This is a genomic window from Catenulispora yoronensis (genome assembly GCF_039531695.1).
Classification (GTDB): Bacteria; Actinomycetota; Actinomycetes; order Streptomycetales; family Catenulisporaceae; genus Catenulispora; species Catenulispora yoronensis.
Window position 1 is genome coordinate 1 of the sequence record NZ_BAAAQN010000044.1, and the last position, 109993, is coordinate 109993.

88 protein-coding genes, 2 pseudogenes and 2 riboswitches are annotated in these 109993 nt (G+C 71.4%); of the genes and pseudogenes, 47 read left to right on the forward strand and 43 right to left on the reverse strand.

Annotated elements, in window-relative coordinates; translation table 11 throughout:
• Nucleotides 1-440 precede the first annotated feature (440 nt).
• The 3 genes from ABD481_RS29975 to ABD481_RS29985 all read right to left on the reverse strand — a co-directional run bounded on the left by ABD481_RS29975 (nucleotide 441) and on the right by ABD481_RS29985 (nucleotide 4079).
• Nucleotides 441-2111: a beta-N-acetylhexosaminidase gene (locus tag ABD481_RS29975; RefSeq protein ID WP_344669234.1), complete on the reverse strand. Its 1671-nt coding sequence runs from the start codon at nucleotides 2109-2111 to the stop codon at nucleotides 441-443.
• Nucleotides 2112-2272: 161 nt separating this feature from the next.
• On the reverse strand, nucleotides 2273-3415 hold the full coding sequence (locus ABD481_RS29980) for an MFS transporter (RefSeq protein ID WP_344669153.1): 1143 nt from the start codon (nucleotides 3413-3415) through the stop codon (nucleotides 2273-2275).
• Nucleotides 3416-3605: 190 nt separating this feature from the next.
• Complete coding sequence (locus ABD481_RS29985; protein ID WP_344669154.1) at nucleotides 3606-4079, reverse strand: RrF2 family transcriptional regulator; 474 nt, start codon at nucleotides 4077-4079, stop codon at nucleotides 3606-3608.
• Nucleotides 4080-4226: 147 nt separating this feature from the next.
• Between ABD481_RS29985 and ABD481_RS29990 the strand changes: the two genes are divergently transcribed.
• Complete coding sequence (locus tag ABD481_RS29990) at nucleotides 4227-4706, forward strand: hypothetical protein (protein ID WP_344669155.1); 480 nt, start codon at nucleotides 4227-4229, stop codon at nucleotides 4704-4706.
• Nucleotides 4703-5272, forward strand: a complete 570-nt coding sequence (locus ABD481_RS29995) for a dihydrofolate reductase family protein (RefSeq protein ID WP_344669156.1) — start codon at nucleotides 4703-4705, stop codon at nucleotides 5270-5272. Before ABD481_RS29990 ends, ABD481_RS29995 begins: the two co-directional genes overlap by 4 nt.
• A 78-nt stretch (nucleotides 5273-5350) precedes the next feature.
• Here ABD481_RS29995 and ABD481_RS30000 read toward each other — a convergent pair whose 3' ends face one another.
• Nucleotides 5351-6175, reverse strand: a complete 825-nt coding sequence (locus ABD481_RS30000) for an MBL fold metallo-hydrolase (RefSeq protein WP_344669157.1) — start codon at nucleotides 6173-6175, stop codon at nucleotides 5351-5353.
• A gap of 110 nt (nucleotides 6176-6285) precedes the next feature.
• Here ABD481_RS30000 and ABD481_RS30005 point away from each other — a divergent pair, with 110 nt between their 5' ends.
• On the forward strand, nucleotides 6286-6927 hold the full coding sequence (locus tag ABD481_RS30005; RefSeq protein ID WP_344669158.1) for a helix-turn-helix domain-containing protein: 642 nt from the start codon (nucleotides 6286-6288) through the stop codon (nucleotides 6925-6927).
• Here ABD481_RS30005 and ABD481_RS30010 read toward each other — a convergent pair.
• Nucleotides 6905-8374: a hypothetical protein gene (locus ABD481_RS30010; RefSeq protein WP_344669159.1), complete on the reverse strand. Its 1470-nt coding sequence runs from the start codon at nucleotides 8372-8374 to the stop codon at nucleotides 6905-6907. The genes ABD481_RS30005 and ABD481_RS30010 overlap by 23 nt on opposite strands.
• A gap of 122 nt (nucleotides 8375-8496) precedes the next feature.
• Between ABD481_RS30010 and ABD481_RS30015 the strand changes: the two genes are divergently transcribed.
• From ABD481_RS30015 to ABD481_RS30030, 4 genes are all read left to right on the forward strand, one after another.
• The gene (locus tag ABD481_RS30015) at nucleotides 8497-8748 is read left to right on the forward strand and encodes a hypothetical protein (RefSeq protein WP_344669160.1); all 252 of its coding nucleotides are present in this window, start codon (nucleotides 8497-8499) and stop codon (nucleotides 8746-8748) included.
• Between the two features lie 419 nt (nucleotides 8749-9167).
• On the forward strand, nucleotides 9168-9860 hold the full coding sequence (locus tag ABD481_RS30020) for a PadR family transcriptional regulator (protein WP_344669161.1): 693 nt from the start codon (nucleotides 9168-9170) through the stop codon (nucleotides 9858-9860).
• Complete coding sequence (locus tag ABD481_RS30025) at nucleotides 9857-10603, forward strand: ABC transporter ATP-binding protein (protein WP_344669162.1); 747 nt, start codon at nucleotides 9857-9859, stop codon at nucleotides 10601-10603. Before ABD481_RS30020 ends, ABD481_RS30025 begins: the two co-directional genes overlap by 4 nt.
• A complete protein-coding gene (locus ABD481_RS30030) occupies nucleotides 10600-13707 on the forward strand; it encodes an ABC transporter permease (RefSeq protein ID WP_344669163.1) in 3108 nt (1035 codons plus the stop codon). Before ABD481_RS30025 ends, ABD481_RS30030 begins: the two co-directional genes overlap by 4 nt.
• A gap of 212 nt (nucleotides 13708-13919) precedes the next feature.
• Here the strand turns inward: ABD481_RS30030 and ABD481_RS30035 are convergent, their stop codons facing one another.
• Nucleotides 13920-14726 (reverse strand): VOC family protein, encoded by an 807-nt coding sequence (locus ABD481_RS30035; protein ID WP_344669164.1) that lies wholly within the window; start codon nucleotides 14724-14726, stop codon nucleotides 13920-13922.
• 90 nt (nucleotides 14727-14816) lie between these two features.
• Between ABD481_RS30035 and ABD481_RS30040 the strand changes: the two genes are divergently transcribed.
• Entirely contained in the window at nucleotides 14817-17804 is a 2988-nt protein-coding gene (locus ABD481_RS30040) for an FAD-binding and (Fe-S)-binding domain-containing protein (RefSeq protein WP_425559321.1), read from the forward strand.
• Between the two features lie 157 nt (nucleotides 17805-17961).
• Here the strand turns inward: ABD481_RS30040 and ABD481_RS30045 are convergent, their stop codons facing one another.
• Together ABD481_RS30045 and ABD481_RS30050 are read right to left on the reverse strand one after the other, a co-directional pair.
• The gene (locus ABD481_RS30045; protein WP_344669166.1) at nucleotides 17962-18891 is read right to left on the reverse strand and encodes a hypothetical protein; all 930 of its coding nucleotides are present in this window, start codon (nucleotides 18889-18891) and stop codon (nucleotides 17962-17964) included.
• Between the two features lie 103 nt (nucleotides 18892-18994).
• Complete coding sequence (locus ABD481_RS30050) at nucleotides 18995-19849, reverse strand: alpha/beta fold hydrolase (RefSeq protein WP_344669167.1); 855 nt, start codon at nucleotides 19847-19849, stop codon at nucleotides 18995-18997.
• Nucleotides 19850-20035: 186 nt separating this feature from the next.
• Between ABD481_RS30050 and ABD481_RS30055 the strand changes: the two genes are divergently transcribed.
• Entirely contained in the window at nucleotides 20036-20686 is a 651-nt protein-coding gene (locus ABD481_RS30055; RefSeq protein WP_344669168.1) for a hypothetical protein, read from the forward strand.
• 78 nt (nucleotides 20687-20764) lie between these two features.
• Here the strand turns inward: ABD481_RS30055 and ABD481_RS30060 are convergent, their stop codons facing one another.
• Nucleotides 20765-22687 (reverse strand): serine/threonine-protein kinase, encoded by a 1923-nt coding sequence (locus tag ABD481_RS30060; RefSeq protein WP_344669169.1) that lies wholly within the window; start codon nucleotides 22685-22687, stop codon nucleotides 20765-20767.
• Between the two features lie 404 nt (nucleotides 22688-23091).
• Between ABD481_RS30060 and ABD481_RS30065 the strand changes: the two genes are divergently transcribed.
• Entirely contained in the window at nucleotides 23092-23931 is an 840-nt protein-coding gene (locus ABD481_RS30065; protein ID WP_344669170.1) for an SGNH/GDSL hydrolase family protein, read from the forward strand.
• 171 nt (nucleotides 23932-24102) lie between these two features.
• Here the strand turns inward: ABD481_RS30065 and ABD481_RS30070 are convergent, their stop codons facing one another.
• Nucleotides 24103-26001 carry a helix-hairpin-helix domain-containing protein gene (locus ABD481_RS30070; RefSeq protein WP_344669235.1) on the reverse strand — a complete coding sequence of 633 codons (1899 nt, stop codon included), beginning with the start codon at nucleotides 25999-26001 and terminating at the stop codon, nucleotides 24103-24105.
• 30 nt (nucleotides 26002-26031) lie between these two features.
• The gene (locus tag ABD481_RS30075) at nucleotides 26032-27036 is read right to left on the reverse strand and encodes an aldo/keto reductase (protein WP_344669171.1); all 1005 of its coding nucleotides are present in this window, start codon (nucleotides 27034-27036) and stop codon (nucleotides 26032-26034) included.
• A gap of 140 nt (nucleotides 27037-27176) precedes the next feature.
• Here ABD481_RS30075 and ABD481_RS30080 point away from each other — a divergent pair, with 140 nt between their 5' ends.
• The 6 genes and pseudogenes from ABD481_RS30080 to ABD481_RS47475 form a co-directional block, all read left to right on the forward strand.
• Complete coding sequence (locus tag ABD481_RS30080; protein WP_344669172.1) at nucleotides 27177-28226, forward strand: LLM class F420-dependent oxidoreductase; 1050 nt, start codon at nucleotides 27177-27179, stop codon at nucleotides 28224-28226.
• A gap of 657 nt (nucleotides 28227-28883) precedes the next feature.
• Nucleotides 28884-30740: an SCO2524 family protein gene (locus tag ABD481_RS30085; protein WP_344669173.1), complete on the forward strand. Its 1857-nt coding sequence runs from the start codon at nucleotides 28884-28886 to the stop codon at nucleotides 30738-30740.
• Nucleotides 30741-31664 (forward strand): SCO2523 family variant P-loop protein, encoded by a 924-nt coding sequence (locus ABD481_RS30090; protein WP_344669174.1) that lies wholly within the window; start codon nucleotides 30741-30743, stop codon nucleotides 31662-31664.
• The gene (locus ABD481_RS30095) at nucleotides 31664-32680 is read left to right on the forward strand and encodes an SCO2522 family protein (protein ID WP_344669175.1); all 1017 of its coding nucleotides are present in this window, start codon (nucleotides 31664-31666) and stop codon (nucleotides 32678-32680) included. The genes ABD481_RS30090 and ABD481_RS30095 overlap by 1 nt, the downstream gene beginning before the upstream one ends.
• On the forward strand, nucleotides 32680-33654 hold the full coding sequence (locus tag ABD481_RS30100) for an SCO2521 family protein (protein WP_344669176.1): 975 nt from the start codon (nucleotides 32680-32682) through the stop codon (nucleotides 33652-33654). Before ABD481_RS30095 ends, ABD481_RS30100 begins: the two co-directional genes overlap by 1 nt.
• Before the next feature lie 49 nt (nucleotides 33655-33703).
• A pseudogene (locus ABD481_RS47475) lies at nucleotides 33704-34075 on the forward strand (GNAT family N-acetyltransferase); the annotation flags it as partial.
• 93 nt (nucleotides 34076-34168) lie between these two features.
• Here the strand turns inward: ABD481_RS47475 and ABD481_RS30105 are convergent.
• The 6 genes from ABD481_RS30105 to ABD481_RS30130 all read right to left on the reverse strand — a co-directional run bounded on the left by ABD481_RS30105 (nucleotide 34169) and on the right by ABD481_RS30130 (nucleotide 40914).
• On the reverse strand, nucleotides 34169-35008 hold the full coding sequence (locus ABD481_RS30105; protein ID WP_344669177.1) for a hypothetical protein: 840 nt from the start codon (nucleotides 35006-35008) through the stop codon (nucleotides 34169-34171).
• Between the two features lie 156 nt (nucleotides 35009-35164).
• On the reverse strand, nucleotides 35165-36160 hold the full coding sequence (locus ABD481_RS30110) for an SCO2521 family protein (protein ID WP_344669178.1): 996 nt from the start codon (nucleotides 36158-36160) through the stop codon (nucleotides 35165-35167).
• Complete coding sequence (locus ABD481_RS30115; protein WP_344669179.1) at nucleotides 36141-37223, reverse strand: SCO2522 family protein; 1083 nt, start codon at nucleotides 37221-37223, stop codon at nucleotides 36141-36143. Before ABD481_RS30115 ends, ABD481_RS30110 begins: the two co-directional genes overlap by 20 nt.
• Complete coding sequence (locus ABD481_RS30120; protein ID WP_344669180.1) at nucleotides 37220-38140, reverse strand: SCO2523 family variant P-loop protein; 921 nt, start codon at nucleotides 38138-38140, stop codon at nucleotides 37220-37222. Before ABD481_RS30120 ends, ABD481_RS30115 begins: the two co-directional genes overlap by 4 nt.
• A gap of 1 nt (nucleotide 38141) precedes the next feature.
• On the reverse strand, nucleotides 38142-39968 hold the full coding sequence (locus tag ABD481_RS30125) for an SCO2524 family protein (protein ID WP_344669181.1): 1827 nt from the start codon (nucleotides 39966-39968) through the stop codon (nucleotides 38142-38144).
• Between the two features lie 127 nt (nucleotides 39969-40095).
• Entirely contained in the window at nucleotides 40096-40914 is an 819-nt protein-coding gene (locus tag ABD481_RS30130; RefSeq protein WP_344669236.1) for a GNAT family N-acetyltransferase, read from the reverse strand.
• 95 nt (nucleotides 40915-41009) lie between these two features.
• A riboswitch (glycine riboswitch) is annotated at nucleotides 41010-41095 on the forward strand.
• A riboswitch (glycine riboswitch) is annotated at nucleotides 41096-41215 on the forward strand.
• 65 nt (nucleotides 41216-41280) lie between these two features.
• On the opposite strand from ABD481_RS30130, the gene gcvP reads away from it, so the two are divergent.
• The 3 genes from gcvP to ABD481_RS30145 all read left to right on the forward strand — a co-directional run bounded on the left by gcvP (nucleotide 41281) and on the right by ABD481_RS30145 (nucleotide 45200).
• Nucleotides 41281-44421 (forward strand): aminomethyl-transferring glycine dehydrogenase, encoded by a 3141-nt coding sequence (gene gcvP, locus ABD481_RS30135; protein ID WP_425559324.1) that lies wholly within the window; start codon nucleotides 41281-41283, stop codon nucleotides 44419-44421.
• Between the two features lie 90 nt (nucleotides 44422-44511).
• On the forward strand, nucleotides 44512-44757 hold the full coding sequence (locus ABD481_RS30140; protein ID WP_344669183.1) for a hypothetical protein: 246 nt from the start codon (nucleotides 44512-44514) through the stop codon (nucleotides 44755-44757).
• Nucleotides 44754-45200, forward strand: coding sequence for a hypothetical protein (locus tag ABD481_RS30145; RefSeq protein ID WP_344669184.1), 447 nt, complete (start codon nucleotides 44754-44756; stop codon nucleotides 45198-45200). Before ABD481_RS30140 ends, ABD481_RS30145 begins: the two co-directional genes overlap by 4 nt.
• A 13-nt stretch (nucleotides 45201-45213) precedes the next feature.
• Here the strand turns inward: ABD481_RS30145 and ABD481_RS30150 are convergent, their stop codons facing one another.
• Nucleotides 45214-46638: an MFS transporter gene (locus ABD481_RS30150; RefSeq protein WP_344669185.1), complete on the reverse strand. Its 1425-nt coding sequence runs from the start codon at nucleotides 46636-46638 to the stop codon at nucleotides 45214-45216.
• Between the two features lie 186 nt (nucleotides 46639-46824).
• On the opposite strand from ABD481_RS30150, the gene ABD481_RS30155 reads away from it, so the two are divergent.
• A complete protein-coding gene (locus ABD481_RS30155) occupies nucleotides 46825-47607 on the forward strand; it encodes a phosphotransferase enzyme family protein (protein WP_344669186.1) in 783 nt (260 codons plus the stop codon).
• A 446-nt stretch (nucleotides 47608-48053) separates the two neighbouring features.
• Here the strand turns inward: ABD481_RS30155 and ABD481_RS30160 are convergent, their stop codons facing one another.
• Together ABD481_RS30160 and ABD481_RS30165 are read right to left on the reverse strand one after the other, a co-directional pair.
• Nucleotides 48054-48248: a DUF5999 family protein gene (locus tag ABD481_RS30160; protein ID WP_344669237.1), complete on the reverse strand. Its 195-nt coding sequence runs from the start codon at nucleotides 48246-48248 to the stop codon at nucleotides 48054-48056.
• A gap of 323 nt (nucleotides 48249-48571) precedes the next feature.
• Entirely contained in the window at nucleotides 48572-50419 is a 1848-nt protein-coding gene (locus ABD481_RS30165) for a substrate-binding and VWA domain-containing protein (protein WP_344669187.1), read from the reverse strand.
• Between the two features lie 107 nt (nucleotides 50420-50526).
• Here ABD481_RS30165 and ABD481_RS30170 point away from each other — a divergent pair, with 107 nt between their 5' ends.
• The 3 genes from ABD481_RS30170 to ABD481_RS30180 all read left to right on the forward strand — a co-directional run bounded on the left by ABD481_RS30170 (nucleotide 50527) and on the right by ABD481_RS30180 (nucleotide 53867).
• The gene (locus tag ABD481_RS30170; RefSeq protein WP_344669188.1) at nucleotides 50527-52011 is read left to right on the forward strand and encodes a glutamate-cysteine ligase family protein; all 1485 of its coding nucleotides are present in this window, start codon (nucleotides 50527-50529) and stop codon (nucleotides 52009-52011) included.
• A gap of 613 nt (nucleotides 52012-52624) precedes the next feature.
• A complete protein-coding gene (locus tag ABD481_RS30175; RefSeq protein ID WP_344669238.1) occupies nucleotides 52625-53410 on the forward strand; it encodes a CPBP family intramembrane glutamic endopeptidase in 786 nt (261 codons plus the stop codon).
• Nucleotides 53411-53465: 55 nt separating this feature from the next.
• The gene (locus ABD481_RS30180) at nucleotides 53466-53867 is read left to right on the forward strand and encodes a VOC family protein (protein WP_344669189.1); all 402 of its coding nucleotides are present in this window, start codon (nucleotides 53466-53468) and stop codon (nucleotides 53865-53867) included.
• Nucleotides 53868-53915: 48 nt separating this feature from the next.
• Here ABD481_RS30180 and ABD481_RS30185 read toward each other — a convergent pair whose 3' ends face one another.
• On the reverse strand, nucleotides 53916-54725 hold the full coding sequence (locus tag ABD481_RS30185) for a GNAT family N-acetyltransferase (RefSeq protein WP_344669190.1): 810 nt from the start codon (nucleotides 54723-54725) through the stop codon (nucleotides 53916-53918).
• A 352-nt stretch (nucleotides 54726-55077) separates the two neighbouring features.
• On the opposite strand from ABD481_RS30185, the gene ABD481_RS30190 reads away from it, so the two are divergent.
• A complete protein-coding gene (locus ABD481_RS30190) occupies nucleotides 55078-56226 on the forward strand; it encodes an SEL1-like repeat protein (RefSeq protein ID WP_344669191.1) in 1149 nt (382 codons plus the stop codon).
• Nucleotides 56227-57460: 1234 nt separating this feature from the next.
• Here ABD481_RS30190 and ABD481_RS30195 read toward each other — a convergent pair.
• From ABD481_RS30195 to ABD481_RS30205, 3 genes are all read right to left on the reverse strand, one after another.
• On the reverse strand, nucleotides 57461-58150 hold the full coding sequence (locus tag ABD481_RS30195) for a lysophospholipid acyltransferase family protein (protein ID WP_344669192.1): 690 nt from the start codon (nucleotides 58148-58150) through the stop codon (nucleotides 57461-57463).
• A 320-nt stretch (nucleotides 58151-58470) separates the two neighbouring features.
• Nucleotides 58471-59283: an acyl-CoA thioesterase gene (locus ABD481_RS30200; RefSeq protein WP_344669239.1), complete on the reverse strand. Its 813-nt coding sequence runs from the start codon at nucleotides 59281-59283 to the stop codon at nucleotides 58471-58473.
• Nucleotides 59284-59544: 261 nt separating this feature from the next.
• On the reverse strand, nucleotides 59545-60228 hold the full coding sequence (locus ABD481_RS30205) for a maleylpyruvate isomerase N-terminal domain-containing protein (RefSeq protein WP_344669193.1): 684 nt from the start codon (nucleotides 60226-60228) through the stop codon (nucleotides 59545-59547).
• Nucleotides 60229-60314: 86 nt separating this feature from the next.
• On the opposite strand from ABD481_RS30205, the gene ABD481_RS30210 reads away from it, so the two are divergent.
• Complete coding sequence (locus ABD481_RS30210; protein WP_344669194.1) at nucleotides 60315-60848, forward strand: YbhB/YbcL family Raf kinase inhibitor-like protein; 534 nt, start codon at nucleotides 60315-60317, stop codon at nucleotides 60846-60848.
• Nucleotides 60849-61011: 163 nt separating this feature from the next.
• Here the strand turns inward: ABD481_RS30210 and ABD481_RS30215 are convergent, their stop codons facing one another.
• Nucleotides 61012-62235, reverse strand: coding sequence for a saccharopine dehydrogenase family protein (locus ABD481_RS30215; RefSeq protein WP_425559322.1), 1224 nt, complete (start codon nucleotides 62233-62235; stop codon nucleotides 61012-61014).
• Between the two features lie 266 nt (nucleotides 62236-62501).
• Nucleotides 62502-63482 carry an EamA family transporter gene (locus ABD481_RS30220; RefSeq protein ID WP_344669196.1) on the reverse strand — a complete coding sequence of 327 codons (981 nt, stop codon included), beginning with the start codon at nucleotides 63480-63482 and terminating at the stop codon, nucleotides 62502-62504.
• Between the two features lie 104 nt (nucleotides 63483-63586).
• On the opposite strand from ABD481_RS30220, the gene ABD481_RS30225 reads away from it, so the two are divergent.
• The 8 genes from ABD481_RS30225 to ABD481_RS30260 all read left to right on the forward strand — a co-directional run bounded on the left by ABD481_RS30225 (nucleotide 63587) and on the right by ABD481_RS30260 (nucleotide 69567).
• A complete protein-coding gene (locus ABD481_RS30225) occupies nucleotides 63587-64087 on the forward strand; it encodes a MarR family winged helix-turn-helix transcriptional regulator (RefSeq protein ID WP_344669197.1) in 501 nt (166 codons plus the stop codon).
• Between the two features lie 64 nt (nucleotides 64088-64151).
• A complete protein-coding gene (locus ABD481_RS30230) occupies nucleotides 64152-64562 on the forward strand; it encodes a DnaJ family domain-containing protein (protein ID WP_344669198.1) in 411 nt (136 codons plus the stop codon).
• A 35-nt stretch (nucleotides 64563-64597) separates the two neighbouring features.
• The gene (locus ABD481_RS30235; protein WP_344669199.1) at nucleotides 64598-65590 is read left to right on the forward strand and encodes a tyrosine-type recombinase/integrase; all 993 of its coding nucleotides are present in this window, start codon (nucleotides 64598-64600) and stop codon (nucleotides 65588-65590) included.
• Entirely contained in the window at nucleotides 65587-66462 is an 876-nt protein-coding gene (locus tag ABD481_RS30240) for a putative protein N(5)-glutamine methyltransferase (RefSeq protein WP_344669200.1), read from the forward strand. The genes ABD481_RS30235 and ABD481_RS30240 overlap by 4 nt, the downstream gene beginning before the upstream one ends.
• Entirely contained in the window at nucleotides 66459-67145 is a 687-nt protein-coding gene (locus tag ABD481_RS30245; protein WP_344669201.1) for an SDR family NAD(P)-dependent oxidoreductase, read from the forward strand. The genes ABD481_RS30240 and ABD481_RS30245 overlap by 4 nt, the downstream gene beginning before the upstream one ends.
• A gap of 44 nt (nucleotides 67146-67189) precedes the next feature.
• The gene (locus ABD481_RS30250; RefSeq protein ID WP_344669202.1) at nucleotides 67190-67759 is read left to right on the forward strand and encodes a hypothetical protein; all 570 of its coding nucleotides are present in this window, start codon (nucleotides 67190-67192) and stop codon (nucleotides 67757-67759) included.
• Between the two features lie 56 nt (nucleotides 67760-67815).
• Nucleotides 67816-68715, forward strand: coding sequence for an SAM-dependent methyltransferase (locus ABD481_RS30255; RefSeq protein ID WP_344669203.1), 900 nt, complete (start codon nucleotides 67816-67818; stop codon nucleotides 68713-68715).
• A gap of 381 nt (nucleotides 68716-69096) precedes the next feature.
• The gene (locus ABD481_RS30260) at nucleotides 69097-69567 is read left to right on the forward strand and encodes a GNAT family N-acetyltransferase (RefSeq protein WP_344669204.1); all 471 of its coding nucleotides are present in this window, start codon (nucleotides 69097-69099) and stop codon (nucleotides 69565-69567) included.
• Between the two features lie 8 nt (nucleotides 69568-69575).
• Here ABD481_RS30260 and ABD481_RS30265 read toward each other — a convergent pair whose 3' ends face one another.
• Nucleotides 69576-70550 carry an NAD-dependent epimerase/dehydratase family protein gene (locus ABD481_RS30265; protein WP_344669205.1) on the reverse strand — a complete coding sequence of 325 codons (975 nt, stop codon included), beginning with the start codon at nucleotides 70548-70550 and terminating at the stop codon, nucleotides 69576-69578.
• Between the two features lie 116 nt (nucleotides 70551-70666).
• Between ABD481_RS30265 and ABD481_RS30270 the strand changes: the two genes are divergently transcribed.
• Both ABD481_RS30270 and ABD481_RS30275 read left to right on the forward strand, forming a co-directional pair.
• Nucleotides 70667-71272, forward strand: a complete 606-nt coding sequence (locus ABD481_RS30270) for an ArsR/SmtB family transcription factor (RefSeq protein ID WP_344669206.1) — start codon at nucleotides 70667-70669, stop codon at nucleotides 71270-71272.
• Complete coding sequence (locus ABD481_RS30275) at nucleotides 71272-72663, forward strand: MFS transporter (RefSeq protein WP_344669207.1); 1392 nt, start codon at nucleotides 71272-71274, stop codon at nucleotides 72661-72663. Before ABD481_RS30270 ends, ABD481_RS30275 begins: the two co-directional genes overlap by 1 nt.
• Here ABD481_RS30275 and ABD481_RS30280 read toward each other — a convergent pair.
• Both ABD481_RS30280 and ABD481_RS30285 read right to left on the reverse strand, forming a co-directional pair.
• Complete coding sequence (locus tag ABD481_RS30280; RefSeq protein WP_344669208.1) at nucleotides 72641-73489, reverse strand: ABC transporter permease; 849 nt, start codon at nucleotides 73487-73489, stop codon at nucleotides 72641-72643. The genes ABD481_RS30275 and ABD481_RS30280 overlap by 23 nt on opposite strands.
• A gap of 5 nt (nucleotides 73490-73494) precedes the next feature.
• Nucleotides 73495-74538, reverse strand: a complete 1044-nt coding sequence (locus ABD481_RS30285) for an ABC transporter ATP-binding protein (RefSeq protein WP_344669209.1) — start codon at nucleotides 74536-74538, stop codon at nucleotides 73495-73497.
• A gap of 332 nt (nucleotides 74539-74870) precedes the next feature.
• On the opposite strand from ABD481_RS30285, the gene ABD481_RS30290 reads away from it, so the two are divergent.
• Complete coding sequence (locus ABD481_RS30290; RefSeq protein WP_344669210.1) at nucleotides 74871-75713, forward strand: SAM-dependent methyltransferase; 843 nt, start codon at nucleotides 74871-74873, stop codon at nucleotides 75711-75713.
• Nucleotides 75714-76044: 331 nt separating this feature from the next.
• Nucleotides 76045-77340 carry an MFS transporter gene (locus ABD481_RS30295; RefSeq protein WP_344669211.1) on the forward strand — a complete coding sequence of 432 codons (1296 nt, stop codon included), beginning with the start codon at nucleotides 76045-76047 and terminating at the stop codon, nucleotides 77338-77340.
• Here the strand turns inward: ABD481_RS30295 and ABD481_RS30300 are convergent.
• The 9 genes from ABD481_RS30300 to ABD481_RS30340 form a co-directional block, all read right to left on the reverse strand.
• A complete protein-coding gene (locus ABD481_RS30300) occupies nucleotides 77311-78270 on the reverse strand; it encodes an ABC transporter permease (protein ID WP_344669212.1) in 960 nt (319 codons plus the stop codon). The genes ABD481_RS30295 and ABD481_RS30300 overlap by 30 nt on opposite strands.
• A complete protein-coding gene (locus tag ABD481_RS30305) occupies nucleotides 78230-79093 on the reverse strand; it encodes an ABC transporter ATP-binding protein (protein ID WP_344669240.1) in 864 nt (287 codons plus the stop codon). The genes ABD481_RS30300 and ABD481_RS30305 overlap by 41 nt, the downstream gene beginning before the upstream one ends.
• Before the next feature lie 11 nt (nucleotides 79094-79104).
• A complete protein-coding gene (locus ABD481_RS30310) occupies nucleotides 79105-79563 on the reverse strand; it encodes a MarR family winged helix-turn-helix transcriptional regulator (protein ID WP_344669213.1) in 459 nt (152 codons plus the stop codon).
• 108 nt (nucleotides 79564-79671) lie between these two features.
• Nucleotides 79672-80268 (reverse strand): TetR/AcrR family transcriptional regulator, encoded by a 597-nt coding sequence (locus ABD481_RS30315; RefSeq protein ID WP_344669214.1) that lies wholly within the window; start codon nucleotides 80266-80268, stop codon nucleotides 79672-79674.
• A gap of 106 nt (nucleotides 80269-80374) precedes the next feature.
• Complete coding sequence (locus ABD481_RS30320) at nucleotides 80375-83695, reverse strand: penicillin acylase family protein (protein ID WP_344669215.1); 3321 nt, start codon at nucleotides 83693-83695, stop codon at nucleotides 80375-80377.
• Between the two features lie 160 nt (nucleotides 83696-83855).
• Nucleotides 83856-84998 (reverse strand): FIST signal transduction protein, encoded by a 1143-nt coding sequence (locus ABD481_RS30325; RefSeq protein WP_344669216.1) that lies wholly within the window; start codon nucleotides 84996-84998, stop codon nucleotides 83856-83858.
• A complete protein-coding gene (locus ABD481_RS30330; RefSeq protein ID WP_344669217.1) occupies nucleotides 84995-85831 on the reverse strand; it encodes a hypothetical protein in 837 nt (278 codons plus the stop codon). The genes ABD481_RS30325 and ABD481_RS30330 overlap by 4 nt, the downstream gene beginning before the upstream one ends.
• Nucleotides 85832-86004: 173 nt before the next feature.
• On the reverse strand, nucleotides 86005-87084 hold the full coding sequence (locus ABD481_RS30335; protein ID WP_344669218.1) for an NAD(P)H-dependent amine dehydrogenase family protein: 1080 nt from the start codon (nucleotides 87082-87084) through the stop codon (nucleotides 86005-86007).
• Nucleotides 87085-87191: 107 nt separating this feature from the next.
• Entirely contained in the window at nucleotides 87192-88517 is a 1326-nt protein-coding gene (locus tag ABD481_RS30340; protein ID WP_344669219.1) for a lipase family protein, read from the reverse strand.
• A 272-nt stretch (nucleotides 88518-88789) separates the two neighbouring features.
• Here ABD481_RS30340 and ABD481_RS30345 point away from each other — a divergent pair, with 272 nt between their 5' ends.
• Nucleotides 88790-90916, forward strand: coding sequence for an MMPL family transporter (locus ABD481_RS30345; protein ID WP_344669220.1), 2127 nt, complete (start codon nucleotides 88790-88792; stop codon nucleotides 90914-90916).
• A 334-nt stretch (nucleotides 90917-91250) separates the two neighbouring features.
• The gene (locus ABD481_RS30350) at nucleotides 91251-94559 is read left to right on the forward strand and encodes an EAL domain-containing protein (protein ID WP_344669221.1); all 3309 of its coding nucleotides are present in this window, start codon (nucleotides 91251-91253) and stop codon (nucleotides 94557-94559) included.
• A 100-nt stretch (nucleotides 94560-94659) separates the two neighbouring features.
• On the opposite strand, the gene ABD481_RS30355 is transcribed toward ABD481_RS30350, so the two are convergent.
• Complete coding sequence (locus ABD481_RS30355) at nucleotides 94660-96378, reverse strand: alpha/beta fold hydrolase (protein WP_344669222.1); 1719 nt, start codon at nucleotides 96376-96378, stop codon at nucleotides 94660-94662.
• Between the two features lie 119 nt (nucleotides 96379-96497).
• On the opposite strand from ABD481_RS30355, the gene ABD481_RS30360 reads away from it, so the two are divergent.
• On the forward strand, nucleotides 96498-97715 hold the full coding sequence (locus ABD481_RS30360; RefSeq protein WP_344669223.1) for a sensor histidine kinase: 1218 nt from the start codon (nucleotides 96498-96500) through the stop codon (nucleotides 97713-97715).
• Between the two features lie 58 nt (nucleotides 97716-97773).
• Nucleotides 97774-98472, forward strand: a complete 699-nt coding sequence (locus ABD481_RS30365) for a response regulator transcription factor (RefSeq protein ID WP_344669224.1) — start codon at nucleotides 97774-97776, stop codon at nucleotides 98470-98472.
• Here the strand turns inward: ABD481_RS30365 and ABD481_RS30370 are convergent.
• Nucleotides 98451-100982, reverse strand: a complete 2532-nt coding sequence (locus ABD481_RS30370; RefSeq protein WP_344669225.1) for a right-handed parallel beta-helix repeat-containing protein — start codon at nucleotides 100980-100982, stop codon at nucleotides 98451-98453. The two genes, ABD481_RS30365 and ABD481_RS30370, sit on opposite strands and share 22 nt — an antisense overlap.
• 145 nt (nucleotides 100983-101127) lie before the next feature.
• Between ABD481_RS30370 and ABD481_RS30375 the strand changes: the two genes are divergently transcribed.
• Nucleotides 101128-102867: an alpha-galactosidase D gene (locus ABD481_RS30375; RefSeq protein ID WP_344669226.1), complete on the forward strand. Its 1740-nt coding sequence runs from the start codon at nucleotides 101128-101130 to the stop codon at nucleotides 102865-102867.
• On the opposite strand, the gene ABD481_RS30380 is transcribed toward ABD481_RS30375, so the two are convergent.
• On the reverse strand, nucleotides 102860-103309 hold the full coding sequence (locus ABD481_RS30380; protein WP_344669227.1) for a zinc-binding dehydrogenase: 450 nt from the start codon (nucleotides 103307-103309) through the stop codon (nucleotides 102860-102862). The two genes, ABD481_RS30375 and ABD481_RS30380, sit on opposite strands and share 8 nt — an antisense overlap.
• Between ABD481_RS30380 and ABD481_RS30385 the strand changes: the two genes are divergently transcribed.
• Nucleotides 103299-103511, forward strand: a complete 213-nt coding sequence (locus tag ABD481_RS30385; RefSeq protein WP_344669228.1) for a YegP family protein — start codon at nucleotides 103299-103301, stop codon at nucleotides 103509-103511. The genes ABD481_RS30380 and ABD481_RS30385 overlap by 11 nt on opposite strands.
• A gap of 39 nt (nucleotides 103512-103550) precedes the next feature.
• On the opposite strand, the gene ABD481_RS30390 is transcribed toward ABD481_RS30385, so the two are convergent.
• On the reverse strand, nucleotides 103551-103925 hold the full coding sequence (locus tag ABD481_RS30390; protein ID WP_344669229.1) for a hypothetical protein: 375 nt from the start codon (nucleotides 103923-103925) through the stop codon (nucleotides 103551-103553).
• 362 nt (nucleotides 103926-104287) lie between these two features.
• Here ABD481_RS30390 and ABD481_RS30395 point away from each other — a divergent pair, with 362 nt between their 5' ends.
• The 4 genes and pseudogenes from ABD481_RS30395 to ABD481_RS30410 all read left to right on the forward strand — a co-directional run.
• Entirely contained in the window at nucleotides 104288-105739 is a 1452-nt protein-coding gene (locus ABD481_RS30395) for an ATP-binding protein (RefSeq protein WP_344669230.1), read from the forward strand.
• Nucleotides 105740-105765: 26 nt separating this feature from the next.
• Nucleotides 105766-106143 (forward strand): roadblock/LC7 domain-containing protein, encoded by a 378-nt coding sequence (locus tag ABD481_RS30400; protein ID WP_425559325.1) that lies wholly within the window; start codon nucleotides 105766-105768, stop codon nucleotides 106141-106143.
• Between the two features lie 347 nt (nucleotides 106144-106490).
• Nucleotides 106491-107087 carry a DUF742 domain-containing protein gene (locus tag ABD481_RS30405; RefSeq protein ID WP_344669232.1) on the forward strand — a complete coding sequence of 199 codons (597 nt, stop codon included), beginning with the start codon at nucleotides 106491-106493 and terminating at the stop codon, nucleotides 107085-107087.
• Nucleotides 107068-107649, forward strand: a pseudogene (locus ABD481_RS30410) (GTP-binding protein); the annotation flags it as partial. The gene ABD481_RS30405 and the pseudogene ABD481_RS30410, both read left to right, overlap by 20 nt.
• A 671-nt stretch (nucleotides 107650-108320) precedes the next feature.
• On the opposite strand, the gene ABD481_RS30415 reads toward ABD481_RS30410, so the two are convergent.
• Nucleotides 108321-109993 (reverse strand): galactose-binding domain-containing protein (locus ABD481_RS30415; protein ID WP_344669233.1); only part of this gene is annotated, 1673 nt, incomplete at its 5' end.

Consider the following 109993-nt stretch of genomic DNA (forward strand, 5'->3'; position numbering starts at 1 on the left):
GTATGGCTTCGAGAACCTCGATCATCAGGGTCCGTGCCCGCTTTCATCAAGACTCTGCGAAAATCACACCGGCCACGCCCCAGGCCGACAAACTCGTACCACCAGACGAGAACGCAGAAGCCCTGGTGCCGCCGACCGGGTGTCCAGTCCATGCAAGCGCAACCGCAGCCCAACAGCGCTCACCGCAACGGCATGGACTTGACACCTGGGCGGCGGCGCTGTACCCGTAGGGCTGCTGACGGGACCGAGGGGAGCGAACCCCCACCTCACAAACCGCCAGCGCAGGGACTAGCAGCCACCCCCCTATGGAGCCGGCGCCATTTCCCCGAGGGATCCGAGGCCCGCCGGAGGCACTGCCTTTGACTTTCCTCTTAAGCTTTTGACTTAAGCCTTAAGCCTTACGCCTTACGCTTTAGGCCTTACGCCTTAAGCTTTACGCCTTAACTCCAAGGCACCTCCGGCGACCGATAAAACCGAATCCCCACCCGCCCCCACAACCCAGCCTGCTTCCCCAACCGCCCCGCAAACTGCTTAAAATCATGCGTAACCGGCGCCGACCACCCAATCTCCGCCACAGCCGGCAACCGCGGAAACGCCAACGTCTCAGCATCCGCAAGACTCTTAACCGTCTCCGACCACAACGGCGCCTCCACCCCCACCACCGCCGTCGGCGGCACCCCCGGCAACACCGTCACCGGATCCCAGTCATAAGCCTTCGACACCGACGTATACCCAGCCCAATGCAACCCGAGCGGAAACCCAGGCGTGTACTGCTGATCCAAATAAGCATGATCCCCCGGCGCCATAATCAGCTTCGTCCCCCGCGTCGCCGCCTGCGCCACCGCCGGCAACGGATGCGCCGTGTCCCAATACTCAAGAATCGTCTGCGGCAACAACGGCGCCGTCGCCGCCTCCGCCCACGCCACCGGCGTCCGCCCCGTCCCGGCCACCGCATCCTGCGCCCGCTTCACGAACCCGTTGTACTGCGTCAGATTCAGCGCCTGCGCCTCGTCCCCACCCATATGCAGCAGCGGCCCCGGACTGGCCTCGGCAGCCGCCTTCATCACTGAATCGACAAATCCGTATGTTGATTCACTCTTCGTGCACAGCGAGTCATAAGCCGGCGACACCGTCGTCACCGCCCCATGCTTACGCCCGTCGCACGCCAGCTCAGGGTACGAATGAACAGCCGCGCCGACATGCCCGGGCATATCGACCTCCGGGATCACCGTCATATACCGCGAAGCGGCGTAATCCACGATCGCCTTCAGATCCGCCGCACTGTACGACCCTCCAGCCCCGCCCCCGACCTGCGAGGCGCCCCCGACCGACGTGAGCTTCGGATAGTCCGGCACCGTCAGCCGCCAGCCCTGGTCGTCAGTCAGATGCAGATGGAACTCGTTGATCTTGTACAGCGCCGCCGCGTCAATGTACGACTTCACATCAGCAACGCTGTAAAAGTGCCGCGCGACATCCAGCATCACGCCCCGGTACCCAAACCGCGGATGATCGCTGATGACCCCGGCCTGCACCTTGTTGTCGCCAGCGACCAACTGCCGCAGCGTCTGCACCCCATGGAACAGCCCCGCCGCGTCCGCCGCCGTGATCTTGACCGACGTGCTCCGGACCACCAGCTTGTAGCCCTCGGTGCCCCACTCCGGATCGCCGCCGGTCGGTTGCAGAACGAGCTGTACCGGCGCGTCCGCGCCACCGTTCGCCGATACCGCGAGCCCGGTCTGCTGCTTGAGGTACGCGGCCAGGTCGGCGGCGATCGGCTCCGCGCCAGCGGAGGCGTGGATCGCGGTTGTAGCGCCGAAGGCGAAGACGCCGGCGTTAGCCGTGATAGTGGTCGGCTGCGGTACGACGCGCTGCAGCGCGGCGAGGTCCGCGGCGGAGCCGGGCGCCGCAGGCGGGTCGGGGGCGGTGCCGGCGGCGCCGGACGCGCTGCTCGACGCCGGGGGCGGCGAGGATGAGGCGGCGCCGCCGCTGCCGCCGCAGGCGGCGGAAGTCAGGGCGGCGGCGCAGACGCCGGCAAAGACAGCGTTCCGAAGCGCGGAGGATCGGCCAGTCACCCCGCGAGGGTAATCGACGTGAGACGAATCCAGGATCACCTTGGCCAAATCTTGGTCTCTCCCACCCCTCACCCCGCACCCGGACTCGCACCCGGACTCGGACTCGGACTCGGACTCGGACTCGGACTCGGACTCGGACATCGCACCCGGCAGCTCACTTGCCCACCAGCCCGCCGACCCGCCCCACCCACCTACCCCACCTACCCCCCAACCCTCCAAGTCCTCCCCAACCATCCCAAAGCCACCACAGCCACCCCCGCCGCAACCCCAAACATCCCAGCCACCCCCGAAGCCACCATCAACCCACCCACCCCCGTCCCAACCCCGATCCCCACATAAATCGCCGAAGCATTCAAAGCCATCACCAACGGCGCCTCACCCGGCGCCGCCGCCATCAACCGATGCTGCTGAGCCGGCGTCTGACACCAACTCGCCCCACCCCACGCCACCGCCAGCACCACAACGACAACCGTCACATGCGTCCCCGTCGCAGCCAGCACAGCGAACACCCCCATAGCCGTCGCCATAACCACATACCCCGTAGCCAGCACCCGAGCCGGCCCGATCCGATCCACAGCCACCCCCGCGACAAGGTTGCCCACAACCGCCCCCACCCCATACGCACACAACATCCACGCCGACCCCGACCCATCAACACCAACCCCCCGCAACGCAGGCACCGCATACGCATAGACCGTGTAAGCAGCCGCCATCCCCAACACAGTCAACGGCAACACAGCCGCCACCCCCGGCCGCCGCAAAGCCGCCAGCCGTGCCGCCCACGCGACCGGCGCCGCCCCCGGCACCCTCGGCATCAGCGCACCCGCAGCCAGCGCCGTCACCAAACACAACGCCGCGACCAGCCACAACGCCGCGCGCCACCCCATCACCGCCCCGACGGCGTCGCCGAGCGGCACCCCCAGCGCGGTCGCCACCGTCAACCCGCCGACCACCACCGACAGCGCCCGCCCCCGCAACTCCGGCCGGACCAGCGCCGCCGACACCGCCCCCGCCGTCGGCGTGTACCCCGCCGCCCCGACCGCCGCGACGACCCGACTGGCCAGCAACAGCGGCAGGTTCGGCGCCAGCGCCGACGCCGCGTTGGCGGCGGCCAGCACCACCAGCGCCGCGACCAGCAGCGCGCGCCGGGGCAGGCGCGCCGTGGCGGTGGCGACGAGCGGCGACGCCAGGGCGTAGGCGGCGGCGAAGACCGTGACCGCCTGGCCCGCGCTCGACGTGGACGTGTGCAGCGAATGCGCGACGTCGGGCAGGAAGCCCGCGAGCACGAAGGCGTCAGTACCGACGGCGAACGTCCCGAGAGCCAGAACAAGCGTGCGTGCCAAACCGCCGCTATCGCCACCCTGGCCGGTCTCACGATCGGGGCCGACCCGAGATGTGGAACTCGCCGCTATCGAGACATTAGACATCCCGAATCCCCTCCAAAAGAGACCCGGCGCGTCGGCCGGGTCAGCTGCTAAGACTTCTTACATTCACAAACCAGGGCAAACGAAACTGCTCCGCCCCATCCCGCCCCTACCGACTCTGATGAAACCGCCGCACCCGCCCCGCCGCCCCCGCCGGCGCCACCCCCAGCAGATCCGCCAACGTCTGCGCCGCCAACTCCCGCCGCCAGGCCATCTCCGCCCTCCGCATCGCCGCCGCCACCCCGCACGGCCGCCCGAACTCACCCACCGACGCCAACACCCCCGCCCCCTGCTGCCGAATCTCGGTGCACCGGAACGCGTCCTCACGACCCTCAACAGCGGCGACAACATCCATAAGCGTGATCTTCTCCGGCGCCCGCGCCAGCGAGTAGCCCCCACGCGCCCCCGGCGTCGACGCCAGAATCCCAGCCCGAACCAAAGGCTGAAGCCGCTTCTTGAGATACTCCGGCGGCAACTCGAACACCTCCGCCAACCGCCCCGCCGCCACCGGCCCCTGCTCCTCCAGCCACACCAGCGCCATGAGGCAGTGCAACCCCCACTCGACGCCCTCACCCATCTGCATAACCGGGATGCTACACGTCCCGATTCTTTTCGTCATGCCGGCCGTGTAGAAGCGTGGACAGCTGAACTCGATGCGCTTCGCGCGGAGATACTGACTCAGATCCATGACAGGACCCTTCCTGTCTGTCCTCGCCGCTAGATTGCCGCCATGGCAGACAGCGGCGGCCCGTCTCCCGGGTCGACACCGGAAGGGTTGATCGATCCCGACGTCCCCATCCTGCGTGAGCATTTCCGGGACGTCACTCGGTGGGTGATCGGGGACGCGGTGGGGGAGCAGCTGACTGCTGCGCAGAGCGACGGGCTGGCCGATGAGATCGCGGTGATTCTGGCCTCCGGCCTCACCCCGGTCCTGCGGCGCGAGGTCGAGCTCCAGACCGAGAAGACCATCGTGAGCCTGCAAAACGGCCCGCTGTCGTTCAACCACAACCACGAACTCATGGTCGACGGCTTCACCGTGCCGGATCTGTTGAAGCTCCTCGACGCGGTCGGTCGCCTGGTCGACACCGGGGTCGGTGAGGCTATCAGTGGGCTGCATGACACCCACCAGCGGATGCTCTACCGCGCCCACGACGCCTGGCTCGCGAAGAATCCCCAAGCCGCCGATTCCACGGAGGGAACCGCACCATGACCAACACAGCGCCCGACACCACGACCGACACAGTGCGTTGGCACATCACAATGTCGTTGGACGGCTTCATCACCGGCCCGGATCAGTCCATGGACTTCGTGTCCGCCCACGCCTCCCGCATGCCCGCCTCGGCGCGCGAGGTGGTGCGCACAACCGGGGCGCTGCTCGGCGGGCGGGGCTGGTACGACGTCGCGATGGAGCGCTACAACGGCCTCGACGGCGTCTACGGCGGCGGCTGGCGGGGACCGGTCTTCGTCATGACGAACCGGCCGGTCCCGGGCGACGCGGATCCGTCGATCACGTTCCTCTCCGGGACCATCGCCGACGGCGTCGCCGCCGCCCGCAAGGCGGCCGACGGCCAGGACGTCGTCGTCTTCGGCGCGAACACCGCCCGCCAATGCCTGGAGGCCGGGCTGCTGGACGAGATCCTCGTCCACATCGCGCCCGTTCTGCTGGGCGACGGCGTGCGCCTGGTCTCCGGCCCCGCGCTCGGAGTGACGCTGGAGCGCGTCGAGGTCGCCGAGACGGACCAGCTCACCGACCTCCGTTTTCGAGTGCTGAAATAGCAGCCCGCGCATCACTCCATCAGCGCATCAACCCCTCACCCCCCTCATTCACCCCCCCTCACTCACCCCCCTCCCTCATCACCCAATCGGCGGAGCAAGGTACTCCAGCGCGTACCCATTGCCAGCGGGAGTCACGCGAGCGATGCCAGGCGAGTCAAGGTGGGCGCCGGCGACAAAGCGTCGCGGCTGGCTCAGCTGTTCAAGCAGCGCGGCCCGCGCAGCGCGCGCCTGCGCCTGGTCGCCGTCGAACTCCCACGACACCTTCGGCTGACCGAACTGAAGCGTCGGGACATGGACCGTGTCGCCCCAGACGAGAAGCTCCCCAGCGCCGCTCCTGATCTCATAGACAGTGTGACCAGGCGTGTGTCCCGGCGCCGGGACCGCAGTCGCCCAAGAATTGATCGCAATCCGCTCCGACACCGGCACCGACACGACCCGATCGCGGATCCGTTCGAGCCGCCCCGTGAACACCGCGGTGTCGCCCTCACCCATCCACACGCGCTCCAGCCCCGCGAACGCCTCGGAGCCGTCCGGCATAATCAGGCCACTGACGTGGTCCTCATGGTCATGAGTGATAGCGACATCCGTGATCTGCGCACGATCGACCCCCGCTTCATCGAGCGCGTCGTAGATCAACCCCATAGTCGGGTCGTGCCAGTTGTCGGACGCGCCGGTGTCGACGAGCAGCGACCGCGTGCCATCGGCGACATAGAAAGCGTTGACCGCGAGCCGCAGATTGCCGCCGACTATCGGGACGACGGCCGGCACCTCAGCGAGCGGGCACCCGTCCTCGTCGCGCAGCCGAGTCGGCGGCATGTCGATGTAACCGTCCCGCAGCGCGATCACTTGCAGTTCGCCGAATTCGAAGGTGGCGTGGAGCTTGCCACTTGAGACCAGGCGCATGGAACCTCCGTTATGGTCGGGCCACGTCTCCAATAGAAGACTGGTTCTCCTTTAGAAGAAATCATACACTGGGCCGGCAAGGTACTCACCGATCAAGGAGCACGATGGCTATGGCGGCCCAGCAAGACCCAAGCCCGGCCGAGCCAGAGCCCAGCCCCCAGCTCCACCCACAGCCCCCTGACGACCTAGCCGGCGCTTTCGGCAGCAACGTCCGCCGCCGCCGCGAAGAAGCGGGCCTGACACTCGAACAGCTCTCGACCCAGTCATCAGTCAGCCGCGCAATGCTGTCCAAGGTCGAACGCGGCGAGAAAAGCCCGACAATCGGCATCGCCTCCAGAATCGCCCACGCGCTCGACGCGTCCCTCTCCGACCTGATCGGCGCCCCGACCGCAGACACCACAGGCGTAGCCGTCGTCATGCGCAAGAAGGAACGCCCCATCTTCCGCGACCCGGAAACCGGCTTCGAACGGCACATGGTGTCAGCAGCCCCAGGCGCAGGCGGAGCGGAACTGATCGTCCACTACCTCCCCGCGCACATCTCCATGGGCCTCCTACCCGCCTACCCGCCGGGAACGGAGAAGCAGGTCGTGGTACTCAAAGGCACCCTCACCGTCGCAACCGGCGGCATCACCGAAACCCTGGACACCGGCGACTCCCTGTTCTTCCAAGCCGACGTCGAACACGGCTTCGCCAACCGAACCGACACCCCCTGCGAATACATCATGGTCATCACGCGCCGACCGCGACCGTGATCGGTGTGGGCGCGGTGAGCTCGTACCTGACCTTGACCAACACCTGTTCCAGCAGATGAAATGCTCTGCCCCGCAGCGGAGCACTCCGAGGAGTGCCTCGCCAGTACGCGTTGGTCAGAGTCTCGACCGATTTGCCGATCGTGCATTCGTCGTCGGTGGCGAGGTCGAGCACGAAGCGCGTGAAGTCGCCAATACCTGTAGCGGCAGGATGACGGTCGACGAACCCCTGGAGTCGGGCTGCGAGCGCTGGCGACGTGCGCGCAGTAGGGGACACCACTGCGAGAGCTGCGAGCGCCAACTGCACTGCGGGGCACTCGCTGCTCCATCGAGCAAGCAGCTCCGGCACGTACTGCTGGACCGCCGCACGCGCCGCTTCCTCGCTGCGAGGGTCGGCGTGCGGCGGGGTGTCCGGCCAGTTCTGGGCCTCGTGGCGGCCAGACACGGTCGCGATACTGAACAACAGCTTGACAGCATCGAAGCGATGCTGGGGCGGGACGCGTTCGTCAACGGCGATCGCAGCCAGAAGCGGAACGCCGTCGACGGTCTGCGGACCACAGGTGTCCTGGTGGAGAATGTCGTTGTAGAAGTCCCGCAGGAACCCGCGGTCGTTCCGATCGGCCTCGGGAGGATCAGCAAACAGCGGTATCGCTTGCGACACCCTCGGGATCGCTGGGCGACGTTCGGCAATGACGGTGCGAAAGACGAGCCACATCGGCAGGTTCTTCCACTGCGGCCGCCACGGATAGTAAGACCCGCCGATATATGGCACCGCGTCCGCCCGCGACTCCTCAATTGCCCGGCACCAGGCATCGACGCTGCCCAGCGCCTGCTCGTCGCAGCGCGAACCGCTTTCGGCCTCGGCCCCAGCCCCAGCACCAGAACCAGCCTTAAGCATTGCGATAGCGAGTTGCCGCAGCCCATCAGGATCCTGATGACACTCCTCTGGCGGATCAAGTATGCGAAGCGCAGCGGCGGCAGCGACCCGCCGCACGCTCATTCGCGAGTCCCCGGCAAAGGCTAAGACGGCACGCAGCAGCGACGGACGAACGGCGCGCAGAGAGGACTGCGTCCGCTGCTCCCCGGCCCCGTACACGCGACACCACGTCAGTGCCTTGTCGCCGACGTCAGCCGCAACCGTCCCCAACCAGTCGATCAGCACCAGGCGAAGCGGCCACAGTTCCCCGTCTCGGCTGATGACGTCAAGCATGGCGGTGCGAGGATCGTCCAGGAGCGCCGCGACGTAGAGCGCGACGGGAGTCGTCGCCGAGTAGGTGCTGCCCTGGTGGCTGACTTCTTCGAGACAACCGGCCACCGCGTCGGTTCGGACCATGATCTTTTCGTCCAGGAACCGCCGGAGCCTCCAGGGCAGATCGTCGGCGCTGCCTCTGGCGTGTTCCAGATTCCGCCAGTTCGTCCGAGACAGGATCGCGTCAGCTTCAGGCGCCACGCAGCAAGGGTAGGACGTTCCGGTAGGTTCTCTGAGACATGTGGCCTGCCGCCTTGCGTTAGACGATCCGGAGTCCACCGCGTTCTCGACGCATGGCGCGTCGGCCTAGGCCGGAACCGCTGGTGGAACGGCTCATCGACGATCCCGACGAGAATGTCCGTCAGCGCGCAGAGTCCGATCCCCATATCCCCACTCGGACTGCGGAGCGACTGATCAGCAAGACCGGACGGCATCACGACGTGGTAGCGAACCCCGGCCTGCCGCCCCGGCTCCTCACGATGTTGTTGCGCGATGAGCGCACTGCTCTCAACGCGGCCCAAAACCCTGCGCTGCCTGTTGACGTCATGCGCGAGATGGTGCGACGCCTGGTCTAGCGGGCCAGCGGGCTATCTGGAGTCCGGGACCGCCAAACCCTGGCGCCGGCGGCTCGCCAAAGGTCCTCGTGTTCGATCAACGCAGCCACATAGGTTTGCTGGGCGGCTGCGAGGTTGCCGCCGTCGCGGTAGGGCCCGGGAGCTCATCGAAGGAGCCGGTCCGCTCGACCGCTGCCCAGATCAGGTCGAATCGCAGCTAGCCCTCCTGGCCAGGCAGATGCTCCTCGAACCAGTGATCGACTTCGGCGGGTAGCAGCAGCGCGTCCGAGGATGGGGGCGTCGTCGCGTGCCGGTCATCAGCCGGGGCTGGTGCGAGTGCTGCGCACGCCGCCACCAGCCCCCTTGCCCCCACCCATGCATACCCGGTATGTATATACCCATGACCGCACCCCATACTGAGTATGCACGGGCACGTTGACATGTCCGTCAAGCACTCCCTCCTGGCCGTTCTCGCGGACGGCGACCGTTACGGCTATCAGCTCCGGGCCGAGTTCGAGGAGCGGACGGGGGCTACGTGGCCGTTGAACATCGGGCAGGTGTACACCACGCTCAATCGGTTGGAGCGGGATGGTTTTGTCGAGCCTGCTGGGCAGGATGCGCAGAACCATGTCTTCTACCGGATCACGGAGGCTGGGCGGGAGGAGTTGCTCAGTTGGTTCGCGCGGCCGGTGACGCGGGCTGAGCGGCCGCGGGATGAGTTGGCGGTGAAGTTGGCGCTCGCTGTCACCGTGGAGGGGATCGACGTGCCGGGGATTGTGCATGCGCAGCGGAAGCACGCTTTGGGTGCTTTGCAGGACTACACGCGGGTCAAGGCGCGGTTGGGGGTCGAGGAGCTGGCCGCCGCGTTGGTGGTGGATTCGATGATCTTTCAGAGCGAGGCCGAGATCCGGTGGTTGGACCACGTTGAGGCCAAGGTGCTTCGGCACGCCAAGACGGTCGGCAGCACGGCTAACGGCACTGCCAATGGCACGGCCAGCAGCATCGCGACAGGCGCCGCGGACAAGAACAGCGCAGCGAACAAGAACAGCGCCGCGAACAAGAACAGCACAGCGAACAGCACAACCAACAGCACAGCCACGAGCACAGCCACAAGCGAGGGGAACAGGAAATGAGCGGGGTCGTGAACGGCCGGCCGGTGCTGGAGCTGCGGCGGGTGACCCGGGTGCATGGCAAGGGTGCCGCGGAGGTGCACGCCCTGCGGGGTGTGGATCTCGCGGTGGCGGCGGGGGAGCTGGTGGCGGTCATGGGTCCGTCCGGGTCCGGCAAGTCGACGTTGCTGTCGCTGGCCGGCGGCCTGGACGCGCCGACCGGCGGGGAGGTGGTGATCGAGGGCACGACGCTGGCCAGTCAGTCCAAGGCGCAGCTGGCTGCGATCCGTCGCCGCTCGGTCGGCTACGTCTTCCAGGACTACAACCTCATCCCCGCGTTGACCGCCGCTGAGAATGTGGCGCTGCCCCGGGAGCTGGACGGCATGTCGGCGCGCAAGGCTCGGCAGGAGGCCATCGCCGCGCTGGAGGAGGTGGGCCTGCGTCCCGAGGCCGACCGCTTCCCGGACGAGATGTCGGGCGGACAGCAGCAGCGGGTCGCCATCGCCCGCGCGCTGATCGGCGAGCGCCGCCTCATCCTCACCGACGAGCCCACAGGGGCCCTGGACACCGAGACCGGTGAGGCCGTCCTGCGTCTGCTGCGCAAGCGCTGCGACGACGGCGCCGCCGGCGTCCTGGTCACCCACGAGGCCCGGCACGCCGCCTGGGCCGACCGCATCGTCTTCATCCGCGACGGCCTCATCGTCGACGAGTCCGCCCCCTCGCAGCGTGCCGAGGACCTGCTCGTGCCCGGCGGGGCCGACGCATGACCGGATCCGGCACGGGATCAGGCACGAGATCCAGCACTGGCACGAGATCCAGCACCAGCACCGGCACCAACCCTCTGCGTAGCTGGGCCCTGGCCCTGCGCGTCGCGCGTCGCGAGGCCCTGCGGAACAAGGGCCGTTCGCTGATGGTCGTCGCCATGCTCGCCCTGCCGGTCGCCGGCGCCTCCGCGGCTGACACGCTGTGGCGCTCCTCCCAGGTCACCGCTGCGGAGCAGGCGGTGCGGGACATGGGTCACTACGACGCCATGGTCGCCGCCACGACCAACACGCCGATCTACCAGAACGCCGACGGCAGCCGCTTCCTCCCAGCGAACCTGAACAACTCCACCGGCGCCAGCAGCTCCAACGGCTCCAACGGCTCCGCGAACTCCACCGCGCCGGCCACCTCCGCCACCTCCACCGCGCCGGCCACCACCCCCACAACCCCGGCCACCACCCCCACAACCCCGGCCCCCACCCGCACCCCCACCCGCCTGCACGGCGACGCCACCGACCTCGCCAAGCTGCTGCCCCCCGGCACCCGGATCACCGGCCCGATGGAGCACGACCTCCAGGCCGTCATCACCGACGGCGCCGGCCGCCGCTTCGCCACCCTGCGCGAGCTGGACCTCGCCGATCCGCTGACCGCGGGCATCGCCCGGCAGCGCGAGGGCGTCGCGCCGGCCGCCGACGACCAGGTCGCGATCAGCCACTCGCTGGCCGACCACCTCGGCAAGGGCGTCGGCGACAGCATCAGTGCCCGCCTGCTCTCCTACGGCCCCGTGCCCGGCACGGCCGAGACCGGTGCCACGGCCAAGACCCTGCGCATCTCCGGCATCTACGACGGCGACGACGACCTCTACGCCGACCAGGTCTTCGTCCGCCACGGCACCTTCCAGGGCGGCTCCCAGCCCAACCCCGAGCAGTACTTCGTCGCGTTGCCCGGGGGCGTGGACTGGTCGCTGGTGCAGAAGCTCAACACGGCCGGCTTCACCGTCGAGTCGAAGAAGGTCGTCAGCGACCCGCCGGCGCGATCGCAGATGCCGTACTACACGGCGAACTCCGACGTCTTCGACTCCGGCGGCGGTGTCCGGGCGGCGACCGTGGCCGTCGTCGCCATCGCGCTGGCGATGGTGCTGCTGGAGGTCGTGCTGCTGGCCGGTCCGGCCTTCGCGGTCAGCGCCCGGCGCCGGCGCCGCGACTTCGGCCTGCTCGGCGCGGCCGGCGCCGACGGTCGGCGGCTGCGCCGCATCGTGCTGGCCGACGGCGTGGTCCTGGGCCTGGCCGGCGGGGTGGCCGGCACCGTGCTCGGGGTCGTCGCCGGCGCCGTCACGCTGCCGCTGTTCGCGCACCTGAGCCAGCAGAATCCGGGCGGCTTCCGGATCGTGCCGGAGGAGCTGCTCGGCGCCGCCGCGGTCGGTGTGCTCACCGGCCTGGCCGCGGCCCTGGCCCCGGCGATCGTCACCGCGCGGCAGGACGTGCTGGCCGCGCTGACCGGGCGCCGCGGCCAGGTCCGCACGCCCTGGCGGATGTCGGTGGTCGGACTCGTCGGGCTCGGCGTGGGCACGGCGCTGATCCTCGGCGGCTCGCTCACCGGGACCCACACCTGGCCGGTGGCGGCAGGGATCGCGCTGGCCGAACTCGGCGTGGTGGCCTGCACGCCGCTGCTGGTCAGCTGGTTCGGTCGGCTGGGCCGGGTGCTGCCGCTGACCGGGCGGCTGGCGGTGCGCGACGGCGCCCGCAACCGGGGCCGCACCGCCCCGGCGGTGGCGGCGATCATGGCCGCGGTGGCCGGGGCGTCGGCGGTCGCCATGATCGTGACCTCGCTCGACGCCCAGAGCCGCCACGACTACACCTCCGACCTGCATCCCGGCCAGGCCGCGGTGCGGTTCGAAGCGAACTTGGGCGAGCCCGCCGACCAGCTCGCCAAGCAGCTCGCCGCGACCCTGCCGACCAGCGAGTACGCGATCGTCGACGACGTCCTGGACCCGACCGCGCCGACCGTCGCCGACGTGCAGACGAAGACCAAACCCGCACCCGGGCAGGCGAAGTCGTACCAGGTTCCCGAGATCCAGCGGACCGCCGCCAACCAGTGCCCGACGATCCCCCCGGGGACCGAGGGCGCCGCGCTGGAGGATCTGATCCGGCAGCACTCGCGGGACCCGCGCTGCGACTACAAAACCGGCTCCGCGGCGAACCACTACGGCCTCGGGTTCAGCGACATCGTCTCCGGCGGTCCGGAGGCCGTGCGGGTGGCCCTGGGCCGCCCGGATCCGGCGGCCGAGGGCGTGCTGCGGGCCGGCGGGGTCGTGGTGTTCTCGCCGGTGGAGCTCTCCACGGCCGGGGCCGCGCCGACGGTGCAGGTCAAAACCAACGTCATTTGCGTCGCCGACGGCGGAGCGACGGTGGAGCTCGACGGCAAGCAGGCGATCGGGGAGCAGCCCGGCTGCCCCTCGGACGACCGGCCCCCGCTGACGCTGCCGGCCATCGCCGTCCAGGCCCCGAACATCGGCATCAAGGCGATCGTCGCCCCCGGCGCGCTGGACAAGCTCGGCGTGGTCTTCAGCCCGCAGGCGATCGTGTTCAGCACCACGCGCATGCCGACCGACGCCGAGCAGAAGAAGGCCGACGACGTGGTCGCCGCGGCCGGGATCGAACAGAGCTTCTACGTCGAGCGCGGCTATCAGAGCCAGACCTTCGTCGGGCTGCTGGCGCTGGCCGCGGTGGCCGGCGTGGTGATGCTGGGCGCCGCCGCGGTGGCCACCGGGCTGGCCATCACCGACGCGCAGAACGACCTGGAGACGCTGACCGCGGTCGGGGCCCGGCCCCGGGTGCGGCGGGCGCTGGCCGGCTCCCAGGCGGCGGCCACCGCCGGGCTCGGGGCGCTGCTCGGCGCGCTGTTCGGGCTGCTGCCGGCGCTGGGGCTGCTGGAGGCCAAGCACAACGTGAGCAAGGAGGCGGTGTTCGGGCCGCCGCCCGGCGCGCTCCAGCTGGTGGTGCCGTGGCTGTTCCTGGCGGTGGTGATCGTCGCGCTGCCGACGCTGGCCGCCTTCGGCGCGGCCGGGATGACGCGCTCGCGGGTCACGATCCGGCGCCGCCGGGAGTGAGTGACGGGCAATGACGGGTAATGAGCGGAGAAGCCCCTGCCGGTCCGAGGACATCCTCGGATCGGCAAGGGGCTTCTTCACACCCATCTCAGGCCGCCGCGACCGCTATGCCGCCGCGCCTGCTCAAGCTGCCGCGACCGCTCAGGCCACCGCGACCGCTCAGGCCACAGCGACCGCTCAGCCGCCGCGACCGCTCCGCCTACCGCAACCGCTCAAGCCGCCGCGCCGCCCGACTGCGCCGCCCGCTCCTCGCTCAGCTGGATCAGCGAGAAGAACGCGCCCTGCGGGTCCTGACACACCGCGAACGTCCCGACCGGGATCTCCGTCGGCGGTACCGTCACCGATCCGCCGAGCTTGGCGACCTTGTCCGCCGAGGCCTGGCAGTCGGCCGTGGCGAAGTAGACCGCCCAGTGCGGCGGCACCTCCGGCGGGAAGTTCTTGTCGTCCATCTCCATCATGCCGCCGACGTCACGGCCGCCGAGCTTCCATTCGGTGTACTCCATGTCCTCGCCCATGGGGTTGGTCTCCGCGCCCCAGCCGAACACCGCCGGGTAGAAGGCCTTCGCCGTCGCCGCGTCCCGGGTCGCCAGCTCGTCCCAGCACAGGCTGCCGGGCTCGTTGACCACGCCGGCGCCGGGGAAGGTCCCGGGCTGCCAGGTGCCGAAGGCCGCGCCGCCCGGGTCGACGAAGACCGCCATACGGCCGACGTCGGTGACGTCCATCGGCGCCACCAGCACCTTTCCGCCCGAGGCCTCGATCTTCGCCGCCGTCGCCTCGGAGTCGGTCACCGAGACGTACGTCGACCAGGCGACCGGCTGCTCCGGGGACATCAGCGGCATCACGCCCGCCGCCGGGACGCCGTCCAGCAGGAACATGCCGTACCCGCCGGTGGCCGGGTCGTCGCTGATCTCCGCGTTCCACCCGAACAGACCTCCGTAGAAGGCCTTCGAACCCTCCATGTCCGAGGTGCCCAGGTCCACCCAGCACGGGGTGCCGGGTGCGTAGTCGGTCATCTTCATCGCGAGTCTCCTTGCCCGGCCGTGCCCGGCCTGGTCTGGCTGATGCCGCTTTGCGGGAGTTCGGTTCCGAACGTACTCGTCCGGGCCGGGATGCGCGCCCGGAACACCGGACCGGCGGTCCGCTACGTTGGGACCGTGGCAGAGCGATCTTCCGACCCGCGTCCGGCCGCCGAGGCCCGCTGGCGCGCCGCACTGGACGCCGCCGGGCTCGACGTCGACTTCGGTCGCCGCCGCCGGGCCGAGTACTCCGCCGACGCCTCCAACTACCGGCACGTGCCGCGCGGCGTGGCGTTCCCGCGCGACGCCGACGAGATCGTGCCGGCCGTCCGGATCTGCCGCGAGCACGGTGTGCCGGTGACGCTGCGCGGCGGCGGGACGTCGGTCGCGGGCAACGCCATCGGCGAGGGCCTGGTACTGGACTGTTCGCGGTACTACAACCGGGTCCTCGCCCTCGACGCCGAGGCGCGGACGGCGCGCGTCGAGCCGGGCGTGGTGCTGGACGTCCTCCAGGCCGCCGCCGCGCCGCACGGACTGAGGTTCGGCCCGGACCCCTCGACCGCGTCGCGCTGCACCATCGGCGGGATGATCGGCAACAACGCCTGCGGCGCGCGCTCGCTGGCGTTCGGCACCACCGCGGACAACGTGCTGGCCCTGGACCTGTTGCTGGCCGACGGTACGCGTACCACCGCGCGCCGCGGCACCAGCGGCGTCGCAGCACTCGACGAACGGCTGCGCGCCCTGGCCGACCGGCACGCCGACGCGATCCGCCGCGAGCTCGGCCGCTTCCCGCGCCAGGTGTCCGGTTACGCGCTCCAGCACCTGCTTCCCGAGAACGGCTTCGACGTCGCGCGAGCACTGGTCGGCTCGGAGGGCACGCTGGCGGTGGTGCTCGGGGCCGAGCTGCGGCTGCGGCCGGTGCTGCGGGACCGCGTGCTGGTGGTGGCGGCGTATCCGGACATGGTCGCGGCCGCCGCCGACGTCCCGCGTGCGCTGCCGCACGAGCCCTCGGCGATCGAGGGCATGGGCGCGGAGCTGGTGCGGGTGTGGGCGGCCCGCCGGAACCGGCCGGTGCCGTCGGCGCTGCCCGGGGCCGGGGTGGTCGGAGCAGTCGGGGTGGTCGGGGTGGCCGGAGCGGTCGGAGCACCCGCCGGCGGCTGGCTGTTCATCGAGACCACGCCGGACCGGGCCGCACCGCTGGTGGCCGATCTGGAACTCGCCTCGGCGACGCGGGTGGTGGTGTCCGAGGCCGAGCAGAAGGCGCTGTGGCGCATCCGGGAGGACGGCGCCGGGCTGGCCACGCGGACGCCCGACGGCGCCGAGGCGTGGCCCGGGTTCGAGGACGCCGCCGTGCCGCCCGAGCGGCTCGCCGACTACCTGCGGGCGTTCGAGGCGCTGATGCGGCGCTCCGGGCGGCACGGGACCGTGTTCGGGCACTTCGGCGAGGGCTGCCTGCACGTCCGCGTCGACCACGACCTCCAGACGCCCGAGGGGCGGGAGCGGTTCGCGGAGTTCACCGCGGCCGCGACCGCGCTGGTGGTGGAGCACGGCGGGTCGGTGTCGGGGGAGCACGGCGACGGCCAGGCCCGGTCCGGGCTGCTGGCCGCGATGTACAGCCCTGAGCTGCTCGGCGCGTTCGAGGAGTTCAAGGCGGCCTTCGACCCCTCGGCCTTGCTGAACCCGGCGGTGCTGGTGGCGCCGCGCGCGTTCGACGAGGACCTGCGGGCCCCGCGCGTGGTTCAGGCGGCGCCGCCGATGCTGGCGCTGGCCGCGGATCAGGGCGACTTCGGGCGCGCGGTGCGGCGGTGCGTCGGGGTCGGCAAGTGCCGCAGCGCGGCGGGCGGGGTGATGTGCCCCTCGTTCCGGGCCACGGGCGACGAGAAGGACTCGACCCGCGGCCGGGCCCGGGTGCTGCAAGAGATGCTGGACGGCCGCACGGTGACGCAAGGCCGTCGCGCCCCGGAGGTGCTGGACGCGCTGGACCTGTGCCTGGGCTGCAAGGGCTGCAAGACCGACTGCCCGGTCGGCGTCGACATGGCCGCCTACAAGACCGAGTTCCTGTATCAGCACTATCGGGGCCGCGTGCGTCCGGCGGTGCACTACTCGCTGGGGTGGTTGCCGGTCTGGGCGCGGCTGGCGGCATACGCGCCGCGCATAGTGAACCGCGTGATGGCTGCCGCGCGCTTGGCGCCGGTGCTGAAGCGGGTCGGCGGGATCGCCGCGGAGCGGGACCTGCCTCGGTTCGCGGCGCGGTCGTTCCGGCGGCGGGTCACTGGCAGTGGGCACGGGGTGCGGCCCGCGGACGCCGATCCGGCGACGTCGGTGGTGCTGTGGGCGGACACGTTCACCGAGAACTTCACCCCCGACGTCGGCGAGGCGCTGGTCGCGGTGCTGCGCGCCGCCGGATTCCGGGTGCTGGTGCCGCCACGCACCGGTTGCTGCGGGCTGACGTGGATCTCCACCGGGCAGCTCGGAGTCGCGCGGCGAGTCCTGGAACGGACACTGGACCTGATGCGGCCGGCGGTGGAGGCCGGGCTGCCGATCGTCGTGCCCGAGCCGAGCTGCGCGGCGGCGCTGCGCGAGGAGCTGACGGAACTGCTCCCGACGCACCCGCTGGCGGCGCGCGCGGCCGCCTTGGTGACCGGCCCCGCGGAGTTCCTTGCGGCCCGCGCGCCGGAGTGGAAGCCGCCGGCCTCACCGTGGGCCAGGGCCAAGGCCCTGGTCCAGATCCACTGCCACCAATACGCGGGCGGCCACACCGGCGACGCCGAAGTGGACCTGCTGGCGCGCGCCGGCATCGCCGCCACGGTGGTCTCCGGCTGCTGCGGCCTGGCCGGCGACTTCGGCGTGACGGCGGGGCACTACGAGGTGTCGATGGCGGTCGCCGAGCAGAACCTGCTGCCGGCGGTCCGGGCCTCCGCCTCCGACACCCTGGTCGTCGCCGACGGCTTCAGCTGCCGGACGCAGGTCGAGCAGGCTGTGGTGGGGCGGCGGGTGTGGCATGTCGCCGAGGTGCTGGCGGCGGGGCTGGGGGAGGCCGGGTCGGGGGAGGCCGGGTCGGGCGAGGCTGCGGGCCGGTGAGGCCGGGTCGGGGGAGGTCAGGTCCGGGGAGGCCGCGGGCCGGTGAGGGGCGAGCCGATCCTGCCGGCGATGTCGCGGCGGTGGTGAGCGGCGAAGCGGTCCGCGAGGGGATTCCGCAGCCGATGTCGCGGCGTTGAGCAGGTCTTTCTTCGTTGTCTCAGCTGGTCGGGGTCGCCGCGCCCTGGGCGGCCGAGGTGGGTGTGGTGCCGGGCGTCGTGGTGGGCGCGGTCGCGGGTGAGCTACTCGGCGCGGTCGTCGGGCTCGTTGTCGGCGTCGAGGAGGGCGAGGGCGTCGTGGGGGAGTCGGTGGCCGAGGAGGAGTCCGAGCCCGGCTCCGGGATCGCCGGAGGCGTGCCGGGGCTTTCGGAGGCCGTGGAGCCGGAAGTGGAGCCGGAGCTGTCGGGCGGCGGCGTGCTCGGGTGCTGGGACGTCGCGCCGCCGCCCGAGCCGTCCCCGCCGGGGTTCTGCGGCGCAGGGGAGTCGTGGGAGCCGTCGTGGCCGGTGTCGTTGGAGAAGACGCTGCCGTTCTGGCCCGGGACGCCGCCGTCGCGGGCCAGCGTGTAGGCGGTGACCCCGCCGGTGCCGATCACGAAGCTGGCGGCCGTCAGGGCGATCAGCGGCTTGCGCCCCGGCAGGCGGTCGCGCCAGGAGCGTTGCCCGCTCACGCTCGGCAGCGGCACGGTCTCCGCCTCCGGCGCGACGGCGCCCGGCGTTCCGCCGTCCAGGATCACCGTGGCGTCCAGCGAACCGGGCGGGGCGTGCCGGCGGGCCGCCGCGTGCACGCGCTCGGCCTGGTACGCCTCCAGCGCCGGACGGGCCTTCAGCGCCGCGGTCCTGCCGCGCTCCAGCGAGTGGCCCAGCACCGCGCCGGCCGCCGCGGAGACGATGCTCGCGACCGCCGCGCCCACGATCGTGCCCGCGACGCCGAGCTTCGAGCCCACCGCCGCGGCCAGGGCGGACGCCCCGGCGCCGGCGGCGATCTTCGTGGCGGACAGGTCCAGCTTCGCCCGCCGCGCGTGCTCGGCGTGGTCGGTGCCGGCGGCACTGGCGGCGCGGTCGGCGTGGTCGGAACGTCGGTCGGGGTTCATCGGCGCACTCATACGGTCTTCAGCTTTTCAAGCCGCGGCGCCGAAGTCCCCACCGTCCCCGGGATCTGTGAGCGGATTCACGCGTTCCGCGCCGATATCGGACCTACGCGTCCACCGAGCGGACCCGGTCGGCCACGGCGCGCGCCAGCTCCACCGGGGCCTGGTCCGGGATCCAGTGGCTGACGCCCTCCAGCTCCACGAACCGGTACGGCCCCTCCACGCAGCGGCCGCAGGCCTCGGCGCTGGCCCGCCCCACGGCCGGGTCCTCGGTGGACCACACGAACGTGGTCGGGATCTTGACGTTGGGCAGCTGCGCGAACGTCCGCATGTCCATGGCCCGGTACCAGTTCAGCGCCGCGGTCAGGGCCGGGCGCTGGGCCAGCGCCGCGTAGTGCGGCAGGATCGCCCCCTCCGGCAGCGGGGAGAACAGGTCGTGCAGGGCCCGGGCGTTGTTGGCCAGCAGCACGTCCTCGGCCTTGCCGCCCTCCATCCGGAACAGCTGGATGTAGGCCGAGCGCTGGAGCTGGTCCTCGGCCGCCGGGCCGCCGCCGGCCAGCACCTCGCTCATCGCCCGCAGGTGCGGGATCGAGACCGCCGTCAGGGTCCTGAAGCGCTCGGGGTGCCAGGCGGCCGCGTGCCAGGCCACGATCGCGCCCCAGTCGTGGCCGACCAGGTGCGCGCTGGGCAGCCCCAGGGCGTCGAGCAGCCCGGTCAGGTCGCTGACCAGGTGCGCCAGGTGGTAGGACTCGACCTGGCCGGGCCGGGCGCCGGGGGAGTAGCCGCGCTGGTCCGGCGCGATCGTGCGCAGGCCCTCGGCGGCCATCACCTTCGACGCCGCCTGCCAGGCCGCGGAGGTCTGTGGGAATCCGTGCAGCAGCACCACCGGGGGGCCGCTCTGCGGGCCCTCCTCGGTGGCGCCGAAATCGTAGCCGCCTATGGTGACGTGGTACGCGCGCATCAGCGCCCCCTGCCGTTCCGGTGCGTTCCGGGGCGGCCGGCCGACCGGCCACCTGCGCTGACGCTATCGATCCGCCGCCGCGCCGTCCATGGGGCGGAACCCGCGCGGGGCCGCGCCGGGGTCCGGCGGTGTTCGGCGGGCGGGTATTGCGAGCCGACGCGGCCAAGAACGGCTACCGTCTACCTCATGTCTGAACCGACCGCCCCCACGGCCGCCGACGTCCGCACCGCCGCCGACGCCCTCAAAGCCGCGATCGACGCCCATCTGGCCGCGGTGGAGACCCGGTCGGACGAGAGCGATCCGGCCGTGCGCACCGCGTTCCTGGCCATGGCCGCCGCCGCCGAGGCCTACGACGACGCCCTGTACGACGCGTACAACGAGGTCACGCCGTTCGAGATCCCCAGCCAGTACCCGGAGGACCACGCCGATCCGGACAACCCGGAGGCCATCAGCGTCCTGATCCGCCGGGACTACCAGATCGAGCATCCCGGCCGGGTGCTCGGCGCGGCCCGGGCGCTGGCGGCCGAGGCGGTCGACCCGGAGGTGGACATCAGCACCGTGGCCGGTTCGCTGGCGGCCCTGTTCGACGTCTTCGACCCCGACGAGATCCACAACCGCTCCGACGAGCTCGGCCTGATCCCCGGCGACGGCAGCACCTGGGTGCTGGCCGCCGATCCGGACGCCCTCGGCGAGGAGCAGTGGTTCGAGGACCCGTTCTCCGACGCCGACCCCGAGCGGGTGATCTGCCGCTTCGACCTGATCGGGGACGAGGAGTACTTCGACACCTTCGTCGAGGACGAGTCGGAGGACGAGATCGACGGCATCGAGGTCGTTTAGCGGCCCGGCAGCGGCCCGGTACGCGTTCCGTCGGCGCGGAGTCCCTGAGGGGCTCCGCGCCGCGCTGTTCCGGCCGCGCTATTTCTGCGGGTACCGCGTGATGATCTTCCCGGTGCTGTCGCAGTGCAGGAATCCGCTGTAGTAGTCGTTGCTGAGGTAGTAGTCCATCTGGAGGCCGTTGGCGGTGTCGTCGGCGTCGCTGTTCACCACGATGTAGCTCAGGTTCGGGTTCTTGACGTTGAGGGTGGCCTGCCCGTCCTTGATGATGGCCGGCAGCGCGTCCCAGTTGACCTTGGTGGGGTCGAAGGGCTTCTTGCCGTCCAGGGAGCTGCCCTTGGTCCACAGGCTGGCCTTGCCGTCGCGGTACTGCCAGGAGTCGTACGCGCCCGGGTCGTCCTTCTTGACCACGTCGAAGATCGCGTAGCCCTTGTCGTAGACGGTCACCTCCAGGAACTTGGCGCTGCCGCTGGCCTTGGTGACGGCGGCCAGGGCGGTGCGGGCGCCGCCCGGGGAGAGCAGCGACTGGCTGTCGCCGTGCGCAGCGGTGGCGGTGGGGCCGCCGCCGGTGCTGCTGGCGCCGGCCGCGCCGCCGGACGTGCCCGCGGAGCCGCCGGAGGCCGAGTCGCCGCCGGCGGCGGGGTCGGCCGGGGACGAGTGCGTCGCCGCGTTCGGGCCGCCGGCGTCGGTGCTCGTCGTGCCCTGATTGCGCGACGGGTCGCTGAAGGTGTGGCTCATGTACATGATCGTTCCGGCCATGCCCACGGCGAAGACCGTGCTGAAGGCGTAGGGGATGATCGTGGACCGGCGCTTGGCCTTGGTGACGCCGGTGTCGTAGGGGTTCGCCACGTTGTCCGTGGTCGGCGGCCGGTTCTGGCCGGTGGTCCGGTTCCCGGCGTCGTGTCGGCCGGTCGAGTGGCCGAACGGCTGGCCGGTCGAGTTCCCTGTGGAGGGGCCGAACGACTGGCCGGTCGAGTGGCCGGTCGGCACGCCGGCCGGATGGCCCGCCGCCTGGTGCGGATCGTAGGCCCCGTACTGCGCGGTCGGCGACCAGCCGGTCTGGCTCCCTGACTCGTAGGGCGCGCCGCCGATGCCGCCACTGCCGCCGATGCCGCCGCCGCTCCCCGCGTACTGCGGCGGCAGCCCCGGACCCGTCCCGAACCGTCCCCCCTCGGCCTCGCCGAGCATCCAGTCCAGCTGCTCGGCCGTCGGCCGCCGTCCCGGGTCCTTCACCAGCAGGGCGCTGAGCACCGGGCCCAGCGCGCCGCTGGCCACCGGCGGCGGCACGTTGGCCTCGGCGACCGCGGCTATGGTCGCGATCGTGGTGTCGCGCCGCAGCGGGTTGTGGCCCTCCAGGCCGAGGTAGAGCATGATCCCCAGGGACCACAGGTCCGAAGCCGGGTCGCCCTCGCGGCCGTGGATCCGCTCCGGCGCCATGTACTCCGGCGAGCCGATCAGCATGCCGGTCGCGGTCAGCCCGGGCGTGGCCTCCAGGGCCGCGATGCCGAAGTCGGTCAGCACCGGCGTGCCGTCGGCCCGCAGCAGCACGTTGCCCGGCTTCACGTCCCGGTGCTGGATCCCGGCGGCGTGCGCGGCCCGCAGGGCGGCCAGCACGCCGCGGCCGATGCGCGCCGCCTCCGGCACCGCCAGCGTCCCGCGCTTCAGCCGCCCCTCCAGGGACCCGCCGGTCACCAGCTCCATCACCAGCCAGGGGTGCGCGAGGTCGGGGGAGTCGACGATGTGGTAGATCGTCACGACATTGGGATGGTGCAGCCGCGCCAGCGCCTGCGCCTCCCGCAGCACCCGCTCGCGCACCACGTGCGCCTCCGACGGGTCGCTGCCGTACACCGCCGCGTCCGGCGACCGCACCTCCTTGAGCGCCACCTCCCGCCGCAGCATCAGGTCCCGGGCCCGCCATACCAGGCCCATGCCCCCGCCGCCAAGCCGTTCAATCAGCTCGAAGCGCCCGTCGATGACGTAAGCGCCCGCATCCCCAGCCGTCATGGCGGCAGTCTAGGGGCCTCGGCGGACAGGCCGTGACCGTATCCGGGCCGGTACCGGCGCCCTCCGGCGCGCGGTGGCGCCGGGGCAGCGCTGGGGCCGCGCTGTGCGGGGCGGCGCGGAATCCGCCGCCGGCGCCCGCGGCGAGTGGATCCGGTGTCGGCGGGTGTTCAACTGCGGAATGGTTCCCGGGTCCGGCGAGGATTCCAGGCTTTGGCAAAACACTGAGCGCCCGTCCGGCCGGACCTCGCCCGACCTGGTGCGACACGCCCGGCCGACGCCGCTGACGCCAAGTTGTTACCAGGGCGTTAAAACTCGTTGGTAACTTCGTCTTCACAGGGTCCTGAGGCGGTGCCACTCTAATCCGCAGCGCACCCCCCATTCTCACCCCCTATGTGGAGGTCCCTGTGCTCCCTCGTCCCCACCAGCGGACGCGGCCGCGCTCCGCGCTGAAGCGCGTGCTCGTCGTCCTGGCCGCGGTGCTGACCGCCGGCACCACGCTGCTGGCGACCACCGCCTCGGCGGCCGGCGGTGCGAACTACGTGGCCCTCGGCGACTCCTACTCCTCCGGAGTCGGCGCCGGGTCGTACACCAGCTCCTCCGGCAACTGCCTGCGCAGCACCAACGCGTACTCCCAGCTGTGGGCCAACTCCCACAGCCCGGCCAGCTACGTGTCGGTGGCCTGCTCCGGCGCCACCACCCAGGACGTGCTCAACAACCAGATCTCCGCGCTGAGCTCGTCCACCACCCTGGTGACGATCACGATCGGCGGCAACGACGTCGGCTTCGCCAGCACCATGCAGACCTGCGTGCTGAGTTCCGACAGCGCCTGTCTGAGCGCGATCAACACGGCCACCTCCCAGGCCCGCTCCATCCTGCCGGGGCGGCTGGCGAGCACCTACTCCGCGATCCGGGCCGCCGCGCCCAACGCGCGGGTCGTCGTGCTCGACTACCCCGAGTTCTACGACCTCGGACACTCCTGGTACTGCCCGGGCCTGTCCACGACCGACCGCACGGCCCTGAACAACGCCGCGGACCTGCTGGACTCCATCATCCAGACCGCCGCGGGCAACGCCGGCTTCAACTTCGCCGACGTCAAGGGCCGCTTCCAGGGACACGAGCTGTGCGACTTCTTCAACGAGTGGCTGCACTCGGTGAACATCTCGGACGTCACCGAGTCCTACCACCCGACGGCCGACGGCCACTCCGGCGCCTACCTGCCGGCGCTGACCGCGATCACCGGCTGACGTCGCACGGAGCACAACGTATAGCGCACAACGCTTAGAGAAACGTAGAGAACAGTACGTAGAGAACAGTACGTAGAAAACAGTACGCACAATGCTTTAGTGCCCACAGCGCAAAGCAGACCGCGCCGGCCCCGATCGGGGCCGGCGCGGTTCATTTCGTCCGCGGGCGCTCTACAGCTCGCGCAGCACCGCCGGCAGCCGGGTGTGGCGCGGCCGGTCCGGCACGTTGGTGACCGCCTGCGGCAGCGCCGAGCCGGCGCCGTGCACGATCGACAGGTGCCGCTCGGCCAGGCCGCAGAGCCCGTACACCAGCGCCCGGGTCAGGCTCCCGGAGGACGGGCCGTCCAGCACCACGACCGCCGCCGGCCAGGTGCCGCCCAGCGCCTCGCGCGCCGTCAGGGCCCGGACCTGCTCGGTGCCCAGCCGCTCGCGCAGCGCCCGGGTGAGGGTCTCGGCCCCGGCGTCGCCGGCCGCGCGGATGGTCACCACCTGGATGTCGTCGGCGGTCAGCCCGAAGGTGCGCGGGATGGAGTCGGCCGCCAGCTGCACGGCGCGCGCCACCGCCTCGCCGGCGTCCCGCACCGGGACGATCACCAGGCGCTTCTCCGGGTCGTTCTCCGGCGGCGGCAGCTCGCCCTCGCGCAGCGAGAACCGCAGGTCGGTGAGCGGGTGCGGCTCGGAGTCGGCGGCCCGGACCCGGGGCACCCGGCCGTCGGAGGTGTAGGCCAGCAGCGACTCCGAACGGGTGTCGACCAGGTCCCGGAACGGCTGGCCGGGGCCGGCCGGGCCGGGCTCGGCCGGGTCGCCGGCCAGCAGCACCCGCATGCCCTCGGGGACCGCGTCCAGCAGGGCGGCCAGGGCCTCGGCGTCGATCTGGTGCGCGGCGCAGACCACGACCAGGCCGGCCTGCGGCTCGGCGAACTCCGGGCCGGCCGGCTCGGCGGCCTCGGCGGAGCCGGGGTCGACGTCGGTGCCGGAGCCGGTGGGGTCGGAGCTGAGGTGCGCCTCGGCCCGCTCGGCCTCGGCCGCCGCCTCGGCGGCCGTGCTGTCGGTGTCGGTGTCGGCCGTGCTGTCGCTGTCGGTGCCGGAGCCGGTGGGGTCCGAGCTCGCGGGTCCGTCGGCCTGATCGGCCTCGGCGCCGATGACACCTGTCGCAGCCGCCGCAGCGCCGCCCGAGGCGTTCGCCACCGCGCCGCCGGCGCCGGCCGCACTGTCTGCGCCGCCCTCGGCCGCGTCCCCGCGCCCCAGCGACGCCAGGTACTCCGGCACCGACAGCACCGTCAGCTCAGTGCCGCCGAGCTCCCGGTTCAGGGTCCGCACACTCGCGGCGTTGCCGCCCACTATGGCCACCGGCACGCCGGCCGCCGCGGCCGCCTCGGCGAACCCGGCGATCTGCGCGGTCTTCGCGATCCCCGGGGCGGTCGCGACCAGCGTCAGGCCGTGCGCGCCGACGGCGTCGCGCAGCTCGCCGTGGATCCGGTCGCCGGAGGTGTCCAGCCGGTCCCAGCCCGCGCCCAGCGGCTCGGGGGTGGCCAGCAGCCGCTGCACCGCCTCGCCGACGCCCTCCTCGGCGAAGGCGTAGCGCTCGCGGGAGATCATCAGGCCCGAGGCGCCCGAGGACTCCTCGCCGCCGCTCCCGGCGCCCGCGCCGTCGTCCTGCTCGTCCTCGTCCTCGACGGCGTTGGAGAACGCGAGCATGTCGCCCTCCTCCAGCGCCGACTGCAGGGCTCCGGCCGGGTCGGTGAAGCCCAGCGTGCCCAGGGCCGAGCACAGCACGTCGGCCGGCTGCGCGGTGTGGCCGTCCAGGGCGGCGCGGTCCAGCAGCCAGCCCAGCACCGCGCGCGCCCGGCGCGGGTCCTCGGGTCCGGCGGCGCCGGTCAGCACGCTGCGGGCGAACCCGTCGGCGGCCTCGGGGCGCACCCCGGGCACGGACAGGATCAGCCAGGGGTCGGCGGCCAGCCGCGCGGCGGCCTCCAGGCCCAGCGCCGCGGCGACCCGCGGTGCCAGGTCCCCCGGCGCCCCGGCGCCGGCCAGCAACTGTTCCAGGGACGGGGCGTCCGGTTCGGTCATCGTCACTTTCTCGTTCCATCCATCAGGTGGTTACTGCCCCTGCTGCGGCACCAGCCGCGGCCGGGCCGGCTGCCAGGTGTGCTCGGGGTAGCCGATCTCGGGCTCGGAGACGTCGTCGAGCGCCTCGCGGATCTCGCGCGGCAGCGTCAGCGCCTCGGTGTTCAGCGAGCCGCGCAGCTGGGCCACGGTGCGGGCGCCGACGATCGGGGCGGTGACGCCGGGCCGGTCCCGCACCCAGGACAGCGCCACCTCCAGCGGGGCCACGCCCAGGCCGTCGGAGGCGGTCATCACCGCGTCGACGATGCCCTCGCTGCCCCGGTCCAGGTACGGCTCGACGAACGGCGCGAACATCGCCGAGGCGGCGCGGGAGTCGGCCGGCATCGAGCCGCGGTACTTGCCGGTGAGCACGCCGCGGCCCAGCGGGGACCAGGGCAGCAGGCCGATGCCCAGGTCCACGGCGGCCGGCAGCACCTCGCGCTCCACCCCGCGCTGGAGCAGGCTGTACTCCATCTGCGCCGAGGCGATCGGGGACCGGCCGAAGTCGGCGGCCTGCCAGGTCGCGGCCCGGGCCAGCTGCCAGCCGGTGTAGTTGCACACCCCGACGTAGCGGGCCTTGCCGGAGGCCACGGCGGCGTCCAGCGCGGCCAGCGTCTCCTCCAGCGGGGTGGCGGCGTCGTAGGCGTGCAGCTGCCACAGGTCGATGTAGTCGGTGCCCAGGCGCTTGAGCGAGGCCTCCAGGGCGTTGAGCAGGTGGCGCCGGGAGGCGTCGAAGCGGCGCGGGCCGAACGGGACGCTGACCGCCTTGGTGGCGATCACGACGTCGGCGCGGATGCCCTCGACCATGCGGCCGATGATGTACTCGGCGTCGCCGTCGCCGTAGACGTCGGCGGTGTCGATCAGGGTGCCGCCGGCGTCCAGGAAGGTCTTGAGCTGGTCGGCGGCCTCGTGCTCGTCGGTGTCCCGCCCCCAGGTCATCGTGCCCAGCCCCAGCCGGGACACACGAAGTCCCGTCCGCCCCAGGTGTCGCTGCTCCATGACAGGTGACGCTATCGGTTGCCGGGGACATCGCGTGCGCGGCGTCACGGTCGCGAGGCTTGCTACTGGGCAGTAATATGCGGGCGGAGGACCACCACAGCCCCCAGCGGGACCACCAGGACTACCGGAGGAGTGCGGCGATGAGGCTCGGCGTGAACATGGGCTACTGGGGCGCGGGCAACGACGCCGAGAACCTGGACGTGGCCAAGGAGGCCGACCGCCTCGGCTACTCGGTCTGCTGGGCCGCCGAGGCCTACGGCAGCGACGCGGCCACCGTCCTGACCTGGATCGCGGCCCACACCGAGCGGATGGACGTCGGCTCGGCGGTCTTCCAGATCCCGGCCCGCACCCCGGCCATGACCGCGATGACCGCCGCCACCCTGGACACCCTGTCCGGCGGCCGCTTCCGCCTGGGCCTGGGCGTCTCCGGCCCGCAGGTCTCCGAGGGCTGGCACGGGGTGCCCTTCGCCGCGCCGCTGGGCCGCACCCGCGAGTACGTGGCCATCGTCCGCAAGGCCCTGACCCGCGAGCGCCTCACCTTCGAGGGCAAGCACTACCGCCTGCCGCTGCCCGACGGCCCGGGCAAGCCGGTGAAGCTGACCGTGCACCCGGTCCGCGAGGCCATCCCGGTCTACCTGGCGGCGATCGGCCCGAAGAACCTGGAGCTCACCGGCGAGATCGCCGACGGCTGGCTGCCGGTCTTCTTCAGCCCCGAGCACGCCGGCGAGCACCTGGAGCACATCCGGGCCGGCCGCGCCAAGGCCGGCAAGTCCGACCTGGAGGGCTTCGACATCGCCCCCACCGTCCCGACCGTGATCGGCGACGACGTGCAGCTGTGCGCCGACCTGGTGCGCTGGTACGCGGCGCTCTACATCGGCGGCATGGGCAGCAAGGACCAGAACTTCTACAACCAGCTCGCCTGCCGCATGGGCTACGAGAAGGAAGCCGACGAGGTCCAGGAGAAGTACCTGGCGAAGGACTACGCCGGCGCCGCGGCCGCCGTCCCGTTCGAGTTCATCGACCGGACGAGCCTGATCGGCCCGAAGGAGCGCATCGCCGACCGGATGGTGGCGTACAAGGAGGCCGGGGTGACGACGCTGAGCGTCGCGGCGGCGTTCGGGGACCTGGAGACGCGGTACGGGATCATTCGGACGGCGGTGGAGGCGGCGGAGCTGGCGGGGATCGGGTGAGCCCGGGCCGAACGGTGTCGGCCCCGGGCGGGCGTCACTGGAATCAGGACAGTGCTGTCCGCGATGTTTCCGGGCATTGAGTCCGTCATCATCGACATAGCCGGATGCGAACTCGACTATCGCGACAGAGTCGAGAACTAGGGGGAATACCGGGCCGCGTGCCGCCTGAGCCGCGCCCGGAACGGCCGCGTCGCAACCCATTGCGACGCGGGGGTCGTCGGGGTCGAGAGCGGGTGGCGAGAAAGCATTCTGGGATACGCGCCCGGGTGCCCGAGGTGTTAATAAGCCCGACCACTGATACTCCACCATCAGGCGACTGAGGTTCCGGGTGTGTCAGTACTGTCGGTCGCGCGCTGCGGGGGATATGCTGGACTAGGGTGGTTTCGTGATCCGACGCGCCGGTTTGACGGCGTGACGGCGTGCTTCACGACACGGTTCACGACGCGGTTCACGGCACAGTTCACGGTGTGGTTCGACGGTGTGGTTCAGCAGTGTGACAGGGCGGTTCGGGCAGGGCGGTCTCGTGATCTTGCAGTGCGGTTCGACACGCTGGGTCTTCGTCGAATTGACCTCGGAAGGCGTTCGAACCCTGATAGCGTTCGCCGTCTTTCCTCGTGTTAACTCCTCCTCGGATTCGGCATACATAGGCGGCAACCAGTGAGAATCCAGCCTCGCAAACAGATTTTGGACATCTGGCGATCCATGCTGGCCGAGTGTTTTGTCGACGGGAAGTGGGTCTGGGGCGGACGGGTGGAGTCCAATCCGATCTCCGACGCCGAGCAGTTGCTGTGCCTGCTGTACCCGATCACCCAGATCGACACCTTCGCCGTGCACGACCCCGACAGCACCCAGCGCGACGTGCTGCGGGCGCTGCGGCCGTTCGGCGATGCCAGCAACCTGCCGCGCACGCTGGTCGAGATCGCCACCGACTACTTCATCCGGCACACCGACGAGGAGGGCGAGCCGCGGTTCGCCGCCGGCAGCTATCTGCGGTCGCTGAACCCCGACGATCCGGTGCCCGAGGACGAGCGGCTGCAACAGCTGGAAGTGGTCGACGGCTACTCCATGTCCATCACCCTGTGCCTGAGCCTGCTGCTGTTCGTGAACGACCGCGAGCGCATGGAGGCCCGCAGCGCGCACGTGGAGAAGCTCGTGGACCTCCGGGCCCGGGCCTCGCGCCGGCTCACCTCGGCGATGGTCGGCCTGCTGCGCAGCTTCGTGGTCAACTCCGTCGGCTCGGAGACCAACGAGGGCCGCGCGATCCTGCAGATGCTGAACCAGGGCCCGACCACCGACGCCGAGCTCCAGCAGAACCTGCGCAACCGCTTCGAGCGGCTGCGCAACCAGCTCAAGACCGACGTCCGCCTCGGCGTGGAGGCCGAGGCCATGCCGGACGAGGACCAGCTGTTCGAGTGCGGCTGGACCTGGGGCATCGCGAAGGACGCGAAGATCATCACCGAGTACGCGGCCGACATCGCGATCTCCTCGCAGCAGGGCTACGCCCAGCCCCGCCCCTGGCTGTACTTCACGGTGTCCGCCCTGGACGGCATCGTCGACCTCACCTCGCGCCGGATCCGGACCCTGAACATCTTCACCGACGAGCAGCGCTCCCTGGCCGACGCGCTGGCGCTGCGCTGGGAGCTGACCCAGCGCTACTGGTCGGCGGTGGCGCGGTTCGACGCCGAGCGCTGGCCGCTGGAGGACATCCCCTGGCGCACCTCCGACGGCCAGGAGTCGGACTACTACTCGCTGCTGGTGGTCTCGGTGGTGATCCAGGACCTGATCGCCCGCACCGCCACCGACGCGGACCTGGTCAAGGCGGTCCGGGTGATCGAGGACCTGGCCCGGCGCGGCCGCATCACCAGCCGGTTCACCGAGAACGACCGGGCCGCCGCGATGCACTTCCCGGGCGTGGCCCAGGGGCTGGTCGGCAGCGAGGACGTGATGGACGCCCGGCTGGCGCTGTACACCACCGACTTCACCCCGCTGGTGATCAAGCGGTCGCTCCAGGCGGCGTTCCTCACCGACGACGTCGAGACCCGCGAGGCGCTGATGGTCGTCGCCGAGGCCGCCATGGACCAGCTGGACGGCCGCCGGCTGATCCGCGACGGGCAGTCCGTCGACCTGTGGGACGACGTCGGCCGGATGCTGCCGGGCACCCGCGGCCAGACCTTCGACCGGCCCTCCTGGTACCTCACCGAGCGTGTCGTGGAGGCCCTGGTCGCCACCGCCAACACCTACCAGCAGGACACCCCGCGCGACCCCGCGATGTACGACCACCTGCTGCGGCTGCTCAACGAGGCCGACCACATCTACAACCAGGAGCTGCTGCGCTCCGACGTCGACGACCGCTCCTCGCTGCGCGACCGCCTCGGCGAGATCGGCGGGCACATCGCCCGGGCGCGGGAGCTGCGCCAGCGCCGTACCAGTACCGCCATCGCCCTGGTGGAGCGGGCCCTGCGGCTGCTGGACCTGCTGGCCGAGGCGGACGCCGACGCGAGCCGGAGCCGCTAGATGCTGATCTTCTCCTCCTCCGACAAGGGCGGCACCGGCCGCTCGGTGACCAGCTGCAACCTGGCCTACCGGCTCTCGCTGCTGGGCCGGGACGTGGCCTATCTGGACTTCGACTTCGGCTCGCCCACCGCCGGGGCCATCTTCGAGCTGCCCAAGCTGGAGCGCGGCACCGAGGAGGGCGGCCTGCACTCCTACATCAAGGGCGACACCACCGAGCCGCTGCGGGTGGACGTCCGCAAGGCCACCGAGCGCCAGCAGCTGCAGGAGCGGCTGTCCGGCTCGGGCAAGCTGACGCTGTTCCCCGGCGACGTGGGCGGCGCCGAGTTCCACATCACCGAGGACTACATCAAGACCGCGGTGCGGCTGTTCCAGGCCGTCGAGCGGGAATTCGACGTCTGCATCGTGGACCTGAGCGCCGGCCGCTCGGCGGCGCTGGACATGTCGCTGAACGCCATCTCGCCCAGGCTGCGCAAGAAGGGCGGCGGCCAGAACCAGATCCGCTGGCTGCTGTTCCACCGGTGGACCACCCAGCACGTGATCGCCGCGGCCGGCCTGCTGTTCGAGCCCAACGGCATCCTGGAGTGCGCCGTGAAGGCCGGCTTCCAGCGCGCGGAGTTCATGCGGCTGGTGCGCACCGTGCGCACCGCCGTCCCGAACCCGGCCGAGTTCGTCGAGAAGACCACGCCGGAGCACACCCGCTGGGTGATCCGCAGCAACGACCACCTCCAGACCCTGGCCAAGAGCCGCGGCCTGGGCCAGGACCTGCTGGCCGGCACCACGCCGCTGGAACCGATGCTGCTGTGGCGGGAACAGGTGGTCATGGACCACGACGTCACCCGCCAGCTGGCCAAGGTCGAGACCACCAAGGCCTTCGACAAGCTCGCCACGAGAGTGGTCGAGGACCACGTCTGGGAGGGGTTCTGATGACGGTGGTGACATCCGGGACGGCTTCGCGGACGCCGGTCTTCACCGAGCTCAACCGGGGCACGACGGTGCAGAACCTGCCGCTGTCGCACCTGTCGGTCGAGGTCGGCCACTTCTACATGGAGGACCTGGAGAACGGCGAGGAGCCGATCCTGGCCCAGTTCGAGCGGGTCCGGCCCTGGCTGGAGGCCGCCGAGAAGACCGCCGTCACCGGCGGGGAGAAGGCGCGGGTCAGCACCTGCTTCCTGATCGACGACTACTTCCAGCGCTGGCCGGACGCCTCGAAGATAGTCGCCCGGCTGCTCCGGCTGTCGCAGGACGCCGGGGTGCGGATCGACTACATCGCGCGGGAGTCCTCCTGCGCGGTCCGCTCCGACGGCGTGCGCGTGGCCGAACTCGTCGCCCGCCGCCTGCTCCAGGAGCCCGAGCCCGAGGCCGCCACCGGCTCGCGCCCGGCGCCGCTGCGCCACGGCTGGCTGGCCAACGGCAAGCCGGCCCGCGAGGAGCGGGTCCTGGACGCCATGCAGGGGCACGCCTGGGAGCCGGCGGTCGAGTACAGCCGGCGCAACCACTCGATCTTCCTGGACGTCGAGCTGTGGCGCGATCCCGCCGAGCTCGAGGCCGAGGACGACAAGGTGCTGGACGGACGGCTGTACTCCTGCCCTTTTCTGGCGGCGGTCTGGCAGCTGGTCCGGCTCGGCCTGCTGCGCAGCGACGGCGCCCCGGCGCTGGCCGTCAGCGACCGGCCCGCGCAGTGGCCGGACGACTGGGCGGTGTTCCCCGACATCGTCAAGGTCAACCCGGCGGCCAAGCCGTTCTACGCCTACCGGGCGTTCAGCATCATGCCGCAGCACTTCCTGGGCATCGAGCACGCGGTGCGGACGATCGTGGACCACTTCCTGGTGGACCCCGGGGTCGCGCAGTCGCTGGCGATCCGCGCGGCGGAGAAGGGCGTCCCGCTCCCGGCGTCGGTGGCCAACCGGATCAGCCACCACTTCCTCGACGGCGGCTACTGATGGCGCGCGCCGACGCGCCCTCGGAGCCCCCACCACTGAATCCGCCGGCGGTGGTGCTCGGCGTGGTGACCACCAACCTGCTGGACACCTCCGAGCCGCTGCCGCTGGAGGCGGCCCGGCAGGCGCTGCGGCTGCTGCCCGGGGTCGGCGCGGACTGGCGCGCCTACCCGGTGGAGCAGGTGGTCTCCCCGGACCTGTTCTACGGCGTGGACTGCAAGCTGCCCGGGGTGCGCGGCGCGCACCCGCGGGCCATCGGCACCGTCCGGGCCCGCGCCGTGCTCACCGCCGGCCACGTGGTGCAGGGGTCGACGCGGGTGGACGTGGTCCTGGACGCCTCCAACCGCCGGATGCCGTGGTCCTACTACGCGGCCCGGGTGGGGGCGGTCGAGGCGATCCGCAAGGCCGATCCGGCCGAGCTGGTCTCCGGGTTCCTGACCGCCCGCCGCCAGCCCGGGCTGCTGGACCTGGGCGGCATCGGCTCCCGGGTGATGTCCCGCCTGGACGACATCCCGCAGGTGGACGGCCGCCTGGGGATGCGCACCGAGGCCAGCCGGCTGCGCTGGGCGGTGCAGGTGCGCGAGGGCGAGGAGATGGGCGCGGAGGTGATGGTCGGCGAGGACGGGACGTTCCGGGTCGCGATGACCGCGCCCTGGGCGCTGGTGCCGGACATCGTCGAGTTCTGCGAGATCCTGGCGCTGCACCAGTGGCTGCTGGCGGCGCTGAAGAACGCCTTCCGCCGGGCCGGCAGCGCCTCGGCGCCGATGGACGAGCTGGACCCGGCCCTGAGCTACCTGGGCCACCTGTGGAACCCGACGGCGCACCTGCCGACGGCGACCGCCTGGCTGTGGGCGGAGCTGGAGGTCGACGCCCAGCTCACGTGGGGGTGGGACTCGACGCTGACCCGAGTCCGGGACAAAGTGGCGCTGTTGACACGAAAAGCGATCGAAGGGACCCTGCTCAAGGAGTTTCAGTAGCGTCGACCAATAGTCAGGGGACGGGGTGGGGGACCCGCTGTCGGTACGCATGGCGCGCCCGGAAGACCTGTACCGCATCGCGGAGCTCGAAAACCAGGTGTTCGACGACGGCTTGGGGTTCTCCTCCTCCGTCCTGCTCCAGCTGTACGGGCCCTCGGGGGTGACCTGGCTGGTGGCGGAGGATTCCGCGGGGATCTGGGGGTACGCGCTGAGCATCCGGGCCACCGACGATCCGCGGGTCGGCTGGATCCTGGCCCTGGGCGTGCACCCGGACCGGCGCGGCGAGCACATCGGCCGCACGCTGCTCGACGACTCCATCGTCGAGCTGCGCAGCCGGGACATGCACACCATCAAGCTGACCGTGAAGCCGGACAACAAGCGCGCCTACGACCTCTACATCCACGCCGGGTTCCAGGACACCGGGCAGTGGAAGGAGGACGGCCTCGGCGACGGCCAGCCGCGCAAGATCCTCACCCTGCTGCTGGCCGCCGACCCGGGGCCGGCCGGCGGCCGGTCACAGCCGGAACAGCCGGCGGATGAGCAGGACGAAGAACAGGTTGCGGAAGACGTCGCCGGTGTAGGACTCGATCTCCAGGACCGGTTTCCAGGAGCCGGACAGATACCTGACATCGCCAAGGCCCATCGGGTTCAGGAAGTTCTGGAGTGCCACGTAGAAGGCCTCGGAGGCGGTCGCCCCGCCGGTGCGGGGCAGGAGCAGCAGGACCCCGGTGAACCCGGCCACCAGGACCAGGATCCACACCAGTAGCCGCAGCGGCCGGTATCCGTACCCGAACAGCACCGCCTGCAGGTCCGCCAGCACCCGCTGGAAGGTTCGCGGCGGCAGCGAGACCCGGTGCGCGGCGGCCCGCCGGTACTTGCAGCGGTCCTCGGCCGGGGCGTCGTCGAAACGCCGGTACAGGGTCGCGGCCTGGTGGAAGGCGTGCTCGGCGAACAGCGGCATCCCGGCCGCCAGGAACGCCGCGCCCACCTTCTCCAGGGACTCGCCGACGGCCTGGGCGTCGTCGTCGCCCAGCCACTGCCGGCCGTTGGCCTCCACGTACGCCGCCAGCAGCGCGGCGACCTCGGTGGCCAGCGGCTGGACCAGCGGGACGCCGGGCAGGTGGAACGACCCCAGGGTGAGGGAGACCGAGGCCGAGCCGCCGGCCCGGCTGAAGCTCTGGCGGGCCAGCTTGGAGCGGTGGACGTACTCGTCCAGGATCCGCTTCTCCTCGGTGGCCAGCTTCTCCTGGCGCCGCGCGCGGTCGAGGTCCTCGGCGATGGCGTTCGCCCGGGCGGTCAGCAAATCCTTGAAGGTCTCCAGACGGGTGCCGCCGTCCAAGGACGGCCCGCCCATCACCACAGCCCGCCCGCCCGCCGCCGATTCATCGCGTCCCCCTATGAACTGCTATGACCCCGCTCCAATTATGTCCGATGAAAGCAGTGTTGAACATACTGTGTCGATACAATCCAGGAAGCTTCCGGATGCGGCAGGCCCTTGATGCAGTGCGAGTCAGATTCTTCGCGGCGGCCGGATTCTCATCTGGTCCCGCAGGTCGCGGACACGCTCGGTGGCTCTCAGGAACACCAGCTCATAGTGGGTCCGCCTCTCCAAACCGTCCCAGAGTTCTTTAATCCGTGCATTCAGATACCTCGGCGGCATCCACAACGGCATCAGTTGATTCAGCGCGAACAACAGCGAATCCAAAGGATCGCGATCCTGCGCGACGGCGTGCTCGGCGCGCACGACCACGACGTCCCGGACGGTGGCCAGCAGCCATTCGTGGAGCGCGAACTCCTCGCAGAACCGGAGCAGCGTCGGAAGGTCGTCGGGGTGGCCCCGCAGGCGGATCACGTGCGCGTTGGTCATGTGGCTCTTGACGATGCCGACCGCGAGAGTGGAGTCCGGGCGCAGTGAGGCGGCCCACCGGGTCGTCGTGGCACTGGCGCGCAGCGCGGTGCCGTGGTCCAGGACCGAGCTCTGCTGAACGTCTTCGACGATCCGGTCGCTGATCGAGGCCAGGTCCAGGCCGCGGGCGGGCGGCTGGTCGTCAAGGAAACCGTCCAGCACGTTGTCCGGATCCGGCGACCCGATGATTTCCGCGACTCCGGGCCGGCGCAGGTAGTGGCGCCATGCCTGACGCTCGCGTGAAGCGGCCGGGAGGAGGGTGACGTACGCCGAACCCTGGAGGACTCGGCCGCCGGTCACGATCGCGTGGCTCAGGACGGTGCCGATCGCGCGGCCCCTGCCGTGACGCAGCACGTGAAGCCCGCAATCGACGCCGGTGAGCAGGTCCGCGGAGACGGCCCGATGAACGGGTCGCTCCACCCGGGACACCGGTGATCCCGGCGAGAGCTGCACCAGGGCTGTCACGGCGGACGGGCTCAGCGCCGCCTGGTTCTGGAGCAGGCAGGTACGTACTTCTCCGAAGGCCAGGACGGGGGGCCGATGGCCGCCGGGGCCGGTCGTCGGCGGGGCGCCGCCGCGCTCAGACGTCGCGGGTGGCATGGGCGTCGTGGGTGTCGTGGGCGGGGCCGAGAGTATGGACGTCGTCGAAGAACAGGTGGCTGATCCGGCCCGCCGGGTTCTCCGGCAAGCGCACTGGGACCGCCTCGCCGCGCGCCCGGTCGGCGGCCTCGACCAGGACCGCCTCGTCGAACCGCAGGTGGTCGAGGACGACCTCGGCGGCGTGCTCCGAGGCCCGGTACCGCGCCGGCAGCAGGGAAAGGGCCAGATACGCCGTGAACGGTGCGGCGTCCGGAGTCCGCCGGGTGATGCTCGGGAGCTGCGACCACAGGTCCGGCAGGGCCTCGCCCGGTCCGAATCCGTAGGGGGTGGCCACGGCCCGGCCGGCGTTCCGGACCAGGCCGAGGCGGAGGAGCTGCCAGACGGCGGTCAGCAGCGAACTCGAGTACTGCCGCTCGCGGCCGGCGTCCGGGCCGGAACCGTGCTCGGTGCTCCACAGTTCGACATCGACGAACACCGAGTGCCGGTACGGGCCGAACTCCGCCGGCGGCTCCCACTGCGGCGCGTCCATCGCCACCGAGACGGAAGGGGAGCGCCGACCGTTGCTCAGCCAGCCGCTCTGGCCGGTCGGCGGCCGGGAGCCGTTGGCTCCGGCCTCCGGCTCCGCCACGATCGCCCCGGCGACGATGTCGGCCAGCGGGCTCCGGTCGTGCGGCCCGGCGTACGGCCGATCCCGGGCGGTCGCACAACCGCTCTCGCACGCGATGTAGTCGACGGCGAAGCCGACCCGCGCGCCGGCCGAGGCCACGAGGTCGAAGACCTCCGACGGCTTGGGCCGCTCCTGGGCCTGGTCCCACGGGGTCTGGTCGTCGACCAGGAAGCAGGTGCTGATCCGCGCGTCGCGGCCGAAGCGCTTGCGGGCTCGCTTGACCGACGCTTCCAGCCACGGCCCGGCCTGTTCCAACTGCTCGATCAGGGCCTGGTCGCCGTCAGCGAACTGAGCCAGCACCAAGTGCCCGGTCTCGACCGACAGATGCGAGAAGGGGACCGCCTCGATGCGTGCGGTCTCGGTCGCCTCCTGGTAGCTCACCTCCACCGCGCTCACAGCCCTTCCCAGAATCGCTCGTCCGACAGCCTGGCCGCCAGCTCCTCAAAGGACTGAACGGTGGCCTCGTTGGCGATCCTCAGTCCTCGTACATCCGAGTCGTCGATCACTTGCCCGCTCCACTGGAGCATGGGGTCGTAAGGGATCTGCCCGGCCAGGCGGGCCCGGCCCATGCGGAGTCTGTCGGCCTGCTCGCGCAGCTTCGAGTCGTAGGCGCGAAGCCAAGCGCCCTGCGGCGCGCGGGTGACCGATTCCTGATCGACGCCCAGATCCACGACCGCGGTACGGACGTATCGCACGGACTCGTTGAGGGTCCTCGGATCGTGCCCATACCGCTCGGCGGCGTGAAGAATCCCCTTCTCGCCGAACACCAGCCCGTGCGCGGACACGATGTGCTGCTTGGTCCAGCGGTGGAACACCAGCCAGCGTGTGGTCAGCTTGGCCAGCTCGGGTCGCGCCGTCGCCTCCAGGACCAGGTCGAGGGCGTAGGACCGGCCCGCCGACAGATCCACGACGCAGCAGTCGAACTCGCGGTCCAGTCTCAGGAACAGCTGGGCGCACCGGGCCGGCATGTCCCGGCCGATCGCGAACTCGCCGCCGCCACGATCCCCGGGCAGCAGCACCAGGCGTCCGACGCTGGAGACGCTGGGCAGGTCGCGCATAGCGCCGCTCTCCGAGTGCAGCGCGGTGTCCAGCTGCCGAGCCTCGGTGTGGCGGGTGAAGTACGAGTGCAGGCCGGAGCCGTCCACGCCGTGTTCGGCCACGGGGACGTCCAGGATCGCTCCGGCGGTGGGGGAGCCGAAGTCGAAGTCCAGGTAGGCGACGGTGTCGCCCTGGAGCGCACGCCGATAGGCCATGTTGCAGCTCGTCACCGACCGTCCCGAGCCTCCCTTGTCGGAGGCGGCGAAAACCAGCACCTCACGCGCTCCCCGTCGCGGCCTGTCGGGCGAAGGCCAGCTCGTCGAGATCTCTGAGAGCCCGGTCCACCAGGGCGGCGGCGGTCGCGGGCCGCGTCGGCGCCAGGGACGCGGCCCGGGTCAGAGCTTGCTGGACCTCGCGCAGCAGCTTCTGCTCCTGCGCGCCGCCGGCCGTCGGCGTGTTCAGCCGCTCCTGGTCCAGGATGTGCCAGGCCTCGGCGAGCTTCGACTCGGCCTGGTCGATCTGCCCTTGGTCGGCCTGCGGCGGAGCGGATGCCAGCGTCGCGGCGGCGACGAACACCTCCACGGCGTGCTCCGACATGCTCCAGTCCGGCACGGCCGGCGCCGGCTGGATGCCAGGGAAGGCATTGCCCGGATCGTCCCAGAGCCCGGTGGCCTGGTGGCGACGGAGCAGCAGGTGGTCCACCGCCGCGTCGGCGGTCTCGATCAGGCGCGCGCGGTCGCGGCGGCCGGCGGTGCGGCTCGCGAACAGCAGCGCGGTCTTGGCCAGGGTCGCGGCGTACCCGGTGTGGACCAGGACCAGCGGCGGCCCGTGCTGCTCCATGCCGCCCAGCGGCAGTGCGACGCCCGGGTGGTGCAAGGCGATGGCGCGGTTGTCGGGCTCGGCGCGGCGGTTCACCAGGCCGCGCTGGGCCAGTTCCGCCAGCACGCCGACGCACCGTTGCGCGGAACCGGCCGGGAGCGGCTGTTCGGTACCCATGATCGACAGCACGAGCGCGCTGAAGTAGGCCGAGGACTGCCCCGCGCTGTTCTCCCAGGGCACGTCCTCGACCGGCCAGGTTCCGCTGCCGAAGGAGGCGATCGTGGACCAGTACTGCGAGGCCAGGCCCCAGCGCAGGCTCAGCGCCTCGCGGAGCGGCTGCTGGCCGGAGGTGAGCAGGCCCTGACGGGAGGTGCGGAGGGAGAAGAGGTCGGCCAGGCCGTTGAGCGCCCCGACCGTGAAGTGCAGGGACGGACGCGCCTCGGCGGCCCCACGGGGCTGGGGCACCTCGGCCGCCGCCGGCAGGTCGATGTTCGGGGCGTCGTGCGCCACACCCCAGGTCCAGCCGCACTCGAAGAACCGCTCGGGGTAGTCGCGCAGAACCCGCTCGTTCTCCGGTGGCAGGCCGAAGGTCAGCTCCGGCAGTTTGTCGCGCACCGGCTGGAGCCGGGTCCGCAGGTCCTGAATCAGCGTCCGGCCGACGACCCGGCCCTGGCCGACCGTGCGCATCAGGCGGTGCTCGGCGTCGGAGTCCGGGTCCAGGACGTCGACGACGAAGGAGCGCAGCAGGCCGATCATCGCCGCGGTGAGCCGGTCCTCCAGACGGGACAGCACCGCGTCGATCCGGTCGCGCACGTTGGGCCGTTCCACCGTGCGCTGGAACTCGCGCAGGAAGCCTTTGGCCGACAGGCACAAGGTGATCGAGACCGAATACGAGTCGGTGAGGTCGAAGGCCTGTTGTTCGGCCGTGGCTTCCTCAGCCGGATCCTGGGCCTGCACAGCGGATCCGGCGGCGAAGACCGGGCCCTGCTCACCGGTGTGGCGATCGAGGTACTGCTCCAGTGCTTCCAGTATCCGCATCGGGATGTCCAGACCGTCGCCCAAGGGCTTGAGCACCGTGAGGACGTCGTCATGGATGGCGTCCGGCCGGTGCAGCCGGAAGCCCGGCACTTCGGTGGCGGGATAGAGCAGGCACAGGAGCTGCTCGGCATCGCTGATGCTGTTCGAACCGGCGCGCCCGCCCCAGGCCCACTCCCCGTTGTCGATCGCGACGCGGGCGAAGGCGCGCCAGGTGTCCAAGATGTGCTGGCGCGGATTGGTTCGCACCGCCTTCCCCCTTCCCCCCAGGCTCCCCATCGGACAGCAGGTGCCTACCCTGCCACAGGGGTCTGATACATCGGAGGGAAAGCGCTGTGAGGTGCTTAGGGAGACCTCTGATGACGGGGGACGACGATCAGAACCGATACTCGTAGGGCGTCGTCACGCTCAACGCCCGGAACCCCAACCGCTCCAAGATCGGCCGGCTGTCGTCCGTCGCGTCGACCTGGAGGTATTCGCACCCCAGCTCCGCCGCGAGCCGCATGCGATGCGCCACCAGCGAGCGGTAGATCCCGCGGCCGCGCCATTCCGGAGCGGTGCCGCCGCCCCACAGGCTCGCGAACCCGGTGCCGGGGTGCACGAGCATCCGGGCTGCCGAGACCGGTCGGCCGTCGGCCATCGCCACCCAGGTCCACACCGTGTCCGGGTCCGCCGCGAGCCGGGCCAGTACCCGGTCGCGGGCTCGTTGGCCGCCGTCGCCGAAGGCCGCTTCGGTCGCCTCGGCGACCAGGTCGGCGTCGGATGCTGTCGTCACCGGTCGCAGGGTCACGCCGGGCGGGGGTGCGGGGGGCAGTGCGGACGGCAGTGCGGACGGCAGGCCGGCCGCCAGCTGTGTGATCTCCGCCACAAACAGCGTCTCCGGTGCTCCGGGCCGGAAACCGGCCCTGGCCAGGCGCGCGGCGAGGTCGGCGGGGCGGTCGTGGCTGTAGGCCTTCCACTCGAACTCGCCGCCGGGGCCCAGGAGGGCGCCGAAGCGGGCAATCTCGGAGTCGATCGCGGCCTCGGCCGTGGCGGCGTCCAGCGTCGAGTACAGCACGCCGTGCCAGTCCCGCGGTGTGGCTCCGACCTGGCGGATCACGCCGTCGGCGGCCTCGATCCGGGCCCCGGGCTCGTCCGGGACGGCGGCCGCGCGCATCCTCGCGTCGAACAGGCTGAGCAGGTCCTTGTCGGAAATCACGCGGCCAGCCCACCACCGGTGCGGCACTACGGCAAACGGTTAACGGGATTAGAACAGACCGTGCCTGCGCTGATACCGTCGTAAGCGCCGACAAACCTCGAACGGGAGAGACCCTCCACGGGCGCCGAAGGAGCAACCCTCCCCGGAAACTCTCAGGCAAACGGACCGTTCGAGCTGGCGACTCTGGAAAGCAGGGCCGAGCTGGTGCGAGGCCCTCACCGACGGTGTAAACCGCGGGTGCCCTCGGGACTCCCTGCTCGCGGTGAAACTCTCAGGTCCCAATGACAGAGGGGGAGGACGGATCCGCGGGAGGCGCGAATCCACCACCCGACGTCTAGAGCGTCCGCCTGAGAGGCCACGATGGTGACCGCAGTGCTCACGGATCTGCACGGCACGGCCGGAGACGACTCCGCCGGCCCGGTGCCCGCCCACCCCGCCCCGGCTGTGTCGGACACGTCTGCCACTTCCGACGCGCCCGCCGGCGGCTCGGCCGGCCTGGGTGCTCCGGCTACCCCGGCCGCCCCGCGCCCCAGCCTCGTCGAGCTGGAGCAGGCCTCGCCGTTCGCCGACCGGCACATCGGCCCGGACCCGGACGCCGCCGCCGCGATGCTGTCCCACCTGGGCTACGGCTCCCTGGACGAGCTCACCGAGGCCGCCGTCCCCGGCGCCATCCGCCTCACCGAGCGCCTGAACCTGCCGCCGGCCCGCTCCGAGGCCGAGGTGCTGACCGAGCTGCGCGACATCGCCGGGCGCAACCGGGTCTTCCGCCCGATGATCGGCCTGGGCTACCACGGCACCTTCACCCCGCCGGTGATCCTGCGCAACGTGCTGGAGAGCCCGGCCTGGTACACCGCCTACACGCCCTACCAGCCGGAGATCTCCCAGGGCCGGCTGGAGGCGCTGCTGAACTTCCAGACCGTGGTCGCCGACCTGGCCGGGCTGCCGGTGGCCAACGCCTCCCTGCTGGACGAGGCCACGGCCGCCGCCGAGGCCATGACGCTGGCCCGCCGCGCGTCCAAGAGCAAGTCCCCCCGCTTCCTGGTCGACGCCGACGTCTTCCCGCAGACGCTGGCGGTGCTCCAGACCCGGGCCGAGCCGCTGGGCATCGAGCTGGCGCTGGTCGACCTGTCGGCCGCCGACAGTGCTGCTGACAGCGTGTCCGGCAGCGCTGCCGGTGCCGCGTCCGACGGCGCGTCCGACGGTGAGTCCGACGGTTCCTCGCGCGTGCTCTCCGCGCTCCCCGAGGACGACTTCTACGGCGTCCTCGTGCAGTACCCCGGCGCCTCCGGCCAGGTCCGGGACCTGAAGGCGATCGCCGACGCGGCGCACGCCCGCGGCGCCCTGGTGGCCGTCGCCGCCGACATCCTGGCGCTGACCCTGCTCGCCTCGCCCGGCGAGGCCGGCGCCGACATCGCCGTGGGCTCCACCCAGCGCTTCGGCGTCCCCCTGGGCTTCGGCGGCCCGCACGCCGGCTACATGGCCGTCCGCCAGGACCTGTCCCGCTCCCTGCCCGGCCGCCTGGTCGGGGTGTCCGTGGACGCCGACGGCGGCCAGGCGCTGCGCCTGGCGCTCCAGACCCGCGAGCAGCACATCCGCCGCGAGAAGGCCACGTCCAACATCTGCACCGCGCAGGTGCTGCTGGCCGTGATCGCCGGCATGTACGCGGTCTACCACGGCCCCGAGGGCCTGACCGCGATCGCCCGCCGCACCCACCGCTACACCGCGGTCCTGGCCGCCGGCCTGCGCGAGGCCGGCGTCGAGGTGGTGCCGACCGCCTTCTTCGACACCCTGACCGTCCGGGTCCCGGGCCGCGCCGCCGAGGTCTGGCGCGGCGCGCTGGCCGCGGGCGTGAACCTGCGGCTGGTCGACGAGGACACCGTCGGCGTGTCCTGCGACGAGACCACCGGCTGGGCCGACCTGCGGGCCGTCTGGTCGGCCTTCGGCGTGACCGGCAAGGAGGCGGCGGGCGTCCACGAGCTCGACGCGGCCACCGACGACGCCCTCGGGGCGCACCCGCGCGCCACCGGGTTCCTGACCCACCCGGTCTTCCACGCGCACCGGTCCGAGACCGCGATGCTGCGCTACCTGCGCAGGCTCGCCGACCGGGACATCGCGCTGGACCGCTCGATGATCCCGCTGGGCAGCTGCACCATGAAGCTGAACGCGACCACCGAGATGGAGCCGATCACCTGGCCGGAGTTCGGCGCCATCCACCCGTTCGCGCCGCTGGACCAGGCCGCCGGCTACCTGTCCCTGATCGGCCAGCTGGAGGGCTGGCTGGCCGAGGTCACCGGGTACGCCCGGGTCTCGGTCCAGCCCAACGCCGGCTCCCAGGGCGAGCTGGCCGGCCTGCTGGCGGTCCGCGCCTACCACCGCGACCACGGCCAGGAGCAGCGCGACGTCTGCCTGATCCCGTCGTCGGCGCACGGCACCAACGCCGCCAGCGCCGTGATGGCCGGGATGCGGGTGGTGGTCGTGGCCAGCCGCGAGGACGGCTCGGTGGACGTGGCCGACCTGCTGGCCAAGATCGAGCAGCACCGGGACCGCCTCAGCGTCCTGATGATCACCTACCCCTCGACGCACGGCGTGTTCGAGGAGGAGGTCACCGAGATCTGCGACCTGGTGCACGCCGCCGGCGGCCAGGTCTACGTCGACGGCGCCAACCTCAACGCCATGGTCGGCCTGGCCAAGCCGGGCACCTTCGGCGGCGACGTCTCCCACCTGAACCTGCACAAGACCTTCTGCATCCCGCACGGCGGCGGCGGCCCCGGCGTCGGCCCGGTCGCGGTCCGCGCCCACCTGGCGCCGTACCTGCCCAACCACCCGCTGCACCCGATCGCCGGCCCCCGCCCGGACGGCACCGGCGTCGGCCCGGTCTCGGCCGCCCCCTGGGGCTCGGCGGGCATCCTGCCCATCCCGTGGGCCTACATCCGCCTGATGGGCGCCGAGGGCCTGCGCTCGGCGACCCAGCACGCCATCCTGGCCGCCAACTACGTCGCCAAGCGCCTGTCCGAGCACTACCCGGTGCTCTACACCGGCCCGGCCGGCCTGGTGGCGCACGAGTGCATCATCGACCTGCGCCCGATCACGAAGGAGACCGGCGTCACGGTCGACGACGTGGCCAAGCGCCTGATCGACTACGGCTTCCACGCCCCGACCATGTCCTTCCCGGTGGCCGGCACTCTGATGATCGAGCCGACGGAGAGCGAGGACCTGGCCGAACTCGACCGCTTCTGCGACGCGATGGCCGCGATCAAGGCCGAGATCGACCGCGTCGCCACCGGCGACCTCGACCCCGAGGACAACCCCCTGCGCCAGGCCCCCCACACAGCGGCGATGCTGGCCGGGGACTGGAAGCACGGCTACGACCGCGCCGAGGCCGTGTTCCCCGCCGGCGTGAACCCGGCCGACAAGTACTGGCCGCCGGTACGCCGTATTGACGGGGCTTACGGCGACCGGAACCTGGTGTGCTCGTGCCCGGCGCCGGAGGCGTTCGAGGACTGAGGGTGATGGAGCGCCCCGCGGATCGGTGAAGCTGGTCCGCAGGGCGCTCTATTGTTGGTCCGTTGTTGGTCCGTGGCGGACGGGGGCGACATGAGCGTGATCGACGAGGGGACCCTTGCGGTGTCGCAGGAGGTGCTCTGCTATCTTGACGCGATTCCGGAGCGGCAGGTCAGAAGCTCGGGCACCTTCGCCGACTTGACCCTCGCCCGCCGCCGCGACCAGGCCGCCGCCTTGATCGAGGCCTGCGTACCGCCGCGGGATTCGGTGGCGCTGGTGGGTTTCAGCATGAGCGGCCAGACCGCAGCCGACGTGATCGTTGTGGCAGGCGCTCAGTGAGCAGCCCGGGGCGTCGAGAACTCCAGCGTCTGCGATCTGGGCCGGACGATGAAGATCTGGCCGGGCTGCCCTTCCTGGTCCGGGTCACGTTCGACGCTGAGGACGCGTCCCGAACCATCGCGAACGTGCGAACTGTGCTGTCGCTTGTCCTGCCTCGCCTCGATGCGTGGCCGGAGTTCGCTGCCTGGTTGTCTCTGCTGCCTTCGTGGTTCGTGGACCGCTGTGCTTCCGACCCCGATGGCTGGTCCCTCTCCGCCTGGCTGGACTGCTTCGATCCCGAAGGGGGCGGTCCGGATCGTGGCTGGTGGTGGTGGGACGCGGGGACCGAGGGTCCCGACCGGGGTTGGATCCAGGTCGAGACCGACGGTTGGCCCTTCGGCAGCGGATCGCTGGCTTGGTTGATCCAGGCGGGCGGCGCCAGGGGGCTGGCATACGGGCTTTGAGGACGTGGGCTGCTTAGGCCCGGACCGGCACGTGTTCAGCGGCCGACGGTTCGTCAGCAGTCGGCTTGTCGGCGCCGGCCGTCTGCTGCCGAGCCCGCCAACCACGCGCCACAACACCCGCTGCCACCACCGGAGCGGCGGCGACCACGAAACACCACCCCAACGGCAGCCGTACCAAGACGCTGCCCATCACGGCGTAGCCCCCGGACGAACCAGCGTTGAAGGCATTGTTGACCCAGGCCCCGGCGGCGGTCCGCGCGTCCTCGGCGGCAAGCTCGTCAGCGACCAGATATGCACAGGACATCAGCGGTGAGACGAACACGCCTGTGACGGTCATGATCGCTGTCAGAACCCAGACGTTCGGCGCCAGCGCTGCCAACGCGATGCAGCTACCGAGCGCGACGGTGAGCAACGGCAGCCGCGCCCGGTTCGGCATCCGCCACTCGGTCGCCCCGTAGACCAGGCCGCCCACGATGCTTCCCACCGACATCCCGGCTTCGGCCCACGCGATCGCCGACGTCTGGTGTCGCTGCACCGCGAAGGCCACGATCACGAGGTTCTGCGCGCCGAGCCCCAAACCCAGTCCCGTCGCCACGACCACCGGCTCCGCGATGCGCGCTAGGCCACGCTGCCCGGGCCTGGTGCGCCGAACAGCCCAGCGACGGCCCCGGCGATTCGAGCCCTCATCCCGGCCGCCCCGGTCACTCCGATCGCCCCGGCCGCTTCCATCGCCCCGGCCGCTCCGATCATCATCACCCCGCACCGCCGAACCCGCCGCCGCGCCTACCGCCGAACCGGTCGCCGCCGCCACCGCCGCCGCGCCTACCGCCCCCGCGCCTCCCCCCAGCGCCCCCACCACCGGCGACCCCATCATCGCCACCGTCCCGACCCCCACCAGCACCGCGCTGACCACCAACCCCACCGCCGGCCGCACCGCCAGCGCCATGACCCCCACCACCAGCGGTCCGCAGACCCCGATGACCTCCTCGGCGACCGTGTCCAACCCGAACGCCCGCTGCATCAGCCCCCGGTCGCTGCCGCACATCGCCCGCCACAGCGTCCGCATCGTCGGCCCCAGCGGCGGCGCGCTCGCCCCCGCCACCACCGCCACGACCTCCAGCACCCACAGCGGCGTCCCGGGCCGCCACGTCGCCGCCGCGAACCCCAGCAGCGCCGCCGCGTAGACCGACGCCAGCGGAATCAGTACCCGGCGCGCGCCGTGCCGGTCGATCAGTCCGGCCCGCAGTGGCGCCAGCCCCGCGACCACCAGGGCGAACACCGCGACGACCGCGCCGGTCCGGGCCACCGAGCCGGTGGCGGCGGTCAGCGACAGCGTCAAAGACAGAAAGACGGTGCCGTACGACAGCCGTCCGACAAGAGCCGCGCCGAAAGTGCGCGCGGCGAAGGGAAGGCGGAGTACCGCCATATACGTGGACAAGGGAGTAGTTCCTCACCGTGAAAGGCCTGCGGAGACACCAAAGGACCGCGACACGGCCCCAGGGCCGGTGCGGTCAGGACGGTGACTTACGCAAGGAAGGTGCGGAACATGACTCCCACGGTAGCGGCTTCCGGCACCGGTGGAAACGGGTTTCCGGTCAGGCAGCACCGCTGGCACCCTCTCCCCATGAACAACCATCAGGACGCTCAACACCTGTCAGGCGGCGTGAACACGCTGCTTCGCATCGGCAGCCGCGTCCATCGTCCGGCGGGGGAGTGGACCCCGGCCGTCCACGCGCTCCTGAGCCATCTTGAATCCAAAGGCTTCGCCGGGGCGCCCCGAACCCACGGCTTCGACTCCGAGGGGCGCGAGATCCTCACCTTCATCCCGGGCGACGTCCCCGATTCCGAGGCCCATGTCGCCGACGCGGCCCTCGCCGACGTCGGCGCCCTGCTGCGGGCCTTCCACGACGCGACCCTCGACTTCGTCCCTCCGCCCGACGCGGCCTGGTACTTCGCCCCGCGCAGCCCCGCTGAGGTGCTCTGCCACGGCGACGTCGCGCCCTACAACACCGTCTTCCGCGACGGCCGTCCGGTCGCCCTGATCGACTTCGACACCGCACACCCCGGGCCCCGGGTCTGGGACGTCGCCTACGCGGCCTATCGCTTCGTGCAGCTGGTCGAGGACGGCGCGTCGCCCGAGGAACAAGCTCGCCGCCTGGCCCTGTTCGCCGACGCCTACGGCCTGACCCCGGCCGACCGGGCAGCCCTGGTCGACACGGCGATCGCACGCCTCCACCACCTCGTCGACTTCATGCGCCGGCAGGCGGCGGCCAGCCATCCCGCCTTCTCGCAACACGTCGCCGAAGGGCATGATGCCTACTACCTGCGCAACGTCGAGTACTTGACCAGGAATCAAGCCGTATTCGAGGCGGCTGTCATCAGGGGCGTTCGCCACTCGCCTGAATAGGGCATATCCGCGAAAGGTATCGCGATAGTCATATGCCGATCGAAGTCGGCGCATTAAGCATCATCGGCGCAATCAGCGCACGAATGCTCCGGGGGGCGCACGCACGGTCCCCGCGCTCCCACCGCTTCGCCGAATCCCGGCCGCCACCGGCCGGTCGGCGCATCCCAGGGCGTCCGCAAGCGGTGCGCCGCGGCAGCCGCGGCGCCTCACCCGGAAGGCTCAGCCTCGGTCCCCTGGCCTCGGAGCGCGGTGCTCGCGCCCTGGTGCCGGGTCCCGCGGCGTCGTCTTCAGGTCCCCGTTGTGCTCAGGTTCCCGTTGTTCTCAGTCCCCGGTGGTTCTCAAGGTCCGGCAGTTCTCAAGTCCCGCCGTTCTCAAGTCCCGGTCCTCAGGTCCCCGCTGTGCTTCAGATCCCCGTTGTCCTCAATACCCCGCGTAGTCGGGCGGCCTCAGGCCGCCGCGTGGTCCGTGGGCCGATGCGGCGCGATGGCCTGCCCGTCGGGCAGCAGTTCGCCGGTGTCGTCGAAGGAAACGATGCCGTTGCACAGCAGCGACCACCCCTGCTCGGGGTGCGCGGCCACCACGAGCGCCGCGTCCCGGTCCGGGGCGGCGGCGCCCGGGCAGCAGGGGTGGTGGTGGCAGATGTGCGCGGAGCCGGGCCGGATTGCGGTCGTTGTCGTCATGGTCGTACTTCTTCGCGGTAGGGGCGGTCGCCCTGGCGTCCGCCGAGTGGTCTGAACCAGTGCCCCAAGTGTCGCGCGTCACACGCCCCGGCGCAGGGAAATCCGCTCATGTGACTCGGACATTCGGGGAAGGTAGTGCTCTGGTGCGTCGCCGGGGCCCTTTTTCCTAGTCACTACTGACTAGACGTGGGGAGACCAGTGTGGGTTCGTCGCTCAGAGTTCTACTAGGGATTACCCGGAGTCCCCGACCGCCCGGGTCGGCCGTCGGGGACTTCCGGGCCTGCTCACTGGTCGGAGAGCCGGCCGGCGAAGCCGGCGATCACGGCGTTGCCGATGTCGGTCGGGGTCTCGGCGTGCAGGGTCTGGCCGTTGGCGGCGGCGGTGATCCGGGACAATGTCGACAAGTCCACACCGCTGCCCAGCGCCACCACCATGACGCGCACCGTGTGTCCGGGATTGGCCGTCTTCAGGGCATTGAGCTTGCCGATCAGATCGTCCGCCGACATGCTGTTCAGCCCGTCGTCCTTGCCGTCGGTGAACACCACGATGGCGTTGGACTTGTTCTCGGCCCAGCCGTTCAGCACGGTCCGGTAGGCGTCCAGGATGGTGTCGTACAGCCCGTTGCGGCTGCCCGGCTGCACCGCCAGCTGCCGCAGGGCGGCCGCCAGCGCGGCGCGCCGGTCCCCCTGCCCGATCGGCGCCGACAGCGGCCCCATCGGCACCACCTCGGTGTGCACCGTCCCGCCGCCGTCGGCCTTGGACTTCGTCGTGAACGTCCACAGCCCCAGCTCCGAGCTGTTGCCGAACAGCCCCAGCCCGGTCTCGCAGGCCGCCTCGGTGATCTGCAGGCGGGTCAGCGGCGTCTTGGTGGCCGGGTCCACCTGGCCCGGCACCGGCAGCCCCATCGACCCGGAGATGTCCATGACCACCAGGCCGCGGGTCTGCTCGCTGGTGGTGTTCCAGACCGCCAGCGAGGCCGGGGCCGCGGTGTGCGTGGCGTCCGGCGGCGCCACGATCGGCATGATCGGGTTGACGCCGTTGGCGCTGGTCAGGATGCCGCCGGCGGCCCCCTTCGGATCGCGGAACCCGGCCTTCTGCAGCGTGTTGACCGAGGCCGGGTCGTGCAGCAGCGCCTGGAAATCGGCCGCGGCCTTGGTGTGCGCGGCGTCCAGGCCCTGCCGGACGGTGAAGGGGTAGTCCATCATCATCGTGCCCTCGTGCGGGTACAGGGCGACCAGCGGCGTGCCGGGGCTGGCGATGTTGTAGGCGGCGACCTTCTGCTCGGTGGCCGGGAAGGCGGCTATGCCCCCGGAGGACGGCGCGGTGGCGCCCTTGGTCGGCAGGTCGGTCAGCAGGGAGCTCATACTGCTGGCCACCGAGGTGCTCATCACCCGGTAGACCAGCGTCAGGTTCTGCAGCGCCTGCTGCTGCTTGGCCTTGTCCGGACCGGCCGGGGTGAGCACGGCGCCGCGCAGCATGGTGATCGCGGCCAGGCCGGGGCCGGAGTTGGCCGGGTCCGGGACCTCGGTCTGCATCCTGGTGGTCTTGAAGTTGGCCAGCAGGTCCGACCAGCCGAACGCCTTGGCCGGCCAGCCGTTGGCGTCGGCCACCGGCTTGGGCATCCCGATCACCAGGGGGCTGACGGCGACCGGCGCGGCGTTGTCGACCAGCGAGGTGACCTTGTGGGCGTGCGCCAGGTCGATCCACATGCTGCTGTCCGGGATCCACACGTCCGGGGCGCTGGTGACGTCGCCGCCCTTGGCGCTGCCGGACAGGAAGCCCTCCACCGCCGCCGACTCCGCGCTGGTGACCGTGACGTGCACGCAGCCGGGCAGCCCGTCGGCGATGGACTTGACCGCGGTGTAGATGTCCGGGCTGGCGTCCACGGTCAGCGTGGTGGGGTTGGGGCAGGAGGCGTTGCCGCCGGCCGCCGGGTTCTGCGCGCCGGTGCTGCCGGCGCCGTCGTGCTTCTTGGTGTAGAGCACGTAGCCGCCGCCCGCCGCGAGCACGAGGACGGCCCCGAAGGCGACCAGCCCGGTGGGGAAGGAGGGGCCGCCGGCGCCGCTGGTGCGGCGGCGCGGGGTGGTGCTGGGTCCGTCATAGGACCGGTGCCGGCCTGCCACGGTGGTCACGATCCCTTTCGTCGCTGAATGTCCGACTGTAATCTGAGGTGGAGTATCGGGCTGGAACGGGCGTCCCGCGTGTGGGCTGCGGGCGAGATAGGCAAGGGGGCGCGCCTGTGGGCGAGCGGGTGGTCGCGACCGAGTTCACCGGAGCCGACCGGACGCGGTTCCGGGAGCGGCTGCACGCCGGCTTCGAGGTGTTCCGGCGGATGCTCGACGAGGACCGGTTCGAGCGCGGTCGCACCTTGATGGGCGTGGAGCTGGAGCTGGACCTGGTGGGTCCGACCGGCCGTCCGGTCATGGTGAACCAGGACGTGCTGTCGCGGATCGCCAGCCGGGACTTCCAGACCGAGCTGGGGCAGTTCAACCTGGAGGTGAACATAGCCCCGCACAAGCTCGTCGGCACGGTCTTCTCCGAACTGGCCGAGGAGCTGCGCACCTCGATGGCCTACGCCGACCGGCAGGCCCGCGCGGCCGGCGCCCGGATCCTGATGATCGGGATCCTGCCGACCCTCGACGAGGAGCACATGGTCGTCGAGAACTTCTCCGCCGAGGACCGCTACTACCTGCTCAACGACGAGATCGCGCAGGTCCGGGGCGAGGACTTCCTGGTCGAGATCGACGGCGTGGAGCACCTGCGCACCACCTTCGGCTCGATCATGCCCGAGGCCTGCAACACCTCGGTGCAGTTCCACCTCCAGGTCTCGCCGGAGACCTTCGCCGCGGCTTGGAACGCCGCCCAGGCCGTCGCCGGGGTGCAGGTGGCGCTCGGGGCCAACTCGCCGTTCCTGTTCGGCCGCCAGCTGTGGGCCGAGACCCGGATCCCGCTGTTCGAGCAGGCCACCGACTTCCGGGTGCAGGAGCTGGCCGCGCAGGGCGTGCGCCCGCGGGTGTGGTTCGGCGAGCGCTGGATCTCCAGCCCGGTGGACCTGTTCGAGGAGAACCTGAAGTACTTCACCGCGCTGCTGCCGGTCTCCTCCGACGAGGACCCGGAGAAGGTGCTGGCCGGCGGCGGCGTGCCGCACCTGCCGGAGCTGCGGCTGCACAACGGCACCGTCTACCGCTGGAACCGGCCGGTCTACGACGTGGCGCGCGGCAAGCCGCACCTGCGGGTGGAGAACCGGGTGCTGCCGGCCGGGCCCACGGTGGTCGACGTGCTGGCCAACGCCGCGTTCTTCTACGGCTGCATGAAGGAGCTGATGGAGGACCCGGACCCGGTGTGGCGGCACCTGCCGTTCGCCGACGCGGCCCTGAACCTGCACACCGCGGCCCGGCACGGCCTGCAGGCCGAGCTGGCCTGGCGCGGGGACCGCTTCCCCGCCCGGATCCCGGTGCGCGACCTGGTGCTGCGCGAGCTGCTGCCGATGGCCCGCCGGGGCCTGGACGCGCTGGGCATCGACCCCCGCGACCGGGACGAGTTCCTGGGCGTCATCGAGGGCCGCTGCCGGACCGGCCGCAACGGCTCGACCTGGCAGTCGGCCGCCTTCCACCGGCTGGTGGCCGGCGGCCTGGACCGCGCCGCGGCGCTGGAGCGGCTCACCGTGGAGTACGCGGACCTGATGCTCTCCGGCGCGCCCGCGCACACCTGGCCCCAGGGCTGAGCCCGGGGCGGGGAGCGGGTCCATTCCTGGTGCCTCTCGTCGTGGACGGCGGGGGTCGTCGGCGGTGGGTCGTGGGCGGTGGGTCGGGCGATGGGTCGGTCGTGCGGCGGGTCGGTCGAGGCGATTCGGTGGCGATTCGGTGGCGGTGACACGGTGGCGGTGGATCGCGCCCATGACGGTTCCCCGCCGGCTCCCCGGCCGGTTTCCGGCGGGGGACCGTTTGCCATGGTCTGCGCAGGTCTCGGGGTGATCGCGGCGCATCGCTGGCGTGACAGTAGTTCGCCATGGATCGCCGCGACAAGAGGCCACCGGGATTGTCCGGAGGTCGGGGTCCACTTTGTTACCGGATGGTAACTCAGGGTTCGGCCCCGGTGACTGGCGGTCCACCGATCATGATGTTGTCGCGGGGTTCACGCCGCGGGCCGCTCCCGGGCGCGCGCCGTGCTTCACAGCCGCGTCACAGGTACGGCTGCGATGATGCCTTCCGGCAGTGTGCAGTGCGGAGTGTGCAGTCTGGAGTGTGCCGGGCGCCGATCGACGCCCGGTCGATCGGTGCTCGGTACGGCGAGGGTGAGGAACCGGCGTGGCGGTGGTGGACGAGGGAGCGGTGCCGATGGCCGCGGCCGGACCCGGGGGCGACCCGGCGCGCTGGCGGACGCTGCTACGGTTCGAGGTGCTGGTCGTGCTGGCGCTGTCCTACGGCCGGTCGGCGGCGTACTCGCTGGTCGACATCCTGGGCAAGCTGACCGCGCACAAGGCGCTGAACCAGCAGGCGGCCCAGATCAACACGCCGTCCTCGGCCCGGCCCTGGCTGGACCTCACCTACCAGGTGCTGGACCTGACCTACGGCTTCACGGTCGTGGCGCTGGTGGCGTATCTGCTGCTGCGCGAGGGCGCCTCGCTGCGCACCATCGGGTTCGACTTCGCCGACCCGGCCCGGGACTGGGCCCGCGGCGCGCTGCTGGCCGCCGGGATCGGTTCGGCGGGGCTGGCGCTGTACGTGGCGGCGGTGAAGATGAACCTCAACGCCACTGTGGTTCCGACCACGCTGGCCGACACCTGGTACCGGGACCCGATCCTGGTGATCCAGGCGCTGAAGAACGGCGTCGGCGAGGAGGTGGTGGTCCTGGGCTACCTGCTGCGCCGCTTCGACCAGCTCGGGCTCTCCCCGCTCAAGTCCGACCTCGCCTCCTCGCTCGTGCGCGGCTCCTACCACCTCTACCAGGGCTTCGGCGGCTTCGTCGGCAACTTCGTGATGGGCATGATCTTCTGCCGGGCCTACCGCCGCTGGGGGCGCGTGATGCCGCTGGTGGTGGCGCACACCCTGATCGACACCGTGACTTTCCTGGGCTGGATCTATCTCGTCCCGCACCTCGGATGGATTCCCCGGCCGCAGTGATCCCGCTGATCTGACATGCTGTCAGATTGTCTCGTCCGACCACAGGGAGACCGTGATGACCGACCATGAGCAGACTCCGGCCTCGGCCTCGATTCCGGCCTCGATTCCGGCTCCGGATCCCGTCCCCGCCCTGTCGCTCTCGGCCGTCTTTCCGGCCGCCGACCTGGGCGACGGGGTGCGGTTCGTCTCGGCGGTGCTGGGCGTCGAGCCCACGTTCGTCGACGGCGCCCGCTGGGCCCAGTTCGACCTCGGCGGCGCGCGGCTGGCGCTGGCCTCCGGGGCCGAGTCGTCCGGGGCGGCGCAGGTGATGGTCAAGGTCGGCGACGTGCTGGCGGTGGCCGAGCGGCTGTCCGCGGCCGGCTACGACGTCGCCGGCCCGGTCACCGGACCGCATGAGGTGCGGGTGTCGGTGGCCGGGCCGGATGGGTGGTCGGTGGTCTTGTACGAGCCCCGGTGAGCCCGCTTACGGCGCTTTCCTCCCCGGGGCTCCCCGGGTCTTCGGGTCTTAAGCCGCCGGGATGGCTGGCGCTTGTACTACCGGAGCCGTCTCCGGGGCGCCGGCGGCCGGCTCCAGCGTCGGCTGCTCCAGGTGCAGGGGCTGCACCAGGTGCGGGTCGACGCGCACCGGCTCCATGCCGGGCTCCATGGCGGCCATGGCGGCGCGGTCCAGGTACCGCTGCAGGCGCGCCTCCAGGTTCGCCTTGGCGGCCGGCCACTCGGCCCGGACGATGGAGAACAGCGCGCTGTCGCGCACGCCCCCGTCCGCGGCCGGGAAGTGGGCCCGGCGGATGCCCTCGAACTGCGCCCCGAGCGCGCTGATCGCGGCGCGGCTGCGGGTGTTGCGCACGTCGGTCTTCAGGCTGACCCGGTGCACGTCCCACGCCTCGAAGGCGTAGGTCAGCATCATCAGCTTGGCCTCGGTGTTGATGCCGGTGCGCTGGGCCGAGGGGTGCAGCCAGGTGGAGCCGATCTCGGCGGCGTCCGGGCGCCCGTCGGGGTTGATGTGGCCGTGCCGGGGCGGCCACACGCCGGCCCGCCAGTATTCGAGTTCGCGCAGGCGGCTGGTGCCCACGATGCGTTCCTCGCCGGTGACCGGGTCGATCGCGATAGTGGTGAACGGGAGGGCGACGCCGGCGGCGAAGTCCGAGGTCGCCAGGGCCACGTACCGGACCACCGCGTCGTGGTCCTTGGGCACGTAGGTGTAGTCGTAGGTGGACCGGTCCGCGGTGGCCGCGAGCAGCAAACCGTCGATGTGGTCCGGTCGCATGAGCTCCAGGCGGCACAGGCGGCCGTGGAGCGTAACGGGGGAACGCATGCGCATATCATCCACGACCTGAGGGTTTTGGGCGCGCGACACGGCGGTTTGGCACTCTGACGGAGCGCAGCCGCAGGTCACAGCCCTGGTGCCGGGGTGGCGCGGAGCCCGCCGACCCCCTACCGGCGGGCCCTGGCGGCCCCGGCCGGCGGCTTTTTCACCCCCGATTCACGAATCCTTCACCCGCCGGCGGCACCGCCGAGTGCGCTCATGGGACCTTCTCCGGTGTGGTGACTGGCGTGCGGCGGGGGTGGTGCCGGATACTCCCGTTGTCGTTCGGTGTGATTTTCTAACGTCGTTCCTCGGCGAAAGTCGTCGGGTGGGGATAAGAGCGCGGATTGGGAGAGTTGGCGTGTCCGAGGTTGAGCAGCAGTTCGGCGCCAGTGACGAGGCCGGCGGGCTCGAAGTCGGCGGCGCCGACGCGGTGACCGAGTTCCAGACCCAGGCGCCGCCGTCGGCCTTCGACACCGACCCGGAGGTGGCGGCCGGCTTCACCGCCTTCGAAGCCGGCGAACTCGACACGGCGGAGGCGATCTTCACCCCCGCCGCCGCCACCGGCAACCGCGCCGCCATGTTCGGCCTGGGCCTGGTCCACCAGGCCCGCGACGACTTCGACACCTCCGTCCGCTGGTACGCGGCAGCAGCCGAACTCGGCGAGGCCGAAGCCGCCAACAACCTGGGCACCCTGCTCGCCGTCCGCGGCGAGACCGACGCCGCCGTGGCCTGGCTGACCCAGGCAGTGGCCCTCGGCTCCTCCGAAGCAGCCGTCAACCTGGGCCGCATGAACCACTGGGACAACCCCGCCGAAGCCGAGTTCTGGTACCGCCGCGGCGCCGAAGCCGAAGTAGGCTCCGCCATGGCCAACATCGGCGTCCTGGCCCAACGCCGCGGCGACCTCCCCCAAGCCGCCGAGTGGTACCGCAAAGCAGTAGAGGCCGGCGAGACCCGCGCCGTGAACAACCTCGGCAACGTCCTGCTGATGCAAGGCGAAGTCGAAGAGGCGATGAACTGCTTCAAGCGCGGCGCCGACGACGGCGACGGCCACGCCCAGGTCAACTACGCCCTCCTCTCCCTGGCCCGAGGCGACGTCGAAGAAGCCCTCCAAGCAGCCGAACGCGGCCGCGAATCCGACGCCCCCGGCTCCGAAGTCGTCTACGGCCAAGTCCTCCTCGCCACCGGCAACCAACAAGGCGCCGCCGAAGCCTTCCAACGCGCCATGAACAACGGCGACCCCTCCGGCGCCTACGCCCTAGGCGTAGTAGCAGCCCAAACCGGCGCCCTGATCGACGCCGAACGCCTCTTCCTAGCCGCAGCCACAGCAGGCCACGTCCCCGCAATGTGGAACTCAGCAGTCCTCCTCCAACAAAGCGGCCGCGCCGACGAAGCCCTGCCCTGGTTCGAAGCAGCCGCCGCCGCCGGCCACCCAGAAGCCCAAGCAGTCCTGTCCGGCGCGATGACCATCCAGCCAGGCGACGCCGCCGGGGGAGTGGCGACAGCGTGAGGCACGCCAGCCGCTGACAGCTCCGGCTCGACCCGGGGCCATCAGCGGCTGCGGTGCGGAGGCGGGAAGATAACAGGCCCCAGGGGCGAAGAGGTTGCAGCAACGATCTGCTCCAGAATTGCCAAGCCACGGCCCTGGAAACCAGATAGCCGCAAGCCGCTTGACCGCCAGAACCGCCAAGAGGCCGCGACCAGCCTGACCGCCAGCCGCGCGACGTTCCACCGCCAGGCGACCGCAAGCCGCCTGACTGGCAACCACGCGCTCCAGAGCCGCCAAGCGGCCGCAGGCTGCCTGACCTCCAACCTCACGCCGCTCCCGAAATCGCCAAAGGGCTGGCAAGCTGCCTTACCGGCAGCCGCGCGACGGTTTAGAACCGCCGAGCGGCTGCAAGCCGCTTGACTGGCAACTACGCGATGCTCCCGAACCGCCAGGAGGCCGCAGGCTGCCTGACCGCCAGCCTCGCGACGCTCCCGAAATCGCCAAGGGGCTGGCAAGCTGCCTTACCGCAGCCGTATGAGGCTCCAGAACCGCCAAGAGGTAGCAAGCCCGCCTGACTGTCAGCCTCACGGCGCTCCAGTACCGCCAGGCTGCCGCAAGCTGCTGACCGGCAACCGCACGACACCGCTACGGGGGCGCGGCCAGGACGCTGGCAGCAACTACCAAGCCACCGACCCCACCACCAGCCAGCAAGCGTCGAACCGCCACCCTGAGCGGGAAGCGGCTGGACAAGGTCGCCGTTGCCGCAATACATCGCCGATCCCAATATCCGACGATATCGAAACCGGCAGCCGCATTCCCGAACCATCAACCCCAGCCACCCCGAGTCCTTCAGTCCCCTGCCTGGGTTTTGGTTCGTTCCCCTCGGTCACGTCGGCAGGGCTTTGCCTACAGTGCCGCCGACCGGGTGTCCAGTCCATGCATACGCAACAGCAAGGCAAGGCCTCAAACGCAACGGCATGGACTTGACACCCGGGCGGCGGCGCTGTACCCGTAGGGCTGCCGACGTGACCGAGGGGAACGAACCCCCACCTCACCAACCGCCAGCGCAGGGCCCTGAATGTACCGACCTATGGAGCCGGCGCCAGTTCCCCGAGGGATCCGAGGCCCCCGCTGGAAGCGCCTGCTTTTAGCTTTTCACCAGAGCCAAGGCATACGCCACACGGCATACGCCACACGGCAAACGGGCAAACGCCATATGCCATATGCCACACGCCACACGGCCCTATTCAACCCCCTAAGCCGCCGCCTTCCCCTCCTTAACATCAGAAGCATAAACATGCCGATACTCCTGCCCCGACAGCTTCTGAATAGCCTCAATAACCTCATCAGTAATAGCCCGCCGCACCAAAGCAGGCTTCCCCAACCCCTTAGCCTCCGCCAAATCCAACGGCGCCCCGACCCGAATAGTCACCCGCCCCCACCTCGGCAACTTCTTCCCAGGCGGCTGCACCCGATCCGTCCCAATAATCCCAATCGGAATAATCGGCGCCCCCGACCGCAGCGCGATCTCCGCGATCCCCGTCCGCCCCCGATACAACTTCCCATCCGGCGACCGCGTCCCCTCCGGGTAGATCCCGAACAGTCCGCCCCGCTCCAACACCTCCACCGCACCTTCCAACGCCGCCGTCGTCGCGTTCCGGCTCCCCGACCGGTCGACCCGCACCGCGCCCGCGAATCGCGCGTAGAAGTACTTGTTCCACAGCCCCCGCAGTCCACCCGCGTCGAAATACTCCGCCTTGGCAATGAACGTCACATGCCGGGGCACGACAATCGGAATGAAGAACGAATCGCAGAACGACAAGTGGTTGGCAGCCAGGATCGCGGCGCCGTCCGCGGGGATGTGCTCCAGGCCCTCGACCCGGGGTCGGTACACGATCTTCACAAGCGGCTCGACGACGAACTTCGCCGCCTGGTACACGAACATCTGCGCGCTGACCTCATTCTTCTCTTTGGCCGCGGGTCGTTTTGGGGACGCCGGCACATCTGCACTTCAAAACTCGACTTCTCAGCTCGGCGCGTGGGACACAACACCAAGCTCTCAAAAGCTCTCAGTAACGTTCAGCAGCTCCCAGCAGCTCTCAGCAGCGTCAGGCAACGCCAACCGAGACTCAGCCAGCCGCACCAAAACCGCACCAAAACCGAATCAAGAGCGTGTGGACCAACACGGACCGTAAGGGAACCAGAACCGGGAACGCGCTGAACACTAGCGGATCATCCACCACGCACGAGCGCCTCCCACCGCATTCAGGACACAGGGTTGACCCGCAGCAACCCCTCCTGCACAACCGTCGCGACCAACGTCCCCTCCCTGGTGAACAGTCTCCCGGTCGCTAAACCCCGAGCCCCCGAAGCCGAAGGCGAGCTCTGGTCGTACAGCAACCACTCGTCCGCCCGCGCCGGGCGGTGGAACCAGATCGCATGATCCAACGACGCGATCTGCACCTCCTTGTGCGGCAGCAGCTTGTGTCGGATCAACGTCGTCGACAACAGCGTCAAATCCGACACATACGCCAGCACCGCCGTGTGCAGATGCGGATCGTCCGGCAGCGCCGCCGACGTGCGCAGCCACACCTGCCGCCGCTCCGGACCGGTGTCCGGCACCCGGCGGATGTCGAACGCGGTCCACCGCCGATACAGAATGTTCCACAGCGCGTCCTCGCCGTCGTCGGCCGGCTCACGCGGGATCGCCGGCAGCGACTCCGGGTCCGGCACGTCGGGCAGCGCGTCGGCGTGGTCCGGCCCCCGCTCCGGAATCTGGTACGACGCCGACATCACGAAGATGTTCCGCCCGTGCTGCCGCGCCACCACCCGCCGCGTCGAGAACGACCGCCCGGTCCTGGACCGGTCCACCTCGTACACGATCGGCGCCGCCGGATCCCCCGGCAGCAGGAAATACGCGTGCAGCGAGTGCACGCTCCGATCCGCCTCCACGGTGGCGGTCGCCGCCGTCAGCGCCTGGCCCAGCACCTGACCCCCGAAGACCCGCTGCACGTCGGTGTCGGGCGAGGCGCCTCGAAACAGATCGTCCTCGATCTGCTCCAGATCCAGCAGGTCCATCAGGGACTCGAACGTGGCCAAGGGGCGTCTCCTCGCGGGTGCGGTGCGGGGTGCGGCTCGATTTTAGGCTTCCGGCGGGGTCCGCCGGGTGGAAGGCGCTCGGTGAAGTGGGTCACCCGCCTTACCCCGCCCCCCGCTCACCGGCCCCGCCCTCAACTCCAGCGGCCCCGCCTCACCCCCACCCCACCCCAGCCCAGCCCCCACCACCCGCCCTACTCCCCACTCCCTAGGCGCTACTCCCTACTCCCTACGCCCCACTCCCTACTCGCTCAAATCCCCCTCTGGCGGCCCGAAAACCGGCAGCAGATCCACAACCCCCTCCGCGTCCCCCACCCACCCCGCCGCCAACATCTGCGCCCGCGACCGCCGCCCCACGATCATCCGCGCCAGCTCGAAATCCGACGTCTCCAAACTCGCCACCGGCTCGGCATCCTCAGCCCCCAGATGCCAGCTCCCCGACGCCGTCGCCAGCTCGATCACCGGATGCCCCACCTGCGCCCACTCGATCCCCTTGAACTTCGTCATCAACCCCGCCACGAACACCGCCTGCGGCGTGTCGCGCGCCTCGCTCCGCCCCAGCGCCCCCCGGATGTCGTGCCCATGGTGGAACACGTCGAAGACCGCGAACACCCCCCGCCGCAACTCCGGCGCGTCCAGCAACTCCTCAGCCCGCGGACCCTCGACGCCCCACTCCCGGCAGATCTCCGCCAGCGACCGATCCTTCCGTGCCGCGACATGCCCGGCCGTCCACCCCACATCGTGCGGATCGCCGACCTGCCCGCGCACGATGTCGGCCGCGACCCCCGCCAGATGCGCGTACGTGTCGCGCACGCTCCAGCCCGGCAGGGCCGGCACCGGTGTCGCGATCTGCTCCTCGCTCAGGGTGTCGGCCAGTTCAGTGAGTTCGGCGCGGATGACGCCGTAGTGCTGTCCCGTCGTAGTCATGGCAGCTCTGGTCCCTTTCTGTAGGGTGAAGCACAAGCAGCACAGAGTCAGTATTCGACAAAGCGGTCGGACGGGAGTGGTGTGCAGTGCCCTATAGCACTTCGGAGAAGGTGCCGTCGCTGACGGTCACCTCGGAGAGTTTCCAGGCCGGCGACCGCCTGGCGCCCGAGCACGGCGGCGTCCCGTTCGGGATTCCCGGCGGCCAGGACCTCTCGCCGCAGCTGTCCTGGGGTCCGCTGCCCGAGGGCACCAAGAGCGTCGCGGTGACGATGTTCGACCCCGACGCGCCGATCCCCTCCGGCTTCTGGCACTGGGGCCTCGCCGACCTGCCCGGCGACACCACCGAGCTGCCCGCGGGCGCCGGCGCCGGCGACGACTCGCTTCCCGGCGCCGCCTTCCATGTCCCGAACGAGATCGGCGGCCACCAGTTCGTCGGCTTCGGCCCCCCGCCCGGCACCGGCCGCCACCGCTACGTGTTCGCCGTTCACGCGCTGGACGTGGACTCGATGCGCGACCTCGGCGCGACGCCGGACACCACCATCGCGGTGCTGCACTTCCTCATGCGCGGCCACACGCTGGCCCGGGGCACGATCGAGGGCTGGGCCAGCGCCGACGAGTAAAAACAGCAACACCCAGCCTCACCGCCGCCGGCCCGGTCCGGGCGACCCGGCCAGCGGCACCCAACCTCACCGCCGCTGGCCCGATCAAGGCGACCCCGCCAGCAGCAACCGGCAACCAGCAACATCGCCCGGCACCCAACACCCAGCCTCACCGCTTCCCACCTCACCGCCGCCGGTCCGGTCCAGGCGACCCGGCCGACGGCCCCTCCAGCGTCCGGAACGTGATCCCGGCCCTGGTCAGTCGCGTGATCAGAGCGTCGCCCATCGCCTGGGCCGTCGTGAGCTGTCCGGCGGCGGGCGGCAGGTCGTCGAAGGCCAGGCACAGTGCCGACTCGGCGAGCATCTTCGAGGTCTCCGTGTATCCCGGGTCGCCTCCCGAGACCTCTGTCACCAGCGTGCGATCCTCGGTCGTGGCGTGCAGCCTCAGCGTGAACCAGCTCCTGGCCCGCCGCTGCTCATCAGGCCCCTGCCCGGGCTTCACGGCCTTCCCGACCGCTGTTCGCAGTGGCTTGACCTGCGCCGACACCGCCAGTGCCCCGATCGCGACCAGGCTCGCCAGCGCGACTGGCAGGCGTCGCACCGCCGCGTAGTGCCCGTAGCGGAAATCAGGGCCGTACTCCGGCAACGCCGCCGCGCTGCGCAGCACGATCTGGGTGTCGATCACCGGCAGGGGAGCGATCCAGGCGTGTGCGACACGATCGTGGCGTGGCGGGCCGGCCAGTGTGCCGAGGCGCCGCCCTTCCGGCACCGGCTGTGCGGCCCGCCGGGCCTTCGCCGCGCGCGCCATCGCCCCCGGCCGCGACATCGCGACTGTCGCCGAGGCGAGGGTGCCGCCGGAGAACGTGCCGTTGGAGCGGATGAAGCCCTGGATCCGCACCGGTCCGCTCTGCGGCCCGAGCTGGCGCATCGTGTAGAGGACGCCGAGATCGGTCGGGATGCTGTCGAACCCGCAGGCGTGCACCAGCCGGGCGCCGGTCTCCACCGCCCGCGCGTGGTGCATGAGGAACATGGCGTCGACGAACTCCGGCTCGCCGGTGAGGTCGACGTAGTCGCACCCGGCCTCCGCGCACGCGGCCACCAGCGGCTCGCCGTGCGTCAGGTACGGACCGACGGTGGTGATCACGACCCGGGTGCTGTCGGCCAGCTTCCGCAACGCCACCCGATCGGTCGCGTCGGCCACGACCAGCGGCAGCTCCTTCAAGTGCGGATGCTCGACCGCCAGCCGCTCGCGGACCACCCGCAGCTTCGCCTCCGACCGCCCGGCCAGCGCCCACCGGGCCGCCGCCGGGGCGTGGCGCGCCAGGTAGTCGGCGACCAGCGCTCCGGTGAAGCCGGTCGCTCCGAAGAGGACCAGATCGTAGGGCTTGCCGGGGTCGGTCTCGGTCATGGCCGCCATCCTTACTACTGGTCGGTAACCTTGTTGGCTTCCACCTTAGGGCGCGGTTCGGCCCGGTCGCCAGAGCGACGCGAGCTCACGCGATACCCACAACCAGCACGCAGCAGCACCAGACGCTGCCCTCAACAGCGCCAGCCGCCAAGAACCAGCCACCAAAGGTCGGCAACTCTCAACCCTTACCGCCGGAATCGGCAACCTTCCCCACCGAATCACCGACCCCCACCGAATCACCAACCCTCACCGCCCCTCCCCACCCCTCACCGCCCCCGATTCCCCACCACCTGCCCCACCACCAAAGCCCCCAACGCCACCGCGAACCCAGCCGCCTGCGGCGCCGTCAGCACCTGGTCCAGCACCACGAACCCCGCCACCGTCGCCACCATCGGATTCGCCAGGCTCAGCAGCGACAGCGACGTCGGCGCCAGCCGCTCGATCCCGCGGAACCACAGCGTGTACGCCGCGGCCGTCCCGACCACGCCTATATACGTGAATCCGGCGATGTTCTTCGCCGTCAGCGTCTCCGGCACGCCCTCAGTGAACAGCGTCATCGGCGCCAGCAGCAGGCCGCCGAACACCAGCTGCCAGGCCGCCAGCGTCAGTGGCGTCGCGCCCGCCGGGCGTCCCCACTTGCGTCCCAGCACCACCGCCAGGGCCATCAGCGAGGTCGCCGTCAGCATCGCCAGTACGCCGAGGGCGTCGAGGCGGGCCTTGCCGGTCAGCGTCATCAGGGCTACGCCGCCGGTGCCGACCGACGCCGCCACCAGCACCGCGCGTACCGGTGGCTGACGCAGGATCAGGGTGCTGAACCCGGCCACGGCCAGCGGCTGCACCGAGCCGATGGTGGCCGCGACGCCGCCCGGCAGGCGGTACGCGGCGAAGAACAGCAGAGGGAAGAAGGCCCCGAAGTTCAGAGTTCCGAGTACGGCCGTCTTCCACCACCAGTCGCCCCGGGGGAGTCGGCGTACGAACGCCAGCAGGATCAGCCCGGCCGGCAACGCCCGCAGCGTCGCGGCGAGCATCGGCCGGTGGTCCGGCAGCAGTGTGGCGGTGACGACGTAGGTCGTGCCCCAGCTCGCTGGCGCTATCGCCGACAGCAGCAGATCACGAGCGGTCCCCGCCCTGCCTTCCGCCGCCCCGGCTGCTCCCGCCGCTCCTGCCGAAACCCCGTTGTTCCCAACAGCTACGCCCGTCGCCGCGCCCGCCGTCGCACTCGCACTAGCACTAGCACTAACACCCATCGAAAGCCCCTCCCCAAGACCCAAACTCTCTCAACATTAAGACTCTCAACACTCACAGGACACCACGCTATTCCCCTCAACGTCAAGTCTGTTAACGTTCAGATATGTCTGACGCCGTCGACGCCATCGTCGCCGCCTGGGGCCGCGAACGCCCGGACCTCGACGCCCGCCCGATGGGCGTCGTCGGCCGCATCAGCCGCCTCTCCCGCCTCCTGGACAAGGAGCTCAAAGACTTCTTCGCCGCCTACGGCCTGGAGTTCTGGGAGTTCGACGTCCTCGCGACCCTCCGCCGCTCCGGCGCCCCCTACGAACTCTCGGCCGGCGCCCTGATCAAGACGGCGATGGTCACCTCCGGCGCCATCACCAACCGCGTGGACCGCATGGAGGCCAAAGGCCTGCTGGAGCGCGTCCGCGACCCCTCCGACCGGCGCGGCGTCCGCATTCGCCTCACGGAGACCGGCCTGGAGCTGGTCGACCAGCTCGTGCCGGCGCACCTGGTCAACGAGGAGCGCCTGCTCGCCACGCTGTCCCAGGACGACCGCGAAGCCCTGGCCGCGTTGCTGCGCACTCTCGCCGTCGGCCTCGGCGACACGACGCTCGGCTAATACGAGTCCTTCCCGCAACCCACCCTCATCACCAACCCGTTAAGCCGATTTGCGACAATAAAGTATGAGCACCTGGCGTGAGCGTTTCGATGCCGGCGTCGACAAACGGGTCCGCGACGCCGAGCGGTCCGGAGCCTTCGAGGACAACCCCCTGACCGGCAAACCCCTCCCCGGAGACGGCCAGCCCTACCGCGAAGACTGGTGGCTCACCCAACTCGTCGCCCGCGAGAACGTCGGCCTCCACGCCCTGCCGCTCCCGCTCGCCCTCCGGCGCGAGGCCCAGGACCTTCGCAAAGGCCTGATCGAGGGCAGGCTCGCCGTCACCGAGTCGGCACTGCGCGCCGCGATCGAGGACTACGACGCTCGCGCCGACATCGCGCGCCGCACTCCGCAGCCCGGACCCTCGGTCGTGATCCCGCGAGTCGACGCCGACGAGGCCGTGGCCGCCTGGCGGGACCGGCGAGCCGGAAAATAGTCACCCCCACGCTTCGCAACGGTCACAATGGATCAGTGAGCGAGCCCACCACCGCAGCCGTCACCATCCTGTCCGGCACCATCGCCTCGGCGACGACCCCCGGCCCGGCCGGCCCCGACGCCGAGCAGGTCGCCTCCCTCTTCCTGCTCACCTACAAACCCACCACCGCCTCCGCCTACGCCGTCGACCTGAAGCAGTGGTTCGCCTGGTGCGCGTTGTTCGACGTCGATCCCTTCGACGCGGTGCGCGCCCACGTCGACGCCTGGTCGGTCCACCTCGCCGACGACGGCAAGGCCCGCCCGGCGACCCTGGCTCGCAAGATCTCCGCGATCCGCAACTTCTACGCCTACGCCGTCGACTCCGGCTACACCGCCGGCAGCCCGGTCCCGGCCAAGGACAAAGCGCTGCACCTGCCCAAGGTCTCGCGCAGATCGCAGACCCTCGGCCCCGACCGCGACGAGTCCGCGGCGCTCCTTCGCGCCGCCGCCGAGCGGGGCGCGCGCGACGAGGCGGTGGTCGCCGTGCTGCTCTACCAAGGCCTGCGCGTCTCCGAACTCTGCGGCATCGACGTCGAGGACCTGTCGACCCAGCGCGGCCACCGCGTCGTGCGGCTGCGCCGCAAGGGCGGCGAGGAGCAGGACCAGGCCGTCGCGCCGGCGGCTGCCGGCTGCGTCGACGCCTGGCTCGCCGAGCGCGCCGGAGCCGCCGGAGCCGTCGGCAGCTCCGGCGCCGCGGCCCCGGACGCGGGGCCCGTGTTCACCGGGCCCGACGGCGCGCGCCTGACCCGCTACCAGGTCGAGTGGATCGTCGAGAGCTGCGCCAAGGCCGCCGGGATCGACAAGCGCATCTCCCCGCACTCGCTGCGCCACGCCTGCACCACCATGTTGCTCGACGCCGGGGTGCCGCTGCGCGACATCCAGGTCTACATGGGCCACGCGAACTCGGCCACGACCGAGCGCTACGACCTCGGCCGTCAGCACCTGGACAAGTCGCCGGCCTACGCACTGGCCGGAGTTTTCACGGGATGACGAAGGACACGACCACGAACACGGACCCAGCACCAGCATCAGCACCAGCCCCGCCCCCACCTCCGCCCCCGGATCCCGACGCCGTCACCACTCGCCTCCGAGCAGCCGGCTGCGTATTCGCCGAAGAGGAAGCCGACCTGCTGATCGGCGCCACCACCGACCCGGCCCTCCTCGACGACTTCATCAACCGTCGCTGCGCAGGCGAACCCCTGGAGCACATCATCGGCTGGGCCGAATTCTGCGGCCTGCGCATCGCCGTCGGCCCCGGCACGTTCGTGCCCCGCCGCCGCTCGGAGTTCCTCGTTCAGACCGCGCTCGTCACAGTCTTGGACGCAGATCCCATCCCACCCGCCATCACCATCCTCGACCTCTGCTGCGGCGTGGCGCCCTTCGCGACCGCCCTCGCCACCCGCCTCTCGGCCGCCGGTCACCACCTCGAGATCCACGCCGCCGACCTCGACCCGACCCAACTCGCCTACGCACGCCGCAACCTCGCCCCGTTCGCAGACCGCGCACACGTCCACGAAGGCGACCTCTACTCCGCCCTCCCCGACACCCTGCGCGGCTCGGTCGACCTCCTGGTCGTCAACGCCCCCTACGTCCCCACCTCAGCCATTGCCACCCTCCCCGCCGAGGCGCGCGCGCACGAACCCCGGGCCAGCCTTGACGGCGGCGCCGACGGCCTGGACCTGCACCGCCGGATCGCCGCCGGCGCCCCGGAATGGCTCGCCCCCGCCGGGCACGTCCTGATCGAGACCAGTCAGGAGCAGGCGGCGACGACGCTGGCCGCCTTCCGCGCCGCCGGGCTGGCCGCGCGGATCGTCGAGGACGAAGACCTGGACGCCACCGTCGTGATCGGAGAACACCTGTGATCGTCCTCGTCACCGGCGCCAACCGCGGCCTCGGCCGGGAGACCGCGCGGCAGCTGCTCGTCGCCGGGCACACCGTCCTGATCGGCGCGCGGTCCGAGGCCGCCGCCGCCGAGACCGCGGGGGAGTTGGGAAGCGTCGGCGATGCGGTCCCGCTGCGGCTCGACGTCACCGACGGCACCGACATCGAGAACGCCGCCGCCGCGATCGACAAGCGCTTCGGACACCTGGACGTGCTGGTCAACAACGCCGCGATCCACTACGACACCTGGCAGCACGCGGTCGACGCCGACCTGGACGTGGTCCGCGAAGCCGCCGAGACCAACGTCCTGGGACCCTGGCACCTCATCCAGGCCATGCTTCCGCTGCTGCGCCGCGGCAGCCACCAGCGCATCGTCAACGTCTCCAGCGAGGCCGGATCCCTAGCGAGCATGGGCGCCGGCACGCCCGCCTACAGCCTCACCAAGGCCGCTCTCAACGCTCTGACCCGCATGTTCGCCGCCGAGCTGCGGTCGGAGGGCATCCTCGTCAACGCGGTCTGCCCGGGTTGGGTCGCCACCGACATGGGAGGGCCGGGCGGGCGTCCAGTGCGGGACGGCGCGGCGGGGATCGTCTGGGCCGCGACGTTGTCCGATAGCGGACCCACCGGTGGATTCTTCCGCGACGGACGCCCCGTTCCCTGGTAGGAAGACACCACCTGTTCATCACTTGTCACGGAGGGGGAACCACGATGCCGAACACCGACTCGGCCGAGGACTTGTTGCGGCGGCTGACGGCCGACGAGGAGACGGCGCGCAGCTTGGAGATCCACGCGGGGTTCGACGCCTTGCGTCCCGATCCGCTGGAGAACCTGTCGATCCCCTGCGGGCTGCCGCTGGTCCCGATCGCCGGCGACGGCGCGGGCGGCACCTTCTACCTCGTCGGCGACGAGAGCGCCGAGCGCCGTCCGGTGCTCTACACGGACAGCGAGGGCGCCGGCAGCCTGGTCGCCGAGGACCTTGCCGAGGCGCTGTCGATCTTCATAGCCCTCGGGTTCTGGCACGACGTCGGCTACGGGATCGATCTCGACGCGGTCGAAGCCGATCTGCGGGAGAACGAGCCCGACATCGACGAGGCCCGGGCCGAGCTGTTCGCCACGGTCGGCGTGCCGGTCATCAGCCGCGAGCAGGCCCGCGACCTCCTGCTCGCCGCCGCCGCCCGCACCGCGCCGGACTACGTCGCGCTGGCCGACTTCGCGGACGCGGTGCCGTACTCCCTGATGTTCGGGCCCCGGCCGTGGGTGGTGGATCCGGCCTCCTGACCCGGCCGCCGCGCGGGTATATCAATACCCACAATCGCCCGCTACTGTGACACCCCGTGGACGACGAGCAGGCGACAGCGGCATCCGAGGCGGCGGCATCCGAGGCAGTGCGGTCCGAGGCAGTGCTGTCCGAGGCGGCGGCATCCGAGAACCCACTCGCCCCGGACTGGGTCCCGCCGGAGATCGACACCACCCGGGCGCATCCGGCGCGCATCTACGACGCCATGATCGGCGGCAAGGACCACTTCGAGGCCGACCGCCGGGCCGCCGAACTGGCGCGGGAGCACATCCCGCAGGCGTGGGGGATGGCGCGCGCCAACCGGGCGTTCCTCGGCCGGGCCGTCCGGTTCCTGGCCGAGGCCGGGATCACGCAGTTCCTGGACATCGGCACCGGGATCCCGGGGCCGGGGAACACCGGCGAGGTCGCGCGCCACGTCGACCCGGGGGCGCGCGTGGTCTACGTCGACTACGACCCGATCGTCGCCGTGCACACGCGGGCGCTGCTGTCCGGGGCGGACCCGGAGCTGACGGCGGTGGTGCTCGCCGACGCCCGGGAGCCGAAGACGATCCTGGACAACTCGGCGGTGCGCACCGTACTGGACTTCGAGCAGCCGATCGCGGTGCTGATGGTCGCGCTGCTGCACTTCGTGGCGCCCGAGCACGACGCGCCGGCGCTCGTAACGCAGTATCTGGACGCGGTGGCCCCGGGCAGCGCGCTGGTGCTGTCGCACATCACCGAGGGCGACGACCCGGAGGCCGGCGCCGCCGCGCGGCGTGGCTGGGACCAGGCCCGGTCGCAGCTCCACCAGCGCACGGCGGCGGAGGTGACCGAGCTGTTCGACGGGACCGACGTCGTGCCGCCGGGGGTGGTCCAGCTTCAGCGCTGGCGACCGGACGCGGCGGTGGATCCGGACTTCGAGGTGTGGATCCACGGCGGGGTCGGGTTCAAGCGGTAGGTGCGTAGGGGCCGCTGCCGGTGATGGTTGGCGGTCGGCGCCCGGCGTCCGGCGCCCACCACGTAGCGCGAACAACGAGAGCCGCCCGGAACCTTCCGGGCGGCTCTCGCCGACGTCGGTGAAACGCTGAGCCGTCGCGCGTCAGGCGCTGCGCGTCGCGGGGCTCAGCGGCTCTTGCGAGCCTTCTTGGCCATGCGCACGAGCCGCGCCTCGGCGGCCTGCTTGTGGAGCTCGGCGAGCTTGGCGTGGGCGGCGGACAATTCGTAGGTCGAAGCGAAGTTCATCGTTGACTCCTTGGATCCTTATGATCGCATCGGCTGTATGCCTTCGATTATAAGGGTTCATGGGGCTGGAGTCCAATCGATTAAAGGTGAAACCGGCATGACCGCCAAGCATCCGAAGACCGGCCACTTCGATGTCCGCCTGCGCGCCGTCGGCGACGCCGACCTGCCGGTGTTCTTCGAGCACCAACGTGACCCCGTGGCCGCCCGCATGGCCGCCGCGACCCCGGCGACCCGCCTCGAACACGCCGAGCTGTGGCGCGCGCTGCAAGCCGACCCGACCGCCGAGGCCCGCACGATCGTCGTCGACGACGCCGTCGTCGGCGCGATCACCTGCTGGGAGCGCTGGGACCAGCGCCAGCTCGGCTACTGGCTCGGCCGCGACCACTGGGGACGCGGCATCGCCACCACCGCGCTGGCGCTGTTCCTGTGCGAGATGACGACGCGGCCGGTGCACGCGTATGTGGCGCCGCACAACGCCGGGTCGCGGCGGGTGCTGGAGAAGTGCGGGTTCCGGGTGGACGACGTGGAGGGGGACGGCAGCCTGGTGGGCTACGTGCTGGACCTCTGAGCGCGTACCTATCCCTCCGGCGCGTACTTGGCCAGTACCTCGGCCTCCTGCTCCTCCGTGAACCCGGACCCCAGCTCCGCCTCCCCGCGCTCGCGATCCCACGCCAGCACGTCGGCGATCGTCGTCCGGAGCGGCGTGCGCGGCATCCCGGCGGCCACGGCGCGCGCCGGATCGCGCTGCTGGGTGATCCACTCCCAGGGTTCCTCGCGGATCAGCGGGAAGATATCGCCGGGATGGGACTCGCGCGGGACCGGCACGATCTCCACTTCCGTTCCCGCCGCCTCCGCGCACATGCGGATCACGTCGGCGATGGTGACCGGGGTGGCCGGGCCGACGGCGTGGAAGGCGCCGCCGCGGTCGTCCTCCAGGAGGCGGACGATCAGGCGCGCCAGATCGCGGCAGTCGACGAGCTGGACCGGCTGTTCGGGCCGCCCCGGCAGGGCGACGCGGCCGCCGCGGGTGGCGCGACGGACCCAGTAGGTCAGGCCGGTCTGGGGGTCGTGGGGGCCGGCGACCTTGCCGGGGCGCACGATGGTCGCCGCGGCGCCGTAGCGGGCGCGGACGTCGTCTTCGCAGGCGACCTTCAGCGGGCCGTAGGTCTCGTCGAACAGCTCCTCGGTGTCGCGGACCGGCGCGCGCAGCGGGGTGTCCTCGGTGGCGCCGGGGCCGATGCCGTCGCGTTGGTAGACCGCGTTGGTGGAGATGAACAGGTAGCGGCCGACACGGTCGCCGAGGGCGTCCATCGCGCCTTTGACGTGGCGGGGGACGTAGCCGGAGCAGTCAGCCACGGCGTCCCAGACCCCGGTGGCCAGCGCCGCGTAGTCGTCGGTGTCGCGGTCGCCGATCAGGCGGGGGACCTGCGGGAACAGGGCCGTGTCGGAGCGGCCGCGGTTGAACAGGGTCACGTCGTGGCCGCGCTTCAGGGCGTCCTCGACGACGGCGCGGCCGATGAAACCGGTGCCGCCCAATATCAGAATGCGCATTCGGCAGAGCCTAGGCCAGGGGCTGCCGGGAGCCCCACGGATTTCCCTGCGCATCGACGACCCCTGCGCGTCGACGACCATTGACTCGGCAGATGTGAAGCAATACTTTCATATCTATGGCGGACGCAGGCCGATTCGGCGATCTGGTCATCACCGACCCGCGGATGATGCGGGCGCTGGCCCATCCGGCGCGCCTGGCGATCCTGGACATCCTGCGGCGGGAGGGCCCGGCCAGCGCCACCGAGCTGGCGCCGCGCATCGGGGTGACGCCGTCGGCGGCCAGCTGGCACCTGCGGCACCTGGCCCGCTTCGGCCTGATCCGCGACGGCGATCCGCACCCCGACGGCCGGGCCCGGCGCTGGGAGACCGCGGTGCGCGGGTTCCGGGTCGACGTCCCGGCCGACCCCGCCGACGTCGAGGGCCGCACCGCCGCCCTGACCCTGCTGCGCGGGCTGATGGTGAACTCGCAGGCGGTGCCCGCGCGCTGGCTGGCCGACGTCGAGCCCACGCTCGACACCGACTGGAGCCGCGCCGCCGGCTTCTCCGACACCCGGCTGGTCGTCGACGCCGCGGAACTGGAGTCGATCCTCGATCGGGTCGAGGAGATCCTCGCGCCGTATGTGAACCGCGCGGCGTCGCAGCGGCCGGCCGGGACCAGGGGAGTGCGGTTCCTGCGATACGCGCTGCCGGAGGCGCAGGATGCGGATTCGGGGAGCAGCTGATGGGTGCCGCTGCTTCCGCCGCCTCAGCCGAATCTGCCGCGCCTGATGCTTTGGCGGCACCGGCGGCACCGGCGGCACCAGACCCCGGCGCCCGCTCCCACTCCCTCCTCCGCCACAACCCCCGCTTCCGCCGCTTCTTCGCCGGCTACGCCGTCTCCGAGCTCGGCGACCGCATCACCGAAGTCGCCCTCCCGGCGATCGCGGTCATCACTCTGAAAGCCGACGCCTCCCAAGTCGGCCTGCTCGGCGCCCTGGTCTGGCTTCCCAGCCTGGCCGGCGTCTTCCTCGGGGCCTGGGTCGACCGGCAGCGCCGCAAGCGCCGGCTGATGATCGCCGCCGATCTGGCGCGCGCCGCGATCCTGCTCAGCCTGCCGTTCGCCGCCTTGTTCGGGGCCGTCACCATGGCGCAGCTCTATGTCGTCGCGGGGTTGTGCGGCTTGGCGGAGGTGGTGTTCCACACCGCCTATCCGGTCTTCTTCACCGGTCTGGTCTCGCGGGCCGACTACGTCCAGGCCAACGGGCGCCTGGCGGTCGCGAGGTCCGGCGCGGCGATGGCCGGGCCGCCGCTGGCCGGTCTGCTGTTGCAGGCCGCCTCGGCGGCGTTCGCCGTCGTCGCCGACGCGGCCTCGTTCGTGGTGTCGGCGCTCGCCGTCGGCCGGTCGCCGGTCGCCGAGCCGTTGCCGGACGCGCCCGAGGAGTCCGTGCTGCGCCGCTCGCGCGAAGGCATGGTCTACATCGCCCGCCACCGGCTGCTGCGTTCGACGCTGGCCTGCGCGTCCACGATCAACTTCTTCACGTTCTTTGCCTTCCCGCAGCTGCTGCTGTTCGCCACCTCCGTACTGCACCTGTCGGTCGGCGCTTACGGAGTCGCGATGGGGTTCGGCGCGGTGGGTGCTCTGCTGGGCGCGGCCTTCGTGCCCCGGTTGGTCCGGGTCGTCGGCGTCGGGCCGGGGCTGGCCGCCGGGGCGGTGCTGCTCCCGGCGCCGATCGCGCTGGCGGCGGTCGCGCACGGCCCGGTCTGGCTGTGCGGGGTGCTGCTGGCCGGCGCGGAGTTCCTGTCCGGGTTCGGCGTGATGCTGTTCGACATCACCATCAACTCCCTCCAGGCGGCCGTCATCGCGGACGCCGTCCGCAGCCGCGTTTCCGGTGCGTACACCACCGTCAACTACGGTCTGCGGCCTCTCGGCGCGCTGCTCGGCGGGGTCCTGGCGGCGCACGCCGGGCTGCGGACCACGCTGCTGGTCGCGGCAGGCGGAGGGGCCACGGCAGCCTGCTGGCTGCTCATGGCCCCGGTGTTGCCGATCCGCTCGCTGGAGCGGGATCTGCCGCCTGCTCCGGCTACCGCTTCGGTTCCTGCAACGCGTTCCGCTACGCGTCCCGGCGCTGAGTGAGCCAGAACCCGATCGCCAGGGCGACGACCGCGTAGAGCGTGAATATCCCGAACCCGGTCCAGGCCGAGAACATGTGCTCGGTGTCCTTGGTGGTGAGGATGTTGCCGCCGGCGTTGATCGGCAGCCAGCGGGTCATGGCGTCGCGCCACGCGCTGGGCAGGAAGCTCTGCAGCACCGGCAGCAGGAACATCAGGCCGACGCCGGCGGTGATGGAGCCCGCGGTGTGGCGCAGCGCCGTGCCCAGGCCGAAGGACAGCAGCGCGGTCACCGCCATGAACAGGCCGCCGCCGACCACGGCGCGCAGCACGTTCGGGTCGCCCAGGGCCACGTGCACGTCGTGCCCGGCGAAGATCTGCGCGCCGATCAGGAACGAGGTGAGCGAGGACACCAGGCCGACCACCAGCGCCACGACGGTCAGCACCGTCGCCTTGGCGGCCAGCATCACCAGGCGCCGCGGCTGCGCGGTGAAGCTGGTCCGGATCATGCCGGTGCTGTACTCGGCGGTGATAGACATCGCGCCGAACACCACCATCACCAGCATGCCCAGGATGAAGCCGGACATCGTCTGCGAGGTCGGGTCGCCGGTGGTCTTCAGGTCCTGCACGCCGCTCTTGCTGCCGACGGTGCCGATCGAGACCAGCACCGACACCCCGATCGTGGCGACCAGGGCCACGACCAGGGTCCAGAACGTGGAGCGGACCGAGCGGATCTTGGTCCACTCCGAGCGCAGGGCGCCGCCGAAGGTGGCCTTCACCGGGCCGATGGGCGCGGTCATCCCGCCGGACGCCGGCGCGGCGCCGCTGAAGGGGTGGGTCGCGGTGGTCATGGCGGTCAGGCTCCGATCAGTTCGTCGTGGTCGGTGTCCCGGGAGCGACCGCGGCGGCGGCCCCCGGTCGGCGGGGCGGGCTCGGACGGGTGTCCGCCGCCGGGGTGCGGCGGCTGCCCGCCGGATGGGCCGCCGGATGGGCCGCCGGCGTTGGCGCGGTACTCGACCTGGTCCCGCGTCATCTCCATGAACGCCTCCTCCAGCGAGGCCTGGTGCGGGGCCAGCTCGTGCACCCGGATCCCGGCGTCGAAGGCCAGGTCGCCGATCCGGGCCGGAGGCAGGCCGCGCACGGTCATCGCGCCGTCCGGCTGCGCCTCCACACGGGCCCCGGAGGTGGTCAGGAGCCGGTGCAGGGACTGCGGGTCCGGGGTGCGGACCGACACCGACTGCTCGGAGTTGCGGTCGATGAACTCCTTGACCGTGCAGTCCGCCTGGAGCCGCCCGCGCCCGATCACGATCAGGTGGTCGGCGGTGTGCTCCATCTCGCTCATCAGGTGGCTGGAGACGAAGACCGTGCGGCCCTCGCCGGCCAGCGTCCGCATGAACTCGCGGATCCAGCGGATGCCGTCCGGGTCCAGGCCGTTCACCGGCTCGTCGAACATCAGCACCTGCGGGTCGCCGAGCAGCGCCGCGGCGATGCCCAGCCGCTGGCCCATGCCCAGCGAGAAGCCGCCGGAGCGCTTCTTGGCCACCTGCGCCAGCCCGGTCAGCTCCAGCACCTCGCCGACCCGGCGGCGCGGCAGGTTGTTGGTCTGGGCCAGCGCCAGCAGGTGGTTGTAGGCGCTGCGGCCGCCGTGTATGGCCTTGGCGTCGATCAACGCCCCGACCTCCCGCATCGGCGCGACCGCCTTGACGTACGGACGGCCGTTCACGGTGACGCTGCCGGAGGTCGGGGCGTCCAGGCCCAGGATCATCCGCATCGTGGTGGACTTCCCGGCGCCGTTCGGCCCCAGGAACCCGGTCACCAGGCCCGGCCGCACGGTGAACGTGAGGTCGTCGACGGCCTTCTTGTCGCCGTACCGCTTGGTCAGCCCCTTGGCCTCGATCACTGTTCCAACGCTCCGTCCGAATATGCGAGACCGGTCTGCGAACGCCGGTCCGGAAGATCTGCTCCCCTTGCTCCTCGACAGTACGGAACCGCAGGTCGCGCCCGCTTCGGCCACAGGTCTTCGATCTCGGGGCCGCCGGTCATCCCCGAGCCGGAGCCGCGCCCCCTACTTTCGGCGGACGTCGGGTCATCCTCGATAGTGGCGGGTGGAGGCGGGGAGGGCTGCCGGAGAGCGGCCAGGGAGAAGCGACCCGCGGTTATCAGTGATCGAAGACCTTCGATACCCTGATCCCCGCGCGTGACGAGCGCCACATGCCGAAGGGGAGGGCTCGTATGACCCAGGAGCCGTTGGGCCAGGACACCGGTGCGCCGCTTCCCGAGTGGGCGCCGCCGGAGATAGACCGCACCAAGGCCCACCCCGCCCGCATCTACGACTACCTGCTCGGCGGCAAGGACAACTTCGACGTCGACCGCGACGCCGCCGAGGTCGCGCTGGCGGCGATGCCCGAGCTGCGGGCGATGGCGCGCGCCAACCGTGCCTTCCTCGGGCGCGCGGTCCGCCATCTCGCCGAGTCCGGCATCACCCAGTTCCTGGACATCGGCACCGGCATCCCCGGCCCCGGCAACACCGGCGAGATCGCCCGTGCTGTGCAGCCCGGCGCGCGTGTCGTCTACGTCGACTACGACCCGATCGTCTCGGCCCACTCCCGGGCCCTGCTGTCGGCGGCCGACCCGGCCCTGTCCGCCGTGGTGCAGGCGGACGTCCGCGAGCCGAAGACCATCCTGGACAGCGGCGCCGTGCAGTCGGTGCTCGACTTCGAGCAGCCGATAGCCGTGTTGATGGTCGCGGTGTTGCACTTCGTCTCCGAGGCCGAGGACGCGCACTCCATCGCGAGGTACTTCATCGACGCCGTCGCGCCCGGCAGCGCGTTGGTCGTGTCGCACGCCTCCGAGGGGCATGAGGCGGGCAAGTTCGGCGCCGCGCGCGAAGGCTGGAACAACGCCACCTCGCAGCTGGTGCTGCGGGACCGCTCGGAGATCGGCCGGTTCTTCGAGGGGACGGAGCTGCTGGATCCGGGGGTGGTGATCATCCCGGCGTGGCGGCCTGACCGGGAGCCGAGCGCGGAGGATTTGGCGCTGGACTATGGGCACGCGGGGGTTGGGATCAAGAGGTAGGGGGGGTTTCGGTTGGGGTTGGGGTTGGGGTGGGGCGGCGGCTGGTGCTGGATCGGTGGCGGCCGGATCGGCATCGGTCGGAGAGACGACGGCCTGATCGGCGGCGGCCGGAACGGTGATGGTCGGGTTGGTAGCGGCCGGAACGGTGATGGTCGGGTTGGCGGCGACCGGAACAGTGATGGCCAGGTTGGCGGCGACCGGAACGGCGATGGTCAGGTTGGTGGCGGCCTGATCGGCAGCGACCGGAACGGTGATGGTCGGGTTGGTGGCGGCCGGGGGAGCGGGTCGAGCGAGTGCCGGATCAGGAGTGGCCGGAGGGGGCGGAGCAGCCATGGCGCGTGGAGCGATGGCGCGTGGAGTGATGGTGGGTGGCGCGATGGCGCGTGGCGGGGTGCTGCGGTGGGTGGCTGCCTATACCTGCTCGGTCAGCGGCGACTCCGTGTACTTCGTCACGCTGTCGTGGGCGGCGTCGCGGGAGGTCGGGGCGGGTGCGGCTGGGCTTGTACTGGCGGCCGGAGCTGTGCCGCGGGCTGTGCTCATGCTTGGCGGGGGCGTGGTCGCGGACCGGTATGGAGCTTGGCGGGTCCTGATTGTCAGTGACCTGATCCGCTGTCTGGCGGTGTTGGCGGTGGCGCTGGTCCACGGTGCGCGGTTGGCGGCCCTGGTTCCGCTGTCGGTCGCGTTCGGTGTCGTCGACGCGCTGTTCATGCCCGCAGTCGGTGCGTTGCCGCCGCTGCTCGTGCCGGCGGAGCGGTTGGCGAAGGTGCAGGGTATGCGGGTGCTGGGAGTCCGGATCGCCAACCTTGCCGGGCCGGTCCTGGCCGGTGCGGCGCTGGGTACGGTCGGGGTCGGCGGCGCGTTCGGGCTCGCTGCTGCGTTGTTCGGAGCCTCGCTCGTGCTGTTGGCCACGCTGCGGATACCGCGCACCGCCCCCACCGAATTCACTGTGAAGCCCGAATCCGACTCCGTCCCTGAGCCTGCCCCTGAGTCCGCCCCCGAGCCCGCCACCCTCCTCGACCAGTTCCGCGAGGGCCTGCACTACGTCCGCGCCCACGCCCGCCTGCGCCGCCTGGTCATCGTCGTCGCGTTGAGCGAGCTCTGCTTCAGCGGACCGGTGGCCGCCGCCGTCGTGCTCCTGGTCGCCGAACGGCATTGGAGCGGCGGCACTGTCGGCTGGATCCTCGGTGCGTTCAGCGTCGGGGGCGCCGCGACCGGCAGCGTTATGGCGGCGCGCGCCGAGCGTCTGAGGCATGTCGAGGTGACGATCGCCGGTTCCTTGCTGCTCACCTCCGCGCTGCTGCTGACGCAGGGGGCGACGCCGCGGGCTGTCGCGATCGGGGTCGCGGCTGTGCTCGGGGCCGCCACCGGCGTCACCATGGTGCTGACGAACGCGCGGGTGCAGACCGAGGCGGACCCGCGGTTGCTCGGGCGGGTGACCGCGGTGACGACCCTGGGGACGCTCGGTCTCAGTCCCCTGATCTACCCGCTGGTCGGTGTGGTCGCGCAGCGGTGGGGGACTGAGACGTTCTTCGTGGGCTGCGCCGCGGTGTGCCTGGCGGCGGTGATGGTACTGATCGGTTCCGTCGGGTCCGGGACGTCACTTCGCGAGCCGGCCCAGCAGCCCTGACGCCATCCCGATGCCCAGCACCGCCGCGCCGGCCAGGACGCCGAAGTCCAGCGGCAGGTGCGCCGGCGTGCCGATCAGCAGGCCGCGCAGCGCGTCGACCTCGTAGGTCAGCGGGTTGCCCTTGCTGATGGCACGCAGCCAGGCCGGCATCAACGCCACCGGGTAGAGGGCGTTGGAGCCGAAGAACAGCGGCATGGTGATGGCCTGGCCGATGCCCATCAGGCGGTCGCGCGTCAGCACGATGCCGGCGATGCAGATCGACAGGCACGAGAAGAACGCCGAGGCCAGGACCACCGCGGCCGCGACGCCCACCAGCTTGATCGGGTTCCAGGTCAGGGCGACGCCCAGCAACGCCGCGATCACCACCACGACCACCGCCTGGATCACCGACTTCACCCCGGCGGCGAACGCCTTGCCCGCCACCAGGGCGGCCCGCGGAGTGGGGGTGACCAGCAGCTTGGTCAGCACCCCGGAGTCCCGCTCCCAGATGATCATGATCCCGTAGAAGATGGCGATGAACATCGCCGACTGGGCGATGATGCCCGGCGCCAGATAGTCCAGGTAGGGCAGCCCGCCGGTGGGGATGGCATGCAGGCGGGTGAAAGTCTCGCCGAAGATCAGCAGCCACAGAGCGGGCTGCACCGCACGGGTGTAGAGCTCGGCACGGTCATGGCGAAGCTTTTGCAGCTCCACCGCGCACATCGCCGCCATGCGGGTGGGCAGGACGCGCCACCCGGTGCGGACCTGCGCGGGACGGTAGAGCAGCCGCGGCGCCGATGACGTGGCGGATGCGGATGCGGATGGTACGGCTGATGTGGCCGATGTGTTGGAGTCGGAGCCAAAGCTGGACTCGGCCACCGTCGCCACAGCACCCCCGCCGTCTCCGCCCTCAGCCGACTCGGGTCGCGGTGTGTCGCGTACGTCGGACATCGCGGAAACCCCCTCCCTCGCTCTCGCCGCGCAGTTCGCCTCCGGCGAAGTGGCGGAACACGTCCTCCAACGTCGGGTCGCCGTCGCGCGGGGCACTGTTCGTGTCGGCGGCATCGGTGCGCTCGCGCCGCCATCGGGCGGCCAGGTCGGCCTTGAGGCTGTCCGGGGTGCCGATGGCGCGGATCCGTCCCTTGTGCATCAGGGCCAATCGGTCGCAGTACTGATCGGCCTCGTCCATGTAGTGGGTCGTGACCAGGACGGTCATGCCGGTCGCCGCGCGCACGTCCGATATCCGTTCCCAGACGCTCGTGCGGGCGATCGGGTCCAGGCCGATGGTCGGTTCGTCCAGGATCAGCAGCCGTGGTGCGCTGACCAGTGCCTGCGCCAGCTCCAGGCGGCGGACCATGCCGCCTGAGTATGTCGAGGCCATCCGGTCCGCGACGTCGGCGAGGCCGACGATCTCCAGGGCTTCGGCGACCCGCGGTGCGCGCTCCCGTCGCGGGATGTCGAAGACCCGTGCGAACAGGGCGACGTTCTCGCGTCCGGTCAGGCCGCCGTCGGCGGAGAGCTGCTGCGGGACGTAGCCGAGCAGGCGGCGGGCGGCCATGCGCTCCTTGGCGACGTCGTGTCCGAACAGCCGGACCATGCCGGGGGGTACCTTCAGCAGGGTCGTGATGGCGCGGATCGCCGTGGTCTTGCCCGCGCCGTTCGGGCCGAGCAGGCCGAACACCTCGCCGGCCGGGACGGTCAGGTCGATGCCGTCCACGGCGCGCGTCTCGCCGAAGGCGTAGACGAGCCCGGTGCACGATATGGCTTCGGGCATGGCCTCGTCGGTCACGATGTCTCATCTCCGTTCTCGGCCTCGGCGTGCAGCGAATCGGCCAGCGCCCGCAGGGCCGGCAGGGCGGCGGCCAGCGCGGCCCGGTCGGCTTCGGGCAGGGCGCCGACGTGGTCGCGGAACAGTGCCGCGCGCCGGTCCTGCCAGTCCTGGAGCCGCCGCTCGGCCTCGGGGGTGATGCGCAGCAGCGCGGCGCGGCCGTCGCTGGGATCGGCGGTCCGCTCGACCAGCCCGAGCTCGCTCAGGCCCCGGACCAGCGTCGACACCGAGTTCCCGGCCAGCCCCAACTCCTTGGCGGCCACCGAGACCCGCAGCCCGGGCCGGGCCTGGACCAGCCGCAGCAGCTCGACCTCGGCCCCGCGCAGGCGCGGCACCGCCAATCCGGCCCGCAACCGGCGCCGCAGCAGCCGGTGGATGCCGGCCAGGACGTCGTCGAGGTCGCCGGTCTCCGTCATGACCCCCATTTTACCTCTGATGCAGAGCTAAATAAAGGGCAGGGGATCGGATCGGCCCCGGTTCGAGGTCAGGAGGCCAGGGGGCCAAGGGTTCAGGGGATCAATGGGTCAGGACACCCGGATCAGGCTGATGAGATGGTCCCCGGCCAGATCCAGAGCCGCGCTCGCCCTGGCGTCGTCGCCCTCGTTCAGCCACAGCAGCGTCAAACCGTCCATCACCGAGATCAGATACCGCGCGATGACCGGCACCGGCGCCGTCCAGGTCACGCCCGAGCTCTGCGCCAGCGCCTCGATGAGCCTGGAGGCGCCCTCGATGTAGGCCTCGTACTGGCGCTTGGCGACGGTCGCCAGGCCGGGATGGCGCAGCGCGTACTGCGTCAGCTCATAGGTGACGCGGTGCTCCCCGGGGTTGGCGATGACGTGCTGCCAATACGAATCCAGCGCGGCGCGCACCTTGTCCTCGACGCCGCCCTCGGCCCCGAGCCGCTCCACGGCCAGGTCCAGGGTGTGGGCCGTGATGGTCTCGATGACGTTCTCCAGCAGTTCCTGCTTCGAGCGGAAGCTGTAGTGGAACGCGGCCAGCGCCATCCCGGCCTCGGCCACGATCGACCGGGTCGTGGCCTTGGCCACCCCGTCCCGCACCATGACCCGGATCGCCGCCTCGACCAGGAGCTCACGGCGTTCGTCGACGGCTATGCGCGGCATCGGCTGCTCACCCTCCACCTTTCGCCCCGGATCGTCCTGATCCACGGTCGGAGAAGCGTCGCCCGGACCGCCGAGGCGGGCCGGGCGACGTTGTTGTCAGACGGGGTCAGACAGCGTAGACCTGCATCTCGTACAGAGAGTAGCCCCACTGCGTGCCGCGTTTGACGCCCTGCATCCGCACATAGCGGGCCTGGCTCGCCGGGAAGCCAGCGACTTCCTGGCCGCCCTGCCCCGCGGTCGTGGAATACACCGTTTGCCAGGTGGTGCCGTCGGCCGAGACCTGGATGCTGTAGGCCTTGCCGTAGGCCGCCTCCCAGTTCAGGATCACGCGTCCGACCGGCTGCACCGAGCCCAGATCGACTTGCAGCCACTCGTTGTCGTTGTAGTTGCTGCCCCAGCGGCTGGACACGTCGCCGTCGACGGCCTTGGCCGCCGTCAGCCCGGACTGCGTGCTGGACGCCGCCGTCGTGCGGCCGGCCGCCAGGTTCGCGATGTTGGCGCCGCGGTGCGAGGGGTACTGCACCACCTGCTGGAACGTCGGCCGGTTCTGCCAGTTGCTCTCGGCGTCGGTCACGCCGCCCAGCGGGTGCTGCTGGATGGAGTCGGCGCACCACTGGTCGCCGGCCGAGCACACCGAGTCGGCCGGATACACCGACGACGCCGGCGTCGCGACCGCCGCGGACAGCGCGCTCAGCAGCGCCGCCCGGCACTGGGTGAGGTCGCCGCCGCCGCAGTACGCCTGCGACAGGCCGCCCTGGACCGGCTTGCCCAGCAGGGCGCGCAGGTCCTTGTCGACGTAGGAGTACCAGCCGGACTGGAACGACGAGCCCTTGTGGGACACGCCGGCCTCCGCGCCGCCGTAGGGGGAGTCGTCGACGCTCAGCGCGCCGGTCAGCGCCGTGTACAGCGGATCGCCCATGCCCGGACCGAACTCCGCCTTCACCAGCAGCGGCCACCAGGCGTCCATGATGCGGATCGCGTCGGAGTCGCCGTAGGCGTGGTTGCCCGCCGCGGTCTCCTTGCGCTTGGCGCCGTCGTTCAGCCAGGTGCGCAGCTCGTTCACGGCCGCGGCCTGCGTCGGGTCGGTCGGGGTGCCGATCACCTGGAGCAGCTCCGGCAGCACGGTCTCCCCGCGCAGGTCGGTGACCGCCGCGTCCTCCATCGCCTGGGTGAGGGAGGCCCGGGTGACCTTCTGCCCGCTGGTGATCAGGTTCTTGATCCGGGTGTTCAGCAGGTTGCTGCGGTAGATCGAGCCGTCACCGAAGCCGGAGACGGTGTAGTCCTTGGCGATCTTGTTGTTCCAGGACTCGTAGTAGTCCTGGTCGATGGAGTTCGGGTGCGAGGCGAACGGCGTGTTGGCGACCGTGTTCGTGCTCGGATCCCAGTTCAGCCACTGGTGCGCGGCGTCGGCGGTGATCGGCAGGTTGGGGTCGTCGACGGCCGGGCGCGTCGGGTTCAGGCCCGAGTTGTAGTAGGCGGTGTGCTGGTTGTCGACGTAGAACCAGTTGAACGTGTAGCTGATGTTCGACGCCGCCTGCTGGAAGCCGGCCGGGCCGGTCACCACGCTGGGGTCGTTGAACATCTGGAACCCGATGATGGTGTCCACCTCGTGCTGGTACGTCGAGCGTAGTTGCGTGTACGCCACCGGCTTCCCGCCGATCGTGGCGCGGGCCTGCACGATGCCGAAGTTGGTCCGGAACGCGATGAGTTTGTAGGACCCGGCCGGCGTGCTGTCGGCGGTGGTCGGGCTCCACGAGTCGTCACGCTCGATCTGCTGCATCGGCGTGCAGGTGCCGTTGAGGAGGTAGGCGTTGGAGTTCTTGGTGGCCGGGGAGCCGTCGGTGTTGCAGAGCTGGACGGCGAAGGTGTCGATGATGTCCTGGCCGGCCGAGGTGGCGCTCCAGGAGTAGTCGGCGCCGCGGCCGAGCTCGACATAGAAGTTCAGGCCGGCGAAGGCGGCGCCGCGGGCGCTGATGCCGGGGGCCTGGATCTCTTCGAGCATGAGCAGCTGCGGCGCGAAGTAGCCGGTCTGCGGGCCGAAGACGGCCACCGGGTTGCCGGTGTCGGTGTACTGGCCGGAGACGACCAGCGCGTTGGACATGCCGCGCTTCTGGGCGAACAGGTTGGCCGGCAGGACGCCCTGGCCCAGCGAGCCGGCCTGGGACTTCAGCGCCGGATTGGCCTTCACCGCGGCGTCGGAGCGGGCGGTCTTGGCGGCGGCCTCCGGTGTGGCGGCGGCCGGGCCGACGGCCCCCGCGGTGCTCGCGGCGTTGGTGCCCGAGCCGGTGAGCGAGCTGGTCGCCGAGCCGGTGGGGTCGAAGACGATCTGCTGCGGCGTGACCGACCCCGGATCGGGCAGCGCGACGCCGGTCGCGTTGGCCGGGCTGCCGTTGAACGGGAAGCTCTGGCCGGAGTGCAGCGTCAGGTCCGCCTCGGGGTCGTTCTCCTCGCGGAAGGACTGCCACATCTGGTCGCCAGCGGCGACGCCGTACTTGGCCTCGGCCGCCTCCTTCACCAGCGCGGACGCCACCTGGTTGCCGCCGCCGGCGCCGAACAGCGCGCCGACCACGGAGCCGATGGCCACCAGGTCGGTGGGCTGGAACGGCTGGATGCCGTCGCCGGTGAAGACGTTCGCGTTGCCGGTGAGGTCGTACTCGCCCGGGAAGTTGTCGCCGGCCTTCACGTCGGAGATGTACTTGTTCAGGCCGTTGAGGTAGTCGGTCATGTCCTGGTAGGCCTGCGCGCCCCGGGACCCGGCGGCCTTGACCCGGTCGACCTGCGCCTGCAGGTCGGCCTCGGTGTAGGCGCCGTTGAGGTAGAACTGCTGCTCCAGCTGGCGGTTGCCGACCGCGCCGCCGGCGAAGCCGGAGAGCTGGCCGCGGCCGACGTGCCGGAAGACGTCCATCATCCACAGCCGGTCCTGGCCGGCGGCGTATCCGGCCCCGTACTCGGCACCCGAACGGGTGGTGCCGTAGATGTGGGGGATGTCCTGCTTGTCGCGGGTGATGGTGACGTCGGAGCGGCCGCCGGGATTCAGCGTGCTGCTGACCTGGTTGGCCGGGACGCCGAAGGAGGAGCTGTTGAAGAAGGAGCCGAGCGAGCCGTTCGTCAGGCCGGTGTAGCCGTCGACCAGGCTCGCGTACTTGCCGAGCTGGTCGTCGGTGTTGGCGGGGCGGCCGCCGGTGGCCTTGAACCACAGGATCTGGGCCAGGGTGGCGGCGCCGTTCTCCCCCGGCGGCAGGATGTCGTTGCACTGGGACAGGCAGTAGTCGGGGGCGCCGGAGGCGGGAACGGTGGCCGGGGCGGCCGCGGCCGCGGAGCGGGAGGCGGTCGATGATGCGGCGGCCGTAACCGCGGACACGCTCAGCGCACCGCCCACTGCCAGGGCGGTGAGTGCGGCGGCCAATGTACGGGCACGAATGTGCATGCTCGGTCTCCTCTCGGGAACAGTGGCGCGGCGCACGCTACTACCGGGTAACCCGATCGGGAAGAGGGGTGGGGCGATCGACTGGGACTGTTGACCCAGTCGATCTAGGCGAAGGCGAAGTCAGGGCGGTCGGGGCCGGTGAATAAGAGGGCTCAATCCCTCAAATCCCGAACACCACGCCGGTCAGCGTCTGGTTCACATGCCCGAACCAGCTCTCCCCGTAGGTGTGGAACCCGGCCGAGGGGATCCCGGCGAGCGCCTCGGGGAACCGGCCGGTCAAGCCCCGCGCGTCCATCTCCATGCGCCGCAGGCAGCAGTTGAAGATCACCGCGCCCGCGACCGTCCCGCCGAGGTCGGCGCGCGCCGCCTCCAGCGCCGCGGTCGTCTCGCCGAGCACGTCCGTGGACCGCATCACCTCGACCCGCATGCCGGGCATGATCTGGCAGTAGAAGCGCAGCCCGCCGTCGGCCAGGACCTGTTGCGGGCTCCGGATCCAGGGCTGTCCGTCGATCATCAGGCCGACCGGGTGCTCGATCCAGTCCTCGGCGCCGAGCGTGGCGGGGTTCGCGCCGATGGCCTCCGCGTAGGCGGCCGTCGCGGAGCGGTTGTCGAACTCGTAGACGGTGCGGTTCTCGACGTCGGCCTCGGTGACTTCGAGGGTGCGTCCGGTGGGGGAGAAGGAGCAGGACTTCACGATCCGGTAGGGGACCGCGCTCTCGCACAGCAGCAGGGCCACGCCGTGGAACGAGACCTCGGCACCGGCGGCCACCCAGGTGCTGCGGAAGGCGAAGTCGTCGCCGGCGGAGCCGCCGACGAAGTCGAGCAGCGGCGCGGTGTTCCCGAGCATGTCGTTGACCTGCTCCTCGGAGCCGTGCATGCCGTCGACGAGCAGGAAGCCGAGGTAGCGGTCGGGGTCCAGGGCGCGGAGCTGGCTGCCGAGCCGCTGTTCCAGCGCGCGCACCGCGGCGGCGGTGCCCTCGGCGGGGTCGGGATCGAGGTGGCCCAGGACGGCGATCGCGCGGTGCAGGACGCCGTGCGGAAGGGCGATCGCGGAGATGCCGCCCAGGCCGATGGCCTGGTCGGTGAACTCCCCGGCGGTGGAGCAGCCGATCACGGCGGCGTCGGGGAAGTGCTGGGAGACGGCCGGGGCCAGGACGAGCGGATCGTGCTCGCTGGAGGCGAAGTACAGGACGGCGGCCGGGGTGCGGCCGGTCAGGCCGCGGTCCAGGGCGGACAGCAGGGCCGGGAGGGCCTGGGCGGTGGGGCCGACGGCGTGGGCCCGGACCACGGTGCGGGCGTTCATCGCTCTCCTCCGGAGGTGCCACGGCCGATGCCGAAGATGCGGGATACGCGGCGGCGCAGGACGCGGGAGCGGCCGGTCGCGGGGGCGGAGCGGTCCTGGTCGTCGCCGTGCTGGCCGTGCTGGCCGTCGCCGGACTGGCCGTGGTCGCCGTATTGGCGGTAGTCGCTGTACTCGTCGGGCTCGGAGGCGTCCTCGATGGAGAACGATTGCAGGGAGTAGCCCAGGACGAGCAGGGTGCTCAGGACGTTGGCGATCGCGACGGGGTCGGTGTGCTGGTCCGCGCGGGGGTTGCGCAGGTCGGTGCCGGTGCGCAGGGCGACGCGGGTGCAGATGGTGGTCAGCGCGCGCTCGTTGTCCGGGAAGTAGCGGGTGCGCAGCAGGGCGACGACGTCGGTCAGCGACTCGATCGGCGCCGGCGCGACGGCCTGCGCGGACGAGCTGTGCCGAGCCTGCGTCTCCAGGGCCCCGAGGCGGATGAACTCGCTGAGCCACATGTAGTACGCGACCCAGTCCGAGCTCAGCAGCGAGCCCCAGTCGCTGGGGTGCATCTGCCGCACGGCGAACAGCAGCGCCTTGCCGAACTCCCGGTACCACTCGTCCGGGACGCCCTGCTGCTGCTGGTAGCGGGCGCCGACGTCGCGCATCGTGGCGCCGATGAGCTCGTCGGAGTCCTGCGACAGCCCGGCCCACAGCACGGAGCGGACCAGGCCGTCGGCCAGCGGCCGGGCCTGCTCCGGCCCCAGTTCGCGGGCCCAGCGCACGTCTTCGAGCACCTTGCGGAAGAAGCCGTCGACGAACTCGTTCTCGTGGCGCTGCAACAGCTGGCAGGACAATTGGACGTTACGTATGCATTCGGCGGAGGGTCGGCCGACCCCGGCAGTCGTTGGTTGTGTCACGCGGCTTCCTGGGTATGTCCAGACACTCATTGAATGCGTGCAGGTTACCCAACCGTGCGGTACCGCGTCGATGGTCGTCCCAGGTCCGGGACGCGAAGGCGGAACGACCGTCAGCGAATCGTCCCGGCGCCGGGGATCAAGGGCAGGTCCAGCGCGGTGACCCAGCCCGGCGCGGCGTCGTTGACGGCCGGGACGGCGTTCAGGGCGCGCAGTCCGGTGGCCAGGCAGCCGGCGGTGGCGGCGTCGCGGCCGGAGCCGTCGGTGAAGCGGAAGGCCGTCTCCTGCACGATCGACGGCGAGCCCTCGATCTCCACGCGGTAGACGTCGTCGGCGGTGCCGCGCGGCCAGTCCGGCGCCGAGTCGCGGCCGACGCGGTTCACGTGCTCCAGCTGGATCCGGGTCCGGCCCCGGTGGACCCCGTTGATCGTGAAGTGGATCGCGGCGACCTGTCCGGGTTCGATGACGCCCTTGGCCGTCTTCACCGGCCGGTCGGTGACCCACTTGTCCCAGGTGGTGGTGATCGCGTCCAGTTCGATCCCGACAGCGTGCGCCATCATCGGCACCGTCGCGCCCCAGGACATCACCAGGATGTCGGGGATCTCCAGCAGTGCCTGGAATTCCGGCGGCTTGCCGATGCCCATCTCGTTCTCGTAGTCGCCGGTGTAGTCGCTGTAGTCGAGGATCTCCTGGGCCCGCACGGTGCGGACCTCGCCGCACAGGCCCATGAGCGTCATCGGGAACAGGTCGTTGGCGAAGCCGGGGTCGATGCCGGTGGTGAAGCAGGAGGCGCCGCCCTCGGCGCAGGCCCGGGTGATCGGGTCGATCCAGGCCGGCGGGTTCTGTCGCATCGCCGGCCAGACCCAGGGCGTCATCGCGGTCGAGCACACGTCGATCCCGGCCCGCAGGAAGGCGCCGATCAGGCGGATGTTGTCCTCGGCGTGGGCCGCGGTGGGGCCGTAGTGGACCAGGGCGTCGGGGCGCAGGGCGATGAGGGCGTCGACGTCGTCGGTGGCGGTGATCCCGGCCGGCGCGCCGCCGCACAGTTCGCCGGCGTCGCGGCCGACCTTGTCGGGGCTGCTGACGCCCACGCCCACCAGTTCGAAGCGCGGATGCGGACGGAGCAGCTCGGCGAGGACCAGCTTGCCGACGAAGCCGGTGCCCCACAGCACGATCCTCTTGGGTGCGTCCATGAGGGATTGGCTACACCGACGGGCATGCGGTTGCAATGCCCGTCGGTGTCGGTCGCTGTCCGTCGGTGTCCGTGTGTCCGTCGGTGCCGCGGAGCCTCCCGGACGGCTCAGGACGCCGGGACGGTGTGCTCCGGAGCCAGCGAGTTCCCCGCCGCGATGTGCCCGCAGTCCGACGGCGCGGCCCGGCCGGCGAAGCGGTCGTCGAGCCAGCCGACGGCCAGCGGCGCCCACGGCACCGCGGTGCCGAGGTGGCTGAGCAGGTCGAACTGGTCGTACTTGATGGAGCCGTCGCCGGTGGCGCAGTACTGGCGGGCCAGGGCGCGCACGTCGCCGGCGACCATGACGCCGTCCCCGGTGCCGATGCCCGGCGGGTTGTTGAAGGTGCCCTCCAGATACCCGGCGTCGCCCTGGGCGAGGTAGCCCGGGACGGTCGGGGTGGCGGCGGAGCCGAGGTTGATCTTGTTGACGGCGTCGACGAACTCCGGCACCGAATCCGGGTTCGCATACTGCGGCTTGGCCATCTTCTTCCACGTCAGGCCCGGGTACTGGCCCAGGGCGTTGACGATCGAGCCCTTCTGGAGCTGGTTGTAGACGCCGAGGCCGTAGCTGGTCAGGTACTTCGAGAAGTCGATGTTGTAGGAGCGCGCGACGCCGATGACGGCCATCGGGATGACGCCCGACCACACGAGCGACCCGTCGACGAACTTCAGGTTGTGCGCCGGATCCACCAGCAGCCCGCCCTCGGCGAAACCGACCAGGTGCTGGTTGACGTCGGGGGCGTAGGTCGGCGCCAGCGCGGCGGCCCAGCCGGTGGCGATCGCGCCGCCGGAGTAGCCCAGCAGTCCGAACCGGGTGTCGGGGGTCATGCCAGTGGCGACGCTGCGGGTGGCGGCGCGGATCGCGTCCAGGGTGTCGGTCGCGTATTCCGGCCCGGCGGCGAAGTCGGCGCTCTGGCCCTCGGTGTCCGGGATGACGACGTTGTAGCCCAGCGCCAGCAGCGGCGCGATGAACAGCGTCTCGGCGTTGGCGATGGCGCCGCCGAGCGAGACGTTCCCGGCGATCGACCGGGAGGGACTGTCCTCGGGGTTCAGCGAGTCGTAGAAGGAGTTGTAGGAGACCGCCTTCGTGCCGTCGCCGGTCAGGCTGCGGATCACCGAGGTCACGTTCGCCGACGGGCGGCCCTGCGCGTCGGTGGTCCGGTAGAGCAGCTGGATCGTGGTCACCGGCGTCGGGATCCCCACCACGTGGTACAGCAGCGTCCTGGTCTTCAGCACCGTGCCCGGCGCGTACGAGGCCAGCGGGGCCGAGCCGCTGTAGCTGTAGAACGAGTCCGTCGCGGCCGCCGTCGGCGCGGTGGCCGTCGCCATCCCGGCGGCGGTGAGCGCCACCCCGGCGGTGGCGGCGGCGAGGCGCTTCGCCTGTGTTCTGCGCATGGCACTCCTGAGGCGTGAAGTGGGTCACACGGATCTGACTCGGAGTAAGTTACCAGTGGGTAACGGTGATGTGAAGATGCTGATGGAAGCGCTCACTTTCGTGCGATGAACGAGCTCGAACAGGCCGGAAAGCGCTGAGGGAGATGACGGAATGTTCACGTCCTGAGCCCGCGCGTCCGCCACCCGAACGGCGGCCCCACACCGCCGCGGGCCCCGCCCCGCGATACCAAGGAATTGATCATCGGGGGCCGAGGCGATGTCCAGGAGGACCTGTGTTCAGAGCGCTGGGCCGGTTCACGGTGCGCCGGGCGTGGTGGGTCATCGGTGCGTGGCTGGTCGGCGCCGTGCTGATCTCCGCGCTCGGGCCGAAGCTGTCCTCGGTCACCGACACCGACAGCGCCAGCTTCCTGCCGCACTCCTACGAATCGACCCAGGCCGACCAGATCGCCAAGGAGGCGTTCCCGCAGTCGCAGAACCAGATCGCGACGATCGTGTTCTCGCGGGTCGACGGCGGCCCGCTGACCGACGACGACGCGGCCAAGGCCATGTCCGTCACCACCCAGCTGAACGCCGCGCACCTGGAGCGCGTCGCGAGCGTGACGCCGCCGCTGGTCTCGCCGAACAAGCAGGTCGCGCTGGCCCAGGCCTCGATCGTCGGCACCGCCGAGGACGAGGCGGTGCCCGACGCCGCCAAGGCGGTCCGCGACACCGCCAACCAGCTCACCGCCGGCAGCGCGGTGCGGGCCGAGGTCACCGGCGGGCCCGCGATCGCGCTGGACAACCGCGACGCGTTCAAGAAGGCCGAGGTGATCGTCACCGTCGGCACGCTGGTGCTGATCATCGCGCTGCTGCTGCTCATCTTCCGCAGCCCGATCGCCGCGCTGCTGCCGATCGTGATGGTCGTCATCGTGTTCATGGTCGCCCCGCCGGTGATCACCGCCGTGGCGAAGGCGTTCGACTGGAGCGTCGACTCCTCGCTGAACACGATCCTGATCGTGGTGCTGTTCGGCATCGGCACCGACTACATCCTGTTCTTACTCTTCCGCTACCGCGAGGGGCTGCGCGCCGGACTGGAGAGCAAGGAAGCCGTGGTCGAGGCGGTGGCCACGGTCGGCGAGGCGATCGCCTCCGCGGCGCTGGCCGTCGTGTTCGCGTTCGGCGCGATGCTGCTGGCCTCGCTGGGCAACCTGAAGTCGCAGGGCCCGGCGCTGGCGGTCGCGGTCATCGTCATGGCGGTCGCCGCGCTGACCCTGGTCCCGGCGGTGATGAGCCTGGTCGGGCCGCGGATCTACTGGCCGTCGAAGACCGTGACGCGCACGCCGCGCGGCGCGGTGTTCGCCCGGCTGGGCCGGACGACGGCGGCGCGGCCCGGCTGGGTCGCGCTGGCCTCCGGCGGGCTGCTGGCGCTGCTCGCGCTGGGTTCGCTGACGTTCAAGGCGGACTACAACATCCTGGACCAGCTGCCGTCGGACACGCCGTCGGCCAAGGCGTTCAAGACGCTGCAGACCGGGTTCCCGGCCGGGGCGCTGGCGCCGTCGCAGGTCTACCTGCAATCGACCGACGGCAGCGCGCTCCAGCCCGCGGCGGCCGCCGCCTTCGCGCAGGCGATGGCCACGGCGCCCGGCGTCGGGACGATCCTGCCGAACGCGGAGAAGTCGCTCTACACGCTCGGGGCCGACGGCAAGACCGCGCAGGTCGACGCCGTGCTGAAGGACGACCCCTACGCCAACGCCTCCCTGGACGTGATCGACGACCTGCGCGCCTACGCCCACCAGGCGGCCGCGGCCTCGGCGCAGCCGGGGCTGAAGTCCTACGTCGGCGGCACGACCGCGACCTCGGCGGACACCCGCACCGCCACCAGCCGCGACGAGAAGGTGGTGTTCCCGGTCGCCGCGGCCCTGATCGCCCTGGTGCTGATCCTGCTGCTGCGCAGCCTGGTCGCACCCTGGTACCTGCTGCTCGCCGTCGGCCTGCTCTACCTGGCCACCCTCGGCGCGACCGCGCTGTTCTTCCAGAGCGTGCTGGGCAAGGCCGGCCTGATGTCCGCACTGCCGATCATGGTCTACATGTTCGTGGTCGCCATCGGTTCGGACTACAACATCCTCATGGTCGCCCGCCTGCGCGAGGAGGCCCGCCAGGGCAACACCCCGCGGCGGGCCGCCGACCTGGCGGTGGAGCACGCCGGCCCGTCGGTGGCCTCGGCCGGCCTGATCCTGGCCGGGACGTTCGCCTCGCTGCTGCTGGCCGGCGTGGCGCTGCTGATGCAGCTCGGCTTCGCGGTCGCGATCGGCATCGCGCTGGCGGCGTTCGTGATGGCGCTGTTCCTGGTGCCGGCGCTGACCGCGCTGGTCGGGCACGCCGCGTGGTGGCCGGGGCACCAGGACGAGCGGGCGGGGTGAACCGGCGCGTCGGGTCCGGTGCGGGGGCGGGGGACTTCGGATTAGGGCTCGGACTGGGAGTCGGGCTCGGGCTCGGACCCGGACTCGGACCTGGACCTGGACCTGGATTCGGACTCGGGCTCGGGCTCGTACCTGGACCCGGACTCGGGTTCGGGCTCGGACCAAGGCGCGCGCCGAGATTCCAACTCGGGCTCGGCCCAGGGCTCGGAGCAGGACCAGGGTTCGAACAAGGACTCGGACTCGGACTCGTACCCGGACCCGGCCGTACGCCTGAGCGGCGCAGCGGACTGTTTCCCGCCGTGCCCGCTGTGGCGCGCCGTGGTTGTGTCGACTGGTGAGGCCGCTGGCGGGACTGGCTCCGCGTCGTCCGGGGCGTACGCGTCGTGCGCTGATCCTGCTTGCCGTCGTGGCGTTGCTGCTGGTCGTCGTTTCGTTGTTCGTGCCCGGGATCGCGGTGCAGGCGCGGTTCGCGGGGGCGGTGTGGGCGGTGGCCGCGATCACCTTCGGGGTTCGGGTGCATCTGCCGCCGCGCCGGTCGGTGTGGCTGCTGATCGCGCTGTCGGTGGCCGCCTTCCAGTGTGCGGACTTCGGGGACCTGCACCATCGGACGCTCGCGCCGATGTGGACCGACTGGCTGGCCTTCCTCGGCTATCCGCTGGCTGCGGTGGCGCTGTCGGCCATGATCCGTCTGCGCTCCGGGGGGCGGGACACCGCCGGGCTGCTCGACGCCGCCGTCGCCACCGCCGCGCTGCTGGTGCCGGTCTGGGTCTTTCTGGTCGAGCCCTTCGTCGGGGGTGCCGATACGTGGTCGGCCGCTCGGTTGGAGGCGATCCTGCCGCCGATCGGCGATGTGCTGCTGCTGGGCCTGCTGATCCGGCTGCTGGCGGCGCCCGCCGCCCGGGGCGCCTCGCTGTGGCTGCTGTTCGCGGGCGTGCTCGTCTGCACCTCGTGCGACGTGGGGCAGGGGCTGCTGCAACTGGGTGTGGCGCCGTGGTTCGGCACCTGGTTCGGACGGCGCCTGATCAGCATGGGCTGGCTGGCCTTCAACCTGCTGTGGGGCTCCGCCGCGCTGGTCCCGGACATGCGGCGGAACACCGAGCCGATCCCGGCGCCGGGCCCGACGGTGCTGCCGGCCCGCATCATCGGGCTCACGCTGGCGGCGCTCGCCGAACCGGCGGTGGCGTTCGTCCTGCTCTCCCACCACGACTACAACCTCGGCGTGTTCGGGCCGCTGCTGGAGTCCACGATCATCGTCCTGATCATGGTCCGGGTGTCGCTGGTCCTCGCCGACCACCGCCGGGCCCTGCGCCGCGAGACGATCCTGGTCAGCGCCACCGGTCCGCTGGTGGCGGCCGCCGGCGTACCGGAGACGGCGGCCGTGCTGACGGCGACGGTGTCCAAACTCGCCGGGCCGGGCGTTCCGTACCGGGTGACAGTGGTCGCGGCGGAAGGGCGACATCGGTTCCATGTCGCCGCGGATGCTTGGGGGGTGACCGGGCCGGGTGAGCCCGCCGGGCCGAGCGAACCCGAACCAGCCGGAGCGAGCGAACCAGCCGGACCGGGCAAAACAGCCGCCCCGGGCACCCCGACCGAGCAGCCCGGTCCGGCCCCGGACACCCCGGACACCCCGCACACCCCGGACCCCCCCTCCCGCCTCCCGCCCGAGTTCGCCGAGCCTCCCGGCTGGACCATCTGGCGCCACACCCTCGCCGCGCTCGGCCGCACCACCCACGACGCCACCCTCGCCTCCGGCCTGATCCCCGTCGTAGACCTGCCGCCGGCGCTCGCCGGCGCGTTGCGCGGCTTCGAGTACGCGATCGTCCTCCCGCTCGGCACCGAGGGGTGGCGCGGCGACATCTGGGCGGCCGGGGTGCTCGCCGCCGCGGCTTCCGAGCGGTCGCTGCTGGACCTGGCCGCGCCGTTGGAGATCCTCGCCGGGCAGGGGGCGCTGAGTCTGCAACGGCTCGCGCTCGGCACCGAGATCGCGCGGCGGGACGGCGAGCGGTACTTCCAGGCGCTGGTGCAGAACGACTCCGACGCCATCCTCATCGTCGACACCGATGCCCGGGTCCGGTACGCCAGCCCGTCGGCGGAGGCGATCTTCGGGCCCGAGGCGCTGTCCGGGCGGCCGGTCGCGGAGCTGGTCGGCCCGCGCAACGCCGGGCAGGTCGCGGCGCTGCTGGCCGACCCCGTGCGGCACCGGCCGCAGCGGCGGGACTGGGTGCTGCACTGCCCCTCCGGGGAGCGCCGGGAGGCCGAGGCCACGGTCAGCGACCTGCGGGAGGAGCCGACGGTCAACGGCCTGGTGCTGTCACTGCGGGACGTCACCGCGGCGCGGCGGATGGAGCGGACGCTGAAGCGGCAGGCCTACCGCGACGGCCTGACCGGGCTGCCCAACCGGGCCGCGTTCATCCTCGGCCTGGAGAACGCGCTGGAGACCGCCGGGCCGGACTCCCGGGTGGGGCTGGTGCTGGTCGACGTCGACAACTTCCGCGAGATCAACGACTTCCACGGCCGCGGCATCGGCGACGAGGTGCTGCAGGCCACCGCCGACCAGCTGCGCCGGGCGCTGGCCCCCGGCGATCTGCTGGCCCGGGTCGGCGTGGACGAGTTCGCCGTCCTGCGCGTCCGCCCCAGCGGTGAGCCCCTGGTCTACCCGCTCGGCATTCCCGGCGAGACCGAGTCCTTCCAGGTCGGGCCGGTCACGGTCTCCTACAGCGGGGCCCTGGTCGACGCCACGCCCGGCGCCACCGCCGCCACGATGATGGCCGACGTCGAGATCGCCCAGCACGCCGCCGTGGAGGACCGCCGCCCCAGCACCTGGCGCCGCTACCATCCGGCCATGCGCGCGGACCTGGCGCGCGCCGCCGACCGCCGGGCCGGCCTGGACAAGGCCCTGGCCGACCACGAGTTCACCCTGCTCTACCAACCCATCGTCCGGCTGGCCGACCACGCGCTGGTGGCCTTCGAGTCGCTGATCCGCTGGCACCGCGCCGACGGGACGGTGGTCATGCCCGACGAGTTCATCGGCCTGGCCGAGGCCACCGGCCAGATCGTCCCGATGGGCCGCTGGATCCTGCGCACCGCCACCCTGCGCGCCGCGTCGTGGAACCGGCTGCGGGCCGCCTCCGGCCGCCTCCCGGTGCGCGTCACCGTCAACGTCTCGGCCCACGAGCTGCGGGCCCCGGCCTTCGCCGGCAACGTCGCCGACGCCCTGGCGGCCAGCGGCCTGGACCCGGACCTGCTGATCCTGGAGGCGACGGAGAGCTCGCTGATCCACCATGCCAGCAAGGCCCAGGCCAACCTGCGCGCGGTCCGCGCCCAGGGCGTCCGCCTCGCGCTGGACGACTTCGGCACCGGCTACAGCTCCTTGAGCTACCTGCGCGACCTGCCGGTCACCGGCCTCAAGATCGACAAGGGCTTCACCGCCGACGTGGGCGTCGACGCCCGCCAGACCGCGCTGATCGAGGGCATCGTGAGCATCGGCCGGTCGCTCGGACTGAGCATCATCGCCGAGGGGATCGAGACCGAGACCCAGTGCCGGCTGGTGCAGGAGATGGGCGTGGACCTGGGCCAGGGATACCTGTTCGGCCGGCCGATGAGCGGGGACGACGCGGAGGCGAGGGTCCGGGAGGCACTGTGAACCCGCCTGGTGGACCCGCTCCGCGAACCCGGACGCGCGGATCGGCCGACGGGGAAGTCCCCGTCGGCCGATCCGTCTCCGCCGACTATTACGCCGGCTGTTACAGGGAGTGCTTCCGACCGGCCGGGTGGAAGACCAGCGGCTCAACGGCCTGCCGCGCCGCGTCGGCCGCCGCGTGCGCGGTGGCCGCCGAAGCGGTCGCGCCGCCCGCCGGTGCCGGTTCCGGCTGGAGGCCCGGGCAGGTCCCGTTGTCCGGTCGGCCGGTCTCGAAGTACGTCACGATGTGCTGCGCGCACTCCGGCACGAACGGCGCGGACCCGTGGATGTAGTCCTGCACCGTGAACACCGTGCCGCCGATCGTGGCCTGCATCTGCTTCACCCACGGATACGGGGTCACGCTCTCATGGAGGTGTCCTGACATCTGGAGCGAGCCGGGGCTCCAGCGCAGCGTGATCGGCTGCGGCGGCAGCGTCCATCCGGCGCAGGTCGGGCGCAGCCCGCTGTACTCGCCGGTGACCGGGTTCGCCGCCAGGGTCCGCTGATAGCCGTCCCACAGGGCCTGGAAGCTCTGGTCGCTCGTGTCCTCGTTGCACAGGTAGGCCACGTTCGCCGTCTGGTTGAAATCCGCCGGCGTTCCGGCCGGCGGCGGCGGGGGCGGGGTACGCGGGCCGCTGATGACCTGCTTGACGGGCTCCGGCGCCGGTCCGCCGTTGACCGCGGTGGTCAGCGACAGCAGGATCGGCGCCGCCTGGTCCCAGACCAGGTTCGGGCCGCCGGCCAGGAAGCCGATGAACGAGCCGTCCAGCGTGGCGTCGAGGTCGCTGAACTTCCAGGGGCTGGCGTCGGCCTGCTGCCGCATCGCCAGCACCGTGGCCTCCACCTTCGCCGCGGTGTCGCCGAAGCCGTAGGTGCTGTTCCGGGCCGCCAGCCAGGCCGCGAACTGGTGGAAGTCGTCCTCGCTCGCCCGGGCGGTGCCGGCGAAGCGGTAGGCGAGTTCGTAGGCGTGCGGCGAGACCACGCTGTCCAGCCACATGCGGTCGATGGTGGCCGGGAACAGGCTGCGGTAGACCGCGCCGAGCTGCGTGCCCCAGGAGGCGCCGAAGTAGCTCGCCTTGCGCTCGTGCAGCGCGCCGCGGATGCTGTCGAGGTCCCGAGCGGCGTTGGACGTCGTGATCTGCCGCAGGAACGTCGGGTTCGACGCCGAGCACGCGGCGTTGCCGGCCGTGTTGCGGTCGTAGTACTCCTGCACGTCCGCCTGGGTCAGCGGCCCCGACCCCGGGGCGCCGTCCGCGGTCACGGCCGCGTTCGGCCCGCTGCCGTCCCGCGGGCAGTCGTAGGAGGTGCTGTATCCGATACCGCGCGGATCGAATCCGATGAGATCATAGTCCTGATTCAGTCCCGCGTCGGCCGGGTTCTGCAGGAGCAGCTGGGCCGGCATCAGGTAGCCGCTGCCGCCCGGGCCCCCGGGGTTCATGAACATGATGCCGCGCCGGTGCGCGGTGTCCTGCGCCTTGAGCCGGGTCAGCGCGATGGTGATGTGCTGTCCGGCCGGGTCGCGGTAGTCCAGCGGCACGCTGACCGTGCCGCAGTCGGTGCGCGCCCACAGCGCGCGGAAGCTCGCGTAGTCCTCGGGCCGGTACCCCAGCGCGGCCAGGACGTCGTCCGAATACTGCGGGCACGGCTGCCAGGCGACCGCGGCCACGGCCGAGGCCGCGCTGGTCGGCCCGGCCGTGGCCTCGGCTGTCCCCGCGACGCCGACGCCCGCGGCGCCGAACCCCACTCCGCACGCCAGAGCGGCGGCACGTTTGCCGAATCTCATCGTTCCCCTCCTTGGATCGGGATCGGGTGTCCCGCATCAAGGTCTAGAGGCCCGGCGGCAACACCGGCCGCACGGAAGCTGTTGCCCGGTTGTTGACACCGAACCCTGATACTTGGCCCATGGGGAACCCGGCACCCGTCGCCCGCGACACCGTGTTGTGGAGGCGCTTCGCACCGCGGTACTGGCGCCCGCGCACCATACGTATGCGGATGACGTTGCTCTACACCGCGTTGTTCATGGTCTCCGGGATCCTGCTGCTGACGCTGGTGCTGTTGCTGATGTTCCGCGAGCCGATCCTGGTGACGTTCCAGCCGGACGTGCCGCAGTTCAAACCGGGCCTGGGCCTGGACCCCAAGCAGTTCCCGGTACCGGCGCCGACGCCGGACACCAAGCCGATCGAGGTGTCCCCGACCTGGGAGACGGTGCGCTCGGCGATGTCCCAGTCGGCCGTCATCCTGACGCTGATGGGGGCGGCGTCGGCCGTGCTGGGCTGGGTCATGGCCGGCCGGGCGCTCAGCCCGCTGCGCACCATGGCCGAGCGCACCCGGCAGATCTCCGAGCGGAACCTGCACGAGCGCCTGGCGCTGACCGGGCCGCGCGACGAGCTGACCGAGCTCGCCGACACCGTCGACAGTCTGCTGGCCCGGCTGGAGTCGGCGTTCGAGGCCCAGCGCCGGTTCGTCGCCAACGCCTCCCACGAGCTGCGCACGCCGCTGGCGATGATGCGCACGTCGGTGGACGTCGCGGTCGGCAAACCGGTCCGCCCCGGCGAGGTCGATGTGCTGGCCGGGAAGCTGCGCGAGGGCCTGGACGCCGCCGACCGGCTGCTGGAGGGCCTGCTGCTGCTGGCCCGCGCCCAGAACGAGGGGCGCCAGGAGATCGCCGGGGCGCCGCTGGCGTATCTGGCGATCGCCGCGCTGCAAGCACGGTCGGAGGCGATCGCCGCGAAGAACCTGATGGTGGAGCACCGGCTGGGCACCGAGAGCGATCCGGTGATGGTGTGGGGCAATCCGACGCTGCTGGCCAGCCTGGTCGACAACCTCGTCGACAACGCGGTGCGGCACAACGAGCCGAACGGCTACCTGCGGATCACCGCGCAGCCGCGCGGCCCCTACAACCCGGTCCGGCTCACCGTCGAGAACAGCGGCCCGGTGCTGGGCCAGGACCGGGTCGCCCGGCTCGGCCAGCCGTTCCAGCGCCTCGGCGCCGACCGCACCTCCCGCGAGGGCACGGGATTGGGCCTGTCGATCGTCGCGGCCATCGCCGTCGCGCATCGGGGCAGACTGCTGTTGTACGCGCAGCCCGAGGGCGGCCTGCGCGCGGAGGTGGAGCTGTGAGCGCCAAGGGGGAGCCCTGTGATGGCCGAGGGGGAGCAGTGAGCGCCGAGGGGGAACAGTGAGAGTCCTGGTGGTCGAGGACGTCCGGCGGCTCGCCGACGACATCGCCGAGGGGCTGCGCGACCAGGGCATGGCCGTGGACGTCGCCTACGACGGGCTCACCGCCTCGGAGAAGGCGGCCGGCACCGGCTACGACGTGGTGGTCCTGGACCGGGACCTGCCCGGGCTGTCCGGAGACCTGCTGTGCCGCCAGATCGGCGAGGCGCCGGACCCGGCGATGGTCATCATGCTGACCGCCGCCGGGTCGCCGGGGGAGCGGGTCGCCGGGCTGCGGCTGGGCGCCGACGACTACCTCGCCAAGCCGTTCCACTTCCCGGAGCTGGTGCTGCGGGTGCGGGCGCTGGCCCGGCGGCGGCCGTCGGCCAAACCCAGGGTGCTGCGACACGCCGGGATCGAGCTGGACCCGGCACTGCGCACCGCCAACCGGCTCGGCGCGCCGCTGCGCCTGTCGCCGAAGGAGTTCGAGCTGCTCGCCGCCCTGCTGGAGGCGGCGCCGGTCCCGCTGAGCGCCGAGCAGCTGCTGGAGAAGGTGTGGGACGAGAACGCCGACCCGTTCACCCGCACCGTCTCGGTCACCGTCGGGCGGCTGCGCCGCAAGCTCGGGCCGCCCGAGGTGATCGAGACCGTCAGCGGGGCCGGCTACCGGGTCGTGACGGCCGAGTGCGGGGCCGCCGGTCAGACCACCGCGATGTCGTAGCCGTCGTTGTTCGCGCCGTTCGGGCCGAGCGAGACCGTCCCGGCCGCGAACGCCTTGGCGTAGACCTCGAACGTCCGCGCCGTACCGCTCTCGTCGTCGGTGAGCGTGGTCCCGGTGTCGCTCCACGACGCGTCCATCCACGGCCGCTTCCCGGTGCGGACGTCGACGGCCAGATACACCGTCGCCGCCCGGCTGATGCCGAAGGACACCAGCGGGCTGGCGGTCACCGTCTTGGAGTTGTTCGCCACCCGGACCCAGTCCGCGCCGATGAGGGCGGCGGGCACGGTGGCCAGGGTGTAGCCGCGGTCCCCGTAGATCGGCACGCCGACCTGGAGGTTGGTCTGCAACGACCAGTTGGCGGCGTTCGCCGCGTCGTTCACCACCAGGTTCGACAGCACCAGCCGCGTGACGCCCGGGACCGGCGGCAGCGGCGCCTGCACCCACTGCAACACACCCTGATACGCGGCCTCGATCCCGGCGGCGGCCGTGATGGCGGCCGGAACCCCCGAGGCGCCGGTGATCGTCGTGTTGTTCGCGACCGTGACCCCGCCGCCGGTGGTGTAGCCGGCCGGGTTCTGGAAGTAGTTGTTCTCCACGTCCGTCGGGTCGTAGGTGGTGGTCGCCCCGGGAGCGTAGTCGTTGTGCCGGGACGACCACGCCTGCGCGCTGGTGTTGTTGTAGACGGCGTTGCCCGTGATGGTCTCGAAGGTGCAGCCGTTGTCGGTGTAGATGACGTGGCCGCTGCCGGTCTGGTCGTGGATCAGGTTGCCGGTGACATGCTCGCCGGTGCTCAGCGACGTGCCGGTGATGCCCTGCGTGTAGATCGCGCCGCCGTCGTTCAACAGGCTCATGTGGTCGAAGATCAGGTTGTTCGCGATCGTGTTGGTGCGGGAGAAGTTCGCCTGCGGCGCCTCCTGCTCCTTGTCCGGCCAACCGCCCCAGCCCTGCGAGATCGCCGTGTATGGAGTGTGGTCGATCTGGTTGTGGCTGACCGAGTCGTTCGTGGTGTAGCCGGAGTCGATGCCGATGCCGCCGTGGAACTCGACCGGGACGTCGAACACGTGATTGTCGGTGACCGCGTTGCCAGAGGTCTGCGACGCCCCGGTGGCCGTGGGCAGATCGACGTTGCCGATCTCGATGCCGTTGCCGGAGACGTCGGTGACCACCGAACCCTTCACCACGTCGTTCTGCGAACCGTCGCCGAGCGCCAGGCCCGCGGCGCCGAGATGGACGAAGGCGTCGTTGGTGAACTGGATCTTCTGGTCGTAGGTCAGGGAGACGTTGCCGGGGATCTGCGTCCACGCCCCGTAGGGACACGTGCCGAGCGTGTACGTTGACGGCGGAACGGTGCACAGCCCTTGCGACGCCGCGCCGTTGGCCCCGGTGACCTGGTAGTTCGCCTGGATCTCCGAGAACCCGTCGCTGGTGCCCTGGGTGTGGAACTGCGGACCGAGCCAGGTCGCGTAAGAGAACTGGATCCCGGAGAAGGTCACGTTGTGCAGCGGTGAGGAAGCCGTGCCGCCGCCGGTGACCAGCTTCTCCAGCACCGGTGCCTCGACGTCCGCGGTGGCCAGGTTCTCCCCGGGGCGCGGGACGTAATACAGCTTGCTGTCACCCTGGTCCAGGAACCACTGGCCCGGCGTGCCCGCGCCGAGGAACTGGAAGGCGTTCTCCACGCTCGTCGGCTGCTCGGTGATCGAGCTGCGGCCGACCAGGTTGTAGGCGCGTCCGTCCGGGAAGGAGCCGGCGCGCGCCGTGGAGTTGGTCCAGCACGGCTGGGCCATCGTCACCGCGTCGCCGCTGAACGACGCCACCGGGCAGCGCGGTTCGGTCCAGGCGCCGAGTCCGCCGCGGTAGACGAACTCCAGCTGCGGCTTGGCGCCGCTGGGGTTGCGCCACGCGGCCATCGCGGTGCCGCCGCCGCTGTAGCCGCTGCTGCCTTGGCCGGTGAGGGCGTTCGGCAGGGCGCCGGTGGCTCGTACCGCGCGCACGCCGTCGACGTAGAGCTGCCGGGTCTGCGTTCCCGCCGGGGCCTGCGCGACCCAGATCGGACTGCCCGAGCTCATCGGGTGCCAGCCGGTCAGCTGCGCCGATCCGGCCAGCACCGGGTGCGCGCCGGTGTCGGCGGTCCAGATCACGGTGTGGCCGCCGGTGCCGGAGTCCGCGGCGGTGAGTGTCAGGGGGCTGCTCATCCGGTAGAAGCCGTCCTCCAGCACGACCGTGACGTCCGCGGTCATGTTCTGGTTCAGGGTTCTGACGAGCGCCTGGGCCCGGGCGATCGTCCGGACCGGGGCGGCCTGCGTCCCGGGATCGGCGTCGTTCCCGGTGGGGGAGACGTAGAGGGATCCCGTGACGGCCAGTGCGACCGGGGTGGCCACGGTGGCCGGGGTGTTCGCGGTGTTCGCGGTGGCGCCGTCCGCCCGGCCGGCGGCGGCCAGGCCCGCGGCGCCGAGCAGGGCGGCGCTCGCGACGCCGATGATCAGCCCTCTGATGCGTGTGGTCGGCTTCATGGGGGCGAGTGAAACAAACATCGGAGCACCTGTCCATCAGGCCGGGAGGTTTTTCCGAAACACTCGGAATACTTGCGATCATTCATCCGATGTCTTAGAACCTACGGAAGGGTGTAAAGAAACTTTACTCATTGAGGAGCCGGTGATGGACGAACGTTCGCGAAGATTCGGACCGGGGATGGCGGTCGCCCTCGCCATCGCCCTTGCCGCGCTGGTGCTGCCGCCCTCCGGCGCGGCTCCGGCGCACGCCGAGAACAACGGTGTCGGGCTCGCCCCGGCGCTCGGCTGGTCCAGCTGGAGCTCGGTGCGCAAGAGCCCGACGGCCGCGAAGATCGAGGCCCAGGCCGATGCCATGAAGGCGTCCGGGCTGGCGGCCGCCGGGTTCCAGTACGTCAACGTCGACGACTTCTGGTATCAGTGCCCCGGCAGCCAGGGGCCGAACGTGGACGCCGACGGCCGCTGGGTCACCGACACCGCGAAGTTCCCGGCCGCCGGCGGCAGCGACGGCATCAAGGTCGTCGCCGACCACGTGCACGCCGACGGCCTCCAGTTCGGCCTCTACGTGACGCCCGGCGTCTCCAGCCAGGCCGTGGCCAAGAACTCCGCGATCCTCGGCACGCCCTACCACGTCCAGGACATCGCGACCACGACCGCCGAGAAGAACTACAACTGCAAGGGCATGGTCGGGATCGACTACACCAAGCCCGGCGCCCAGGAGTTCGTGAACTCCTGGGCCGACGAGTTCGCGTCCTGGGGCGTGGACTACGTGAAGATCGACGGCGTCGGCACCTCGGACGTCGCCGACGTCCAGGCCTGGTCCAAGGCCCTGCAGCAGACCGGCCGCCCGATCCACCTGGAGCTGTCCAACAACCTGGCGGTCGGCAGCGCGGCGACCTGGAAGCAGTACTCGAACGGCTGGCGCACCGGCGGCGACATCGAGTGCTACAGCAGCTGCACCACGGCCGGCACGCTCACCGACTGGACGCACGTCCAGAGCCGCTTCGGCCAGGTCGCCACCTGGCAGCCCTACGGCGGGCCGGGGGCCTTCAACGACTACGACTCGCTGGAGATCGGCAACGGCTCGGCCACCGGCCTCACCGACGCCGAACAGCAGTCCCAGATGAGCCTGTGGGCGCTGGCCGCCAGCCCCCTGATCCTCGGCACCGACCTGACCGCCCTGAACACGACCGAGCTCGGCTACCTGAAGAACGCCCGGGTACTGGCCGTGGACCAGGACGGCATCGACGCCTCACGCATCGTCAACAGCGGCAACCAGCAGGTCTACAGCAAGACCGAGAAGGACGGCAGCGTCGTCATCGGCTTGTTCAACTACTCCGGCACCGGCTCGACCACCGTGAGCGTCGCGCTGTCCGCGGCCGGAATCACCGGCGGTGCCACCGCCACCGACCTGTGGAGCGGGGCCTCGCTGGGGACGATCAGCGGTACCTACAGCGTCACCCTGGGCGCGGGCGCGGTGAAGCTGATCAGGGCCGTACCCGCCGGCGGCGCGGTGCGGGTCGAGGCCGAGGCCGCCGGGAACACCATTGCCGGCGCGGCGCGCGTGGCCACCTGCTCCGCCTGCTCCGGCGGCCACAAAGTCGGCTACATCGGCAACGGCGCCGCCAACTCGGTGACGATCAACGGGGTCACCGAGCCGTCCGCCGGCAACCACACGCTCACCTTCACCTATCTGCTCAACGGCAGCCGGACCTTCTACATCAGTGTCAACGGCGGCCCGGACATCGTGGAGAACCTGACCGGCACCAGCTTCTCGACGCCGGTGAACGCCAGCGTCACGGTCGCCCTCGCCGCCGGGTCGAACACGATCACGTTCCACAACGACACGGCCTACGCGCCGGACCTGGACGTGGTCACGATCAGCTGAGCGCGGGCTTCAGCACGACCGCGCCTGTCGTGCGCCGGTCGGCCGGCTCGGTGTGCGCCTCGGCGGCGTTCTCCAAGGAGAAGGCCGCGTGCAGCACCGGGGTGAGCCGACCGGTCGCGAGCTCGGCCGGCGCGCGCTCGACGTCCGTGCGCTCGACGTCCGTGCGCTGTTCGGCCTCGGGCTTGGCGAAGTCGGGCACTGTATAGAAGGAGTCGGCGTCGACCACCGCCTGCTCGGCATGACCGCCGACCATTCCCGGTGTGGCCGCGACGACGCGGCGGCCGATCGACGGGACGCGGCCGCCGCTGCGGTGATGGTTGCCGCGGCGGGTCCCACGTCCGGACCTGTCCTGGTGCGCGGCCGTCCCGGCGCGCCGAGACTGGGAGCGTCCGGGGCCCGGCGGGGCCCTCGGCTCGGCGAAAGGGCGCGAGATGGCCGGCAAGTTCGAGGTGTACAAGGACAAGGCGGGCAAGTACCGGTTCCGGCTCAAGGCCGGGAACGGGCAGATCATCGCCGTCGGCGAGGCGTACGAGTCCAAGGCGGCGGTGATGAACGGGATCGAGTCGATCCGCGGCAACGCCGCGGCCGCCGCGCTCGTCGACATGTCCGAGGCCGATGCGCCGGCGCCTCCCGCGATGCGGTAGGCGCCGGGCGGGGCGGCCGCGGCCGTGCCGTGGGCGCCGCTACAGCTCGACGTTGTCCGCCAGGGACCGCAGCTGGTGCCGGGACAGGGCGAGGTTCGCCCGGGAGCGGTCCAGCGCCAGATAGATGAACAGGCCGCTGCCCGAACGCGAGGTCAGCGGCCTGATCAGGTGGTACTGGCGACCGAGGGAGATCAGGATGTCCTCGATCGAGTCGTTCATCTTCAGCATGTCCATCGTGCGCATCTTGGCGCGCATCACCTCGGTGTTGCCGGCGGCGGCGACGGTGAGGTCGAGCTCCTTGGTCGAGGAGACCTCCCCGAGGGTCATACCGCTGCTGTAGTCGACCAGGGCGACACCTATCGCGCCCTCCATCGACATGGCTTCCTTCAGCACGGCGTCTACGCTCATTGACATGGTCTGCTCCTTCGCTCGGCCTGACGTGGCGCGGGGACGTTTGCTCGCCGTGGCGCGTCCCGCGGATCGGGTGGTGGCGGCACGCGCGGCGGCCGCCCCGCGGGAGGCCGGGGCGCCTGATTCCGGTTCCCCTCGTCCGGGCTTCTTCCGTTCTGGCACTCTTCACCGCCTTCGTTGCCGAACACCCTGTCGGGGCGCGACCGCCGGACGGGGGCGACTTCGCCGCAGGTCCTCTCGAAGTCCGCCTCGACCTGGCGTTCAGGGTGGCGAACCCTGGCGAGGCGGAGATTCCGGGCCTCGGTCACCGGATTGTGGGATAGGCATGGGGACCATCTCCGCGACCGACCTTGCCGAGGAGGCCAGTGCGTAATCCCCATTCCCACGCCCAGCGGGTCCCGGTGGGCCGGACCGCCAGGGCGGTGACCGCCGCCGCGCTCGCGTCCGCGGCGGTCAGCGCCGCGCTGTGGAGCGCGGGGGCGGAACTACCCGCCCTGCTGTGCGCCGAGGCCGGGCTGCTCGCGGCCGCGGCCGCCTGCCGGGTCCGCCGGTGGCCGGCTGATCGGACCGACCGGGCTGATCGGATCGATCGTGCCGATCGGGCTGATCGGGCTGATCGGATCGACCGGGCTGATCGAAGTGACCGAAGTGATCGAACCGGCCGCGCCGACCGGTTCGACCGGTTCGACCGCGCGGCGGACGGCGGCGCGGCGTCCGTCCCCGCGAAGACCCCCCAGACCGGGTCGGCGCCGCCGCCCGGTCCGGGTCCGGTGCCCGCGCCCGCACCGGACCCGGATTCCGGACGCGCGGCGGCCGCGGCGGCGTTCGTCGGCATCGCCCGCCGCATCCAGGCCACCGTGAACCAGGAGCTGCACGACCTGCGCGCGATGCAGGAGCGGCACGGCGACACCCCCGAGGTGTTCGGCGACCTGCTGCGCCTGGACCACGGCGTGTCGCTGATCGGCCGGCTGGCCGACAGCCTGGCCGTGCTCGGCGGCGCCGACCCCGGCCGGCGCCGGACCCGGCCGGTGGACCTGCTGGACGTGGTGCGCGGCGCGATGTCGCGGATCGTGGAGTACCCGCGGGTCGACGTCGAGGTGCCGGCCGACACCGCGGTCGCGGCCGCCGCCGTCGAGCCGGTGGTGCACGCCCTGGCCGAGCTGCTGGACAACGCCACCCGCTACTCGCCGCCGGACACCCGGGTCCGGGTGTGCGCCGAGTACGCCTCGGCGCCCGGCGGCGACGGGGTGCAGCTGGTGGTCGCCGTCGAGGACGCCGGGGTCGGGCTCAACCCGGCGACTCAGCGCTATGCGACCGGGGCCCTGTCCGGTGCCGAGGCCGAGGCCGACCCGGTCCGGCCCGAGGGCCCGCCCCGGCTCGGCCTGACCGTGATCGGCCGCCTGGCCCGCAGCACCGGCTTCCAGGCCGAGGTGGGCGCCGGCGCCGAGGGCGGCACCCGGGCCGTCCTGCGGCTGCCCGCGGCGCTGGTCACGGTGCCGGAGCGGAGCGGCCTGGGCGGCCGGCCGGGCCATGGCGTACCGGGAGGCGCGGATGCCGCGGGCCGGAGTGGCCCGGCCGGTCCCGGCGCGCCGGGCCGGGGTCCGGCGCCGGCCGGGTCCGCGCGCCCGTCCCCCCGGCCGTCCACCTGGGACCCCGACGCGGTCGGCCCGAGCGGGCTGCCGCAACGGCGGCGGGCCACCGCCGCCCCACCGAACGCGGTCCCGGTGGCCGCCGAGACCGTGACCGACAAGCCCGCGCCCGGCGCGGGGCAGTGGCTGGGCGCCTTCATGGGCGGAAAGGACGGCGGCCGATCGTGACTGCGGACCGGCAGAACCTGGACTGGATGCTCAGGGACCTGATGAAGGGAGTGCCCGAGACCCGGCACATCGTGGTGCTCAGCGCCGACGGCTTCCGGCTGGCCCAGTACGCCACCGACGACGACACCGCCGACCGGCTGGCCGCCGCCTGCTCGGCGCTGCAGAGCCTGTCCTCGGCGGTCGGCGGCGAGTTCGCGGCCGGCGGGGCGATGCGGATGGTCGTCATCGAGTACGCCGCCGGGTTCTTCTACCTGATGGCGGCCGGGCCCGGCGCGTTCCTGGCCACCCTGGCCGACGCCGAGGTCGATCCCGGACTGATGGGGGAGCGGATGCGGGACCTGGTGGGACGCCTCGGCGAGCACCTCGCCGCCTCGGCCCGATCCGGCACGCCGACGCTGCGGTGACCGCTGTGGATCCGGCGCGACACCGCGCGGACGGACGCCAGCATTCCGGGCCCGGGTTCGGGTTCGGCTCCCGCTCCGGTCCTGGTTCCGGCCTCGGCTCTGGTCCTGGTCCTGGTTCCGGTCCTGGTTCCGGCCCGGTCCCGGGTTCCGGCCCGGGCTCCGATTCGGGCCCTGGTTCGAGCTCCGGTCCGAATCCTGGCTCGGGCTATGGCTCTGGCTATGGCCCGGGTCCTGGTTCAAGCTCAGGGTATGGCTCAGGCTATGGTTCGAGCTCTGGTCCAGAACCTGGTTCAAGCTCGGGCTCAGGCCCGGCGCCGGGCTCCGGCCTCGGCCCGGGCTCCGGCCCGGTGTTCCCGGCCGGCGGCGTGCACCGGGCCGGGACCCGGCGGGGATCGCAGGACCCTGGCTCCCTCCCTCCGGGGCTGGGGCAGGCGGTCTTCCAGCCGCCGGTGGTCGCGTCACCGGGGGCCGAGAACCTCCGGTCGCGTCCGGCCGCGCCCCGGCCCACCTCCGATGCCGACGCCGAACCGTTGACCCGGACCTACGTCATCACCCAGGGGCGCAGCGGTTCCGGGCCGCGGCGCCGCTTCGACCTGGTGACGTTGGTGGTGGCGGTCGTCCCGCCGGATGCGGCCGCGGCTCCGCCTTGGCGGGCCGGCAGTCCCGGGTGTCCGCCGGGCGCCTCGCCGGGCTTTCCGGCCGGCCGGGACGCGGTCCCGAGGCCGGCGCTGCTGCCCGAGCATCGGGCGATCCTGGACCTGTGCCGACGGCCGCTGTCGGTCGCGGAGATCGCTGCCCACCTGGCGCTGCCGTTCAGCGCCGCGACGGTCCTGATCGGCGACCTGGTGGACGCCGGCCTGGCCGCCGAACGTCGTCCGGCGCGCGCCGCCTCCGTCGACGCGGCCCTGCTCCAGGAGGTGATCAATGGGCTCCAACGGCTCTGAGCCGCCGGCGCTGGCGACGACGACCGCGGCCGCGCTGAAGGTCGCCGTCGTCGGGCCGGTCGGGGTGGGCAAGACCACGCTGGTCACCTCGGTCAGCGAGATCCGGCCGCTGACCACCGAGGAGTACATGACCGGCGACGCCGACCAGGCCCGCGGCGTCGACAAGGACCACACCACCGTGGCCATGGACTTCGGCCGGATCAGCATCAGCGACCGGCTGGTGCTGTACCTGTTCGGGACCCCGGGCCAGGAGCGCTTCTGGTTCCTGTGGGACGGCCTGGTCAACGGCGCGCTCGGCGCGGTGGTGCTGGTCGACGTGCGCCGGCTGGCCGAGAGCTTCGACGTGCTGGAGCGGCTGGAGAAGCGCGGCGTCGCCTTCATGGTCGCCGCCAACTGCTTCCCCGACGCGCCGGTGTACCCGGTGCCGGAGCTGCGCGCCGCGCTGGACCTGCCGGACGTGGTGCCGATCGTCTACTGCGACGCCCGGGACCGGGACTCGGCGCGCGAGGTGCTGCTGACGCTGGCGCGGTACCTGCTGGTGCTCGCCGAGTCCTCGGAGGCCGGAACCGAGTCCGGAGCCGAGCCCGGAACCGAGCCCGGAGCCGAGGCCGAAACGGAGCCCGAGGGGGAATCCGCCGAAGTCGCCGGAGCCGTCAGCCGCGCGATTGCCGAACCGTTATCGGTTGATTAGCGGAGTCGCAGAATATTGATTTCGGGAGCCGCGGCACGGGCGTCGCGGCCCTGGCTTTCCCGAGCACTCCGGGAGCTCCGCGTCAAAGTCGGCGGGCGAGGCCAGACCCCCTGTACGCCAACGCGTCGGTGGGTTAGCCGGACGTTATCCGTTGATTAGAAGCGTCTTGGAATATCGGATTGGGCCTGCGGCGCGGGGACCGCAGGCCCGGTTCGTTCCAGACGCGAGGAGCAGTGCATGAAAGTCAACAACCGAGACCATTCGGGTCCGGGCGGCGGCGCCGTCGTGATACCGCCGCCCGGGGTCTCGACGACGGAGAAGCAGCAGCGGTCCGGCGCGGCGCGCCAACTACAGTCGGTTTGGATGTGATGGCGTTCATGTGGTCCTCCTCCGACGCGGCCTGAGCCCCGACCGATATCCGACCCGGTCCCGCCGGTCGCCCTGGAGCGACAGCCGGCGGGACTGCCGTCTGCCCTGTCTGCGCCATCTGCCCTGTCTCCGCTGTGTGCGCCGTCTGCGCAGTCCCCGCTATCCCGGCCGTCTCAGCTCGCGTAGACCTCGAACTCCGACACCTGCCCGGCCGGCCACCCGGTGTTGCCGGTGAAGGTCAGCCGCACATAGCGCACGCTCGCCGCCGCGAAGGTGATCGTCGCCGCGTTGCCCGAGGCGGGGTCGAAGACGCGGCCGGCGGAGCCGGACAGCGTCGTCGGCGTCGAGGAGTCCGCGCCGCCGGCGACCGACACCGTCTGCGTCCGCGCGCCCCAGGACGGCGGCAGCTTCAGCACCAGCCGGGACACCGAGGTCGCGGCGCCGAGGTCCACCATCAGCCACTGCGGGAAGGCGTTGTCCGTGCTCTCCCAATAGCTGTTCGCGTCGCCGTCCACGGTGTTCGCCGACACGTAGTTCTGCGTGTGGCCGCTGTCCGACGTCGCCTTGCCGCGCGCCAGGTTGGTGTTCGGAGCCGCGTCCGTGGTCGCCGACACCGACGCCGAGGCCGGCGACAGGTTCCCGGCCGCGTCCGCCGCCACCACGCTGAAGCTGTAGGTGGTCGACGGGTTGAGGCCGCCGAGCGTGGCCGACGTCCCGGTGACCGTGGCGGCGGTCGTGCCGTTCACCCGCACCTGGTAGCCGGTCACGCCGACGTTGTCCGTCGACGCGGTCCACGTCAGCGAGACGCTCGACGAGGTGTGGCCGGACACCGCCAGGTTCGCCGGCGCGGTCGGCGGCTGGGTGTCGCCACCGCCGCCCCCGGTCGGGGCGTACACCTCGAACTCCGACAGCTGCCCGGCCGGCCACCCGGTGTTCGCGGTGAACGTGGCCCGCAGGTACCGCACCGACGCGGCGCTGACCGCGATCGTCACCGCGTTCCCCGACGCCGGGTCGAAGGTGTAGCCCGCCGGACCGGCCAGCGTCGAGAACGTCGAGCCGTCGGTGCTGCCGGCCAGCGTCAGCGTCTGCGTGCGCGCGCCCCAGGACGCCGGGAGCTTCAACACCGCCTTGGCGACGGCGCCCGCCGTGCCGAGGTCGACCTGGAACCACTGCGGGAACGTGTTGTTCGTGCTCTCCCAATAGGTGCTCGCGTTGCCGTCGACCGCGTTCGCCGACACGAAATTCTGCGAGTGCCCGCTGTCCGAGGTCGCCTTCCCCAGCGCCAGGTTGCCGGTGGTCGGCGGCGGGTTCCCGCCGGAGCCGGAAACCGGCTGTGTGGGCCTGGTCGCGGTCACGGCGATCTGGCCCTTGAGCATCCGGCCGCCGTCGTTGGTCAGGCGCAGGTAGTAGTCCGAGGAGCAGGCGGTCCCGTCCTCGTCGAGAGCCAGCAGCCCGGCGCCGACCGGCGACATCGAGGCGTTCTCGGCGGTCTTGGCGATCTGGTTGCCCTCGCCGTACTCGTCGAACATGGAGATGTAGACGCTCTGCACTCCGGCGCGGGCCATGTTGTAGAACTGGCGCCACATGAAGTCGCCATGGGCGCGCTGCCGTCCGGAGACGTCGCCGGGCAGCACGCAGGGCTGGTAGTCGACGCCGTTGGCGGTGCAGTCCGCCAGGTCCGGCACGGTCAGGCTGGTGTAGGCGTTGTCGGAGTCGCCCGCGTTGCCGATGGCGCCGACCATCCAGGGGGAGAGCATGTTGAAGGCGTGGTAGACGCTGAGGTATCCGGGGCGTGAGCCGCCGACGCCGGTGCGCCATTCGCGGGGTACGCCGCCGATGACGTAGC

Bases quoted from the DNA above. Each gene is read 5' to 3' on its own strand.
- ABD481_RS30050 (WP_344669167.1), bottom strand. From the start codon at position 19,849: ATGCGCGCGTACCACGTCACCATAGGCGGCTACGATTTCGGCGCCACC.
- ABD481_RS30060 (WP_344669169.1), bottom strand. From the start codon at position 22,687: ATGACGGCTGGGGATGCGGGCGCTTACGTCATCGACGGGCGCTTCGAG.
- ABD481_RS30140 (WP_344669183.1), top strand. From the start codon at position 44,512: ATGAGCGTGATCGACGAGGGGACCCTTGCGGTGTCGCAGGAGGTGCTC.
- ABD481_RS30075 (WP_344669171.1), bottom strand. From the start codon at position 27,036: ATGGAGCAGCGACACCTGGGGCGGACGGGACTTCGTGTGTCCCGGCTG.
- ABD481_RS29995 (WP_344669156.1), top strand. From the start codon at position 4,703: ATGACCAACACAGCGCCCGACACCACGACCGACACAGTGCGTTGGCAC.
- ABD481_RS30205 (WP_344669193.1), bottom strand. From the start codon at position 60,228: ATGACTACGACGGGACAGCACTACGGCGTCATCCGCGCCGAACTCACT.
- ABD481_RS30320 (WP_344669215.1), bottom strand. From the start codon at position 83,695: ATGCACATTCGTGCCCGTACATTGGCCGCCGCACTCACCGCCCTGGCA.
- ABD481_RS30340 (WP_344669219.1), bottom strand. From the start codon at position 88,517: ATGCGCAGAACACAGGCGAAGCGCCTCGCCGCCGCCACCGCCGGGGTG.
- ABD481_RS30195 (WP_344669192.1), bottom strand. From the start codon at position 58,150: ATGTTCGTGTACCAGGCGGCGAAGTTCGTCGTCGAGCCGCTTGTGAAG.
- ABD481_RS30090 (WP_344669174.1), top strand. From the start codon at position 30,741: ATGCTGATCTTCTCCTCCTCCGACAAGGGCGGCACCGGCCGCTCGGTG.
- ABD481_RS30220 (WP_344669196.1), bottom strand. From the start codon at position 63,482: ATGGGTGTTAGTGCTAGTGCTAGTGCGAGTGCGACGGCGGGCGCGGCG.
- ABD481_RS30280 (WP_344669208.1), bottom strand. From the start codon at position 73,489: ATGACCACCGCGACCCACCCCTTCAGCGGCGCCGCGCCGGCGTCCGGC.
- ABD481_RS30305 (WP_344669240.1), bottom strand. From the start codon at position 79,093: ATGCCCGAAGCCATATCGTGCACCGGGCTCGTCTACGCCTTCGGCGAG.
- ABD481_RS30260 (WP_344669204.1), top strand. From the start codon at position 69,097: ATGACCGCCAAGCATCCGAAGACCGGCCACTTCGATGTCCGCCTGCGC.
- ABD481_RS30055 (WP_344669168.1), top strand. From the start codon at position 20,036: ATGTCTGAACCGACCGCCCCCACGGCCGCCGACGTCCGCACCGCCGCC.
- ABD481_RS30030 (WP_344669163.1), top strand. From the start codon at position 10,600: ATGACCGGATCCGGCACGGGATCAGGCACGAGATCCAGCACTGGCACG.
- ABD481_RS29985 (WP_344669154.1), bottom strand. From the start codon at position 4,079: ATGCAGATGGGTGAGGGCGTCGAGTGGGGGTTGCACTGCCTCATGGCG.
- ABD481_RS30270 (WP_344669206.1), top strand. From the start codon at position 70,667: ATGGCGGACGCAGGCCGATTCGGCGATCTGGTCATCACCGACCCGCGG.
- ABD481_RS30375 (WP_344669226.1), top strand. From the start codon at position 101,128: ATGGACGAACGTTCGCGAAGATTCGGACCGGGGATGGCGGTCGCCCTC.
- ABD481_RS30110 (WP_344669178.1), bottom strand. From the start codon at position 36,160: ATGCCACCCGCGACGTCTGAGCGCGGCGGCGCCCCGCCGACGACCGGC.
- ABD481_RS30335 (WP_344669218.1), bottom strand. From the start codon at position 87,084: ATGGACGCACCCAAGAGGATCGTGCTGTGGGGCACCGGCTTCGTCGGC.
- ABD481_RS30240 (WP_344669200.1), top strand. From the start codon at position 65,587: ATGACGAAGGACACGACCACGAACACGGACCCAGCACCAGCATCAGCA.
- ABD481_RS30025 (WP_344669162.1), top strand. From the start codon at position 9,857: ATGAGCGGGGTCGTGAACGGCCGGCCGGTGCTGGAGCTGCGGCGGGTG.
- ABD481_RS30070 (WP_344669235.1), bottom strand. From the start codon at position 26,001: ATGACCGAACCGGACGCCCCGTCCCTGGAACAGTTGCTGGCCGGCGCC.
- ABD481_RS30295 (WP_344669211.1), top strand. From the start codon at position 76,045: ATGGCGCGTGGAGCGATGGCGCGTGGAGTGATGGTGGGTGGCGCGATG.
- ABD481_RS30005 (WP_344669158.1), top strand. From the start codon at position 6,286: ATGGCGGCCCAGCAAGACCCAAGCCCGGCCGAGCCAGAGCCCAGCCCC.
- ABD481_RS30020 (WP_344669161.1), top strand. From the start codon at position 9,168: ATGTCCGTCAAGCACTCCCTCCTGGCCGTTCTCGCGGACGGCGACCGT.
- ABD481_RS30400 (WP_425559325.1), top strand. From the start codon at position 105,766: ATGCTCAGGGACCTGATGAAGGGAGTGCCCGAGACCCGGCACATCGTG.
- ABD481_RS30310 (WP_344669213.1), bottom strand. From the start codon at position 79,563: ATGACGGAGACCGGCGACCTCGACGACGTCCTGGCCGGCATCCACCGG.
- ABD481_RS30360 (WP_344669223.1), top strand. From the start codon at position 96,498: ATGGGGAACCCGGCACCCGTCGCCCGCGACACCGTGTTGTGGAGGCGC.
- ABD481_RS30040 (WP_425559321.1), top strand. From the start codon at position 14,817: ATGCGCGCCCGGAACACCGGACCGGCGGTCCGCTACGTTGGGACCGTG.
- ABD481_RS30370 (WP_344669225.1), bottom strand. From the start codon at position 100,982: ATGAAGCCGACCACACGCATCAGAGGGCTGATCATCGGCGTCGCGAGC.
- ABD481_RS30100 (WP_344669176.1), top strand. From the start codon at position 32,680: ATGGCGCGCGCCGACGCGCCCTCGGAGCCCCCACCACTGAATCCGCCG.
- ABD481_RS30000 (WP_344669157.1), bottom strand. From the start codon at position 6,175: ATGCGCCTGGTCTCAAGTGGCAAGCTCCACGCCACCTTCGAATTCGGC.
- ABD481_RS30325 (WP_344669216.1), bottom strand. From the start codon at position 84,998: ATGAACGCCCGCACCGTGGTCCGGGCCCACGCCGTCGGCCCCACCGCC.
- ABD481_RS30155 (WP_344669186.1), top strand. From the start codon at position 46,825: ATGAACAACCATCAGGACGCTCAACACCTGTCAGGCGGCGTGAACACG.
- ABD481_RS30275 (WP_344669207.1), top strand. From the start codon at position 71,272: ATGGGTGCCGCTGCTTCCGCCGCCTCAGCCGAATCTGCCGCGCCTGAT.
- ABD481_RS30080 (WP_344669172.1), top strand. From the start codon at position 27,177: ATGAGGCTCGGCGTGAACATGGGCTACTGGGGCGCGGGCAACGACGCC.
- ABD481_RS30355 (WP_344669222.1), bottom strand. From the start codon at position 96,378: ATGAGATTCGGCAAACGTGCCGCCGCTCTGGCGTGCGGAGTGGGGTTC.
- ABD481_RS30315 (WP_344669214.1), bottom strand. From the start codon at position 80,268: ATGCCGCGCATAGCCGTCGACGAACGCCGTGAGCTCCTGGTCGAGGCG.
- ABD481_RS30390 (WP_344669229.1), bottom strand. From the start codon at position 103,925: ATGTCAATGAGCGTAGACGCCGTGCTGAAGGAAGCCATGTCGATGGAG.
- ABD481_RS30290 (WP_344669210.1), top strand. From the start codon at position 74,871: ATGACCCAGGAGCCGTTGGGCCAGGACACCGGTGCGCCGCTTCCCGAG.
- ABD481_RS30185 (WP_344669190.1), bottom strand. From the start codon at position 54,725: ATGCGTTCCCCCGTTACGCTCCACGGCCGCCTGTGCCGCCTGGAGCTC.
- ABD481_RS30180 (WP_344669189.1), top strand. From the start codon at position 53,466: ATGACCGACCATGAGCAGACTCCGGCCTCGGCCTCGATTCCGGCCTCG.
- ABD481_RS30215 (WP_425559322.1), bottom strand. From the start codon at position 62,235: ATGACCGAGACCGACCCCGGCAAGCCCTACGATCTGGTCCTCTTCGGA.
- ABD481_RS30385 (WP_344669228.1), top strand. From the start codon at position 103,299: ATGGCCGGCAAGTTCGAGGTGTACAAGGACAAGGCGGGCAAGTACCGG.
- ABD481_RS30300 (WP_344669212.1), bottom strand. From the start codon at position 78,270: ATGTCCGACGTACGCGACACACCGCGACCCGAGTCGGCTGAGGGCGGA.
- ABD481_RS30095 (WP_344669175.1), top strand. From the start codon at position 31,664: ATGACGGTGGTGACATCCGGGACGGCTTCGCGGACGCCGGTCTTCACC.
- ABD481_RS30200 (WP_344669239.1), bottom strand. From the start codon at position 59,283: ATGGACCTGCTGGATCTGGAGCAGATCGAGGACGATCTGTTTCGAGGC.
- ABD481_RS29990 (WP_344669155.1), top strand. From the start codon at position 4,227: ATGGCAGACAGCGGCGGCCCGTCTCCCGGGTCGACACCGGAAGGGTTG.
- ABD481_RS30035 (WP_344669164.1), bottom strand. From the start codon at position 14,726: ATGAAGATGACCGACTACGCACCCGGCACCCCGTGCTGGGTGGACCTG.
- ABD481_RS30250 (WP_344669202.1), top strand. From the start codon at position 67,190: ATGCCGAACACCGACTCGGCCGAGGACTTGTTGCGGCGGCTGACGGCC.
- ABD481_RS30175 (WP_344669238.1), top strand. From the start codon at position 52,625: ATGGCCGCGGCCGGACCCGGGGGCGACCCGGCGCGCTGGCGGACGCTG.
- ABD481_RS30225 (WP_344669197.1), top strand. From the start codon at position 63,587: ATGTCTGACGCCGTCGACGCCATCGTCGCCGCCTGGGGCCGCGAACGC.
- ABD481_RS30230 (WP_344669198.1), top strand. From the start codon at position 64,152: ATGAGCACCTGGCGTGAGCGTTTCGATGCCGGCGTCGACAAACGGGTC.
- ABD481_RS30045 (WP_344669166.1), bottom strand. From the start codon at position 18,891: ATGAACCCCGACCGACGTTCCGACCACGCCGACCGCGCCGCCAGTGCC.
- ABD481_RS30265 (WP_344669205.1), bottom strand. From the start codon at position 70,550: ATGCGCATTCTGATATTGGGCGGCACCGGTTTCATCGGCCGCGCCGTC.
- ABD481_RS30105 (WP_344669177.1), bottom strand. From the start codon at position 35,008: ATGGGCGGGCCGTCCTTGGACGGCGGCACCCGTCTGGAGACCTTCAAG.